Below are 115343 nucleotides of genomic sequence, written 5' to 3'. Positions count from 1 at the left end.
AAGTTTGAACAGTTCTATATACGGTTCTTGGAATAGCGTATGTTCGTTTGGTTTTTTCATATACAAACTCATACGTGCAATAAGAGAACCACCGTAATAAATACCATAGAATGGAGACTCGCTATCGTTTTCGATAATGTTTGCCTCTAAGTCCTCTAGCATAGAAAGTTCCTGGTCACCATATCTGGTGAACTTTTTGAATTCTTCTAATGTTTTATAGTTGATGAGCAAACGCTCAACTTTTGGAGAATGCATATCATTCACATCCTTTATTTAAGATGAAATACAGAAAAATGTAAAAATTCTCACTACTATTATAACGCATTTTGTTATCTTTATGAATAAAAGAAAGCATTCTTTCGGTATTTTTTTATTATTTTTGTTACACTATTCGATATATAGTATCGTGACAGGGGGATTTTATGAAAGTAGGAGTAGTTGGCCCGGGAGCAATTGGTCTTCTTTTTTCGTTTTATTTAAAGCGGTGTGGGATAGAGGTTACTTTGTATACAAAAGATGAAAACCAGGCAACCGTTCTTAGAAAATCAGGTGTGACATGTGTTTGTAACGGAAAAAGAGAGACGGTATTTTTGAATGTTCTCCCTATTGAGTCTATAGTAGACAGAGATGAGCGGTATATATTTATTGCGGTAAAACAATATCATTTGCAATCTGTTTTGCCGTGGATAGGAAAAGAAAAGCATCTCATTTTTCTGCAAAATGGAATGGGGCATCTTCAATATTTAAAAAGTATGAAGATGGAGAGTGTTGCAGTTGGTATAGTAGAACACGGTGCGAAAAAAGAGTGTGATGGTGTTGTAGAGCACACGGGGAGTGGTGTGACAAAATTTGGTGTTGTTACAGGTGATACATCCACGTTTGAGTCAATATTGTATAGTTTCGATGCAAAGGAATTTCCGGTTATATTGGAACAGGATTGGCACGGAACGATGATAAAAAAGCTTGTTGTAAATACTTGTATTAACCCATTAACGGCTTTGTTGAAAGTTTCAAATGGTGAATTAATAACAAATTCATCTTATAATGTCATGATGAAACAGATCTTTGATGAGGTGACCTATGTTTTAGGAGAGACACATAAAGATGAACTGTGGAAGTTTGTTTGTGCTGTATGTGAACGGACAGCGCGCAACACATCTTCTATGCTAGCGGATGTGCAGCATAATCGCAAAACAGAAATAGATGCAATTGTTGGATATATTATAGAGCAAGCAGAAGAGCAGCGAAAAGAAGTGCCGACGCTTATGATGTTATATCATTTTATAAAAGCTTTAGAAATGTAAGTGATATGTTTTGCTTTTATGATAAACATTGACTACAATTTTGTTGGTGAGAGGTCAAGAGAAGAAAGGAAGAATATGATGGAGATAAAGGCAATCTCTGTTCCTTTGCAAGGGATTGTGGGGGACTATGTAAAAGGAGAAGTACAGGAGTACTTTGATTATCCACTTACAGAAGAAGGATTTACAGAGCGTTTGCATGATTTGCGTAATAGACACTATGCAAGAGAAGAATTGGTGTCGCATTTACTAAAATACAATGAAAAGCTCAATGTTGGAGAAGCGACGATAAACAACATTCAAGCGCTATTAGAAAATGATACATATGTTGTCGTAGGGGGACAGCAAGCGGGCATATTGACAGGACCGCTGTATACGATCCATAAAATGGTATCGATTATACAGCTTGCTAAGGAAAAAGAAAAGTCATTGGGTGTTCGCATTGTTCCTGTTTTTTGGATTGCGGGAGAAGATCATGACCTCGATGAAATTAATCATGTGTTCGTTTCAAAAAATAATAAAATCAAGAAAACAATTTTATATAATGCAGAGAAAAAGAAAATGAGCGCGTCAGAAATGAAGTTATCTAAAGAAGAGTGTAAGAGGTGGATAGAGGAGATTTTTAAAACATATCCGGAAACGAACTATACAAACGAAGTGTTACAGTTTGTAGAAGAGAGTTTACTTCGCTCGCGCACATACGTGGACTTTTTTGCGAACCTAGTTGCCAAATTATTTAAAGATACGGGTTTGATTTTTGTTGACGCACATCACCCGGAGCTTCGTAAACTGGAGATTTCTTATTTTGAGCAAATGTTAACATGTTATAAAGAAGTACAACAAGGGCTTGAAAATCAACAGCGTATTGTAAAAGGGAGAGGTTATAAACCGCTGATTGAGACGAAGGAAAGTGCAATTCATTTATTTATGCAACTAGAGGATGAGCGCGTTTTATTAGAAGAAAGTAATGGCCGCTTTATTGGAAAAAATGGGTTGTACTCTTTTTCATTTGAAGAATTGATGGAACAAGTTCGCCAATATCCAGAACGCTTTAGTAATAATGTTGTGACAAGGCCGCTTATGCAAGAAAGTGTTTTCCCGACATTAGCATTTGTTGGTGGACCAGGTGAAATTGCGTATTGGAGTGAGTTACAACAGGTGTTTCACGTGCTAAGTATGAAAATGCCGCCGGTTGTTCCGCGTACTACGATTAGTTACATGGAGAGGCATATTGAAGCTGATATGCGCGAATTAGGCATTGATGAAAGTGAATTATTTATACAGAAGGTAGATGCAATACGTGAGAAATGGATAGCCGAAAATGTTAAAGAATCGATTGAACAACCTTTCGCAGAAGCTACGGAACGTATAAAAGATATTCATGATGAGTTGCAAGAGCTTGTTAATAAAATAAATCCAAGTTTGCAGCAGTTTGCAAAGAAAAATGAGCAAAAAGTTTTAGGGCAGCTCCAGTTATTAGAGCGCACATTACAGGTTGATATTGAGAAAAAATATGAAGTGCAATTAGAAAAGTTCCGCCGAATTGAGTACGCACTTCAACCACAAGGAGCCCCGCAAGAACGTGTATGGAATATTTTTTATTATTTAAATCGTTACGGATTGGATTTTGTATCTGAATTATTACAACATACGTTTTCTTCAGATGGCCAGCATTATATTGTAAAACTTTAAAATCCTGCTCTTGAGAGCAGGATTTTATTTTTATAATGTGGAATTACCTGTAAAATACTTATGTTTCCTCAATTAGGTAAGTGTATAGGAAGATTTTTTGGAAAAACAGAACAAATTGTTATATTTTTCGACATGTTTTTGCCTAAATTACTGCAAATGATGATAAAATGTAGTATATAATAAAGAGATAAGTCAAGGGATTTATAATTGCAAAAAAGTAGGTGCAGCAATGTTTAAACACGTAACAGTTCTTTTGAAAGAAACAGTAGATGGTTTAGCGATAAAACCAAATGGTACATATGTAGATTGTACGCTAGGAGGTGGCGGACATAGTGCCTATTTATTATCGCAGCTTTCAGAGGAAGGCAGGTTGATTGCATTTGATCAAGATGATATCGCGATTGCAAATGCAAAAGAAAAATTTGCTTCTTATGGTGAGCGATTTACAGTGATAAAAAGTAACTTCCGTTATTTGAAAGAAAAATTAAACGAAATAGGGATTTACGAAGTGGACGGTATTTTATTTGATTTAGGAGTATCTTCTCCGCAATTAGATACAGCAGAACGAGGATTTAGCTATCATCAAGACGCGCCACTAGACATGAGAATGGATCAAAGTGCACCGTTGACAGCTTATGATGTTGTTAACGATTGGCCATATGAGAAATTGGTGAGAATTTTCTTCCAATATGGTGAGGAGAAGTTTTCGAAGCAAATTGCTAGAAAAATTGAAGCGTATCGTGAAACAAAAGCGATTGAAACGACAGGAGAACTAGTCGAATTGATTAAAGAAGGGATTCCAGCTCCAGCACGTAGAACAGGTGGACATCCAGCAAAGCGAGTATTCCAAGCAATTCGAATTGCGGTAAATGATGAACTGAGAGTATTTGAAGACGCGTTAGAGTCGGCAATTGAAATAACAAAGCCAGGTGGCAGAATTAGTGTTATAACATTCCACTCTTTAGAAGATCGCATCTGTAAAACGATATTTAAACAACATAGTACAACACCAGATCTTCCGCCAGGATTACCAATTATCCCGGATGAATATAAACCAAAGTTAAAGCTAATTACAAGAAAGCCGATACTTCCATCTGATGTGGAAGTAGAAGAGAACAAACGAGCGCGTTCTTCTAAGTTACGAATTGCTGAAAAATTATAGAAGGGGAGAGATGTATGACGAATTTAGCTGTGAAGTATAAAAAGCAGCAAGGTCAAGAACATGTGCAGTCTCAAACTTCGCAACAAGCAGTTCAGGTAAATACAAAAACAAAAATTACAAGGTTTGAAAAAACATTGTATATTGCTTTTATTGCTTTTTTACTATATGCATGTGTTGCTTTTATAGGGAATAAAGCAGCATTATATGAGTTTGATGCGAAAAAAGCTGAGCTTGAAAGTGAAGTTGTAAAGCAGCAAAAAGCAAATCAAGAATTGCAAGCGGAGGTTGAAAGTTTAAGCCGCTATGAACGTATTGCAGAGATTGCTAAAAAACACGGACTAGAAATTAATGCAAACAACGTGAAAGGTTTACAGTAATTATAGTGGGTGTGAAAAAAGATATGAATATGAGTAAATTTCATACGAACAAAGGAGCAGGCATCTTTATGATATTCGTCCTCCTGCTCTTTTTTTTATTGTTTGCCCGTTTCTTTTATATTCAAGTAACTGGAACGGTACATGGTGAGGATTTAAAAGAGCTTGCAAGTGAAAAACATAATAAAAATGGTGTGCTAGAGGCAAACCGCGGTACAATTTATGATCAAAATGGTCATGTGTTAGCACAAGATACAAATTCATATCGACTCACTGCTGCTTTAACAGGTGATAAGCCAGTTAAGGATAAAGAAGAGACTGCTAAAAAGTTAGCAGAACATATCGATATGTCAGAAGAAGATATTTTAAAGCAATTAAACCGAAAAGATAAAACGCAAGTTGAGTTTGGTACGGCAGGAAAGGATTTAACAAAAGAGCAAAAGAAGGAAATTGATGATCTAGAGTTGCAAGGGATTTCTTTCTTAACTGAAAAAGCAAGGGTATATCCAAACGGAGACTTTGCTTCGTATGTGATTGGTCATGCAAAACCAAAGGATGATGGAATTGCAGAAGGGATGTTTGGACTTGAAAAGAGTCTAGATAAATATTTACGAGCTTCAAATGGTAGCACCTCTTACGTAGGTTCAAGAGGAGGTATTGCGCTTGAAGGCGGAGAAGGGAAAGTTGTTCCTCCTAAAAATGGAGATAACGTATATTTAACGCTAGACCAGCGAATTCAAGGTTTTTTAGAAGATGCAATGAAAGAAGCGGAAGAACGTTATAAGCCTGAGATGTTAATTGGCATTGTTGCTGATCCGAAAACGGGAAAAATTTTAGCAATGTCAAGTACGCCAAGTTATGATCCAAATAAAAGGAATCTTGAACACCATTTTAATGATCCAATTGCTAATGCGTTTGAACCTGGATCAACGATGAAGATCTTCACATTAGCAGCAGCAATTAATGAGGGTGTTTACGATGGACAAGCATATTTCCAGTCTGGTACATATCCTGTAGGAGATCGTGTAATTCGAGATCATAACTCTGGAAATGGCTGGGGATCGATTACGTTTGATGAAGGAGTACTACGTTCATCAAACGTAGCATTTGCTTATTTAGGAGAAAAATTAGGTGAGGATCGTTTCCGACAATATATTCATAACTTTGGTCTTGATGAAAAAACCGGAATTGACCTACCAGGTGAACAGAAAAACAAAATATTATTTGATAAAAAAATTGAACAAGTGACAACAGCTTTTGGGCAAGGTTCTACCGTTACGCCAATTCAGCTTGTACAGGCGACAACTGCAATTGCAAATGACGGAAAAATGATGAAGCCATATGTTGTCGACCAAATTGTCGATCCAATGAATAATAAAGTAAAAATGGACCGAACGCCGGAAGAGGTAGGGCAACCTATTACGAAAGAAACAGCAGATCATGTAAGAGAATTGCTAGAACAAGTTGTTACATCACCAAAGGGAACAGGTGGCCAGTATCAAATAGATGACTATGCTGTCGGTGGAAAAACAGGAACAGCTCAAATACCTGATGGAAAAGGTGGTTATATGACAGGAAAAGAAAATTACATCTTTTCTTTCCTTGGTATGGCCCCAATTGACGATCCGCAACTCGTTGTATATGTAGCGGCAAAACAACCGAAGTTAAAAGGTAATGAATACGGTTCACAGCCAGTAGCCGAAATTTTTAAATCCGTTACAAAAAATAGTTTAGAATATTTAAAGATAAAGCCAACTGAAGTGAAAGATCCTAAGAAATATGTGAAAGAACAGCAAGCGGATGTTCCAGATGTGACAGGGATGACAATGGAAGAGGCGAAAGTAACGCTTGAAAAAGAGAAATTCCGTCCTGTTATATTAGGTGAAGGCCAAGTGAAAGTACAGTCGCCAAAAGCAGGGGAGAAAACATTAAAGGGTGACCGTATATTCCTAGTAGGAGAAAACCCAACGATGCCAAATATTGTAGGCTGGGCATTACGTGATGTTATGAACTTAGCAAAGACGTTACATCTTGAATTAGAGTCCTCTGGAACGGGATATGTAACAGAACAAAGTATCGCAGAAGGTACGGCGTTAAAAGAAGGTGATGTATTACGAGTGAATCTCATACCACCACTTCAACCGCAACAAGAAGCTGAAGCTGAGGCTGAAAAACCTTCTGAATAAGAAATGCCTTGACGTAACAAAAGTAGTCGTGTTCTAATCAAACAGGTACAAGCATATATTGGAACAAGCTAGGTTTAAAGGGGGCTTGTTTCAATATGCGTGTATCAAGTATGACGATTAGGAAACGGCTTATTTTTGTGTTTATATGCGGCATACTTATTTTTGCTGTGATTGATATCCGTCTTGGATATGTACAGTTTTTTCTTGGGAATATGTTAACGGATCGGGCAAAAGATTCATGGAGTCGTAATATTACATTTGAACCGGAACGAGGAAAGATTTTGGATCGAAATGGTGTAGAGGTCGCGACAAATAAAAGTGCTCCGACTGTCTTTGCTGTGCCGAGACAAATTAAGGAACCAGCAGAGACTGCAGAGAAGTTAGCTGCAGTTTTAGGTGTTTCGAAAGAGGATATATATAAGCGTATTACAAAAAGTGCATCCATTGTAAGATTGGATAAAGGTGGAAGGAAAATTTCACATGAAAAGGCGAAAGAAGTAAGAGCTCTCAGCTTAAAGGGAGTGTATATCGCAGAAGATTCTATTAGACATTATCCGTTCGGAAAATATTTATCACATGTCCTTGGATTTGCAGGTATTGATAATCAAGGATTAATGGGGCTTGAGAAATACTATGATAAAGAGCTAAATGGAGAAGATGGGCATGTTCGTTTTTTTGCAGATGCAAAAGGGCAGCGTATGCCAAATGTCGGTGACGATTATAAAGAACCTGAGGATGGCTTAGATTTAAAGTTAACAATCGATACGCGTATACAGACGATTATGGAGAGAGAGTTGAATGTTGCTGAGTCAACGTATAACCCTGATGGAATTGTTGCAATTGCAATGAATCCGAATAATGGGGAGATTTTAGGGATGTCTAGTAGGCCAAGTTTTGACCCTGGTGATTATCAAAGTGTTTCCCCAGAAATATTTAATCGTAACCTACCTGTATGGAGTACATATGAGCCAGGATCAACCTTTAAAATTATTACATTAGCAGCTGCTTTAAATGAAAATTTAGTAGACTTACAAAAAGATACGTTTTATGATGATGGAGCAGCAGAAGTAGGTGGAGCAAGGTTGCGTTGCTGGAAAGCTGGTGGGCATGGCAGTCAAACGTTTTTAGAAGTTGTACAAAACTCTTGTAACCCTGGTTTTATTGAACTTGGTGACAGGTTAGGGAAGGAAAAATTATTCCAATACATTCATGACTTCGGATTTGGACAAAAGACGGGAATTGATTTGCAAGGAGAAGGTAGAGGGATTTTGTTCAATTTAGATAAGGTAGGGCCTGTCGAACAAGCAACAACAGCTTTTGGTCAAGGTGTTTCGGTTACACCTATTCAGCAAGTTGCAGCAGTTGCAGCTGCAATTAACGGTGGAACTTTATATCAACCGTATATCGCAAAAGAGTTCATCGATCCAAAGACAGGAAAAGTAGTAAACCGAAAAGCTCCAGTTGCGAAAAGGAATGTTATTTCCAAGGAAACATCTGAACAAGTTCGATATGCTTTAGAGCATGTTGTAGCAAAAGGATCAGGGAATAAAGCGTTTATTGATGGATATCGAGTTGGTGGGAAAACAGGAACCGCTCAAAAAGTAAAAGATGGAAATTACTTAGATAATAACTATATTGTTTCATTTATCGGTTTTGCACCGGCGGATGATCCACAAGTTGTTGTGTATGTAGCGGTAGACAATCCAAAAGGAAGCTTGCAATTTGGAGGTCTTGTTGCAGCTCCTATTGTTGGAAATATACTTCGTGATGCGTTGCCGGTTATGGGGGTAGAGCCAAGAAAAGAACAGGTTGAGAAAAAAGTAACATGGCCTGATACACCTGCAATTGAAGTGCCGAATTTAATCGGTATGAAGAAAAAGGATTTGCAGACACAACTTCTCGATTTGCAAATTGATGTGAGTGGAGAAGGGGATGAAGTGGTGAAACAATCGCCAGAACCAGGAACGAAAGTAAAAGAAGGCTCGAAAATTCGGATTTACTTTGGGAAGTAAAGTCAAATGAAACTTTTTATGATACAATTGGTAAGGTCGTATCGATGAGAAAAATAAATAGCTGAACAAGAATGAAGAGATTGAACTATCGTTCAGTCATTCAAGAGTCAAACGAACTGCTATTTATAGATGTGGAAGCTACACTGTATAAATAGTGGCATAAATAAAAGATAGAGAGGATTTAGTGAAAATGAAGTTGCACACACTGGTATCATGTTTGCATGATTTTCCGATGATTCCAAAAGAAAACCCAGAAATTATAGCAATTGAAGCGGACTCGCGTAAAGTAACAAATGGAAGTTTATTCGTATGTATAAAAGGATTTACGGTAGATAGTCATAACTTTGCTAAACAAGCAGCCGCGCAAGGTGCGGCTGCTATTATTGCGGAAAGGCCTGTTGATGTTGACGTTCCAGTTGTACTTGTAAAAGATACAGTGCGTTCTTTAGCTGTGCTTGCTGATTACTTTTACGGGCAACCAACGCAAAAGTTACATTTGATTGGGATTACAGGTACAAATGGAAAGACAACAACATCGCACATTATTGATGAAATTCTGCGTGCGCATGGGCATAAAACTGGATTAATTGGAACTATTAATATGAAGATTGGTGATGAAGTATTTGAAGTTAAAAATACAACACCAGATGCGCTAACGCTTCAAATGTCATTTAAAAAAATGATTGATGAAGGTGTAAAGAGTACCGTGATGGAAGTATCGTCACACGCATTACATCTAGGTCGTGCTCATGGTTGCGATTATGATGTTGCTGTATTTACAAACTTAACGCAAGATCATTTAGATTATCATAACACAATGGAAGAATATAAGTATGCAAAAGGTTTGTTATTTGCTCAGCTTGGTAATAGTTATTACCACGAGCGTCCAAAGTATGCGGTATTAAACCGTGATGATGCAGCTACGGAAGATTATATGAAAAGTACTGCAGCTACGGTAATTACGTATGGTATTGATACGGAAAGTGACATTATGGCAAAGGATATTAAAATGTCGAGTGGAGGAACAACATTTACACTCGTTACTCCTTATGAGAGCGCCGACGTTACGATGAAATTAATTGGTAAATTTAATGTCTATAATGTATTGGCTGCGGTAGCCGCAACACTTGTTTCAGGCGTTGCGTTGCAAACGATTCTTCATGTTCTAAAAGAAATGAAAGGTGTATCTGGCCGCTTTGAAGTAGTAGAAGGTGGGCAACAATTTACAGTTATCGTAGATTATGCACATACACCAGATAGTTTAGAAAATGTTCTTGTAACAACAAAGCAGTTTGCAAAAGGTGATGTGTATTGTATCGTTGGTTGCGGTGGTGATCGTGATAAAACGAAGAGACCGCTTATGGCAAATGTAGCGGCGCGGTATGCAACGCATGCTATTTATACATCTGATAATCCGCGTAGTGAAGATCCAAAAGCGATTTTAGATGATATGGTAGCTGAAGCGCAATATGATAATTATGAAGTAATTGTTGACCGAAAAGAAGCGATTTTTGCTGCGGTGTCGAAAGCGAAAGAGGATGATATTATTGTCATCGCTGGAAAAGGTCATGAAACATACCAAATTATTGGAACTGAAGTTTACGACTTTGACGATCGTGAAGTTGCAAAAGAAGCAATTAAAAAACGTTTAAGCATGAAGCAATAACAGCAGGAGAGGGGGACTATATATGCTTGAACAAGGATTATTAATTACAGTTGGTGTCGCATTTTTAATTGCGGTGGCGTTATCACCAATTTTCATTCCATTTTTACGCCGTTTAAAATTCGGACAGAGCATTCGTGATGAAGGTCCGAAATCACATCAAAAGAAATCAGGAACGCCAACGATGGGCGGAATTGTCATTTATGTATCAATGATGGTAACGACGCTTATTATGGCAATTAAATTTGACTATTTAAATGCGGAAGTTTCATTATTGCTATTCGTTACGTTTGGATATGGATTAATTGGATTTTTAGATGACTACATTAAAGTTGTTATGAAGCGTAATTTAGGGCTTACATCTAAGCAAAAGTTACTTGGGCAACTTGTTATCGCTTTTGTATTTTGTTTCTTTTATGATCGATATGGTGGGGAAGCATATTTAAACATTCCTGGTTTAGGAATTGATTCATTAGGAACATTTGGATATTGGGTTTATTTTATATTTGTTATCTTCTTATTAGTTGGTACATCAAATGCAGTAAACTTAACAGATGGATTAGACGGATTATTATCAGGAACAGCAGCAATTGCGTTTGGTGCGTTCAGTATTATTGCAGTTCATCAAGAACAGTATTCGATTGCGATTTTCTGTATGGCAGTGGTTGGTGCAACACTTGGATTTTTAGTATTTAACGCAAACCCTGCAAAAGTGTTTATGGGTGATACCGGCTCCCTTGCTTTAGGAGGGGCGCTTGCAACAGTTGCAATTTTATTAAAGCAAGAGTTGTTACTAGCTGTTATTGGCGGTGTATTTGTAATGGAAACATTGTCAGTTATCATTCAGGTTATCTCCTTTAAAACAACTGGAAAGCGCGTGTTCAAAATGAGTCCGCTTCATCATCATTACGAATTATGTGGTTGGTCAGAATGGCGCGTTGTTGTTACATTTTGGTCAGTAGGATTTTTACTTGCAGTTCTAGGAATTTATATCGGGGTGTGGATGTAATTGAAAACGATAGCTCATTATGAAAATAAAAACATTCTTGTATTAGGGATAGCAAAGAGCGGTTACGCTGCAGCGACCTTATTAAATAAATTAGGTGCAAATGTTATCGTGAATGATGGTAAGCCATTACAAGAAAGTCCATTAGCAGCAGAGTTGCAAAGTTTAGGAATGGATGTTGTATGTGGTGGTCATCCGTTAGAACTGTTAGAAAGAAATATTTCGCTTGTTGTAAAAAACCCAGGGATTCCGTATTCTAATCCGCTTCTTGTGGCGGCGAAAGAAAAAGGAATTCCAGTTATAACAGAAGTAGAACTTGCGTATCAAATTTCAGAAGCTCCATTGGTTGGAATTACAGGATCTAATGGGAAAACAACGACAACAATGTTAACATTTGAAATGTTGCAAGAAGGAAAGAAACACCCAGTTATTGCAGGGAATATTGGGACAGTGGCTTGTGAAGTGGCAGAGCATGTGAAAGAACATGAGGTAGTAGTGACAGAACTTTCTTCATTCCAACTTATGGGGATTGATACGTTCCAGCCAAAGATTGCAGCACTTTTAAATTTATTTGAGGCACACTTAGATTATCATGGCACGGCAAAAGAATATGGCTTAGCGAAAGCCAATATCTTTAAAAATCAAACAGAAGCGGATTATAGCGTTGTAAATGCTGATGATGAAAAAGTTATGGCGTTAGCTGAATATAGTAAAGGACAAAAAATTCGTTTTTCAACAACAAAGATAATTGAAGATGGCGCGTATGTAAAAGACGGAAGCCTATACTTTAAAGGTGAAGAAGTTGTGAAAGTGGAAGACATCGTACTGCCTGGGAAACATAATCTGGAAAATATATTAGTAGCAATGAGCATTGCAAAACTAATGGGTGTTGCAAATGAGGCGATTGTTGCTGTACTAAAACGATTTTCAGGTGTGAAACATCGCCTCGAGTATGTAACTACGATTGAAAATCGTAAGTTTTATAATGATTCAAAAGCTACGAATATGTTAGCAACAGAAAAGGCGCTATCAGCATTTGAACAGCCTGTTATTTTATTAGCGGGTGGCTTAGATCGTGGAAATGAGTTCGATGAATTAATTCCTTATTTACATTATGTCAAAGCATTGCTAACGTTTGGACAAACTGCACCAAAGTTAGTACGAGCTGCTGAAAAAGCAGGCATAAAGGTAATTAAAAGTGTCGATAATTTAGAAACAGCTGTTCAAGAAGCATACGCTATTTCTGAAGAAGGTGATGTTATTCTTCTTTCTCCTGCATGTGCAAGCTGGGATCAGTTTAAAACATTTGAAGAAAGAGGAGACATGTTTATACAAGCTGTGCATAAACTAATATAAAGTGAAAAGAAACCATCAGTGGAAAGTTCTACTGGTGGTTTGTTGAATCTAAAAGCTTGTTTCAAAGAGGTGGAGTACATTGCCAACGAAAAAAATGCCGGATTTTATTCTCATCATTGTAACACTTTTACTGTTAACAATCGGAATGATTATGGTATATAGTGCAAGTGCTGTATGGGCTTCTTACAAAATTGGTGATTCTTTCTTTTTTGCAAAACGACAACTTTTATTTGCTGGTGTTGGTGTTATCGCAATGTTTTTTATTATGAAAATTGATTATTGGACATGGCGTACATATTCGAAAGTTATTTTACTCGTTTGTTTCCTTCTTTTAATTCTTGTTTTAATTCCAGGTATTGGTATGGTAAGGGGAGGCGCGAGAAGTTGGATTGGAGTTGGTGCATTTTCGATTCAACCTTCTGAGTTTATGAAATTTGCGATGATTATCTTCTTAGCGAAATTTTTATCAGAAAAGCAGAAAGTCATTACGAAGTTTAAGGAAGGTTTATTACCAGCGCTTAGCTTTGTCTTTTTAGCTTTTGGAATGATTATGCTTCAGCCGGACTTAGGAACGGGAACCGTGATGGTTGGAACTTGTATTGTTATGATTTTTGTAGCAGGGGCGCGAATTTTTCACTTTGCAATGTTAGGATTAATCGGAGTCGCAGGATTTGTTGGGTTAATTGCTTCGGCCCCATACCGAATGAAACGAATTACTTCTTATTTAGATCCATGGTCAGATCCACTTGGTAGTGGATTTCAAATTATTCAATCGTTACTTGCTATTGGACCAGGTGGATTATTTGGTCTTGGTCTTGGACAAAGTAGGCAAAAGTTTTTATATTTACCAGAGCCGCAAACGGACTTTATTTTTGCTATTTTAGCTGAAGAATTAGGTTTTATTGGTGGTTCGTTTGTGTTATTATTGTTTAGTCTATTATTATGGCGCGGTATTCGTATAGCACTAGGAGCGCCAGATTCATATGGTACGTTTTTAGCAGTTGGTATTGTGGCGATGATTGCAATTCAAGTGATGATTAATGTTGGTGTTGTGACCGGTCTTATGCCTGTTACAGGTATTACACTGCCGTTTTTAAGTTATGGCGGTTCAAGTTTAACTTTAATGTTAATGGCAGTCGGAGTACTGTTGAATATAAGTCGTCATTCTCGCTATTAAACCCTGTTTCTATGACAGGGTTTTTCGCATGTATAATTCCTCGTATAAATTAAGAGGAACAAATAGTATGCTACCGTGTGTATAGCTATTTGAAGCTTATAAAATAGGTTTTTATTGTGTGAGAGCATAGAGGACGAGAAAGAGAAGTGGAGGAATCGAGAGTGAGAGTGTTAGTTAGCGGTGGCGGAACAGGTGGACATATTTATCCAGCCCTTGCGTTAATTCGAGAAATAAAAAAGTTACACCCTGAGGCGAGATTTTTATACATTGGTACAGAAAATGGTCTAGAGAGTACCATTGTTCCGAAGGCAGGAATTCCATTTCAATCTATTGTAATTAGTGGGTTTAAACGAAAAATATCAGTAGAGAACGTTAAGACAGTTATGCGCTTTTTTAAAGGTGTGCAAGATAGTAAACGTTACATTCGCCGCTTCAATCCGGATGTTGTAATTGGAACAGGTGGATATGTTTGTGGACCAGTTGTATATGCAGCTGCAAAATTAAAAATCCCAACAATTGTACATGAACAAAATAGTGTACCGGGTGTAACAAATAAGTTTTTGAGCCGTTATGTGGATAAGGTAGCTGTTTGTTTTGATGCGGCAACCGAACATTTCCCTCAAAATAAAGTTGTCATGACAGGAAATCCACGTGCATCAGAAGTAATGAATCAAAATGGGATGAAAGGGAAGCGTTCAGTAGGACTATCTCTTTCTAAGAAATCTGTGTTGATTTTTGGTGGAAGCCGTGGAGCTAGACCGATTAATGATGCGTTTGTAGAAGCAATTGAACAATTCAGTAATAAAAATTATGAAGTACTATATGTTACAGGTGATGTCCACTATGAAAAGGTAATGGCAGCTGTAAAGGAAAAAGGAAACCCATCAAATGTAATTATAAAACCATTTATTCATAATATGCCAGAAGTGTTGACGGGAGTAGACCTTGTCGTATCCCGTGCCGGTGCTACTACACTAGCAGAGCTTACGGCGTTAGGAAAGCCAAGTATTTTAATTCCGAGCCCATATGTAACAAATAACCATCAAGAAAAAAATGCCCTTTCTGTTGTTGAGAAAGGTGCCGCAAAAATGTTACTTGAGAAAGATTTAACAGGAGAGTCGCTTCTTTCTCATATTGATGATATTTTACTACATGGAGAGCAATTGCAAGCGATGAGGAAATCAGCTAAGCAATTAGGTATGCCAGATGCCGCGAATCGTTTATTTGAAGTGATGAAAAGCCTTGTAGAAAATAACAAGAGGTAAATGCCCTGCATATTACTGTAATAAGGAGATTTCATATGGGGGCGATCATCATGAAACGGTTAGTAAAAGAGCTTAAAGAAGCTAAGGTGGGAAAAGTGTTAGAAAACGAGCCGTTAGCTCGCTATACAACAATGAAAATTGGTGGAGTGGCTGATGTTTTAGTTATTCCAACTAGTATAGAAGCTTTAGAACGAGTGTTTATGCTTGTGAAGGCATATGGAGCGAAATGGACAGCGATAGGCAGAGGATCAAACTTGCTTGTTGCGGATGAAGGAATTGAAGGTGTTGTCATCCGTATAGGAGAAGGAATTGATCATTTATATATTACTGGTGAACAGGTTCGAGTTGGTAGTGGATATTCTCTTGTTAAATTATCTACTTTACTAAGTAGAAAAGGTCTGGCGGGACTAGAATTTGCTAGTGGAATTCCTGGAAGTGTCGGCGGAGCTGTATATATGAACGCTGGTGCACATCAATCTGATATGTCTAAAGTTGTGAAGAGAGCTCGTATACTGTTTGAAGATGGACAGTTAGAATGGATTACGAGAGAGGAGTTGCAATTCTCTTATCGGACATCTGTTTTACAAAAAAATCGCCCTGGTATCGTTATTGAAGTTGAATTGCAGTTAAGGAAAGGGAACCGCGATGAAATTGTTACGATTATGCAAAGAAATAAAGATTATCGCCGAGATACCCAGCCTTGGAATTACCCATGCGCTGGTAGTATCTTCCGAAATCCCTTACCTGAATATGCCGGTAATTTAGTCGAGAGAGCTGGATTACGTGGTTATCAAATTGGTGGAGCAAAAATATCAGAAATGCATGGGAATTTCATTGTGAATACAGGAACAGCATCAGCTAGAGATGTACTAGATTTAATAGCTGTTGTTAAACAGGCTGTGAAAGAGCAATTTCATGTTGAGATGGAAACAGAGGTAGAAATACTTGGAAGATAGCAGTTGTCTGCCACGTATACTATCATTTATGATATAATAAAGAAAGGAAGAACGGCATGCGTTTCATGCCGTTCTTTCCGTTACATAGGGGGAGCGTACATGAAAGATAGTAAAGTGATTAAATTACAAGATCGTGTACCGAAGTTAAGAGAACAACAACTGAAGAAGAAAGCAAATAGACGACTTATGTTGTATATATCGGTTTTATTTTTATTAGTGCTTTTTTTAATTTACTTCCGTTCTCCACTTAGTAATATAAAAAAGATTACAGTATATGGTAATCATTATATGACAGATGAACAAGTGATGAAGCAATCAGGAATTACATATGAAACTGGTTATTTTCGTGTAATGACGAATAAGGCAGAAAAAAATTTAACGAAGCGAAAAGAAATTAAAAACGTAAATGTAAAAAAACAGTTTCCTAATCGAGTGTCTATTCATATCGAAGAGTATGTAACAATTGGTTACATAAATAAAGATGGGAAACTACGTCCGCTATTAGAGAATGGGAAATCACTTGATGTGCTGCCAAATGGAAAATTACCAGTAGCTGCACCGATTTTTGCTCCTTTTGAAGAAAAGAAGATGAAAAAGTTAATAGCTGAACTAGAAATATTAACACCAACCATCCTTCGCTCCATTTCAGAAATTCATTATACGCCAACAGATTCAAATCCAGAGCATTTGACGTTATATATGAATGAGGGGTATGAGGTAAGTACGACTATTGAGGATTTTGCAAAGCGTATGGAGCCCTATCCTCTTATGATTAAAAATATAGATCCCAATCGAAAAGCGATGATTGACTTGGAAGTTGGAGCCTATATTAAGTACTTAGATGTACAATAAAGATATTTATAAAAATATTATTTTCGTAATATCTGGATTATTAGAATTAATGGATAGAAAATGAAATGTACTAGGACAGTAGTGGTTGTAAGGAATTTTAGTATTTATTTCTTCATAATTTTGATATAAAAAAATTTGCTATTGTTTTTTCTTGGCATAATAGCTATAAGTTTCACTTTTCTAGGAGTAAATCTTGGTGTAGACTTATACGTGGCGGTAATTTTTGTATTTGTCATAGAATAATATCAGAGTACCGAATTCGCATAAAAGCGTGAAATTCATCAAATGAGAAAATGTCAAACAAAAATAAGAAAAATAGATTGTTAAAAAAGGGAAATACATAAATGTGTTGAATATTTTTCTTATAAATAATAAAACCGCAATTGTTGTTCCATATATTGAATTTTATGGTATAAATAAAGAAGGAGGTGCCAAAGAATGAACAGCAATGAAATATATGTTAGTCTTGACATCGGTACATCCAATGTTAAAGTCATCATTGGCGAAATGGTCAATGACTCTTTAAACATTATTGGTGTTGGAAATGTAAAGTCAAATGGTTTAAAGAAAGGCTCCATTGTTGACATAGATGAAACTGTACAATCGATAAAAAAAGCGATTGAACAAGCTGAACGTATGGTAGGCATTCACATTGAACGTGTTGTTGTAGGTGTTAATGCAAACCAAGTACAGCTTCTTCCGTGTCATGGAGTAGTCGCTGTTTCAAATGAAGATCGTGAAATTGGAAACGAAGATGTACTGCGTGTGCTTGATGCAGCACAAGTCGTATCAATCGCACCAGAACGTGAATTTATTGATGTGGTACCTCGACAATTCATTGTAGATGGTCTTGATGAAATAAACGACCCGCGTGGTATGATTGGTGTACGATTAGAAATGGAAGGTACACTTATCACAGGTTCTAGAACATTGTTACATAATTTACTTCGCTGTGTAGAAAAAGCGGGTCTAGAAATTGTGGATATTTGCCTGCAGCCATTAGCCGCTGCAACCGTTGCTTTATCTCGTGACGAGAAAAATCGAGGAGTTGCACTTGTTGATATTGGAGGCGGTTCTACGACATTATCAATCTTCCAAGATGGAGAACTGCAAGCGACAAGTGTGTTACCAATTGGTGGAGAGCATATTACAAAGGATATAGCAATTGGTCTTAAAACATCAACAGATAGCGCTGAACAAATAAAAGTAAAATATGGACATGCTTTCTATGATACAGCATCTGAAGAAGAGTTGTTCACAGTTCCAATTATGGGTAGTGATCAAACAGAGCAATACTCTCAGTTGGAATTAGCTGATATTATTGAAGCGCGTGTAGAAGAAATTCTTATGTTTGTAGAAAGCGAAGTAAGAAGATTAGGTGTAAAACAATTATCAGCTGGCTATGTCCTTACTGGTGGAGTTGCTTCTATGCCGGGTGTTTTAGATCTTGCATATGATATTCTGCATCAAAATGTGCGAATTGCGACGCCAGATTATATCGGTGTACGTGAACCGCAATATACAATGGGTGTTGGACTCATTAAAAATGCAAATCAAAAAGCAAAGTTACGAGGCAAAGGTGTACAAGAAGTACAAGAGCAATATGAAGAATTACAAGCGCCAGCTCCTGTAGAGCGGCCAGTAAAACAAAAGCCTCGTACTACAAATAATAACGATAATGATAATAATGAACGTATGATGTCAAAAGTAAAGCGTGTATTCCGATATTTATGGGATTGATTTTCGCGCGAAAAATGAGGTTCTAGGGGGATTTCGACATGTTAGAGTTTGATACTACTCAAGATCAATTAGCGAATATAAAAGTTATTGGTGTTGGCGGCGGTGGAAATAATGCTGTAAATCGTATGATTGAACATGGTGTTCAAGGTGTAGATTTTATTGCTGTTAATACGGATGCGCAAGCATTAAATTTATCAAAAGCCGAAACGAAAATGCAAATCGGTGGAAAGTTAACACGTGGACTTGGCGCTGGAGCAAACCCTGAAGTAGGGAAAAAAGCTGCTGAAGAGAGCAAAGAACAAATTCAAGAAGCACTGCGCGGTGCTGATATGGTATTTGTTACAGCTGGTATGGGCGGTGGCACTGGTACAGGTGCAGCACCAGTTATTGCACAAGTTGCAAAAGAGTTAGGAGCATTAACGGTAGGTGTAGTAACGCGTCCGTTCACATTTGAGGGACGTAAGCGTGCAACACAAGCAGCAGCTGGTATTGCAGCATTTAAAGAAAATGTAGATACATTAATTGTAATCCCAAATGATCGCTTATTAGAGATTGTTGATAAGAACACACCAATGCTAGAAGCATTCCGTGAAGCAGATAATGTATTACGTCAAGGTGTACAAGGTATTTCAGACTTAATTGCGACGCCTGGTCTTATTAACTTAGACTTTGCAGATGTAAAAACAATTATGTCAAATAAAGGATCTGCATTAATGGGTATTGGTGTTGGAAGTGGTGAAAACCGTGCGGCAGAAGCTGCGAAGCGCGCAATTTCTAGTCCGTTACTAGAGACTTCAATTGACGGTGCACAAGGCGTAATTATGAACATTACAGGTGGCACAAACTTAAGTTTATATGAAGTACAAGAAGCTGCAGATATTGTAGCGTCTGCTTCAGATCAAGAAGTGAATATGATTTTCGGTTCTGTTATTAATGAAAACTTAAAAGACGAGATTGTTGTTACTGTAATTGCAACAGGTTTTGATGATAGCATTTCAACACAACCACCAAAACCGTTAGTACGCCCTTCAGCTACGACAAATCAAGCACAGTCACAACCGGCGCAACCACAAAAACAACGCGAAGTAAAACGTGAAGTAAAGCGTGAAGAAGTTGTATACGAGCGTAATACAGATGCTGATGATATTGATATTCCGGCATTCCTACGTAATCGCCGCAGAAGATAAGTGATTTCATGTATGTAATAAAAAGAGGTTGTCTAAAAGTTATGCTTTTAGACAACCTCTTTTTTTATCCCGCTATTTGAGGGTGACACAATACGAGATAAACTCCTAAAATAACAAAAAATCCCCATCATAAATTGACACACTTTTTTAGTGGATATGCATTATACTAGTCTCAACTTTATAAAAAGAGGTGAACTGTTTGGTTGTTTATGCCGATATTGTTTGGTTATTAAATGTATGCATAGACTTTCTTTTGCTTTTGCTAACAGCCATTGTATTAAAGCGTAAAGTGAAAAGATGGAGATTAATTCTTGGTGCATTTATCGGTTCAACAATTGTAATTTTTGCATTCACACCTTTTGCATACGTGATGACACATCCACTTACAAAGCTCTTATACTCTCTTCTCATCGTATATGCTGCATTTGGTTTTTTTCGTTTTAGAACGTATATACAAGCAGTTTTAACTTTTTATTTCGTAACGTTTATGGTGGGAGGAGGGCTAGTTGGGACACATTTCTTTTTACAAACAAACAATATAATGAATGAATTTGTTTCTACGAAATCAGTTTCATATGGTGATCCAATTAGTTGGTTATTTGTTGTAATAGGCTGTCCGTTAGTGTATTACTTTTCTAAAAAACGAATTGAAGATGTAGAAGTAACAAAAATTCATTATGAACAGATTGTAAAAGTACGCGTGCGAGTGAATGAGTTAGATATGTATGTTGATGGCTTAATAGATAGTGGAAATCAGTTATATGACCCATTAACAAAAACGCCTGTTATGATTATGAATCTTTCTTCTTTTGAAGATACGTTGCCGAAATGGCTTATAGAACAAATTCAATCTAAAAATGGGATTCCATATATTCCAGAGGCAGAGTCGGAATGGGCGACTCGTTTACGATTAATCCCTTACCGAGCTGTTGGTGTTACTCATCAATTTCTCTGGGCTATTAAACCTGATGAGATTCATATTTATCACGAAGGAAAGACGGTCATTCCTAGTAAAGTTTTCGTTGGTCTAAATACAGAACCACTATCTGCAAGTGGTGAGTATCAATGCATTTTACATTCAAAATTGCTCTTGTCACAAAAAGTGACGAGTGCCTAATAAGAGAGGCGGGAATATATGTTTAAATTAAAATTTCGTTTAACCTACCTTTGGTATAAATTATTATTGAAATTAGGAATTAAGACCGATGAAATTTATTATATTGGTGGAAGTGAAGCGCTACCTCCGCCATTAACGAAAGAGGAAGAAGAAGTATTGCTTCATAAATTACCAAAGGGAGATCCAGCGGCTCGCTCATTACTTATTGAACGGAACTTACGTCTTGTTGTATATATTGCCCGGAAATTTGAGAATACGGGGATTAATATAGAAGATTTAATTAGTATTGGAACAATCGGCTTGATCAAAGCGGTGAATACGTTTAATCCAGAAAAGAAAATTAAACTTGCAACATATGCGTCTCGTTGCATTGAAAATGAGATTTTAATGCATTTAAGAAGAAATAATAAAAATCGTTCGGAAGTCTCATTTGATGAACCTTTAAATATAGATTGGGATGGAAATGAGTTATTGTTGTCAGATGTTTTAGGAACAGATGAAGATATTATTACGAAAGATTTAGAAGCAACGGTTGATCGCCATCTTCTTCTGAAAGCACTTTATCAGTTAAACGATAGGGAAAAGCAAATTATGGAGCTTCGCTTCGGATTAGATGGTAGTGAAGAAAAGACACAGAAAGATGTAGCAGATATGCTTGGTATTTCACAGTCTTATATTTCGCGATTAGAGAAAAGAATTATTAAAAGGCTTAGAAAAGAGTTTAATAAAATGGTTTAAAAATATAAGGGGAAAGATTGAAACCTGTCTTTTTTAGGTTAGAGAGAGCAATTGGCCGTGTGAAATAACGGTCAGTTACTATGACTGCCACATGCTATGTTAAAACAAAAGGAGAAAGTGAGTACGGTTTTATTATATATAAATACAAGTTGAAAAACTAACACACCCCCTTCCTTTTCGGTAGAAGAGTGGGTTCCCCCATGTGCAGTAGCGGTCAGTGCCTTTTCCTACCGCGCGCCGGGTTACAACAAATGGATGAAGTAAGTACATTTTCCATTCTTATATACGTGGCATCTACTTTGGTGTTAAACGGTCAAGTTGGATATATATTTATCCCACATTAACGGGCTGTAAGACTCCCACCTCAAAACTTGAGAGAAGCGAAGAAGTTTAGGTGGGAGATAAACAGCCCGTAAAAGTCCGATTGGTCGGGCTGACAATCAGTGGGGATGGAGAAAACCCCCACTGATTGAAGTTTCACTTTATACGAGGCAAGCATTTTGCTGTTTGATAAACCATCAGAATTTCTGATGGTTTTATTATTTTGGAAGAATAAATGAGGAAAGCTATATGCATAAAATTCCCTCTTAAGGAGATACTTTACACTGTACAGCAACTCCCGTTAGGAGGGAACACTTTGACGAGAAACAAAGTAGAAATTTGTGGTGTAGATACATCTAAACTTCCAGTACTGAAAAACGAAGAGATGCGTAAACTATTTCGAGAAATGCAAAGTGGCGAGATTAGCGCCAGAGAGAAATTAGTAAACGGAAATTTACGTCTTGTACTAAGCGTCATTCAAAGATTTAACAACAGAGGGGAGTTTGTTGATGATTTATTTCAGGTTGGCTGCATTGGACTTATGAAATCGATTGATAATTTTGATTTAAGCCAAAATGTTAAATTTTCAACGTATGCTGTACCGATGATTATCGGGGAAATTCGTAGATATTTACGCGATAACAATCCAATTCGTGTTTCTCGTTCTTTACGAGATATTGCGTATAAAGCATTACAAGTAAGGGAGAAATTGATTGCTGAAAATTCAAAAGAACCAACAGCAATGGAGATTGCTGAAGTACTTGAAGTGACGCATGAAGAAATCGTTTTTGCTCTTGACGCCATTCAAGATCCTGTTTCTCTCTTTGAACCGATTTATAATGATGGAGGGGATCCGATTTTTGTTATGGATCAGCTCAGTGATGACAAACAAAAGGACGAGCAGTGGGTAGAAGAGTTAGCGCTGAAAGAAGGAATGAAGCGACTAAATGAGAGAGAGAAAATGATTATTCGAAAACGTTTCTTCCAAGGAAAAACACAGATGGAAGTTGCAGAAGAAATTGGGATTTCGCAGGCACAAGTTTCCAGGCTTGAGAAGTCGGCTATTAAACAAATGAATAAAACGATTCAAGGATAAGGATTCATCATGATGATGAATCCTTTTTTTGTCCCGTAAGAGCCCAATTGGTTGGGCTGATTGAAACTTCCTTTTTATAGCCGTCAAAATATGTTCATAGGGGATGGAGCGTATTCATATAATGATGGTAAAGGAGAGGATGAAAATGATAAGAGTGTCAGAGCTTCAAATAAAGGATGTAGTGAATGTATCGGATGGGAAAAAACTTGGAAATGTTGGTGATATTGAGATTGATTTGAATACAGGAAGAATTAATGCAATCATTATTTTTCGGCAAAGTCGCATGCTTGGGTTGTTTGGAAAAGGAGAAGAGTTTGTTATTCCATGGCAGCAAATTGTGAAAATTGGAGAAGATGTTATTTTAGTAAAAGCGGATTATATTGACTCTGTTACAGAAGTGATACAAACAACGACAATTTCTTAAAGAATATTACAAATTCCTCTTTTTTTTATGTTGTCATTATGAAAAAATAGAAGTATGGTAAAATAGACAGGAAGTACCATAGTGTTTTCTGTTATTTCATGATAAGGAGCCGTTTTATGAGAGAACCATTTAGATATAAGAACGGTATATTACATTTGCAAGCATGGGAAGAACTCGGGGCAATTATTGCAGGTTTTACGACAAAAAAAGGTGGAGTGAGTAGAGATTCATTCCAAGGAATGAATCTCGGATTACATGTAAATGATGATGTGCAACATGTTCATGAAAATCGTCGTATTCTATCTCAAACTTTACAAATCCCGCTTGAGAATTGGATTTGTTCTGAGCAAGTTCATGACAAATATGTTGCAAAAGTGAGTAAACAAGAAAAGGGAAAAGGTGTTTTCTCGTATAAGGACGGAATTCCAAATACGGATGGCATTTATACTGGCGAACAAGACGTTCTCTTAACATCTTGTTATGCTGATTGTGTACCTTTATACTTTTATGCTCCATCTTATGGAATGGTTGGGCTCGCACATGCTGGATGGAAGGGAACAGTACTTGGCATTGCAAATGAAATGATTGAAAAATGGAACCATGAGGGCATACCAATTGAAGATATTCGCGTAGCGATAGGACCATCTATTGGATCATGTTGTTACGTTGTTGATGATCGGGTGCTTGAAGCAGCAAAGAAAGTCATTACAGAATCTGTTCCATATGAAACAATTTCTGATGGACAATATGCAATTGATTTAAAAGAAATCAATCGTTTATTATGTAGACAAACTGGTATAAAAGAAGAGAATCTCATTGTTTCGTCTCTTTGTACAAGCTGTGAGGAACAATTATTTTTCTCGCATAGGCGTGATCGTGGAACAACGGGAAGAATGTTGAGTTTCATAGGCTTTAAGGAGGAAGAAAAGAAATGACAGTGCAAGAGAATTTAGCACATGTAGAGAGAGAAATTGCAGCAGCTTGTAAACGAGCAAGTCGCTCGCGAGAAGAAATTAAGCTTGTTGCTGTAACAAAAACAGTTGGAATTGAAAAGACTGGTGAAGTAATGGAAGCGGGAATTCATCATCTTGGTGAAAACCGAAATGAAGGATTTTTACAAAAATATGATTATTTTACTTCAGGTGCAGCGTGGCATTTTATCGGTTCGTTGCAATCACGGAAGGTGAAAGAGATTATTAATAAAATTGATTACTTACACTCTCTTGATCGCCTTTCTCTTGCAAAAGAAATTCAAAAGAGAGCTGAAAAAACAATTTATTGTTTTGTGCAAGTTAAGACTTCTTTAGAAGAATCAAAACAAGGATTAGCAATTGAAGAAGTAATCGAGTTCATTCATCAGTTGGAGAAATTTGATAACATTAAAGTTGTTGGTCTTATGACGATGGCACCGTTTACTGGGGAGGAAGTAGAAATTCGCCGTTGTTTCCAAACATTAAAAAAACTGCAACAGCAAGTAGAGCAGTTACAGTTACCGCACGCACCGTGCACGGAATTATCAATGGGGATGTCAAATGATTATACGATTGCAATTGAAGAAGGGGCTACATGTATTCGTTTGGGGACGATTTTAGTAGGAAAAGCATAGAAGGAAGGAGAATATCATTATGAGTTGGTCAAAAGTAAAATACTTCTTTTTTGATACTCCAGAAGAGCGAGAAGCTTACGAAAAGGAGCAAGAAGAAATGAAAAAGCAGTATGACCCAGAGCAGGATATTCAGCTTGCGAAAACACAACCAAAACAAAATATTGTGAGCATTGAAACAGCAAAGCAAGCTTCAAAAGTTGTTTTGCTAGAGCCGCGTACATATTCAGAAGCACAAGGGATTGCAGATCATTTAAAAGGTCGCCGTGCTGTTGTGATTAACTTGCAGCGCATGTCTTCTGATCAAGCACTTCGTATTGTTGACTTTTTAAGCGGCACTGTATACGCTATAGGCGGAGATATCCAAAAGTTAGGTCCAAAAACATTCATATGTACGCCAGACAATGTAGATATTGTTGGCGCGATTTCTGAATTGTTTGGTGAAGATGAAGAAACAAACGTAAAGAGGTGGTAATACCTTATGGGAATATTATTAGCAGCAATTCTTTTGTTATTTAGGTTTTATTCTTACGCATTAATTATTTATATTCTTATGAGCTGGTTCCCAGGAGCGAGAGAGTCAGCGATTGGAGAATTTTTAGGGCGTATTTGTGAACCGTATTTAGAGCAATTTCGTAGATTTATTCCGCCGCTTGGAATGATTGACCTGTCACCAATTGTAGGGATCCTAACACTACAATTAGCTGGTATGGGTCTCTCGACTCTATTTGGGTTCTTTATGAACATGTAAGGAGCCATATTGTGAGCATCTATGAGCATTTTAGACAAGAAGAAGCGGTCTTTGTTGATAAAGTATTAGAGTGGAAAACCGCCGCTGAAGAATATCATCAGGTGAAACGAACTGAATTCTTAGACCCGAGGCAGCAGCACATTTTAGCTACTGTTATCGGTCAACATGGAGATGCTGCATTTCAGTTATATGGTGCAGCAGAGCATGCAGAACGAAAACGAGCACTGATACACCCAAACTATCTCGTGCTAGATGAAGAAGAGTTTCAAGTAGAAGTACTAGAAATCAACTATCCTTCTAAATTTCATACTTTAGACCATAGGCAAATATTAGGTGCATTTATGTCCATTGGATTACAAAGAGAAAAATGCGGTGATATTTGGCTTGGTGAAAATCGTGCCCAAATTGTAGTTGCGAAAGAAGTTGCTTCGTATATTGAAATGAATTTACAGTCGATTGGAAAAATGAAAGTGTCTCTTAGTGCAGTGCAAGGAGACAAGGCGCTTTCTGTGCAAGAGCAGTGGGATGAAAAGACAGGAACGGTCTCATCGCTGCGATTAGATGTATTAGTATCGGAAATCTTTCATATATCTCGTCAAAAAGCACAGCCTCTTATTAAAAATGGTCTTGTGAAAGTGAATTGGAAAATGACAGAGCAAGTTGCTTACGAATGTTTTCCAGGAGATGTATTTTCGATTAGAGGATATGGACGAGCTAAATTATTTGATGTTCAAGATAAAACAAAGCGCGATAAATGGAGAATTGTGTATGGACTTCTAAAATGATTTGTTTTTTAGAAGGAAATCCTTCCATTTTGTCGAAGAAAAGATATAATAAATTAAGGAAATTTCAGATTACTACTTGGAGGTGGCGTCGTGCCTTTAACACCATTGGATATTCATAACAAAGAGTTTGGTCGCGGTTTTCGTGGCTATGATGAGGATCAAGTAAACGAGTTTCTTGATCAAGTAATTAAAGACTACGAGCTTGTCATTCGTGAAAAGAAAGCATTAGAAGAACAAGTTGCACAGTTGGAAGGGAAATTAGATCATTTCTCGAACATTGAAGACACATTAAATAAATCAATTGTAGTTGCACAAGAAGCGGCAGAGGAAGTAAAACGTAACGCACAAAAGGAAGCGAAATTAATCGTTCGTGAGGCAGAGAAAAATGCAGATCGTATTATTAATGAAGCACTTGTAAAGTCAAGAAAAGTTGCGTTTGACATTGAAGAGTTGAAAAAGCAGGCGAAAGTATTCCGCACACGCTTCCGTATGTTACTGGAAGCACAGCTTGAAATGTTAAACAATGATGATTGGGACAAGCTAATTGAACTGGAAGAAGAAGTGGACGAGCTGTTAAAGAAAGAAGAAACAGTGTAAGCTTGACGTTTTTCTCATAATTACATATAATTTTAAACAACATATTTTTTAGAAAAACGAAGATAGGGAGCAGTACTTTTTTCGGCCCTTATATAGCGAACTGAGGATGGTGGAAGCTCAGGATAAGGAGAAGAAAGGAATATCACCCTTGAGTTCCACGCTGAACGATTGAAGTAAGCGCTGGCGTGTATTCGCGTTAAGAATGTAAAGAGGATTATATATACATATAGTCTACAAGGGTGGTACCGCGGGAAACCTTCTCGTCCCTTTTTCGGGATGAGAAGGTTTCTTTTTTTCGTTCATTTTAGAAAGAGTTTTTATATATTTAAGGAGGAATTAAGCATGGAATATAAAGATACATTACTAATGCCAAAGACAGAATTTCCGATGCGTGGAAATTTACCGAAACGTGAGCCTGCAATGCAAGAGAAATGGGCAGAAATGAATATTTATGAAAAAGTACAAGAGCATACGAAAGGTCGTCCGCTATTTGTGCTACATGATGGCCCTCCATATGCAAATGGAGATATTCATATGGGGCACGCGTTAAACAAAGTGTTAAAAGACTTTATCGTTCGTTACAAATCAATGAACGGTTTTTGTGCACCGTATGTACCAGGCTGGGATACACATGGTTTACCAATTGAGCAAGCTTTAACGAACAAAGGTGTAAAGCGTAAAGAAATGACCGTTGCTGAGTTCCGTAAACTTTGTGCAGAATACGCATATGAGCAAGTAGACCGTCAACGTGAACAATTTAAACGTTTAGGCGTACGTGCTGATTGGGATAATCCTTATATTACATTAGAGCCAAATTATGAAGCGCAGCAAATTAAAGTATTTGGTGATATGGCGAAAAAAGGTTACATTTATAAAGGGCTAAAACCAGTATACTGGTCTCCAACAAGTGAATCTGCGTTAGCAGAAGCAGAAATTGAATATAAAGATAAAAAATCAGCATCGATTTACGTAGCATTCCCTGTAAAAGACGGAAAAGATGTATTAGAAGGCGATGAGAAGTTCATTATTTGGACAACAACTCCTTGGACATTACCAGCAAACTTAGGTATTTCTGTTCATCCAGAACTTCAATATAGCGTTGTAAATGTAAATGGTGAAAAGTATATTATCGCTTCTGAACTGTTTGAAACAGTTGCTAAGACGTTAGAATGGGAAAATGCTGAAGTTGCTAAAACAATTAAAGGTAGTGAGTTAGAGTACGTAACAGCAAGCCATCCGTTCTATGAGCGTGATTCTTTAGTTATGTTAGGGGAGCATGTTACAACAGATGCAGGTACTGGTTGTGTACATACAGCGCCTGGTCATGGTGAAGATGACTTCATCGTTGGAAAGAACTATGGTTTAGATGTTCTTTGCCCAGTTGATGATAAAGGTGTATTAACAAGTGAAGCACCTGGATTTGAAGGTTTATTCTATGATAAAGCAAACAAGCCAATCACAGAAAAGTTAGAAGAAGTGGGAGCTTTATTGAAGTTAACATTTATTACTCACTCTTATCCACATGACTGGAGAACGAAGCAACCAATTATTTTCCGTGCAACAGCGCAATGGTTTGCATCAATTGAAGCATTCCGTCCAGAACTGTTAAAAGCAGTTGAAGAAACAAAATGGGTACCAGCATGGGGTGAAACACGTCTTCATAATATGGTTCGCGACCGCGGTGATTGGTGTATTTCTCGTCAACGTGCATGGGGTGTACCAATTCCTGTATTCTATGCAGAAAATGGCGATGCAATCATTACAGATGAAACAATTGACCATGTAGCAAACTTATTCCGTGAGCACGGTTCTAACATTTGGTTTGAGCGTGAAGCGAAAGACTTATTACCAGAAGGCTTTACACATCCAGGTAGTCCAAACGGTGAGTTCCGTAGAGAAATGGATATTATGGACGTATGGTTTGATTCTGGTTCTTCTCACCAAGCTGTATTAGAAGAACGTGAAGACTTACAACGCCCTGCTGATTTATACTTAGAAGGTTCTGACCAATATCGTGGTTGGTTTAACTCTTCTTTATCAACAGCTGTTGCTGTTACTGGAAAAGCGCCATATAAAGGTGTGTTAAGCCACGGCTTCGTACTTGATGGCGAAGGTCGTAAAATGAGTAAGTCTATCGGAAATATCGTTGTTCCGAAGAAAATCATGGATCAATTAGGCGCAGATATTTTACGTTTATGGGTTGCTTCTGTAGATTATCAATCAGATGTACGTATTTCTGATGATATTTTAAAACAAGTAGCAGAAGTATACCGTAAAATTCGTAACACATTCCGTTTCTTACTTGGAAACTTAGCTGATTTTGATCCAAGTAAAGATGCGGTAGCAATTGAAAACCTTCGTGAAGTAGATCGTTACATGCTAGTAAAACTGAACGATTTAATTACGAAAGTAAAAGAAGCATATGATACGTATGAATTTGCAGCTGTATATCATGCAATTCATAACTTCTGTACAATTGATTTAAGTGCGTTCTACTTAGACTTTGCAAAAGATGTATTATACATCGAAGGAGCAAACAATGCTGATCGCCGCGCAATTCAAACAGTACTATACGATGTTCTTGTTTCGTTAACAAAGCTTGTTGCACCAATTTTATCTCATACAGCCGATGAAGTATGGCCATACGTTCCAGGTGTAACAGGAGAGAGCGCACAGTTAACGGATATGCCGGAAGCTGTAACACTTGAAGGTGCAGATGAACTGAAAGTAAAATGGGATGCATTTATGACGCTTCGTGATGATGTGTTAAAAGCATTAGAAGAAGCGCGTAATGCAAAAGTGATTGGTAAGTCATTAAATGCAAGCATCACACTTTATCCAACAGTAGAAATGAAAGAGTTGTTACAATCTATTACAGAAGATGTGAAACAACTATTTATCGTTTCTGAATATCAGCTTGGTGGCACGATTGAAGAAGCGCCAGCAGATGCACCAAAATATGAGCATACAGCTGTTGTAGTAGCACAAGCAACTGGTGAAACATGTGAACGTTGCTGGGTTGTTACAGAAACAGTAGGCAGCGATGATGAGCATAAAACATTATGCGAACGTTGTGCAACAGTAGTAAAAGAAAATTATGTAAAATAATGAATAAAAAACCGGTTGCTTATAAAAGCAACCGGTTTTTTTCTTCCTTCGTAGGAAAAATGTGTGAGCTGTAATCACATGTTTTTCGGATAAACTAACGGTACACTTCAGCCAGGAGGAATGCATTCGTGAGCGATACGTATATGGAAATCAAACAAGAATTACAGTTAATGCGAGTGGAATTGCAAGAACGATTAGCAAAAGAAACCATATATGGACATGATGTGGAGTTTGGAGAAGAGCTGTTTAGTATGAAGAAGGAAGATGTTAGAAAAAAAATACTACTTCACGATATGAAGGAAGATTTGAAGGATGTGGAGCGCGCGCTTTTCAAAATGGAAGTAGGTATGTATGGTGTTTGTGAAGAAACAGGTACACTTCTTTCATTAAAACAATTAAAAATGATGCCAACTGCACGCACAGTTCACGAATTTTTATATAAAAAAACAAAAACATTTTAAACTACAACAACTTTATATTACCTTATTCCTATTTATTTTATTCTCTCAGCAATGCTTCATTGTGAAAAACTATGAGCTATGCTAAAATTTTGAGGTACACTGTCATTGCGGGGGAAATGAGAAATGAAAATGATATATTATTTAATAGCTTTATTTGTAATCGCAATTGATCAACTGTCAAAGTGGATTATTGTGAAAAATATGGAAATCGGTGAAAGTATTCCGATTATTGATCATGTACTTTACATAACATCTCACCGTAACCGAGGAGCGGCATGGGGGATTTTAGAAGGTAAAATGTGGTTCTTCTATATTATTACAGTGATTTTTGTTATTTTTATCATAGCTTATATGGAAAAGTATGCAAAGACAGATAAGCTTCTTGGTATTGCTCTTGGGCTTGTTTTAGGAGGAGCAATTGGTAACTTTATCGACCGCGTATTCCGACAAGAAGTGGTTGATTTTATCCACACCTATATTTTTTCGTACAATTTCCCGGTATTTAATATTGCGGATACGGCATTATGTGTAGGTGTCGGATTAATGATTATTCAAACGATATTAGAAGGTAAGAAAGTGAAGGAGTAAGTGAATGAGTGAAGTGGTACAAGTAACAGTTACAGAAGAACAAAAAGGTGAACGAATTGACAAGTTCGTATCGAATATAAACGATGAATGGTCTCGTTCACAAGTACAACAATGGATTAAAGATGGTGTTGTAACCGTAAATGGTAAAGACATTAAAGGGAATTATAAAGTAAGAGTGAATGATGAAATCACAGTAACAATTCCAGATCCAGAAGAACTTGATATTTTGCCAGAAGATATGAATTTAGAAGTGTATTATGAAGATGCGGATGTTCTTGTTGTTAATAAGCCGCGTGGTATGGTTGTTCATCCGGCACCAGGTCATACGACAGGAACGTTAGTGAACGGCCTTATGCATCATTGTACAGATTTATCAGGTATTAATGGCGTAATGCGTCCTGGTATTGTTCACCGTATTGATAAAGATACATCTGGTTTATTAATGGTTGCTAAAAATGATATGGCACATGAATCACTTGTAAATCAACTCGTAGAAAAAACAGTAACAAGACGTTATAAAGCGATTGTACATGGTGTAATTCCACACGATAAAGGGACGATTGAAGCGCCAATTGGACGCGATAAAAAAGATCGTCAAAGTATGACGATTGATGAGTTTGGGAAACACGCGGTAACACATTTCCAAGTGTTAGAACGTTTTAACAACTTTACTCTTGTAGAATGTCGTCTTGAAACGGGACGTACACATCAAATTCGTGTTCATATGAAATATATTGGTTATCCACTTGCTGGTGATCCAAAATATGGTCCAAAGAAAACGTTAGATATTGGTGGTCAAGCGTTACATGCAGGAATTTTAGGCTTTAACCACCCGCGTACAGGCGAGTATGTGGAATTTGAAGCTCCTATTCCGGCAATTTTTGAAGAAGTTTTACAAGATTTGAGAAAATAATATTGACAAAGCAATTAGAAGATGAGATACTAGCATCAGTTAAATAATGGTCCTTTAACACAGCCCCGTGAGGTTGAGAAGGTGACGGTTAGAAGTATATTAGGGTACGCGTATACCCTTTTGTCTAAGTCCTCTCGCACACATGGCGAGAGGATTTTTTTATGCCATCCTCTCACGAATAATATCGCCTGGAGGTGAAGAAAGTGAAAGAAAAAGCAGTTGTACTAGATGATCAAATGATTCGCCGTGCGCTAACACGCATTAGCCATGAAATTGTAGAGCGTAATAAAGGTGTTGAAAATTGTGTTTTAGTAGGAATTAAAACACGTGGAATCTTTATCGCACAGCGATTGGCAGAACGAATTAGTCAAATCGAAGGAAAAGAAATTGCAGTAGGAGAGTTAGACATTACATTATATCGTGATGATTTAACACTGCAATCGAAAAATAAAGAACCACTTGTAAAAGGTTCAGATATTCCGGTTGATATTACAAATAAGAAAGTGATCCTTGTGGATGACGTATTATATACAGGAAGGACAGTGCGAGCTGCAATGGATGCGGTCATGGATATTGGCAGACCATCACAAATTCAGCTAGCGGTTCTTGTAGATAGAGGTCACCGTGAACTACCAGTACGTGCGGATTATGTTGGGAAAAATATTCCGACATCAAGTGAAGAACGTATTGAAGTGACACTAACTGAAACGGATAAAAAAGATCGAGTAAGTATATACGAAAAGTAACGCCCTTTTAAATGTAGCCCCGTGAGGCTGCCAAAGGGTCTTGACTTCCGTATGTCAAATTTGGCGTACGAAAGTATAGGACTCTTTGTGCATAGGGCGCAAAGAGTTTTTTTTATTGCTAAATTTGAACGGTATAGGAGGATGACCATGGAACAAAAACCGGTACTAGACATTCATGAAATACCAAAGCCAGGGAAATGGTTGTTTTTAAGCATACAACATCTGTTCGCGATGTTTGGAGCAACAGTGCTTGTTCCGTTTTTAACAGGGCTAAGCCCAGCGGTTGCATTAATATCAAGTGGACTTGGAACGTTAGCGTTTCTACTTGTAACGAAAGGGCAAGTGCCAGCCTACTTAGGATCATCGTTCGCTTTTATCGCACCAATTATTACAGCAAAAACAGTTGGTGGACCAGGAGCAGCGATGATTGGTGGAATATTAGCAGGTCTTGTGTACTTATTAGTCGCATTTGGAATCAAAAAGTCAGGATCGAACTGGATTATGAAATTACTACCACCTATTGTAGTTGGTCCAGTTGTCATGGTTATCGGATTAGCACTTGCTCATACAGCGGTAGGAATGGCAATGAACGATGCGAAGGGAGAATATAGTTTAACTCATTTTTCAGTCGCACTTGTAACGCTCTTTATAACAATCTTATGCTCAATCTTTGGTAGAGGATTTTTCAGTATCATTCCAGTGTTGGTTGGAATTATCGGAGGTTATATATTCGCCTGCTTCCAAGGGTTAGTAGATTTTAAGCCAGTAATGGAAGCGAAATGGTTTGAAGTACCGGAGTTTGTTATACCGTTCGTGTCCTACACGCCAGAAATTTCATGGGAAATTGTGCTCTTAATGGTTCCGGTTGCATTAGTAACAATCTCAGAACATATCGGGCATCAAATCGTACTTGGCAATGTAATCGAGAAAGATTTAATTCAAAAACCAGGTTTACATCGCTCCATTATGGGTGACGGAATTGCAACGCTGATTGCCTCAATGCTTGGTGGGCCACCGAATACAACGTACGGTGAGAATATAGGTGTTCTAGCAATTACAAGAGCATATAGCATTTACCTATTTATCGGTTCAGCACTTCTTGCAATTATGTTTGGCTTCGTTGGAAAAATAGGAGCACTCATTCACTCCATTCCAACGCCAGTAATGGGTGGTGTATCTATCTTACTATTCGGTGTAATCGCATCAAGCGGACTTCGCATGATGGTTGATGATAAAACAGATTTAGGGGATAAACGAAATTTGATCATCGCTTCAGTAATTCTTGTTATCGGAATCGGTGGTGCAGTTCTACATGTTGGTGAATTGTTCAAAGTAGAGGGAATGGCACTAGCAGCAATTGTTGGTGTACTGCTAAACTTAGTTTTACCTGAAATGAAAGAAACGCAATCAAAGAAAATGGCTTCATAAAACAGCTTTTAATTCAGTCCTGTGAGACAGAAAAGGGTGTGTGCTTTGTCGTACCCTAGTCTCACATGGCTAGGGTATTTTTATAAAATATTGCGTATAAAAATGCATAAGTGATATGATAAAACGAGAAAGGTGATGGATGACGATGAATCATTTGTTAACGATGAGTGAATTATCAGAACTAGAAATTTCAGAAATCCTGAAAGATGCAGAAGACTTTGCAAATGGGAAAGGAAGCGAGTTGACAGAACAAACTTTTGTGGCGAACTTGTTTTTTGAAAATAGTACGAGAACAAGGTTTAGTTTTGAAGTAGCTGAAAAAAAGCTTGGATTAGAAGTTCTTAACTTTTCTGCAGAGTCATCTAGCGTACAAAAAGGAGAAACATTATACGATACGATAAGAACTCTGGAATCAATTGGAACGAAAGCGGTTGTCATCCGCCACGAGCAAGATCGCTACTTTGATGAATTAAAAGAAAAAGTAAATATCCCAATTTTAAATGCGGGAGATGGATGTGGAAATCACCCAACGCAATGCTTACTAGATTTATTAACAATTAAGCAAGAGTTTGGTGGATTTGAAGGATTAAAGGTTGCGATAGTTGGAGATATCAGACATAGCCGCGTAGCAAGATCAAATGCAGAAGCATTAACGAAGTTAGGCGCTACAGTGTACTTTTCAAGTCCAGAAGAATGGAAAGATGAAGCGAATACATTTGGCATCTATAAAGAGCTAGATGAACTCGTTACAGAAGTAGATGTACTTATGTTACTTCGTGTACAGCATGAACGTCATCAACAGTACGAAACAACCATTATGAAGGCGTACCATGAAAAGCATGGATTAACGGTACAGCGTGAGGCACGGATGAAGCAAGGAAGTATTATTATGCATCCAGCTCCATTTAACCGTGATGTAGAAATTGCAAGTGAACTTGTTGAATGCGAACGCTCCCGTATCTTTAAACAGATGGAAAATGGGGTTTATATAAGAATGGCGGTATTAAAACGCGCATTACCAAATGTATTAGGAGGAATGAAACATGAATTATTTGTTTAAAAATGGTCGTTATATGAATGAAGAAGGAAATATTGTTACAACAGATCTTCTTATACAAGATGGTAAAATCGCTAAAATCGCAGAAAACATTACTGCTGAACATATTGAAATAATTGATGTTCAAGGAAAACTTATTACACCAGGGTTAATCGATGTTCACGTACATCTTCGCGAGCCCGGTGGTGAGCATAAAGAAACAATTGAAACAGGAACACTTGCAGCAGCAAAAGGCGGATTTACAACAATTTGTGCAATGCCAAATACACGCCCTGTTCCAGATAGTAAAGAACATATGGAAGATTTACAGAAGCGCATTCAAGAAAAAGCGCATGTCAATGTACTGCCGTATGGCGCGATTACAGTGCGTCAAGCAGGTGCGGAAATGACAGAATTTGAAGTATTGAAAGAACTAGGAGCATTTGCATTCACAGATGATGGAGTAGGCGTACAAGATGCAAGTATGATGCTTGCATCAATGAAGCGCGCTGCACAATTAAATATGCCAATCGTTGCCCACTGTGAAGAAAATACATTAATTAATAAAGGATGCGTGCACGAAGGGAAATTCTCGGGTAAACATGGTTTAAATGGAATTCCTTCTGTATGTGAATCTGTACATATAGCGCGTGATATTTTATTAGCTGAAGCAGCTGGTTGCCATTATCACGTTTGCCACGTAAGTACGAAAGAATCTGTTCGTGTCATTCGCGATGCAAAACGAGCAGGTATTCATGTAACAGCGGAAGTAACACCTCATCATCTTGTACTTTGTGAAGATGATATTCCGTCAGTGGATCCGAACTTCAAAATGAATCCTCCACTTCGCGGAAAGGAAGATCAGGAAGCATTAATTGTAGGGCTTTTAGATGGCACAATTGACATGATTGCAACAGATCATGCACCACATACTGCTGAAGAAAAAGCGCAAGGAATTGAAAGAGCACCATTTGGAATTACTGGTTTTGAAACAGCATTTCCGCTTCTTTACACAAACCTTGTGAAAAAAGAAATCATTACATTAGAGCAGCTTATTGGATGGTTAACTGAAAAACCTGCAAATACATTTGGTTTAGAAGCTGGCCGCTTAGAAGAAGGAAGAGTAGCAGATATTACAATCATTGATTTAGAGCAAGAGGAAACAATTGATCCAGAAACATTCTTATCAAAAGGGAAAAATACGCCGTTTACTGGCTGGAAGTGTCAAGGCTGGCCGGTTATGACATTAGTTAGCGGTAAGATCGCATGGCAAAAGGAGAGTGCATTAGTATGAAAAGACAACTTATCTTAGAAGATGGAACAGTATTAATTGGAAAAGGCTTCGGCGGTGAAATTGAAAGATCTGGTGAAGTCGTATTTACAACAGGGATGACAGGATATCAAGAAACATTATCTGATCCATCATATTGCGGTCAAATCGTAACATTCACATACCCGTTAATTGGTAACTACGGCATTAACCGTGATGATTTTGAATCGATTCAGCCTTCTGTACATGGCTTAATTGTAAATGAAATTTGTGATCATCCATCTAACTTCCGTAATGAAATTACGTTAGATGAGTACTTAAAAGAAAAAAACATTCCAGGCCTTGCAGGTATTGATACAAGAAAGTTAACCCGTAAAATTCGTCAATACGGAACATTACGCGGGCGTCTTTGTAACATGGATGCAGATGTTGATTACGTAGTAAGTCAATTAAAAGCGACTGTATTTACAGATCATGTGAAACGTGTATCAACAAAAGACCCATATCCAAGCCCAGGCCGTGGCTACCGCGTTGTGCTTGTTGACTTCGGTATGAAACATGGTATTTTACGCGAACTAAATAAGCGTGACTGTGATGTAATTGTTGTACCGTACAATACAAGTGCAAAAGAAATTTTACGCTTAAATCCAGATGGAATTATGCTAAGTAACGGACCTGGAGATCCAAAAGATGTACCAGAAGCAATTGAAATGATTAAAGATATTTTAGGGAAAGTCCCAGTGTTTGGAATTTGCCTTGGGCATCAATTATTTGCCTTAGCATCTGGTGCTAATACAGAGAGATTGAAATTTGGTCACCGCGGTTTAAATCATCCTGTAAAACATCTTGAATCAGGAAAAGTTGCGATTACTTCGCAAAACCATGGGTATGCAGTAGAAGGAGCATCTATTGCAAATACAGATCTTGAAATTACACATGTTGCATTAAACGACGGAACAGTAGAAGGTCTTCGCCACACGAAGTTCCCAGCATTTACAGTACAGTACCATCCAGAAGCATCAGCAGGACCAGAAGATGCAAATGAATTATTTGAAGACTTTTTAACAATGATTGAAAACTTTAAGAAAGAAGGGGAAGAGTTATGCCAAAACGCCTAGACATTAACACAATTTTAGTAATCGGATCAGGACCTATTGTAATCGGGCAAGCAGCGGAGTTTGACTACTCTGGAACGCAAGCTTGTCAATCTTTAAAAGAGGAAGGTTACAAAGTAATCCTTGTAAACTCAAACCCAGCAACAATTATGACAGATACTGCAACAGCAGATAAAGTATATATTGAACCGTTAACATTAGAGTTTGTAAGTCGCATCATTCGTAAAGAACGTCCAGATGCAATTTTACCAACACTTGGAGGACAAACGGGCTTAAACATGGCTGTTGAGCTTGCGAAGTCTGGCATTTTAGAAGAGTGTGGAGTCGAAATTTTAGGAACGAAATTATCGGCAATTGAACAAGCGGAAGATCGTGATTTATTCCGTACGTTAATGCGAGATTTAAATGAGCCAGTTCCATCAAGTGAGATTATTCATACGTTAGAAGAAGCATATGCATTTGTAAACGAAATTGGTTATCCAGTAATCGTTCGCCCAGCATTCACACTGGGTGGAACAGGCGGCGGCATTTGCCATGATGAAAAAGAATTAATTGAAATTGTAACAAGTGGATTAAAACATAGCCCTGTAACACAGTGTTTATTAGAAAAAAGTATCGCTGGATGTAAAGAAATTGAATATGAAGTAATGCGTGATGCAAATGACAACGCAATCGTTGTATGTAACATGGAAAATATCGATCCTGTTGGCGTGCATACAGGAGACTCTATCGTTGTTGCACCGAGCCAAACATTAAGTGATCGTGAATATCAAATGCTTCGTAATACATCATTAAAAATTATTCGCGCCCTAGGAATTGAAGGTGGATGTAACGTTCAGCTTGCACTAGATCCGCATAGCTTCCAGTACTATGTAATCGAAGTAAACCCACGTGTAAGTCGTTCATCTGCGTTAGCATCAAAAGCAACGGGTTACCCAATTGCAAAATTAGCAGCGAAAATTGCGGTTGGTTTAACACTTGATGAAATTGTAAACCCAGTTACACAAAAAACATACGCATGTTTTGAGCCAGCGTTAGACTATGTTGTTTCAAAAATTCCACGTTGGCCATTTGATAAGTTTGAATCAGCGAACCGTACGCTTGGCACACAGATGAAGGCGACTGGAGAAGTTATGTCAATCGGTCGTAATTTGGAAGAATCTTTATTAAAAGCTGTTCGCTCTTTAGAGCTTGGCATTTATCACTTAGAGATTGAAGAATTAAAAGAACTTGATAAAGAAACGATGAAAAAACGTATTATGAAGCCAGATGATGAGCGTTTATTCATTGTAGCAGAAGCGATTCGCCAAGGTGTAACGAAAGAAGAAATTAATGAATGGTGTGAAATGGACTTCTTCTTCTTACACAAGATTGAAAACATCGTGAACATGGAACGTAAAGTGAAAGAACATGTAAGTAACATGGAAGTATTACAAGAGGCGAAAGAAATGGGCTTTAGTGATCATTATATCGCAGCTGCTTGGAATAAAACAGAGCGTGAAGTATACGAGATGCGTAAAGAACAAGGTATGACACCAGTATTCAAAATGGTAGATACGTGTGCAGCAGAATTTGAATCAGCGACGCCATATTACTACAGCACATATGGTGACGAAAATGAATCGATTGTAACAGAGCGAAAGAGTGTTGTTGTTCTTGGCTCAGGTCCAATCCGAATCGGTCAGGGTGTAGAGTTTGACTACGCAACAGTTCACTCTGTATGGGCGATTAAAGAAGCAGGCTATGAAGCGATTATCATTAATAACAACCCGGAAACAGTATCAACAGACTTCAGTATTTCTGATAAGTTATACTTTGAACCGTTAACAATTGAAGATGTTATGCATATCATCGATTTAGAAAAGCCAGAAGGTGTAATTGTACAGTTTGGTGGTCAAACAGCAATTAACTTAGCTAGTAAATTAGAAGAGCACGGTGTGAAAATTCTAGGTACATCACTTGAAGACTTAGACCGTGCGGAAGATCGTGATAAGTTCGAAGCAGCATTAACAGCGCTAGAAATTCCACAACCAGTTGGAAAAACAGCAACGACAGTAGAAGAAGCAGTTGCGATTGCTGAAGAAATTGGATACCCGGTACTTGTAAGACCTTCTTACGTACTTGGTGGACGTGCGATGGAAATTGTCTATCGTCAAGAGGAGCTATTACACTATATGAAAAATGCGGTGAAAGTTCATGCGGATCACCCTGTATTAATCGACCGTTACATGGTAGGTAAAGAAATTGAAGTAGATGCGATTTCTGATGGAAAAGATGTGTATATTCCAGGTATTATGGAACACATTGAGCGTGCAGGTGTTCACTCCGGTGATTCAATTGGTGTATATCCACCGCAAAGTTTATCACAAAAAATTAAAGGTCAAATTATTGAAAACACAATTAAACTAGCAAAAGGTTTAAATATTATCGGTTTACTAAACATCCAGTTCGTTGTGTTCAAAGACGAAGTGTATGTATTGGAAGTAAATCCACGTGCAAGCCGTACAGTACCATTCTTAAGTAAAATTACGGGTGTACCAATGGCAAACATTGCAACGAAAGTAATTTTAGGTACATCTCTACAAGAGCAAGGATATGAAACTGGTTACCACCGAGAGAATAAAGAAGTGTACGTGAAAGCACCGGTATTCTCCTTTGCAAAATTACGCTCTGTTGATACGACACTTGGACCTGAAATGAAATCAACAGGAGAGGTAATGGGGAAAGACTTAACGCTTGAAAAAGCACTATATAAAGGGCTTGTTGCAGCGGGAATTAATATTCCAACGCACGGATCTGTCATCATTACTGTTGCAGATAAAGATAAAGAAGAAGTGCTTCATATCGCGAAGAGATTCCACGAAATTGGTTATAACTTATTAGCAACGGCAGGAACAGCACAAGCGTTAACAGATGAAGGTGTTCCGGTTCAAGTTGTAAACAAAATTGGTTCTGAAGATTACAATTTACTTGATATTATTCGTCAAGGAAAAGCACAGTTTGTTATCAATACGTTAACAAAAGGAAAACAACCAGCACGTGATGGATTCCGCATTCGCCGTGAGTCTGTTGAAAATGGTGTCGCGTGCCTAACATCACTTGATACAACAAGAGCAATTTTAAGAGTGTTAGAGTCTATGACATTCTCAGCTCATCAAATGAGAGAAATCGCGCCAGCAAAACGTCACGAGGTGGTACATGCATGATAAAAAAGCAAAATATGATCGTCGTTAACCAAAAAGAAATTGCGAAAAACATTTATGAATTAGTACTTCAAGGTGATCTTGTTACAGAAATGAACGAACCTGGGCAATTTGTACACATTAAAGTAGGAGAAGGCAATGTGCCTCTCCTACGCCGCCCAATTAGTATTTGCAACGTTGATCAAGAGAAGCAGCAGTTCACAATGTTATATCGCGCAGAAGGACAGGGAACGAAAGCTCTTTCGAAAAAGAAGCAAGGAGAACTTGCTGATGTGTTAGGGCCACTTGGGAATGGATTCCCAGTAGAAGCGTCAAAGCCTGGTGAAACAGTACTTTTAGTAGGGGGCGGTATTGGTGTACCTCCGCTTTATGAACTGTCGCAGCGTCTTGTTGCGAAAGGAGTTCGTGTCATTCACATTTTAGGATTCCAATCAAAAGACTTTGTATTTTATGAAGAGAAATTCGCAGAGCTTGGCGATACGTATGTAGCGACAGTAGATGGTACGCATGGCACAAAAGGATTTGTTACAGATGTAATTGATGCATATGGAATTCAGTTTGATGTGCTGTATTCATGTGGACCAATCCCGATGTTACGAGCTTTAGAGAGTCGTTACAAAGAGAGAAAAGCATACATTTCGTTAGAAGAACGTATGGGATGCGGCATTGGAGCATGCTTTGCATGTGTGTGTCACCTTGCAGCAGATCCAGATGGACATTCTTATAAAAAGGTGTGTAGTGACGGTCCAGTATTTCCAATTGGGGAGGTTGTGTTATGAGCAGATTGCAAGTTGAATTACCAGGATTAAAGCTGAAAAACCCAATCATCCCGGCGTCTGGTTGTTTCGGATTTGGACGTGAGTTTGCAAATCTATACGATTTAAGTGTACTTGGATCCATTATGATCAAAGCAACGACAGAGCAGCCACGCTTTGGAAATCCAACGCCGCGCGTTGCAGAAACACCAGCAGGAATGTTAAATGCAATTGGCTTACAAAATCCAGGCCTTCAAAAAGTGGTGAACGAAGAGTTACCATGGCTTGAACAGTTTGACTTGCCAATCATTGCAAACGTTGCTGGTTCACAAGCTGAAGATTATGTAGCAGTTGCAAAGGAAATTTCAAAAGCTCCAAATGTTCATGCACTAGAGCTTAATATCTCATGTCCGAATGTAAAAACAGGCGGTATCGCTTTTGGTACAGTACCAGAAATTGCAGCAGATTTAACAAAACGTGTAAAAGAAGTATCTGAAGTTCCGGTATACGTAAAGTTATCACCAAATGTTGCAAACATTGTTGAAATTGCAAAAGCAATTGAAAACGCTGGTGCAGATGGATTAACGATGATCAATACATTGCTTGGCATGCGTTTAGATTTAAAAACAGGAAAACCGATTTTAGCGAACCGTACAGGTGGACTGTCAGGACCTGCTATTAAGCCAGTTGCAATTCGTATGGTACACGAAGTGAGTCAAGCTGTTAACATTCCAATTATCGGTATGGGCGGCGTTGAAACAGCAGAAGATGTCATTGAATTTTTCTACGCTGGTGCAAGTGCAGTTGCGGTTGGAACAGCCAACTTTGTAGACCCATTTGTATGTCCGACAATTATTGAAGAGTTACCAAGATTGCTAGATGAACTAGGAATCGATCATATTTCGGAATGTCAAGGAAGGAGCTGGAAAGAGTTATGTCACAATCGCTAATCGTTGCATTAGATTTTCCAAGTAAAGCAGAGGTAGAACAGTTTTTATGTCACTTTGAAGGAGAAAAGTTGTTTGTCAAAGTAGGTATGGAACTGTTTTATAAAGAGGGACCTGCAATCATTACGTATTTGAAGGAAAATGGACATGAAATCTTTCTAGATTTAAAGCTTCATGATATTCCAAACACGGTAAAAAGCGCGATGCGTAGCTTAGCAAGTTTAGATGTTGATATGATTAACGTTCATGCTGCAGGGGGAAGTAGCATGATGAAAGCTGCGCTTGAGGGATTAGAGGAAGGTAAGAAAGAAGGAAAAAAGAGACCAATTTGTATTGCAGTAACGCAGTTAACGAGTACATCGGAAGAAATGATGAGAGAAGAGATTGCAATTGAGAAGACGTTAGAGGAAACGGTTGCTCATTATGCGAAGTTGGCACAAGAGAGCGGTTTAGATGGTGTCGTATGTTCAACACTTGAAGTACCAAACTTACGTGAAGTATGTGGAGCGAATTTCGTAACAGTAACACCGGGGATTCGTCTTGCAAGCGATGATGTGAATGACCAAGTGCGAGTAGCAACGCCAGAGCGTGCGCGTAAACTTGGTTCTAGTTACATCGTAGTTGGGCGTAGTATTACGAAAGCGAAAAATCCGCTTGAAGCATACAAAATGGTAAAAGAACAATGGGAGGGTGTAACAATATGAAAAAAGAAATCGCATCACATTTATTAGACATCGGAGCAGTATTTTTACAACCAAACGATCCATTTACATGGTCTTCTGGCATCAAATCACCAATCTATTGCGATAACCGTTTAACGTTATCGTACCCAGAAGTACGTCAAGCGATTGCAGCAGGACTAGAACAATTAATTAAAGAAAATTTCTCAGATGTAGACGTAATTGCAGGGACAGCAACAGCAGGTATTGCTCATGCTGCTTGGGTAAGCGATCGAATGAATTTACCAATGTGTTATGTACGCAGTAAAGCGAAAGGACACGGTAAAGGGAATCAAATTGAAGGTAAGGCAGAAAAAGGACAAAAAGTTGTAGTTGTAGAAGACTTAATTTCTACAGGTGGAAGTGCAATTACATGTGTAGAAGCACTGCGCGAAGCTGGTTGTGAAGTGTTAGGTATTGTATCAATCTTTACATACGAGCTAGAGGCAGGAAAAGAAAAATTAGCAGCAGCAAACATTGCATCATATTCTTTAAGCGACTATAGCTCACTAACTGGAGTTGCAGCAGAAAAAGGTATGATCGGACAAGCTGAAACGAAGAAATTACAAGAATGGCGTAAAAACCCAGCTGATGAGGCTTGGATCACAGCGTAATATATGTAAAAACGACCACGGGGGGAAACGTGGTCGTTTTTTATGTGAGAAACAAATGTAAGAGTGTTTTGTATTTACTGTACAAGAATGGAAATAGCGCTGAATACTAATAAAACAGCCATGGCGACATTAAATTGCTTCCTATATTGTAATAAAAACTTTTGAAACATCGCTCCAAAGAGGCTCCAACTAAATGTACTCATTAAACCAACTATTCCTAAAAATAAAGAGAAAAGAAGATAACTAGAATATGAATTGTAATAGGGGATAATAAAAGTTGCTACGACGGTAAGTCCAAAAAGAATTCCTTTTGGATTTATAAATTGTAATAAGATACCGATGAAGAAAAGGTTTTGATTTCTATCCGCACTTTCTTTCGTACTTCCATAGCTAGTGAGGATTTTAAAAGCTAAATATAACATATAACCTACACCTAAAAGCGTTAAAGGAGTTTCAATGAGTGGCAACGCGCTAGTGAGAATAATATTAAAAATACTACATAATAACGTAATGACAAAAAATCCAAAACTAACTCCTAAACAAAATTTAAATGTTGCTTTTAAACCGTGTTTATTCGCAAATGTCATTGCCATAATATTATTGGGACCTGGCGTAAAACTACTAATAACAACAAACAACAAAAAAGAAAATAAAGGCATTGTTCGTCCTCCCTTTTACGAATGTATGTTATAATATCCGATACGGACATTATAACGTTGTTTGTTTTATTATACATAACGGTCGTTATAGTGTAAATAGTATAGGAGTGATTTTTTATGGAAGAAATTCATCTTATTCTTGCCAGAAATTTAAAAGCAATTAGGGAGAAAGAAAAATTAAGTTTAGAAAAGGTCTCTCAATTAAGCGGGGTCAGTAAAGCGATGATTGGCCAAATTGAAAGAGGAGAGTCAAGCCCAACATTGACAACGATTTGGAAAATAGCTAATGGATTAAAGGTTTCCTTCACTTCTTTAATAAATCATCCAGAGCCTGATACTACAGTTGTTTTAAAAAATGAAATTCAAGTATTGTCTGAGGACAGTGGGAGATATAGAGTATATCCTTATTTTCCATTCCAAGAGGATAGACGATTCGAAGTATACGCTGTTGAAATTGAAAAAGAAGGAATATTAAATTCTGACTCTCATAAAGAAGGAACAGAGGAATTTATCACTGTTTTTGATGGAGAAGTAACGATTCGTGTAAGTGAGGTTGAGTACCAATTAAAAAGTGGAGATTCTATTAGGTTTAAGGCAGATCGACCACATACATATTATAATTCAGGAGAAACATTGGCTAGAATGAGTATGACGATATATTATCCAAATGAATAGAAAAGTAAAAAAGTTGACTTCTTTGACGAGTAAAGGAAGTCAACTTTTTGCTTGTTTAAGTGTATAGAAAAGATATTAGTGTTTCTCCTCTACAATCTCATATCCTTTTACAAATAATAAAGTTATATAAGAAACGATAAATGAAAAAATACTGTACATGCCGACCCAAAAGAAAAAGGATGGTGGGAATGATATAACTCCTAATATAAGAAAAATAGCAAACGTTACAATTGGCATCACATAATACGTTCTTGTTTTGCGTGTTCCAATTATTGAAACAATAAAAATGAGTAATGGACAAATAAATAAGAGGAAAATCAATTCACTCATGGCTATGCCCCTTTTCTTAAGAAGTATATAAATCCAAATTAAAAAACTAACATCAAACCATTTTTTTATGTGGGTGAGAGCATCCGGCTATTCACAGAAGAGGTCAGTGCTTTTTTAGCCCCATGCCATGTGAAAACAGAAGGGAAAAATGAGTGAAAGTCTCTTTCTGTTCTTCGTATCCACAATTTATATGTTAGAAAATCCAATTGGAATTATATAATGTGTTTCTCATAAACGTTTTGAAAATATTATTCTTCAAATATAATTTCGACAGATAGTTGGAAACCCCTTTGGAAACGCGGTATATTTTAACAATTGAAAAGAGGAGAAACTGCAAGTGGATAAAATCTTGTTAACGGTTATAAAAGGAACATCGCTACAACTGTCGTGATGATTAACCCGATTACGACAGGTAAAAAATTTCGGCGTGCAAGTTCAAAGGGGTCCACCTTACAAATCGCTGCTGCAGGAATAAGGGCCCAAGGGATTAACGTTCCGCCTCCAGTCCATATTGCAGCAATTTGCCCGAGTGCTGTTAATGTAGCGGTTCCGTGTCCGAGCGCTGTTCCGAAAAGATTTGCGATAGAACCAGCAAGGGGAATACCAGAGAAGCCGGAACCATCTAAACCCGTAATGATGCCAACCCCAGTTAATGTAATAGCAGAGACATATTGATTAAGAGGGACTGTTTGGGATAGAGCGATACCTAAATCGTTAATGATTCCATGTGATCCTTTTGGTAAGTAATCCCCGATGATTTTGACAAAACCGCTATCTCCTAAGTAGAAAAGTGCCGCAATGGGAATGACTGGACCGAAAATTTTAAAACCGAATTGGAGGCCTTCTATAAAATAATTCGTTGTTTTTTCGAGTCCATTTCCTTTATATGCAATAAGGGAAATAATAATAATCATGATAACTGTAGTACCGCCGATCAATGCAGTTGCATCGCTGCCTTGTAATTGAAACTGAATCATACAAAGGATATCAATGGCATATACGATAGGGATACAAATTGCGAGCCATTTTTTGAACTGAGGAGTAAGAGAAGTGAGGGAGTTAGGTGATGTAGCTGACTCTACATGACTTGTAGGCAATGAACCTGTTCGAAATTCTTTTCGTAATAAGAAAAAGGCGACAGTAGTTGTAACAATCCCCATGACGATAACGAGAGGAATGCTAGCAGAAACAACGCTGGAAACAGGGAGCCCAGCAGCATCAGCTGTTAATTTGGGAGCGCCTTGAATAACGAAGTCCCCTGATAATGAAATTCCGTGTCCAAATAAATTCATAGCGATCGCCACGCCGATTGGCGGAAGGCCGACGCGAACGGCAACTGGTAATAAAATGGCTCCCATTAATGCCACAGCGGGAGAGGGCCAAAAAAAGAAGGAAATGGTCATCATTAAAAGACCAATAATCCAGTAAGCAAGAGTCGGCGTACGAATCATTTTTGTAAATGGTGAAATCATTGTATCGTTTATCCCAGTGTGTACGAGTAAATTACTCATTGAAACAATAATAGAGATGATTAAAATCGTTGGTAGTAGTTCAGTAATGGCGTAGATAAAACTTTGGAAAATCCCGCTAACAGCAAGAGGAACAGATTGTGTAGCTGTAAAACCTAATAAAAAGATAAACACAATACAAATGATTGTTGTATCTTTACGCATAATGAAAAAAGTGATAATCGTTAGCAAACAAATAATATAAAGTGCGTGTAACAATGTTAATTCAACACCCATCAATCTCACATCCTTTTAGGCATTTGTGTAGTATAGCATATGAATTGCAGAGAAGAGTGTGATGAATAGCGAAAGGAAATTCATATAATTTCATATACTGTATTGGAAGATTTTGTTACGATATAAAGGTTGTTAAATATAAAGTAGGGAGAGTATATGAAAGAGAAAATTGGCTTTTATGGTTTTATGATTTGTTGTCTTCTTAGTATTTTTTTCAATGATTATATTCCTGATGTTTGGAATATGTTTATTCTTACAGCTGCTCTTGTTTTTGGAATTTTGTTTCGGTGGAAATCATTGCGTGAACTTAGCTTGAAACGGAAGGTTATTTATAGTATAGAGTTTGTTGTTTGTGTACCTATTCTTGCTCTTATTATTGTTCAAGGTGGGGAAGGAATTAGCAAGTTAGGAATCTCTCATGGATGGGTTTCTTTTCTTTATATTGTGTATATGATTGTTGTTTTTTGTATTGCTAGTGTCTTTATTACAAAATTGAATGAGAAGTTGTTTATGGATGCTAAATAAAGTGTATTACCTCTTAATAGGGAAATGTGTTTTTATCACCATAGATTATATAGACGAAAAATTATTTTATTATTATAATACAATGTCGTTATGTTTATTGTAAAAGCGTGATAAAAGAATTAAATAAGAAAATGAGGAATATTAGCAGATGAAGAAAACGTTAAAAATGTTATTGTGTGTAGCTGTATGTATGCTAGTTATGGTAGGGTGCGATAAGAGTAGTGATGGCGCGCAGGAAAAAGAAAATGTAGTAAAAACGGATGTGAAACAAGAAGTTCCTAAGGTGACAAAAGAAGAAGGTAAAGAGATTTTACAGGAAACGATTGAAGAACTTGCACAGTCGTTTGACCATATGGAAAAAGAACATGAATGGGGACATGATAAACCAGCTGATATTGGCATTGTAAAAAAAGAATTACGAAATACTATTTCTGAAGAGTTTGCCCAAAATCATTTAAGTGATTTGGTGGAAGTCTTTAATGCTTCGAGGGAAACGGATATACGTGTTTTTCCAGTTGATATTGAGCCTGACGTAAGATTTATTTTTGAACAAGAAAAAGAAAAATTAAAGATGATTACATTAATTCCTGCAAATGATATAGGGAATACAGCAGAAACATGGAAATTTCATTTTGTTTATGAAAATAATACATGGCTGCTGGATAAGTGGGAGTATGATCTGGAAGAAGATGTGAAGCTTACTAGAAAAGAAGCAGAGAGATTGCTACACACTTTTGAGATTACAGATGTAAAGTTTATTAGAAAAGATAACGGCAATTATATATTTAAAGGAAATGATCAATTTTTAGCAGTTAACAGTGCAACATCAGAAGTGAAATATGACTATGAAGAAATGTCAACCGATGAAGACGAAAAAATAGTGAGACAAGAAGGAACAAGTCAAACGAAAGAGAGTAACAACAACTCTACTCCAGTTGGAAAAGAGGAGAATCAAATAAATTTAGAGTCTTCATCTTCTAATGGGTTAAGTAAAACAAAGTATTTGGATGAATTAGCGGTTTTAGAAACACAAGAAAAAAATTTAGAAAACCTTACTGTTACAACAGATATAGTAGATGGAATTAATGAAAATTATCAACTATGGGATGATAGATTGAATGAGATTTATGGTGTGTTAAAAAATAATATGCCAGCTGTAGAATTTGAAGCGATGAAAGCAAAACAAATTGAATGGATTAAGTTAAAAGAAAGTAGAGTTTCTGCGATTTATAATGACCCGAATAATGGGACGATGAAATTGATAGAAAGTGCTGATGAAGCATATAGGATGACAAAAGAAAGGTGTTATGAGTTAGTTAACACATATATGAAATGATGAAAAAAATATTTCTGTAATACACACTAAAAAATGCATTGCCAAAGGAGACAAATTACTATAATTGTCACATTACCTTTGAACATGGAAGTCATCTTTGTTTAGAAGTATGCTTTGCTCATGTAAAGGCGGAAATTTTATCCCGCATTAACGGGCTGTAAGACCCCCACCTCAAAACTTGAGAAAAAACGAAGAAGTTTAGGTGGGAGATTAGCAGCCCGTAAAAGCCCGTAAAAGCCCGATTGGTTTAACTAACACTCAGTGGGGAATGAAGATCCCCCACTGAGTGAAGTTTTACTTTATTTTCCATAACGTTAAACCATACGTCAAACATTTAAATAAAAAGTGAACGAGAAAAAATAAAACGGCGGGGGAATTATTTAATGCATTCTTGGAAGGAATTATTATTGTTTTTCTAGAATGAATAAATTGAGACACGCATATATGTTTGGTTTCCTTCATACAGTATATATGTGTCATTATAAATGAAAGGGTGAAGACATCCCAATGATCAACTAATTCTATTTATTAAGAAATCTTCGTTATAACACGAAATATTCTTCTGAATAGGATTAGTATGTGCATTTTTATATGTAAAAGGGATGTATTTTCGCGCTGCGGATAAACGGTCTTTTATAATATGATTGTGCCTTCTCCTGTTCAGAATGTAGAATAGGAGGTTTTTTATGTCAATGAATGTAGAAACGAAACAAAAGAGTAGCATGTTTATAGTATTACAGAACCGATTTGTGCAAGCAATTATTGCTTCGGCATTATTTCTTCAGATAGGAATTTGGATTCGGAACTTTGCGATATTGCTTTATGTAATGGAAATGACAGGTGGGGATGCTTTCGCTATTTCGATGATTTCAGTTGCAGAATTTGCTCCGATTTTTATTTTTTCATTTATAGGAGGTACGTTCGCTGATAGGTGGAAGCCAAAAAGAACGATGATTTGGTGTGAAGCTTTAAGTTCATTGTCTGTATTTGTTGTACTTTTTACACTTATGTTTGGTTCGTGGAAAGTTGTATTTTTTGTTACGCTTATTTCTGCAATTCTTTCACAATTTTCTCAGCCTTCAGGTATGAAATTATTTAAACAGCATCTTTCCACAGAAGAAGTACAATTGGCCATGTCTTTATATCAAACAATTTTTGCTGTTTTTATGGTATTAGGACCTATAATAGGTACATTTGTATTTCAAGCCTATGGGATTTACACTTCAATTATTGTGACTGGTCTTTCATTTTTATTTGCGGCCCTCGTCTTGTTCTTTTTACCAAAAGATATTGAAGAAAAGAGAGAAACAAAAAAAGTGAGTTTGTTCCAAGAAATGGCGGGTGGGATTAAATATGTGAAGGGAAAGAAGTCATTAACATTACTTGGAGTTTGTTTTATGGCAGCAGGATTAGGTATTGGCTTAATTCAGCCATTAGGTATTTTTATTGTGACAGAGCAATTAAATTTACCAAAAGAAAGTTTGCAATGGTTGTTAACTGTAAATGGAGCTGGAATGATTATTGGCGGGGCTTTAGCAATGGCTTTTGCTAAAAATATGGCTCCTCAAAAAATGTTGATTTTAGGCATGTTTGCACAGGCTATTGGTATTGGGATAATTGGATTTTCTACAAATTTATGGGTTACACTCATTGCCCAATTTTTTAGTGGATTAGCTCTTCCTTGTATCCAAATTGGGATAAATACACTTATTATTCAAAACTCGGATACAGATTTTATCGGAAGGGTAAATGGAATTTTGAGTCCTTTATTTACAGGCTCAATGGTAGTCACTATGAGTGTGTCAGGTGCATTAAAGGAAATGTTTTCACTTAGTACGATGTATGAAGGAACAGCATTACTATTTATTATTGGAGCATTATTTATTTTACCAATATATAAGCAAACGTCGAGTAATACCAAAATGTATAAGGAAAGCTGACTTTAGAATTGTTGCCTGTTTCGTCCGTAAAGTCCATAAAAAGGTAAAAGGCATTGCGAAAAAGCAATGCCTTTTTATGGTGATATATGAAACTAACCTTTTAGTTTCATAACAGTATCTGCATCAGGTGTTACATATACCGTTTGTTGATTGTCATATGTAACGAAACCAAGTTTTGAACCGCTTGGTTTTTTTACGTGACGAATTTTTGTGTAATCCACCGGAACAGAGCCGGAATCTTTCGCTTTACTAAAGTAGGCTGCCAGTTTTGCTGCTTCAAGTAATGCTTCTTCACTTGGCTCGATGGAACGAATGACAACATGTGACCCTGGGATGTCTTTTGTATGAAGCCAAATTTCGTCTCTTCGTGCAAATTTATTAGTTAAATAGTCATTTTGTTTATTATTCTTTCCAACAAAAATTTCTGTACCGTCACTTGCGATATATTTGTCTAAGACTGGTTTTGTCGGTTTTTTCTTCATATTTTTTGCTTTACGCTGGCGCATGTATCCTTCTTCAGCTAATTCTTCTCGAATTTCTTCGATATCTTTTGATGAAGCAGCTTCCATTTGCTGTAGTAAGCTATCGAAATATACGATTTCCTCTTTCGTTTTCTCAATTTGTTCATTGACAATGGTGACAGAGTTTTTTGCTTTTTGATACTTCTGGAAATAACGTTGTGCATTATCTGACGGCGATTTTAATGGGTCTAAAGAAATTGTTACGGTAGCGCCATTTTCGTCATAATAATCAATAACCTCAACTTCAGTTTGTCCTCTTTGCACCGCATACATATTTGCTGTTAGCAATTCGCCAAGTCGCTGATACTTGTCTGCTTTTGCTGCATCTTGCAACGTTTTGTTTAATTTAATTAATTTCTTCTCGTTTTTGATTTTTTCATTTTGCATAAAACGTTCTAAATCATGCGCTTGCTGCTTTACACGATCACGTTCTGCTTTTCCGAAGAAAAATCGGTCAAGAAGTTCACTGACAGTAGTGAATGTTTTTTGTTCTCCTTTTATATGAGAGAGAGGGAACAAGTAAAAGTATTCTTTTCCGCTTTCTCTCATCATTGTTGGTGTATATGCATGTTCTTTTAACGGCACTTGTAGTGTGAAAAATGCTTCTGATAACGCTGATTCATTCACCATTCCTGCTTTCGTTATAACTTCTTTTGCGAATAGCGGGGATATTCCTGTAAATGCTCCAACAAGTTGCTTATCCATTTTCCCTGCTAAAAAGTCAAGTGGTTGTAAAAACTCTTCCTTCGTCTCAATTTGTAACGGGTTTCGTTTATGCTGCGCTGGTGGCGCAACATATTCGGTGCCAGGAAAGACAGAACGATGACGGTTCACAGATAATGATACATGTTTTAAACTATCTAAAATTGTATTTGCAGCTGCATCCACTAAAATAATGTTACTATGCCGACCCATAATTTCGATGATTAATGTTTTTAAAGATTCATCACCAATTTCATTTCGGCTACGCACTGTAATTTGAATGATACGTTCTAAGTCAATTTGTTCAATCTTCTCAATAAATCCGCCTTCTAAGTGTTTGCGAAGTAGCATGCAAAACATTGGTGGTAGTGCCGGGGAATCATAAGTTTGTGTTGTTGTATGTACACGCGCATAAGTAGAGTGTGCGGAAAGAAGTAACTTTTGATTTTTTCCGTTTGCACGAATATGTAACAAAATTTCATATTTTGAAGGTTGATATATTTTTGAAATTCTTCCTGTTTGAAGAGAGTTTGAAATTTCATGTGTAATTGCTCTCGTAAATAGTCCATCGAATGCCATAATAAACACTCCTTTCTTACTAAGTTTTAATTATAGCATTTTTTCGGACGAGGCTGAATAAGCTTTCATTAGAGCATGTCTGCAATCAGGAGGTTGATAGCGAAATGAATTGGTATGAAATGCGTGCAAATGAAGTAGAAGAGCGAACAAATACAAATGTAAGAACTGGTTTAACAGAAGAGGAAGTGCAAAATCGGTTAAGAAAAATGGGGCCGAATGAATTACAAGAAGCGAAGCGTCCTTCTGCACTAGCTGTGTTCTTAGCACAGTTCAAAGATTTTATGGTACTTGTTTTGCTCGGGGCCACTATCATTTCTGCCTTTTTAGGAGAATACGTTGATGCAATTGCAATTGTTGCAATTGTGATTATTAATGGTATTCTTGGCTTCTTTCAAGAAAGAAAAGCGGAGAAATCACTAGAAGCATTAAAAGAATTAGCTGCACCACAAGTAACGGTCCTTCGAAATGGAAATTGGGCAAAGATTCCCTCAAAAGGTCTTGTACTTGGTGATGTTATTAAGTTTTCAAGTGGTGATCGTATTGGTGCAGATGTTCGTTTAATTGAAGCTGCTAGTTTGTATGTTGAAGAGTCCGCGTTAACTGGGGAATCTGTCCCTGTGCAAAAAAAGTTAGAGGCATTACATGGTGCTGATATTTCCATTGGTGACCAAATGAATATGGCATTTATGGGAACGATGGTTACACGTGGATCAGGAGTTGGATTAGTTGTTGGAACTGGTATGAATACAGCGATGGGACAAATTGCAAATATGCTTCAACATGCTGAGCAAAACGAAACACCACTTCAGCGTAAGTTAGAGCAGTTAGGGAAAATTTTAATTGTATTAGCGCTTATTTTAACAGCGCTTGTTGTATTAGTGGGTGTATATCAAGGGAACGAAGTGTATCACATGTTTTTAGCTGGTGTTTCTCTTGCTGTTGCAGCGATCCCGGAAGGCTTACCGGCGATTGTTACAGTTGCATTATCGTTAGGTGTACAACGAATGATTAGAAAAAAAGCGATTGTAAGAAAGTTACCAGCAGTAGAAACGCTTGGCTGTGCGTCTGTCATTTGCTCCGATAAGACAGGGACAATGACGCAAAATAAAATGATGGTGACACATGCTTGGGCGGGTGGAGAAACATGGGATGTAACAGGTCAAGGGTATGAGCCAGTTGGTGAATTTTTGAGAAATGAAAGGAAAGTCAATCCTGGAGAAAATCGTTCTCTTTATCAGCTATTGACCTTTGGTCTTTTATGTAACAATGCTCAAATTTTAAAAAAGAAGAAAAAATATGTATTAGATGGGGATCCAACAGAGGGGGCCCTTGTTACAGCAGCTATGAAGGCAGGACTTTCTAGAGAATCATTAAAAGGAAAATTTGAAGTGATTCGTGAATTTCCATTTGACTCGACAAGAAAAATGATGAGTGTTGTTGTACGTGATCAAGAAGGAAAAAGGTTTGTTGTAACAAAAGGTGCTCCAGATGTGTTATTAAAAATGAGCGAAACAATTTTGTGGGGAAACAAACAACAGCCGTTGACAGAAATTTATAAAAATGAAGTGCAAAATGCAATTCATGAATTAGGGAGCTTGGCGCTTCGGACGATTGCAATAGCTTTTAAGCCTTTAAAGGTTACAGATCGTATAGAGAGTGAACGTGATGTAGAAAACGACTTTATGTTAATTGGGATACAAGGGATGATTGATCCACCACGTCCAGAAGTGAAACAAGCGGTACAAGAATGTAGGGATGCAGGAATTAAAACAATTATGATAACAGGTGATCATAAAGTAACAGCGATGGCAATTGCAACACAACTTGATATTTTACCGGTAAATGGACGTGTCGTTGAAGGAGCAGAGCTCGCGAAAATGTCTGTCGAAGAATTAGAAGATATTGTAGATGAAACGTATGTATTTGCTAGGGTGTCTCCAGAACATAAGCTGAAGATAGTAAAAGCACTTCAAAATAAAGATCACATCGTAGCGATGACAGGTGACGGTGTAAATGATGCTCCGGCAATAAAAAGTGCAGATATTGGTGTTGCGATGGGGATTACAGGTACGGATGTTGCAAAAGAAGCATCGTCTCTTGTGTTATTGGATGATAACTTTGCAACGATTAAAGCGGCAATTAAAGAAGGAAGAAATATATATGAAAATATTCGGAAGTTTATTCGTTATTTGCTAGCATCTAACGTCGGAGAGATTCTTGTTATGTTATTTGCAATGATTTTAGCATTGCCGTTACCGCTCGTACCGATTCAAATACTGTGGGTAAATTTAGTAACAGATGGTTTGCCGGCGATGGCGCTAGGGCTTGATAAACCAGAGGGAGATGTAATGAGGCGTAAGCCACGTCATCCGAAAGAAGGTGTATTTGCAAGGGGGCTTGCTTGGAAAATTGTGAGTCGTGGTTTTTTAATTGGTGTTGTAACGCTTTTAGCCTTCATTATTGCATATAATCAACATCCGAATGAATTAAAATATGCACAAACTGTTGCGTTTGCAACACTTGTGTTAGCCCAGCTCATTCATGTTTTTGATTGTCGTAGTGAACATTCAGTTTTCCATAGGAATCCGTTTGGGAATATATATTTAGTAGGGGCGGTCGTTGTATCTATTTTACTTATGCTTGTTGTGATTTATTATCCACCATTACAACCGATTTTTAGTACAATGCCAATTCAAATGAGAGATTGGTTGTTGATTGTTGGATTATCGTCAGTGCCAACTTTCTTGCTAGTCGGTTCTTTATTAACGATAAAAGATAAAAAACAAAAAAGTAATGTATATAAGAAGGGGATAAACTTGAAATAGTCAACAAGGTGAAAGTATGATATACTTGATAAAAGGTAGTAGAGGATTGTCTCTATTACCTTTTTCATTGAGTTATTTCATGGCTTGGATGTGATAAAATGGTTTCGAGTATGACAGGATTTGGACGAGCGAAGATGGAAAGTGATGGGTTCCAAATTACAGTAGAAATGAAATCTGTGAACCATCGCTTTTTAGAGATGAATGTTCGTTTGCCAAAGCAAATGATGATGTTTGAGGATAAGATTCGTAAAGTGATTTCAAAACAAGTGCGTAGAGGGCGTATAGAGGTATCTATCGTTGTTGAAGGTGAAGGACTTGTAGAGCGGAAATTACGTGTGGATTGGACGCTTCTTAACCAATATAAATCTATTATGGAAGAAGCGAAGGATAAATTTCAATTACAGGATTCTATTACATTACAGCAGCTGATGACGATGCCAGAAGTAACGGCGATTGAAGAAGTTGAGAATGTAAAGGAACAGTTTGAACATAGTTTGTATGAGGTGATTCATAAGGCAGCTTGCATGCTCAAGAGTATGCGAGATGGCGAAGGAGAACACCTTCATAAAGACGTTTCTCATCGTTTGGATGAGATTAGACAGAGCGTAAATGCAATTATTCCACATGCGCCAAATGTTGTGCAAAAGTATCGTGAACGTTTAGAGAATCGTATGAAAGAATTACATAATCAAGAGTTGGATGAACAAAGGCTATTAACAGAAGTAGCAGTGTTTGCTGATCGCGCCGACATTCATGAAGAGTTAGTCAGATTGCAAAGTCATCTAGAACAGTTTCAGGAAGCATTAGAAAGTGTAGAACCGGTAGGAAGAAAGATGGAATTCATTGTTCAAGAAATGCATCGTGAAATTAATACGATTGGTTCGAAGGCAAATGACTTGACTATTTCAAAATATGTGGTAGAAATGAAAAATAATCTTGAAAAAATTCGCGAACAAGTACAAAATATTGAGTAGCCGTCACATTATATAAAGTTATATGGGATGGAGAAATCGGATAGACTTACTAGGAGGGGCACACTATGGCTATGCGGTTTGTAAACATTGGATACGGTAATATTGTATCTGCACATCGAATTATTGCTATTGTAAGTCCGGAATCAGCTCCGATTAAACGTACAGTACAAGAATCGAGAGAACATAATGTATTACTTGATGCAACGTATGGTCGAAAGACGCGAGCAGTTATTGTGATGGATGATGGGCATATTGTTTTAAGTCCAATCCAACCAGAGACGATTGCGCATCGACTCAATAATAAAGAAGATTTAAGCGACGAAGGGTAGGTTGTACATATATATGAGAAGTAAAAGAGGACTACTCATTGTTCTTTCAGGACCTTCTGGTGTTGGAAAAGGAACAGTTCGAAAAGAATTGTTTAGCCAAGAAAATACAAATTTACAGTACTCTATTTCTATGACAACGCGTAAACCGCGTGAAGGTGAAGTTGATGGTGTTGATTATTTCTTTAGAACAAAAGAAGAGTTTGAAGAGATGATTCGTAATGATCAACTTCTTGAATGGGCAGAATTCGTTGGGAACTATTATGGAACACCAATTGAATATGTAGAGCAAACATTAGAGCGAGGAAAAGACGTATTCTTAGAGATTGAAGTGCAAGGTGCACTTCAAGTAAAGAAAGCTTTCCCGGAAGGTGTATTTATCTTTTTAGCTCCTCCAAGCTTATCGGAACTGAAAAACCGAATCGTTGGCCGTGGTACAGAGACAGAAGAGGTTATTCAAAATCGTTTAACGGTGGCAAAAGAGGAAATTGAAATGATGGATGCTTACGATTATGTAGTTGAAAATGATGAAGTTGAACTTGCTTGTGAGCGTATTAATGCAATTGTGAAAGGTGAACATTGTCGCCGTGAGCGAGTAGCACAATATTACAAGGAAATGACGGAGGGAATTTAATATGTTAAACCCATCTATTGATGCATTATTAGGAAAGATTGACTCTAAATATACGTTAGTAACAGTAGCGGCGAAGCGTGCCCGTGAATTACAAGAACATGATAATTGTGGTGTGCAACAACCTGTATCGCATAAGTTTGTAGGAAAAGCATTAGAAGAAATTAATGCAGAAATTTTAAACTATGAGCCATCTGAAGGGAATCCTATGAAATAAGGCATTCTTTTCGACAAATGAAGGCATAGACTTTATACTTTTCTATGTAACAATGACAACCTATTTACAAGTAGGTTGTTATTTTTTTACGATGGCGAGTAGAGGAGAATGGTAAATAGCTGTTACGGCTTTAAATAATAAGTTTGAAAAAGAAAGAGGACGAGTCATATGTTAAAAGGGAAAAAAGTACTTCTATGTGTGACAGGGGGAATAGCAGTTTTTAAAGCAGCTGCATTAACAAGCAAGTTAACACAAGCTGGCGCTTTTGTAAAAGTGATGATGAGCGACTCAGCGATGAAATTTGTGACACCACTTACATTTCAAGCGCTTTCTAGACACGATGTATATACAGATACATTTGATGAAAAAGATTCAGCTGTTATTGCACACATTGATTTAGCAGATTGGGCCGATGTTGTTCTAGTTGCACCAGCGACAGCAAATTGTATTGGGAAAGTAGCAAACGGTATTGCAGATGATATGATTTCCACAACGTTGCTTGCAACTACAGCTCCAGTTTGGATTGCACCAGCGATGAATGTTCATATGTATGAAAATAAAATTGTACAAAAAAATATGCAGGCGTTAAAGAACTTTGGATATCGCTTTATTGAACCAGGAGAAGGTTTTTTAGCTTGTGGCTACGAAGCAAAAGGTCGCTTGGCAGAACCGGAAAGTATTGTTTCTCTGTTACATGAATATTTTTATGAAGATCAGCCGTTAAAAGGGAAGAAAATATTAATAACGGCAGGGCCGACACGTGAGAAGATAGATCCTGTGCGTTTTATGACGAATTTTTCTTCAGGGAAAATGGGATATGCGTTAGCTGAAGTTGCTGAACAGCTTGGGGCGAACGTTACGCTTGTTTCAGGACCGACATCGTTAACACCACCTGCACGTGTTAAAGTTGTACAAGTACAGTCTGCGCAGGATATGTTTGAAGCAGTTATGAATGATTACGCTCAAATGGATGCTGTGATTAAAACAGCTGCAGTTGCTGATTATCGTCCGAAGATGGTTTATACAGAAAAGATGAAGAAACAAAATAGCGATATGGTAATTGAGCTTGAAAGAACAATGGATATTTTAAAAACATTAGGTGAAAAGAAAGAACATCAATTGCTTATCGGGTTTGCTGCGGAAACGACAAATGTAGAGCAATATGCAACGAAAAAATTACGAGAAAAAAATGCGGATATGATTGTAGCAAATGATGTAAAGGCAGAAGGTGCAGGATTTAATGCGGATACAAACATTGTTACGATGTATAAGAAAAATGGGGAATCAATTGAGCTTCCGATTTTAACAAAAAAAGAAGTAGCTCGTGAAATTTTTGTCCAAATTGAAAAAATGATGGAAGATGATCGCGCATGAAATTTGCTAGTGTAATCGTTGATGTACCAACACGTCAGACGGATAGACCATTTGACTATATCATCCCGAAACGATGGGAAGATATCATTCAAACAGGAATGCGTGTTGTTGTTCCGTTTGGTCCACGGAAGTTACAAGGATTTATTGTTGGAATAAAAGATACGATTGAAGTAGACAGCAAAAAGTTAAAAGAATTACATGAATTGTTAGATGTGACACCTGTTTTAAATGAAGAATTGTTACAGCTTGGGGCTTGGCTTAGAGATGAGACGCTTTGCTTTACAATTTCTGCTTTTCAAGTGATGTTACCAGCTGCAATTAAAGCGACGTATCAAAAACAATTAAGGCTTCTAAAAGAAGATGAAACAACAGAAGACGTAAAAGCTATATTCCAAGGAAAAGAAATGATTGATTGGAAAGAATTGGAGAATCATCCGTACCTGTATCGCAGCGTGCAAAAGGACATTGCAAGTGGCAAAATAGAGGTCATTTATAAAGTAAAAGATAAAGCACAAAAGAAAAAACAAAAAATAATTGAGCCCAATTTGCCGCAGGAGTTGTTAGAGGAAGAGGCTTATCAATTAAAAAGTAAAAAACAACAAGATGTTTTATATTACTTTGTAGAAAACTATCATGCCATACCATTAAAAACGATTGTACAAGAGTTACAAATAACGGATGCACCAATAAAAGCACTTGTAAAAAAAGGGTTGTTAACAGAAAAGTATGTAGAAGTATATCGCAATCCGTATGATGATGATACGTTTCAGCGTACGAAACCATTTCCGCTTACTGAGGAACAAACAGACGTAATTACTCCAGTGTTATCATCGATTGCTGAGAAGGAGCATAAAACATTTTTACTGTATGGTGTAACGGGAAGTGGAAAAACAGAAGTATATTTACAATCTATTGAAGAAGTGTTACGGGCAGGGAAAGAAGCAATTGTGCTCGTTCCAGAAATATCATTAACGCCGCAAATGGTTGATCGTTTTAAAGGAAGGTTTGGTTCACAAGTTGCTGTTCTTCATAGCGCGCTGTCTGTTGGTGAAAAATACGATGAATGGCGTAAGATTTTACGAAAAGAAGTAAAGGTCGTTGTAGGAGCACGTTCTGCAATTTATGCACCATTTGAAAATTTAGGAATTATTATCATTGATGAAGAGCATGAATCGAGTTATAAACAAGAAGATAATCCACGCTACCATGCGCGTGATGTAGCCATTTGGCGTGGGAAATATCATTCTTGTCCGATTGTATTAGGAAGCGCGACTCCAACACTAGAATCATTTGCACGAGCGAAAAAAGGCGTATATGAACTGTTAACGATGAAAAAAAGAATGAATCAGAGGGCATTGCCGACAGTCGATATAATCGATATGCGAGAAGAACTACGTGATGGCAATCGCTCGATGTTCTCGCAGCTTTTGCATGAAAAAATTGCTGATCGATTAGAAAAGAAACAACAAATGGTTCTCTTTCTAAATAGGCGTGGTCATTCTACATTTGTTATGTGTCGTGACTGTGGTTATGTTATGCAATGTCCGCATTGTGATATTTCACTTACGTACCATCGTACAAATCATCAGATGAAATGTCATTACTGTAGTTATGAAGAAATTTTACCAAAGGCTTGCCCGGCTTGTGAAAGTTCTTATATTCGTTTTTTCGGAACGGGAACACAAAAAGTAGAAGAGGAAATTGTGAAGTTATTTCCAGAAGCGCGTGTCATTCGGATGGATGTTGATACAACTAGCCGAAAAGGTATGCATGAAAAGTTGCTGAAAGCGTTTGGCGAAGGACAGGCAGATATTTTACTTGGTACACAGATGATCGCGAAAGGATTAGATTTTCCAAATGTTACCCTTGTAGGAGTATTAACTGCAGATACAATGCTACACTTACCTGATTTTCGAGCAAGTGAAAAGACATATCAACTTTTGACGCAAGTAAGTGGTCGTGCTGGGAGACATGAACTTCCTGGTGAGGTTGTGATTCAAACATATACACCAGAGCATTATAGTGTGGAACTATCGAAAGAACAAAATTATGATGTGTTTTTTGAACGCGAAATGTATATGAGGAAGATGAGACAATACCCACCGTATTATTATGTTGCTCTCGTTACTGTATCACATCCGGAATTATTGAAAGCTGTACAAGTAACAGAGCGTATCGTTTCATTTTTAAAACAACACTGTTCTCAGCAAGCAATGGTACTTGGCCCAGTTGCATCAGCTATTCCACGGATAAAAGATAGATATCGCTATCAATGCATGATAAAATACAAACGGGAACCAAACTTAAAGTACGTGTTAAAGATGGTAAATGAACATTATCAAGCGGAAATGCAGAAAGATTTGCAGATCTCAATTGATTTTAACCCGACGATGCTTATGTAAGGGGATGTTTCATTTATTTTGTATTGTAAGAAGGAGAGAATTATGGCAACTTTAGAAATTGTAAAACATCCAAATGAAGTGTTAGAAACACCATGCCAACGTGTGATGAACTTCGATAAAAAGTTAGTGAAACTTTTAAAAGATATGTATGAAACAATGTTACTTGCAGATGGTGTTGGATTAGCAGCACCACAAGTTGGTGTTAGTTTACAAGTAGCAATTGTTGATATTGGCGATGATACAGGGAAAATTGAACTAATTAACCCGGTTATTTTAGAGCGACGCGGTAAACAAGTAGGTCCCGAAGGCTGCTTAAGTTTTCCAGGGCTTTATGGTGATGTGGAGCGTGCTGAGTATGTAAAGGTACGAGCTCAAAACCGTCGTGGGAAAGTGTTTTTAATAGAAGCAGAAGGGTTTTTTGCGCGAGCAATTCAACATGAAATCGATCACTTGGAAGGTGTATTATTTACATCAAAAGTGACGAGATACTATGAGGAAAATGAATTAGAGGAAATGTAAAAGGAGTTTTTATAATGGTGAAAGTTGTATTTATGGGAACACCGGGCTTTTCTGTACCGGTGCTTCGTCGTCTTATTGAAGATGGGTATGATGTAATTGGCGTAGTAACGCAGCCAGATCGCCCAGTAGGTAGAAAGAAAGTGTTAACGCCACCACCTGTAAAGGTAGAGGCTGAAAAACATGGAATTCCGGTATTACAACCGCTGAAAATTCGTGAGCAAGATGAGTATGAAAAAGTATTGGCGCTAAATCCAGATTTGATTGTAACAGCAGCGTTTGGACAAATTTTACCGAAAGAAATTTTAGAAGCGCCAAAGTATGGATGTATTAACGTCCACGCTTCATTACTTCCAGAACTTCGCGGTGGTGCGCCAATTCACTACTCGATTATTCAAGGAAAAGAAAAAACGGGCATTACAATTATGTATATGGTTGAAAAGTTAGATGCGGGAGATATTTTAACACAAGTAGAGGTAGCGATTGAGGAGCGTGAAACAGTTGGTACGCTGCACGATAAATTAAGTGTGGCTGGAGCTGAATTACTATCAAAAACTGTACCTCTACTATTAGAAGGAAAGCTAGAGCCAATTAAACAAAATGATGAAGAGGCAACATTTGCGTACAATATTAAACGTGAGCAAGAAAAAATTGATTGGACGCGTAGTGGAGAAGAAATTTATAACCATATCCGTGGGTTAAATCCATTTCCTGTTGCTTACACAACATTAAACGGACAAGTTGTAAAAGTATGGTGGGGTGAGAAAGTTGCTGTACAAGAGCAAAAAGAACCTAGCACAATCATTGCGATAGAAGAAGATGGTTTTGTTGTGGCGACAGCGAATATGACAGCAATTAAAATCATAGAACTACAACCATCAGGGAAGAAACGCATGAGTGGAGTCGACTTCTTACGTGGTGCGAAACTTGAAATTGGTATGCAGTTAGGAGCAGATGCATGAAACAAAATGTTCGTGAATTAGCACTTGACGGTTTAATGCAAGTCGAAAAAAGCGGTGCATATAGTAACTTGCTTCTTAATAATTTAATCGAGAAAAATAATATTGATAAAAAAGATGTGGGCTTGTTAACGGAAATTGTATACGGAACAATCCAGCGTCGTGATACACTCGATTACTATTTACAGCCATTTTTGCGTAAAAAAGTCGAACCGTGGGTGAAAGTATTGCTTCGATTTTCTTTATACCAAATGCTGTATTTAGATCGTGTTCCAGAGCGGGCAGCAATTCATGAAGCTGTAGAGATTGCAAAGAAGCGTGGTCATAAAGGAATTTCTGGAATGGTGAATGGTGTCCTTCGTTCTATTCAGCGTGAAGGAGTGCCGTCTCTTGATGAGATTAAAAATGAAGAGCAGCGTCTTGCAATTGCAACAAGTCATCCAGAGTGGCTTGTTAAAGAGTGGATTAATGAATACGGAATAGATACGGCACAGAAAATGTGTGAAGTAAATCTACTTCCGCCAGTTCCTACTGCAAGAGTGAATGTTTCAAAAACATCTGTGGAAGAAATGTTACAAACATTAGAAGCAGAAGGGATTGAAGCGAAACGTGGTGATTTAGCAGAAGACGCGATTCAAATCGAAAAAGGAAATGTCGCGCATACAGAAGCATTTAAAAATGGTTTGTTATCAATTCAAGATGAAAGTTCAATGCTTGTTGCACGCGCGCTTTCTCCTGAAATTGGCGACACTATCCTTGATAGCTGTGCTGCTCCTGGCGGGAAAACAGCACATATAGCAGAGCGTTTACAAGGGACTGGTAAAGTCGTTTCATTGGACTTACACCCTCATAAAGTGCGCTTAATTGAGCAACAAGCGAAGCGACTTCAGCTTGAAAATGTTGAAGCGAAAGCACTCGATGCAAGGAAAGTACAGGAGCAATTTGAAGCTGAGAGTTTTGATAAAATATTAGTTGATGCTCCTTGTTCGGGATTTGGTGTCATTCGCCGTAAGCCAGATATTAAATTAGGAAAGAACAAAGAAGATAGCGAGCGTCTAGCAACAATTCAGCTATCTATTTTAGAGAAGGTAGCTCCTTTATTGAAAAAAGGAGGACGCCTTGTTTATAGTACGTGTACAATTGAAAAAGTGGAAAATGAACAAGTGTTAGAGCAGTTCTTACAATCGCACCCTGAATTCGAGAGGGATATGTCGATGACAGAAAGATTGCCAAATAAAGTAGCGCCGTATGTACAAAATGGAGAAGTGCAGATTTTACCGCACTATTTTGCAACGGATGGATTTTATATTGCTTGTTTAAGAAAGAAGGTGTAGCATCATGGAAACAACTGTGAAAAAACAAAAGAAAAATCTTGAAACGAAAAAACCTTCAATCTATTCTTTGCAGATTCATGAAATGCAAGAGTGGTTAAAGGAACAGAAGGAGCCAACGTTCCGTGCAGGACAAATTTTTGATTGGCTATATAAAAAGCGTGTAAAAAGTTTTGAAGATATGTCAAACCTTTCAAAAGGATTGCGCGAAAAATTGTCGAATTCCTTTGAGATTACAACTTTAACGACATTGGTAAAGCAAACATCTTCCGATGGTACGATTAAGTTTTTATTCCAATTATATGATGGATATTCAATTGAAACAGTGTTAATGCGACATGAGTACGGAAATTCGATTTGTGTAACAACGCAAGTTGGTTGTCGCATTGGTTGTACGTTCTGTGCTTCGACGCTTGGTGGATTAAAGCGTAACTTGGAAGCTGGTGAAATTGTAGCGCAAGTTGTTGAAGTGCAACGTGAGTTAGATGCAACGGAAGAGCGCGTTAGCTCTCTTGTTGTAATGGGTATTGGAGAGCCTTTTGATAACTATGATCAGTTAATGGCATTTTTACGTATCGTAAACAATGAGAAAGGTCTTCATATCGGAGCGCGTCATATGACAGTTTCTACAAGTGGTATTATCCCGAAAATTTACAAATTTGCTGAAGAAGATATGCAAATTAATTTTGCGATTTCGTTGCACGCTCCAAACTCAGAGTTGCGCTCAAAATTAATGCCAATTAACCGTGCGTATAAGTTACCTGACTTAATGGAGGCTATTAAATATTATATTGAGAAAACGGGTCGCCGTGTTACCTTCGAATATGGACTATTTGGCGGAGAAAATGATCAGGTTGAACATGCAGTGGAATTGGCGCAGCTGTTAAAAGGTGTGAAGTGTCATGTTAACTTAATTCCAGTTAACTACGTACCAGAGCGAGATTATGTAAGAACGCCGCGCGAGCAAATCTTCTTGTTTGAAAAAACATTAAAAGAGCGTGGTGTGAATGTGACAATTCGCCGTGAACAAGGTCATGACATTGATGCAGCCTGCGGTCAGTTGCGTGCAAAGGAGCGCAAAGAAGAGACGAGGTGAAGTGATGAAAGCCGTGTTTCTATCAGATAAAGGGAAAGTGCGTCAGCATAATGAAGATTGTGCAGGAGTGTTTCAGAATTTAGATGGAGATATATTAGCGGTTGTAGCAGATGGAATGGGAGGTCATCGAGCGGGCGATGTTGCCAGCTCGATGGCAATCCAGTTATTTTATGATTATTGGAAACAAACATATAACATGGATACGCCAAAGAAAGCGGAAGAATGGTTACATAACCATATAGAAATTATTAATGAGCGCCTTTATAATTACTCGGTTCAGCATCCAGAATGTAGTGGAATGGGAACAACAGTTGTTGCAGCTATTTGTACAAAGCATTTTGTTACGCTTGGGCATATTGGAGATAGTCGCTGTTATACACTGTCTGAAGAGCATATGTCGCTTATTACAGAAGATCATTCACTTGTTAATGAACTTGTCAAACATGGAGAGATTTCAAAAGAAGATGCCGAATCTCATCCGAGAAAGCACGTGTTACTTAGAGCGCTTGGAACGGAATCAGCAGTGACCCTAGATGTGAAAACATTAATATTAGAAGAAGGTGACCAATTGTTACTCTGCTCAGATGGGTTATCAAATAAAGTGACGATGCAAGAGATGCAGAGGGTTTTGCAATCTAATGAGTCGTTAGAAGAAAAGGTAGAACATCTTATAGGGCAGGCAAATGCGCTTGGTGGAGAGGATAACATTACTCTTGTAATTGTTGATTATACGGATTTGGCGAATGAAAGTAGGTGAATGACAACGTGATGATTGGAAGACACCTAAATGATCGATATAAGTTGCTTGAAATGATTGGCGGCGGCGGTATGGCCAATGTATATTTAGCACATGATGATATACTAGATCGTGATGTTGCAGTGAAAGTATTACGGTTTGATTATGCAAATAACGAAGAGTTTATTAAGCGTTTTCATAGAGAGGCACAATCGGTTACGACACTATCACATCCTAATATCGTAAATATATATGATGTTGGTGAAGAAGATGGAATTTACTATCTTGTGATGGAATATGTACCTGGCCAAACATTAAAACAATATATACAGCAGTGCGGTATGCTTCCTGGGAAAGAAGCGCTTGATATAATGGAGCAGTTGACGGCGGCGATGGCACATGCTCATCACTTTGAGATTGTTCACCGTGATATTAAGCCGCACAACATTTTAGTAAGAGATGACGGGGTTGTAAAAGTTACAGACTTTGGAATTGCAACGGCAACGAGTGCAACTACAATTACACAAACGAATTCGGTTCTTGGATCAGTACATTATTTATCTCCTGAACAAGCGCGTGGTGGCATTGCAACTAAGAAATCTGATATTTATTCATTAGGTATTGTTATGTTTGAATTGTTGACGGGTAGGCCACCGTTTTCAGGGGAGTCTGCGGTTTCGATTGCGCTTAAGCATTTGCAAAACGAAACACCTTCTCCAAAACGATGGAACCCTGATATACCACAAAGTGTAGAGAATGTTGTTTTAAAGGCAACTGCAAAAGATCCGTTTCACCGTTATCAATCTGTGACTGCTATGAAACGTGAAATTGAAACAGCGCTATATCCAGAGCGGATGAATGAAGAAGCATTTCGTATACCAGAAGATATGGAAGCGACGAGAGCAATTCCAGTCATTCAAGAAGAACAATTAATTGAAGCCGCAAATGATGAAACAATTATTATAACGACAAAACAACCGGAGGATAAAAAGGGGAAGCTAGAACATAAAAAACAAAAAAGTAAAAGTAGTAAATGGTTAAGAGGGTTATTTATTACTTTTGTATTGTTATCCTTATGTATCGTATTAGCTTTGACTGTTATTCCTAAATTTTTTATTCCAAAAGAAGTAGAAATTCCAGATGTATCTGGAATGAAGTATGAAAAGGCTGTGAACGTCCTCGTTGATAAAGGCTTTGAGATAGGAGACCCACACGTTGTACATACAGATGATGTAGAAGAGGGGAAAGTTATTAAAACAAGTCCTGCAGCTGGAAGAGTTGTGAAAGAAGATACGAAGATTACAATTTTTCAATCTGGCGGAAAAAAGAAAAAGAAGATGCAAAATGTGGTTGGAAAAGAGTTTGAGGTTATAAAACAAGAGCTAGAAGATCGGTTTAAAGCTGTCATTCCATATTATGTGGAAAGTGATGAACCAGCTGGGAAAATCATTGAACAAATTCCAGAGGCTGCTCAACCTATCGTGGAGGAAGAAGAAGATGTAAAAGTTTGGGTGAGTAAAGGCCCTCAACAAATTCGCCTCGGTGATTTTTCAGGTTGGACAGAAAATAGTGTAACAAATTACTTAAATGATAAAAAGCTTACAGTAAACATTAAGAAAGAGCATTCAGAAACGGCAGAGAAAGGCCTTGTAATTTCGCAATCTCCAAAAGCAGGAACGTTGTTAAAAGAAGGTTCTAAAGTAACAGTAGTTGTTTCTGAAGGAAAAAAAGAAAAGCTAACGAAAACGGTTACTGTCAATAACATTTCAATTCCATACGAAAATGAAAATGAAGAAGAGAATAAAGAGCAAAAGGTTGAAATTTATAAACAAGATATGAATCACACGATGGATCAGCCGTTTGATACGAAGATGATTACAGAGTCTATCACGCTTTCTCTTGATTTCATCTTGCAAGAGGGAGAGAAGGGACATTACAAAATTGTTCGAGATGGTGTGACGATTGTTGATCAAGAAGTGCCGTATCCGACTGATCAATAGTAGTATGAGAGTTGAAAGTGTAAAGTGCGGTTTAGTGGTGGGAAACAAAGGAGGATTTTATGCCAGAAGGAAAAATTGTGAAAGCTTTAAGCGGATTTTATTACGTACAGCATGAAGAAGGAGTTACACAATGCCGAGGGCGTGGTGTGTTTCGAAAAAATAAGGTGACACCCCTTGTTGGTGATCATGTTGTATTTCAAGCTGATAACCCAAGTGAGGGGTATGTATTAGAAGTACTTGATAGAAAAAACGAACTTGTTCGTCCGCCAATCGCGAATATAGATCAAGCAATTCTTGTGTTTTCAGCTGTTGAGCCTAATTTTAATCCGGGCTTATTAGATCGCTTTTTAGTATTGATTGAGTTCCATGATATTAAGCCGATTATTTGTATTAGTAAAATGGACCTAGTTAGTGAATCAGAACGAGAACTCGTAGAGAAGTATGCAAATGACTACCGAGCAACTGGTTATGATGTGATATTCACTTCAACAAGTGCCTCCGAAAGTATTGATGTATTAAAGCCATTTTTAGAGGGGCGAGTTTCTGTTGTTGCAGGACAGTCTGGTGTTGGGAAATCATCGTTACTTAATGTTTTACGTCCGGATTTAGCATTAAAAACAAGTGGTATTTCATCGCATCTAGGGCGTGGTAAGCATACGACAAGACATGTAGAACTCATTGAAGTAGGAAGTGGACTTGTTGCAGATACACCTGGATTTAGTTCTCTTGATTTTATTGATATAGAAGTAGAAGATTTAACATATTGTTTTCCAGAGTTGAAAGAAGCGAGCCAATATTGTAAATTTAGAGGGTGTACACATCTTGCAGAACCAAAATGTGCAGTGAAAGATGCTGTAGAAGAAGGGGAAATTACTTCTTACCGCTATGAACATTATGTTCAATTTATAGAAGAAATTAGAGAGAGAAAGCCGAGGTATTAGTTATGATTAAAATTGCACCATCGATTTTATCAGCAGATTTTTCAAAGCTAGGAGAAGAAATTAAGGATGTAGAAAAAGGTGGAGCGGATTACATACATGTTGATGTCATGGATGGACATTTTGTTCCGAACATTACGATTGGTCCATTAATTGTAGAAGCGATTCGTCCAATTACATCATTGCCACTTGATGTACACCTTATGATTGAAAATCCTGATATGTATATTCCCGCTTTTGCAAAAGCGGGAGCAGATATTATTACAGTTCATGTAGAAGCATGTCCTCATTTGCATCGTTCAATTCAATTAATTAAGTCTCAAGGAATTAAGGCTGGAGTGGTACTAAACCCACATACACCTGTTTCAGCTATTGAACATGTACTAGAGGATATTGATATGGTACTACTTATGACAGTAAACCCTGGCTTTGGAGGACAGAAATTTATTCATTCTGTACTACCAAAAATTAAACAAGTTGCTCATATGATTCAAGAGCGCAACTTAAACGTAGAGATCGAAGTAGACGGCGGTGTGAATACTGAAACAGCAAAATTATGTGTAGAAGCAGGAGCGAATGTTCTTGTGGCTGGATCTGCTGTATATAACGAAAAAGATCGTGGTGCGGCAATCGCAGCTATTCGTGGCTAAGTAAGGATAAATAAAGTGACTCCTTCAATCAGTAGGGGGATTCTTCGTTCTCGCAGGAAGAATTGGGCTTTTACTCTCTCATCTAATACATTCCGTTAATGAGGGATAAAGCTATAAACTGTATGAGAATCGAATCAATAGGACTTTTACGTCCTATTTTTACAGTTCGCAATTAGCGAGATAGACTGTTTGTTGGAAAAGGTAATCTGTCCATTGACAGATTACCTTTTTGTTTTGTTGTTTGTAAGTGACACTATTTTTATTTTAAAATTCGATGCAAGTGAAAGAGTAATAATTGGTTGAACAAATTGCGTTTTTACGGTAAGTTTCTTTGCTTCTCTCAAGTTTTGAGGTGGGAGTCTTACAACTCATTCGTGCGGGATAAATATTGATTAGGAGGAGAGAGGATATGATTATACACATTTTGGCAGGTGGTCCAACAGAAAACTGTGCAGATTTTTCGTTGTATGAAAGTGATGGTGTAATATGGGCGGCGGTTGATAGGGGCGTATACCGCTTGTTAAAGCTTGGAATAAAACCTGTAGCTGCTTTTGGGGATTATGACTCTGTTACGAAAGAAGAGTTGGCTTGGATGCAAGAGCAAAAGCATGATTTACATATTGTAGCGAAGGAAAAGGATGAAACGGATTTAGAAATTGCAATTCGCTGGGCAATCGCACAAAAACCAATGGAAATTCGTATTTTTGGTGCAACTGGGGGAAGATTAGATCATAGTTTAGCGAATATTCAAATGTTATTAAAAGGATTACATGCAAATATAAAAATGAGTGTTGTAGATAATAAAAATGAAATTTCAGTTCAGAAACCTGGTACATATTATGTTGCAAAGAGTACACAGTTTCCTTATGTATCTTTTGTACCAATGAGTGAACAAGTAGATGGTATAACTTTACGAGGTTTTAAATATCCTTTAACAAATCAAACAATTCAGTGGGGCTCTACTCTTTGTATTAGTAATGAACTCATTGTGGAAAAAGGTACTTTTTCATTTACTACCGGCATATTAATGATGGTAAGAAGCACTGATTGAAGAAACAAATTTTATGAGAGCGCATATATTGAACAAGTGAAGTAATGGGGATTAGGAGGGAAACCATGAGATTTTATACAATAAAATTACCGAAATTTCTTGGTGGAATTGTCCGCGCGGTGTTAAATACCTTAAAAAAGGGATAAAAAAAGCACCTGTTATTGGTGCTTTTTTCATGTGGATAATAAAAAAAGAGCCTAAAGGCTCTCTTTTTTATTATTAAACACGTTCGATTTTGCCAGATTTTAATGCTCTAGCAGAAACGTAAACACGTTGAACTTTACCGTCGATGCGTACGCGAACTTTTTGAAGGTTAGCGCCCCATTTACGTTTTGTTGCGTTCATTGCGTGAGAACGTGAGTTACCAGAACGAGCTTTTCTTCCAGTAATAGCACAAACACGAGCCATCTATATTTCCCTCCTTAACTACCTTAACCTACGTAATTTTTTCAATGTTAGCCTTTTTATGCGATGCTAAAAACACTATTACAATTTAACATAACTAATGAGAGAATGCAACACAATACCGAAAAGAAATCAAGAAAATTTCCTTGACAGTCTTTAGTATCGAATAGTATTGAGTTAAAAATTAATTTTTCTACTAAAAATGAAAGAAGAATTTTTTACTTTTAGTAGAACTGCAGAGAAGAAAAAGATAAATCAAGAAAATTCCCTTGACATACTATAGTACTCTATGTTGTATAATAACAATGGACTATTTTGCTCATCCTAAAAAAAGTGCTGCTTTATTTCATATATAACAGGGCAAGAGAGTAAAGAACGATGGAATTTTTTTAAAAAAGATTATATGATAGTAACTAAAGTAGTTTAGCTCACTTTCACCATTTCATAAGGGGGAAAAGAGATGTCAATTGAAATTAAAACGAAGTACGGTCAAATTGATATTAGTACAGATGTAATTGCAACAATTGCTGGAGGCGCTGCAGTAGATTGCTACGGGATTGTTGGTATGGCGTCAAAGAATCAATTAAAAGATGGATTAACAGACATTCTACGAAAAGAAAACTTTACACGAGGTGTAATCGTTCGTAAAGAGAATGATGAAGTACATATTGATATGTATATTATTGTGAGCTATGGTACAAAGATTTCAGAAGTAGCACACAACGTTCAAACGAAAGTAAAATATACATTAGATCAAACAGTAGGACTAGCAGTGGACTCTGTGAACATCTATGTACAAGGAGTTAAAGTAACAAACTTGTAATGTGCATTAAGGAGGAAGATCTGTGTCAATTCAAAAAATTGATGGGAAGCGTTTAGCCCAAATGATTATCCAAGGGGCAAATAACTTAACAAATAACGTCAAGCTAGTTGATGCTTTAAACGTTTTTCCTGTTCCAGACGGTGATACTGGTACAAACATGAATTTATCCATGACTTCAGGTGCGCGAGAAGTGAAAACAAACCCTTCTTCGCATGCCGGAAAAGTTGGAATGAGCTTGGCGAAGGGATTGTTAATGGGTGCTCGAGGTAATTCAGGAGTAATTTTATCTCAATTATTCCGCGGGTTCTCGAAGTCTATTGAGCAAAAAGAAACAGTAACGACAGTCGACTTTGCGAATGCTTTAGATGCAGGTGTAGAGACTGCATATAAAGCTGTTATGAAGCCGATTGAAGGGACAATTTTAACAGTAGCAAGAGAAACTGGAAAGCATGCAGTTGCTCTTGCGAAAAAACAAAGTGACTTTGTTTTATTTATGGAAGAAGTAGTGAAAGAAGCAAATGCATCTTTAAATCGTACGCCAGATTTACTGCCGGTACTAAAACAAGTAGGTGTTGTTGATAGTGGTGGTAAAGGGCTTGTTGTTGTGTATGAAGGATTTTTAGCTGAATTAAAAGGTGAGACGATCTCTCCTGAAGAGGCGACGCAAACGTCTATGGATGAGATGGTACGTGCAGAGCATCACCGTAGTGTACAAAGTCAATTGAGTACAGAAGATATTACATACGGTTACTGTACAGAATTTATGGTTAAGCTAGATCCAGAGAAAGTGAAAGAACATAATTTCTCTGAGCAAAAATTCCGTGAAGATGTAAGTGTTCATGGCGACTCTTTACTTGTTGTATCTGATGATGAAATCGTGAAAATTCACATTCATGCAGAGCATCCTGGTGAAGTAATGAACTACGGTCAACGTTACGGTAGCTTAATCAATATTAAAGTTGAAAACATGCGTGAACAGCATACGGCGCTATTAGATGAGCCTACTGTGCGCGTGGAGCCTCAGAAACCTGTTGAAAAGCAGTCGTACGGTATTGTAACTGTAGCGATGGGATCTGGCATTAAAGAGTTGTTTGAAAGCATCGGCGCGACAAAAGTAATTGAAGGTGGCCAAACGATGAATCCAAGTACGGAAGATATCGTAAAGGCAATCGAAGAAGCAAATGCTGAAAAAGTGATTATTTTACCGAATAACGGAAATATCGTAATGGCAGCTGAGCAAGCGGCATCTGTTGTAGAGCAAGAAGTAGTTGTTGTTCGTTCGAAAACAGTTCCACAAGGCATGGCGGCAATGTTAGCTTTCAATCCGGCCGCAGCAATGGATGAAAATGAAGTAAGTATGAATGAAGCACTTTCTCATGTGAAAACAGGTCAAATTACGTATGCAGTACGTGATACGGAAATTGACGGTGTGGAAATTAATAAAGATGATTTCATGTGTATTGCTGAAGGGAAAATTGTATCGACGGACACAGAAAAATTAGGGGCTGCGAAACAATTATTAGAAGCTATGCTAGATGAAGATTCCGAAATTTTAACGATTTTACAAGGTGAAGATGCATCTGATGAAGAAGCAAATGCGTTAGTTGCATTCGTAGAAGAGAAGTTTGAAGATGTGGAAGTTGAAGTTCACAACGGAAATCAACCTCTCTACTCTTTCATTTTCTCTATTGAATAGACAAGGATAGAAAAAGAGTCTTGCTGTTACAGTGAGGCTCTTTGTTATTTCTTTGTATGTATAAAGCTTTGCTAATGAAAGTTTTATCTTATTATTATAAAATAAGGGTGGAACTTTATCCCGCATTAACAGGCTGTAAGACTCCCGCCTCAAAACTTGAGAAGAAGCGAAGAAGTTTAGGTTGAGATAAACAGCCCGAATCTAACTACGATTCCTAAGCACTTGAGCCACAAGTTAATCCTTTCTGTGGCAAACCTCGCCACGCCAAGGCGTAGCTTGTGCTTGTCGTGCTTGAACAGTCGTCTTCGTTTTTGAATGTAAAAGCCCGATTGGTCGGGCTGACACTCAGTGGAGGATGAAGACCCCCCACTGAGTGAAGTTTCACTTTATGTTGAGGGACATAAGGATACAGTGTGTTTCGGAGTGAAAGTATGGAAAAAAGATTTAACGGAGTGTGAAAATCTTGAGTGAAGTTATACAAGTTTCCATTACAGATGTGAAAGGTGTTGGTGAAGAGACAGCTACCCTATTAAATGAAATGGGGATTTTTACTGTTTCTCATTTATTGGAGCATTTTCCATATCGTTATGAAGATTATGCGATGAAAGATTTAGCCGAAGTGAAGCATGAGGAGCGAGTGACGGTTGAAGGGAAAGTGCATAGTGCGCCATTGCTTCAGTATTATGGGAAGAAAAAATCTCGCCTTACTGTACGTGTTCTTGTTGGGCGTTATTTAATTACAGCTGTTTGTTTTAATAGGCCATACTATAAGCAAAAGTTAACGATAGATAGCTTAGTAACGATTACGGGAAAGTGGGATCAACATCGCCAAACAATTTCTGTTTCTGAATTGCACTTTGGTCCAGTTGTTCGGAAGCAAGAGGTAGAACCGGTATATTCAGTAAAAGGCAAATTAACAGTCAAGCAAATGCGTCGTTTTATCGAGCAAGCTTTGAAAGAATACCGTTCGATTGTAACAGAAGTATTACCTGATGGATTACTGAATCGGTATAAATTATTACCACGTTATGAGGCTCTCTATGCGCTTCATTTTCCGAGCGGTAAAGAAGATATGAAACAGGCGCGTCGCCGTTTTGTATATGAGGAGTTCTTTTTATTCCAACTGAAAATGCAAGCACTTCGTAAAATGGAGCGCGAAAGCTCAAAAGGGATACAAAAAGAATTTTCTCAAGATGCTCTAGAGGAGTTTATTGATGCGTTGCCATTTCCATTAACGAATGCACAGCGCCGCGTTGTATTTGAAATTATGGAGGACGTAAAATCGCCGTATCGTATGAATCGGTTGTTACAAGGTGATGTAGGATCTGGTAAAACAGTTGTTGCGGCAATTGCGCTGTATGCAATGAAGTTATCCGGCTATCAAGGGGCGTTAATGGTTCCGACGGAAATTTTAGCAGAACAACATTATCAATCGCTTCAAGAAACGTTTTCTTGTTGTGATATGAAAGTGGAGTTATTAACGAGTTCTGTAAAGGGTGTACGCCGGCGTGAAATTTTGTCGAAATTAGAACAAGGTGAAATTGATGTGTTAGTTGGTACACATGCGTTAATTCAAGATGAAGTGATTTTTCATCGCCTAGGTCTTGTTATTACAGATGAACAGCATCGTTTTGGTGTTTCACAGCGTCGTATGCTTCGAGAAAAAGGTGAGAGTCCGGATGTTTTGTTTATGACTGCAACGCCAATTCCTCGTACGCTTGCAATTACTGCATTTGGAGAAATGGATGTTTCGATTATCGATGAGATGCCAGCTGGACGCAAAGTGATTGAAACGTACTGGGCGAAGCATGACATGTTAGAGAGAGTTCTCGGTTTTGTAGAGAAAGAAGTGAAGAAAGGCAGACAAGCATATGTCATTTGTCCGTTAATAGAAGAATCTGAAAAGCTTGACTTACAAAATGCACTCGATTTACATAGTATGTTAACCCATCATTTTCATAGAAAGTGCAAAGTAGGGCTTATGCATGGGCGACTTTCTGCACAAGAGAAAGAAGAAGTGATGGAGCAGTTTAGTAAAAATGATGTACAAATTCTCGTGTCGACAACAGTAGTTGAAGTTGGAGTGAACGTACCGAATGCGACACTTATGGTTATATACGATGCAGAGCGCTTTGGGTTATCGCAGCTTCATCAGCTTCGAGGCCGTGTAGGGCGTGGTAGTGAGCAGTCGTACTGTATTTTGATTGCCGATCCAAAATCAGAAACGGGAAAAGAAAGAATGCGTATTATGACAGAAACGAACGATGGGTTTGTTTTGTCAGAAAAAGATTTAGAATTACGTGGACCTGGGGATTTCTTTGGGAATAAGCAAAGTGGTCTTCCGGAATTTAAAGTGGCTGATATGGTACATGATTACAGAGCGTTAGAAACAGCAAGGCAAGATGCAGCGTTACTTGTGAATTCAGATGCTTTTTGGCATCAAGAACAATATAATGGGTTGCGTTCGTATTTGGAAAGTGCAGGAGTTTTCCAGGGAGAAAAGCTGGATTAAAAAATGTGCAAATTTTTTGTTGCATTCTAATACAAGTGATTATATACTACTGTTAGTACCTAGTCATAAAAATGGATGGTGCGGTATGAAAAAGAGAAGAAGTAAAAAAGAAAGACAAACATTATTGCAACAAACGATAGAATTAAATCCGTTTGTGACAGATGAAGAGTTGTCAGAACAATTTCAAGTGAGTATACAAACAATTCGCCTCGACCGTATGGAATTATCGATTCCAGAATTACGTGAACGTATTAAGCATGTGGCGGCGAAGCAATATGAAGAAGATGTGAAATCCCTACCGCTAGAAGAGGTAGTAGGAGAAATTATTGATATAGAACTAGATCGTCATGCGATCTCTATGTTTGAAGTAAAAGTAGAGCACGTATTTAAACGAAATAATATAGCTCGTGGGCATCATGTGTTTGCACAAGCCAATTCATTAGCTGTTGCTGTTATTGATGAAGAGTTAGCATTGACAGCAAAATCTACGATTCAATATATTAGACCTGTAAAGTTACATGAACGCGTTGTAGCAAAAGCGCGTGTTGAAGATATTGAAAACGACAAAGGAAGAACAGTTGTAACAGTACAAAGTTTCGTTGGAAGTGAACTTGTTTTTACAGGCACTTTCGAAATGTATCGTTCTAGTAATTATAGTGAGGAAGGTAACAGCTTATGAGAATCGCAATAGATGCAATGGGTGGCGATCATGCTCCAAAGTCAGTAGTTCTTGGAGCAATGAAAGCAATTCAACAATTTTCGGACTTACATATTACACTGGTAGGTAAAGAAGAGGGAATTCGCCAGTATTTAACGAATGAAGAGCGTATTACAGTTATGCATACTGATGAGGTAATTGAAGGTACGGACGAGCCAGTGCGAGCAGTTCGTCGTAAAAAGCAAGCTTCAATGGTACTCGCTGCGCAGCAAGTAAAAGAAGGAACGGCGGATGCTTGTATTTCAGCTGGAAATACAGGAGCACTTATGGCAGCAGGCTTATTTGTGGTAGGACGTATGGAGGGGATTGAAAGACCTGCTCTATCACCTACAATGCCAACGGTAGATGGTCAAGGGTTTGTCATGCTGGATGTCGGGGCGAATGTTGACGCGAAAGCAGTTCATTTATATCAATATGCAGTGATGGGTTCTGTATACGCAGAAAAGGTAAGAGGTATCAATAATCCGCGCGTTGGTCTTTTAAATATTGGAACAGAAGATGGAAAAGGGAATGAGCTTTCAAAACAAGTGTTTACAATGTTGAAAGATGCACCAATTAACTTTGTTGGGAATGTTGAATCTCGTGATTTATTACAAGGGGTAGCAGACGTTGTCGTTTGTGATGGATTTACAGGAAACATTGCATTGAAATCACTAGAAGGAACGGCACTTGCACTGTTTTCTATGTTGAAAGAACAGCTAACAAGTTCTTTCACAAGCAAATTAGCAGCAGCAGTGCTTAAACCGAAATTAAAAGGATTAAAAGAAAAAATGGATTATTCGGAGTACGGCGGAGCGGCTTTATTTGGATTAAAAGCTCCTGTTATTAAAGCTCACGGTTCATCGAATGATCAATCAATTTTCAGTGCGATTCGTCAAACACGTGAAATGGTGGCGAAGGAAGTAATTCCTACAATTACAAATGTAATGGAGGATGAGTCGCTTAAGTAATGAGGAGGGTTTGAAATGGGAAAACTAGCATTTATTTTTCCGGGCCAAGGTTCACAAGCAGTTGGAATGGGAATGCAGCTAGCAGGCGAATATAAAGAGGTAGCAGAAGTGTTCAAAAAGGCGGATCACATTTTACAAGATTCACTTTCAACGGTAATTTTTGAAGGGCCTGCGGAAACTCTTACGTTAACAACAAATGCACAGCCTGCATTACTCACAACGAGTGTTGCAATTTTAACTGCATTAAAACAATATGATATTACGCCGGATTACGTAGCAGGGCATAGTCTTGGTGAATATAGTGCGCTTGTAGCGGCTGGGGCACTTTCATTCGAAGACGGTGTGTATGCGGTAAGAAAACGTGGTGAGTATATGGAGGAAGCTGTCCCAAATGGCGAAGGAGCAATGGCTGCAATTATGGGAGCTAACCCTGATATGCTAAAGCGTGTAACAGAAGAAGTGACCAGTGAAGGATACGCCGTGCAAATCGCTAATATGAACAGTACGAAGCAAATTGTTATTTCTGGCACGAAACAGGGAGTTGCACTTGCATCAGAAAGAGCAAAGGAAAATGGTGCAAAACGTGCGATTCCACTTCGTGTAAGTGGTCCGTTCCATTCGTCTTTGATGAAACCGGCAGCTGAAAAATTTCGTGATGTATTAAATAAAATTGCCATCCAAGATGCGAGCACTCCAGTTATAGCGAACGTAACAGCAGAATGTATTACGCGTAAAGAAGAGATTGGAGAAAAGTTAATAGAACAGCTCTACTCTCCTGTTTTATGGTATCCATCTATTGAACGTATGGTAGAGCTTGGTGTTGATACATTTGTTGAAATTGGTCCTGGAAAAGTACTTGCTGGTCTAATGAAATCTATTGCTCCTTCAGTGAAAGTATACGCAGTATATGATGAGGAGACAATGAAAGAAACCATTTCAAAGCTGAGAGGAGAAACAGAATGTTAAATGGGAAAATTGCATTAGTTACAGGTGCATCTCGTGGAATTGGTCGTGCTATCGCTTTAGACTTAGCGAAGCAAGGAGCAAAAGTTGTTGTTAACTATGCGGGAAATGAAGCGAAAGCAAACGAAGTTGTAGATGAGATTAAAAACTTAGGATCTGAAGCGATTGCAGTACGTGCGAACGTTGCAAATGCAGATGAAGTTGCGGCGATGGTAAAGCAAACTGTCGATACGTTTGGTCAGGTTGATATTCTCGTGAACAATGCAGGGGTTACAAGAGATAATTTATTGATGCGTATGAAAGAAGATGAGTGGGATGCTGTTATCGATACGAATTTAAAAGGTGTATTTTTATGTACGAAAGCAGTTTCTCGCTATATGATGCGTCAACGCTTCGGCCGGATTATTAATATCGCATCTGTTGTTGGAGTAGTTGGTAATCCTGGACAAGCGAACTATGTGGCAGCAAAAGCAGGTGTGATTGGTTTAACAAAAACATCAGCGAAAGAGCTTGCAAGCCGTAACATTACAGTTAATGCTATTGCTCCAGGTTTTATTGTAACAGATATGACGGATGTATTAGCTGAGGGTGTAAAAGAAGAGATGTTAAAAGTAATTCCGGCTGCTAAGTTCGGTGAAGCTGCGGATATTGCGAATGCGGTAACATTTTTTGCCGCTGATCAAAGTCAATATATTACAGGACAAACTCTTCATGTTGACGGCGGAATGGTAATGTAACAAAAGAAACTATGGAAAGAATAGATTTTACCTAGTTTTTTTGTATAATATTTAATATAATGACTTGAGGGGAGGTGAACGTAATATGGCAGACGTTTTAGAGCGTGTAACGAAAATCATCGTAGACCGTCTTGGAGTAGACGAAACAGAAGTAACACCAGCTGCTAGCTTTAAAGAGGATTTAGGTGCTGACTCCCTAGACGTAGTAGAATTAGTAATGCAGTTAGAAGATGAGTTTGAAATGGAAATTTCCGATGAGGAAGCTGAAAAAATTTCAACTGTTGGCGATGCTGTGACATACATAGAAAGCCATCTATAATGCTGAGTGAAGTCCCGTTCTATAGGCGGGGCTTTCTCGGTTTATATCTGGAGGGACTTATGCCGTACCGAAAATATAAGGAAAAAAAATATGAAGCAAGGTATCGTGAAGCTTTTAAAGAATTTCAACAAAAAATAGATATTACATTTACGAATGAAAAATTGTTGATTCAAGCGTTTACACATTCATCGTATGTGAATGAGCATCGAAAAAAGCCACATGAAGATAATGAACGGCTTGAATTTCTTGGTGATGCTGTGTTAGAGCTTACTGTTTCACAATATTTGTTTCAAAAATATCCGACAATGAGTGAGGGAGAGTTAACAAAATTACGTGCAGCTATTGTGTGTGAACCGTCTCTCGTACGATTTGCGAATGAGTTGTCATTTGGTAGTCTCGTTTTATTAGGAAAAGGAGAGGAAATGACAGGAGGTCGTGAACGTCCAGCGTTATTAGCGGATGTGTTTGAAGCATTTATTGGAGCGCTTTATTTAGATCAAGGATTAGACACAGTTTGGGAGTTTTTAAAAACGATTGTTTATCCGAAAATTAATGAAGGTGCTTTTTCTCATGTGATGGATTTCAAGAGTCAACTGCAAGAGTTAATTCAACGTGATGGTAGCGGTAATATTGAATATCAAATTTTACAAGAAAAAGGACCAGCGCATAACCGAGAATTTGTGTCACGTGTAACACTAAATGGTGAAGCGTTAGGGCTTGGTACTGGGAAGTCTAAAAAAGAGGCGGAGCAGCATGCAGCCGAAGAAGCATTAAAAAAATTAAAAGAGCATTCATAAGGAATCCCCCTTAAACATAGGGGGATTCCTTGTGCATAAAGCGAAATAAAAGGGGGAAGGCCTCTCGTGTTTCTTAAGCGATTAGAAATAGTAGGATTTAAATCTTTTGCAGATCGTATATCTGTCGATTTTGTGCCGGGTGTTACATCTGTAGTTGGACCAAATGGAAGCGGGAAAAGTAACATTACAGATGCAATTCGTTGGGTACTTGGTGAACAATCTGTGAAATCACTTCGTGGTGCAAAAATGGAAGATGTGATTTTTGCGGGAAGTGATACGCGAAAAGCATTAAATGTAGCTGAAGTAACATTAACATTAAATAACGAGGAACAGCGCTTACCTATTGAATACAATGAAGTGAGTGTTACAAGGCGTGTATATCGCTCTGGAGATAGTGAGTTTCTTATTAATAAACAGGCATGTCGTTTGAAAGATATTGTTGATTTATTTATGGACTCTGGTATGGGGCGTGAAGCGTTTTCGATTATTAGTCAAGGAAAAGTTGAAGAGATTTTAAGTAGTAAATCTGAAGAGCGCCGCGGTGTATTTGAAGAAGCAGCTGGTGTTTTGAAATATAAGATTCGTAAAAAGAAAGCCGAAAGTAAACTTGCTGATGCACAAGAGAATTTAAATCGTGTAGAAGATATTATTCATGAATTGAGTAGTCAAGTTGAGCCGTTAGAAAGGCAAGCTTCTGTTGCGAAAGACTACCTTGAGAAAAAAGAAGAACTAGAGCAAGTAGAAGCCGCTTTAATCGTATATGAGATTGAAGAATTACACGAAAAGTGGGAAGCGCTTCGAGGGCAGTTTGAACAACATACAAATGAAGAGGGGACGCTTTCAACGCATCTTCAAAAAAATGAAGCTGATTTAGAAGAATTTAGAGGAAACTTACAAGCGATTGATGAGTCGATTGAAGCGCTACAAGAAGTTCTTCTTTTATCAAGTAAAGAACTTGAAAAACTAGAGGGACAAAGAGAGTTATTAAAAGAACGTAAAAAAAATGCAGCAGCGCATTGTGTACAATTAGAGAAAACCATACATGAATTAATAGAGAAAATCGCAAAGTATGATAAAGATATTGAGCAAGGTACAAAAGAGTTACATGAGCTTGTTCAGCATGTGACAACAATAGAGGGTAAGTTGTATGCAAATGAGAAGCTTCTCGCTACTTATGCAGAGAACTTAGACGAGAAGATTGAGCATTTAAAAGGAGATTATATTGAACTTTTAAATGAGCAAGCAAGTTCTCGAAATGAGTTAGCTTTATTAGAGGAACAGCTGAAACAACAAAGCTCTAAAACGGAGCGCATTGACGAAGAGAATGAAAAGTACGTTCAAATGCGTATAAATATTGCTGAGAAAAAAGAAGTTCTTGTTGAGCAGCATGAGGTGATGCAAGAAACCATTAAACAGCAAGTGGAACAGCTGAAACAGGTGGAAACTACTCTTGCGAACTATCAAGAAAAATATAGTGATAATGAAAAGAAATTGTACCAAGCATATCAATTCGTAGAGCAAGCACGTTCGCGTAAAGAAATGTTAGAAGGAATGCAAGAAGATTATAGCGGGTTCTATCAAGGTGTTCGTGAAGTCTTGAAAGCTCGTGAAGATGCATTGCAAGGTATAGAGGGGGCAGTCGCAGAATTATTGACTGTGCCAAAAGAATATGAAGTTGCGATGGAAATTGCTTTAGGTGCAGCGATGCAACACGTTGTTGTGCAAACGGAAGAACATGCGCGCCGTGCAATTACCTTTTTAAAACAAAATCGTTATGGACGTGCTACATTCTTACCGCAAACAGTTATTAAAGGGCGATCACTTGGAATGGATCAATTGCGTATTGCAAATCAACATCCATCATTTATTGGTGTTGCATCGGAGCTTGTTCACTACAATCATAAATATGAAAATGTTATTTCGAATTTGCTCGGTGCTGTACTGGTTGCAAAAGATTTAAAAGGAGCAAATGAACTAGCGAAGCAGCTGCAATATCGATGTCGTATTGTTACGTTAGAAGGTGACCTTGTAAATCCGGGTGGATCTATGACTGGTGGAGCTGTAAAACAAACAAACTCTTCTCTTTTAGGACGTCAGCGCGAATTAGAAGAGTGGAGTAATAAGTTGACAGACATGCAAGAAAAGACCGTGAAGTTAGAAAACTATGTGAAAGCATTAAAACAAGAAATTCACGAAAAAAATACAGAATTACAAAAAGTACGAGAGCAGATTGAAGAAAAGCGTATAGATGAGCAAAAGTTAAAAGCAGAAATTACACAGCTAGAGTTAGAGGAGCACCGTGTCAATGATCGTTTATCGATTTATGATTTAGAGATTGAAGGGTTTTTACAAGATCGCTTAAAGACACAAAATCGTAAAAAAGAGCTGAAAGATGCACTTCAAAAATTATCGCAGCAAATAACGGTATTGGATGAAGAAATTGCTAGTTTAACGAAACAAAAGACTGAACAGCACTCTTCAAAAGAAAAAGTACAAGCCGAGATGACAGAGCTGAAAGTGCAAGCAGCTCAGCAACATCAACGTTTAGCGAATGAGAAAGAAAAAGTGAACCGCTTAACGAAAGAGCAAGAAGATATGAAGAAATTGCTTTCGCAAACGAAGGAAGATTTAGCATTCTTAAAGCAAGAAATGACCTCTAATTCAAGTGGCGAAGAGCAAATTGTAAATATGATTCAAAAGAAAGCGCATGATCGCAATCAGACAGTTGAACTTATTAATTCACGTCGTGAACAGCGCCTTGGTTTGCAGCAGCGATTGGAGACTCTAGATCGTGATGTGAAAGAGTTGAAACGAAAGCATAAATATTTACTAGACGTGCTAAAAGATGAGGAAGTAACGATTAATCGCTTAGATGTAGAACTTGATAATCGGTTAAACCAATTAAGGCAAACGTATGCGATATCATTTGAAGCGGCAAAAGAAAAATACACAATGACAATGCCTGTAGAAGATGCGCGTAAAAAAGTGAAGCTGATTAAATTGTCAATTGAGGAACTTGGTACGGTAAACTTAGGGGCGATTGATGAGTATGAGCGAGTAGCAGAACGCCATTCTTTCTTACTAGAACAGCGAGAAGATTTACAAGAAGCGAAATCGACGCTGCATCAAGTGATTACAGAAATGGACGAAGAAATGAAAAAACGATTTTCTTATACATTTGAAGCGATTCGTGCGGAGTTCCGTCAAGTCTTTAGTGAATTGTTTGGCGGAGGAAGAGCGGATTTAATTATGACAAATCCACAAGATTTACTTCATACGGGAATCGATATTATGGCGCAACCTCCTGGGAAGAAGTTGCAAAACTTAGGTTTACTATCTGGGGGAGAGAGAGCGTTAACTGCAATTGCGCTTTTATTTGCTATTTTAAAAGTAAGACCAGTACCATTTTGTGTATTAGATGAGGTTGAGGCAGCATTAGATGAAGCGAATGTCGCACGTTTTGCTCAATATTTAAAACAATTCAGCGATGAAACACAATTTATTGTAATTACGCACCGAAAAGGTACAATGGAAGAGTCGGATGTATTATATGGTGTAACAATGCAGGAATCGGGTGTTTCGAAGCTTGTATCTGTTCGTCTAGATGACGGTGCAGAAGTTGTTACAAATTAGTAGAGAGGATGGAAAAGATGAGTTTTTTTAAGAAGTTAAAAGAGAAAATCTCGCAACAAACAGAAACAGTAACAGAGAAGTTTAAAAATGGACTTGAGAAAACGAGAAATTCATTTGCTGATAAAGTAAATGATTTAGTATACCGTTATCGTAAGGTAGATGAAGACTTTTTTGAAGAATTAGAAGAGATTTTAATTGGTGCTGATGTTGGTGTGACGACGGTAATGGAGCTTATTGATCAGCTTCGTGATGAAGTGAAACGTCGTAATATTCAAGATCCAAAAGAAGTGCAGGCTGTTATCTCTGAAAAATTAGTTGAAATTTACAAAGGTGACGGTAACTTTAATAACGAGCTTAATATACAAACAGAAGGACTAACGGTTATTCTATTCGTTGGTGTAAATGGTGTTGGGAAGACAACAACGATTGGAAAGATGGCTCACAAATTTAATTCAGAAGGAAAGTCTGTACTGTTAGCAGCTGGTGATACGTTCCGTGCAGGTGCGATTGACCAGTTAGAAGTATGGGGTGAGCGTGTTGGTGTGGATGTTATTAAGCAAGGAGAAGGATCGGATCCAGCAGCTGTTATGTATGATGCGATTCAAGCAGCAAAAGCGCGTAACGTAAATGTATTGCTTTGTGATACTGCAGGACGTTTGCAAAATAAAGTAAACTTAATGAAAGAGCTTGAAAAGGTAAAGCGTGTGATTGAGCGTGAAGTGCCAGGAGCTCCGCATGAAGTATTATTAGTTATGGATGCAACGACAGGACAAAATGGATTGAGTCAAGCGAAAACATTCCGTGAGGCGACAAATGTAACTGGTATTGTATTAACAAAACTAGATGGTACTGCTAAAGGTGGTATCGTTTTAGCCATTCGTAATGAAATGGATGTACCGGTGAAATATGTTGGTCTTGGTGAACAAATGGATGATTTACAGGCTTTTGATCCAGAGCATTATGTATATGGATTATTTGCCAATCTTGTAGAAGTAGAAGAAGAATAAGAAAAGCAGGTGGTATACCACCTGACTTGCATCAAAGTTTTTTGATGTTAAGAAAAAAACTTGACACCCTTTCTTTGGCGAGGTAAACTAATTCATGTAAAGGGAATTCACTTAACAAAGGATGATTCAACATGCTCGAAAAAACAACGAGAATGAATTATTTATATGATTTTTATCAATCGTTGTTAACGCCAAAACAAAGAAGTTACATGTCGCTTTACTATTTAGATGACTTATCTCTTGGTGAAATTGCAGAAGAATTTGATGTAAGTCGCCAAGCTGTGTATGATAACATTAAACGGACAGAAGCGATGCTTGAAGAATATGAAGAAAAGCTAATGCTGTTTCAAAAATTTCAAGCAAGACAGCAACTTGTTGCAAAGCTAAAGCAGCTAATCAGCGAAGAAGAGCATGTGAATGATGAAGTGAAACAAGTTGTTGAAGCTATCGAAAATTTAGATTAGGAGGACGGCAATATGGCATTTGAAGGATTAGCCGACCGACTTCAACAGACGATGCAAAAAATTCGTGGCAAAGGGAAAGTAACCGAAGCCGACGTAAAAGAAATGATGCGAGAAGTTCGTCTTGCTCTATTAGAAGCAGACGTTAACTTTAAAGTAGTGAAAGATTTTGTTAAGCGTGTATCTGAACGTGCTGTCGGACAAGATGTAATGACAAGTTTGACACCTGGTCAACAAGTAATTAAAGTTGTACAGGAAGAACTAACAGAATTAATGGGCGGAGAACAAAGTAAAATTGCAGTTTCTAATCGTCCCCCAACCGTTATTATGATGGTTGGTCTGCAAGGTGCAGGTAAAACGACAACGACAGGAAAACTTGCGAATTTACTTCGAAAAAAGTATAATCGTAAGCCGATGCTTGTTGCAGCTGATATTTACCGCCCGGCAGCTATTAAACAACTTGAAACGCTTGGCAAGCAGTTGGACATGCCTGTTTTCTCTTTAGGAGATAAAGTAAGTCCAGTTGAAATTGCAAAACAAGCGATTGCTAAAGCGAAAGAAGATCATCATGATTATGTTTTAATCGATACGGCAGGACGTCTGCATATAGATGAAGAGCTAATGGATGAATTAGATCAAGTAAAAGAAGTTGCGAAACCAGATGAAATTTTCCTTGTTGTTGATGCAATGACAGGACAAGATGCGGTAAATGTTGCACAAAGTTTTCACGATCAGCTTGGTTTAACTGGTGTTGTATTAACGAAATTAGATGGTGATACGCGCGGTGGTGCGGCATTATCTATTAAAGCTGTTACAAACACGCCAATTAAATTTGCTGGTATGGGTGAAAAGTTAGATGCATTAGAGCCGTTTCATCCGGAGCGTATGGCATCCCGTATTTTAGGAATGGGTGATGTTTTAACGCTAATCGAAAAAGCACAAGCGACAGTTGATGCAGAAAAAGCAAAAGAGCTTGAGCAAAAAATGCGCACACTTTCATTTACTCTTGATGATTTTTTAGAGCAACTTGGACAAGTGCGTCAACTTGGACCACTTGATGAATTGCTTGGTATGCTCCCTGGTGCAAATAAAATTAAAGGGCTAAAAGATGTTCAAGTGGATGAAAAGCAAATTGGACATATTGAAGCTATCATTCGTTCTATGACAAAAGCAGAACGAGAACAACCGGAAATTATTAATGCTAGTCGTAAGAAGCGTATCGCGAAAGGTAGCGGTAGAACAGTTCAAGAAATCAATCGTCTTTTAAAGCAATTTGAAGATATGAAAAAGATGATGAAAACGATGACTGGTATGCAAAAAGGTAAGAAAAAAGGACTAGCAGGACTTAAGTTTCCATTTATGTAAGGAAAAAAAGATGACTCTGTTAAGAAATTATACTTTACAAAGGGTTACTCTTTTTGCTAATATTAATATCTGTGTGAAATAAATTCGGAGGTGCTTTATAAATGGCAGTTAAAATTCGTTTAAAACGTATGGGAGCTAAAAAATCTCCTTTCTATCGTGTAGTTGTTGCAGATTCTCGTTCTCCTCGTGACGGACGTTTCATTGAGGAAATCGGAACTTACAATCCAGTTGCAGAGCCAGCTGAGGTTAAAATCAACGAAGAAGCAGCATTAAAATGGTTAGGAAACGGTGCGAAACCATCTGATACAGTTCGTAACCTATTCTCTAAACAAGGTATCATGGAGAAATTCCACGTATCTAAACAAGGTAAGTAATTGATACAATGACTATGACAGGGTTAATCGAAACAATTGTCAAACCCCTTGTAGATCATCCTGAAGATGTAAAGGTTACACAGGAATTGTACAACGGAGAGATGAAGTATCGGTTGACCGTACATCCTGAGGATGTGGGTAAAGTTATTGGAAAGCAAGGCCGAGTAGCGAAAGCAATTCGAACAGTCTTGTATGCAGTGGGACATCATCATAATGAGAAAGTCACACTGGAAATTCAATAAAGATAAAAAAGGGCGAGGATTGATTCCTCTCCCTTTTTTAACATTTTAAGAAAAATCGCATCTTCTATACATCGACTGGAGATGCTAACGACATATAACAAACAGGGGTGACGTGCTGTTTATGACAAAATGGTTTAACGTAGGGAAAATTGTAAATACACATGGTGTAAAAGGTGAAATACGTGTTGTTTCGCGTACTGATTTTCCGGAAGAGCGCTATAAAGTAGGGAATACATTATACATATGGAAAGAGAAAGAACAAGCTCCTTTAGAGGTAAAGGTGACGTCGCATCGTCAGCATAAAACGTTCGACTTATTAATGTTCGAAGGGTATCACAGTGTCAATGAAGTAGAGCAATTTAAAGGGTCGTTGTTAAAAGTGCCGGAAGAGCAGTTAGGTGAACTAGCTGAAGGAGAGTACTATTACCATGAGATTATCGGTTGTACTGTTGTGACAGAAGAGGGAGAAACGTTAGGGAAGATTAAAGAGATTCTTTCTCCTGGTGCAAACGATGTTTGGGTCATTAAAAGGCCGAAGGGGCAAGATCTTTTAATTCCTTATATTGATGAAGTTGTTTTGCAAGTGAATAGAGAAGAAAAACTAGTAACCATTCATGTGATGGAAGGATTGCTATAATGAAAATTGATATTTTAACATTGTTTCCAGAAATGTTTACAGGTGTATTTGGATCTTCGATTTTAAAGAAAGCTCAAGAAAAAGAAGCTGTGCAGCTTCGTGTTGTCAATTTCCGTGACTATTCTACAAATAAGCATAATAGTGTAGATGATTATCCATATGGGGGCGGTGCTGGGATGGTATTAACGCCGCAGCCAATCTTTGATGCGGTAGAAGAGTTGACGAAGGAAACAGAAAAGAAACCGCGCGTTGTGTTGATGTGTCCACAAGGAGAACGTTTCACGCAAAAAAAAGCGGAAGAACTTGCAGCAGAAGAGCACCTTATCTTTGTTTGTGGTCATTATGAAGGGTACGATGAACGAATTCGTGAACACCTTGTAACAGATGAAATTTCAATTGGAGATTATGTATTAACAGGCGGTGAGTTAGCGTCTATGGTGATTACAGATAGCGTAGTACGTTTGCTCCCTGATGTGCTTGGTAATCAACAATCGCAGATAGAGGATTCTTTTAGTACAGGATTATTAGAACATCCGCATTATACTCGTCCTGCTGATTTTCGTGGCATGATTGTGCCTTCTGTTTTGACGTCAGGTAATCATAAGTATATTGAAGAGTGGCGTCATAAAGAATCGTTGCGTCGTACGTATATGCGTCGCCCAGATTTGTTAGAAGGAAGAAGTTTATCGAAACAAGAAGAACAATGGATAAAAGAAATAAAAGAAGAGAAATAAAATCGTATATTACTATTGCAACAAAATTAGCAGTATGTTATCATAACACTTGTGCTACTTATATGGAGTAGCCTTATTAACGATGTTCCGCTGCAATGGACTGAATAGCTTTGTAAGAGCATCTGTTTAAAGGAGAGAATTGAATATGCAACAATTAATCGCAGATATTACAAAAGGTCAATTGAAAACTGATTTACCTTCATTCCGTCCTGGTGACACTTTACGTGTACACGTAAAAGTAGTTGAGGGTACTCGTGAGAGAATTCAGCTTTTCGAAGGTGTTGTAATTAAACGTCGTGGTGGCGGAATTAGCGAAACATTTACAGTTCGTAAAATTTCTTACGGTGTAGGTGTTGAACGTACATTCCCAGTTCACACGCCAAGAATCGCGAAAATCGAAGTACTTCGCCGTGGTAAAGTACGTCGTGCTAAGTTATACTACTTACGCAACCTTCGCGGTAAAAAAGCGCGTATTAAAGAAATTCGATAAGACATGTATGGGAGCTTGTATTTGCAAGCTCCCTTTTTCAAATCTTACTATAATTTTTTACAGAGAGTAAGAAGGACCGTATAACATAGAGGTTTTACTTTATAGAACTGCGGAGGGTATTATATGGAGAAGAAGAAGAGCGCAACTTGGGAATGGATAAAGGCAATTGCAGTTGCAGTTGTATTAGCTGTAGTAATTAGACAATTTGTTTTTGCACCAATTCTTGTAGATGGTGTATCGATGGCGCCGACGTTACACGACCGTGATCGAATGATTGTAAATAAAATCGGTTATCACATTGGTGACCCGAAGAGATTTGATATTATTGTATTTCGTGCAACGGAAGATAAAGATTACATAAAACGTGTCATTGGATTGCCAGGAGATCACGTAGAATACCGCAATGATACGCTTTATATTAATGGAAAAGCATATGAAGAACCTTATTTAGATAAGCAAAAGAAGCAACTTACAGATGGGCCGCTTACATATGATTTTAAACTTGAAGAAATTACAGGAGAAACTACGGTTCCTGAAGGGAAACTATTTGTATTAGGGGATAACCGTCGTTTTAGTAAAGATAGTCGTACAATCGGGACAATCTCTATGGACCAAGTAATTGGGGAAGCAAATATTTTATATTGGCCATTACAAGATGCTCGCATTGTGAAATAATTGTAAGAAGAAGGTGGAATTATGACAATTCAATGGTTTCCAGGGCATATGGCCAAAGCAAGACGTCAAGTTACGGAGAAGTTAAAGTTAATTGACGTTGTAATTGAACTTGTTGATGCAAGATTACCGTTATCATCGCGTAATCCAATGATTGATGAAATTATTACACATAAGCCAAGACTTGTTGTGTTAAATAAAGCGGATATGGCAGATGATCGTATAACAAAGGACTGGATTGCTTATTTTGAAGAAAAAGGGCATAAAGCAATCTCAATTAATGCACAAGCTGGTCAAGGTATGAAAGAGATAACGGCAGCTTGTAAAGTGCTTGTGAAAGAAAAGTTTGATAAGATGGTTGCGAAAGGTATTAAGCCAAGAGCAATTCGTGCATTAATTGTAGGTATTCCGAATGTAGGAAAATCAACGTTAATTAATAAGTTAGCGAAGAAAAATATCGCCAAAACAGGTGATCGCCCAGGAGTAACAACAGCGCAGCAATGGATTAAGGTAGGAAAAGAGATGGAGCTGTTAGATACACCAGGTATTTTATGGCCAAAATTTGAAGATCAGTTAGTTGGTCAACGTCTTGCTACAACAGGTGCAATTAAAGATTCAATTTTGAATTTACAAGATGTAGCTGTATATGCACTTCGTTTTATGGAAAAACATTATCCGGAACGTTTAAAAGAGCGTTACAATTTAGTGGATATTCCAGAAGATATTGTAGAATTATTCGATGCAATTGGAAAATATAGAGGTTGTTTAATGGGCGGCGCAATGATTGATTATGATAAAACAGCTGAACTTGTTCTTCGTGAGCTTCGTGCTGGAAAGCTTGGGAAGATGACCTTTGAAACACCTGAAGAAGTAACAGAAGAAGTATAAAGGCGTGCGTTTGCGCGCCTTTTCTTGTTTATAGGAGGATAAGGTATGCAAAAGAAACAAACGATTCAAGAGATAGAGTGTATGTTACGAGAAATGGTATCAGAAGAAGATGAACGATTTGCTGTCATTTTGCAAGACGAGCGAAAAGGGGTACAAAAACTCGTTACGAGATGGAAAAAAGGAAAAGAGCTTGAAGCGAAAGAACGTAAACAGTTTGCGGAAATGTCAAAGTATGAAAAAGGGTTACGTGAGCAAGGTGTAATGTACATTGCAGGGATTGACGAAGTAGGAAGAGGTCCGTTAGCTGGGCCAGTTGTAGCAGCCGCTGTTGTGCTTCCAGAAGATTTTTGTGTATTAGGGTTAAATGATTCTAAAAAGCTTAGTGAAGCGAAAAGAGAGCTGTTTTATGAAAAAATCCAAGAAGAAGCGCTGGCAATAGGCATTGGTATTATAGATGCACATGAGATTGATGAACTGAATATATATCAAGCGACGAAAAAGGCGATGTTGACAGCTGTAGCTCGTTTAGGGAAGGCGCCAGAACACTTATTGATAGATGCAATGGAGTTGCCGATTGCCATTTCACAAACATCGATTATTAAAGGTGATGCGAAAAGTATTTCTATCTCGGCAGCCTCTATCGTTGCAAAAGTGACGCGGGATCGCATGATGAAAGCGCTTGGAGAGAAATATCCTCAATATGGTTTTGAACAGCACATGGGCTATGGGACAAAGCAACATTTACAAGCGATTGAAGCGTATGGTGTGTTAGGAGAGCATAGAAAAACATTTGCGCCAATTAAAGATATGATTTAAAAAATAAAAAGGATTGATATAGAAGAATGCTATATCAATCCTTTTTATTTTTTAGTGAGCTCTAGCATCTGTTGTGAAAAATAGACAACGTCATATTGGTTAACTCCTTCTATTTTTCATAATATGAGGTAGAAAAACCTTTGGTTGTTATAATGCATGGTTCTATCTGGGAAAAGAAAGGGTTTTAAATCGTTTATTTTTTTATTTTTACATATTAAAATAACTATTTTCAAAAAGAATAAAGCGATTTCAGTTTTCTGAAACTTTAGTCTAGACACGGTGGCAAACATTTTATACAATGTGTTTGTAGTGTTTTTTAGACATTTAAAAACATTTAAAAACTTTTCGAGGAAAATAGGGGAGGATGGGACCATGAATATCCATGAGTACCAAGGTAAAGAAATCCTTAGAAATTATGGGGTAAGCGTTCCGAATGGAAAAGTTGCTTTTACAGTAGAAGAAGCTGTTGAAGCTGCGAAAGAATTAGGAACGAACGTATGTGTAGTGAAAGCACAAATTCACGCTGGTGGACGCGGCAAAGCTGGCGGTGTAAAAGTAGCAAAAGGTTTAGAAGAAGTTCGTACATATGCGGAAAATATTTTAGGTACTACGCTTGTTACACATCAAACGGGTCCTGAAGGAAAAGAAGTAAAGCGCTTACTAATTGAAGAAGGTTGCGATATTCAAAAAGAATATTATATCGGCCTTGTATTAGATCGTGCAACTTCTCAAGTTGTGTTAATGGCTTCTGAAGAAGGCGGAACAGAAATTGAAGAAGTGGCAGAAAAAACACCAGAAAAAATCTTTAAAGAATATATTGATCCAGCGGTAGGTTTACAAGGGTTCCAAGCACGCCGTATTGCCTTCAATATTAATATTCCAGCAGCGCTTGTTGGACAAGCTGTAAAGTTTATGATGGGCTTATACCGTGTGTTTATTGAAAAAGATTGCTCTATCGCAGAAATTAACCCACTTGTTACAACAGGTGATGGTAAAGTTATGGCATTAGATGCAAAGCTAAACTTCGATTCTAATGCATTATATCGTCATAAAGATATTTTAGCACTTCGCGACCTTGACGAAGAAGATGCAAAAGAAATTGAAGCTTCTAAATATGATTTAAACTATATTCCTTTAGATGGAAACATTGGTTGCATGGTAAATGGTGCAGGTCTTGCGATGGCAACAATGGATATTATTAAGCATTACAATGGTGACCCTGCAAACTTCTTAGATGTTGGTGGCGGCGCTACAGCTGAGAAAGTTACAGAAGCTTTCAAAATCATTCTATCTGACAAGAATGTAAAAGGTATTTTCGTTAACATCTTTGGTGGCATTATGAAGTGTGACGTAATTGCAGAAGGTGTTATTGAGGCAACAAAACAAGTAGGGCTTGAATTACCACTTGTTGTACGTCTTGAAGGTACAAACGTTGAGTTAGGTAAGAAGATTTTAAATGAATCTGGTTTAAATATTGTTGCAGCAGAATCTATGGCAGACGGTGCACAAAAGATTGTTGCACTAGTAGGTTAATAGAAAGCGGGGGAGAAAAATGAGCGTATTAGTTAATAAAGATACAAAAGTTATTGTACAAGGTATTACTGGTTCTCAAGGTTTATTCCATACAAAACAAATGCTTGAATATGGTACGAAAATCGTTGCAGGTGTTACGCCTGGTAAAGGTGGTACTGAAATTGAGGGCGTACCAGTATTCAATACAGTTGAAGACGCTGTGAAAGCAACAGGAGCAAATGCTTCAGTTGTATATGTTCCACCTGCTTTTGCTGCTGATGCAATTATGGAAGCTGTTGATGCAGAAATCGATTTAGTTGTATGTATTACAGAAGGCATTCCTGTATTAGATATGGTAAATGTAAAGCGTTATATGGCAGGTAAACATACACGTTTACTTGGACCAAACTGCCCAGGTGTAATTACACCTGAAGAATGTAAAATTGGTATCATGCCAGGATACATTCATAAAAAAGGTCACGTAGGCATTGTATCTCGCTCTGGTACATTAACGTATGAAGCTGTACACCAGTTAACACAAGAGGGAATTGGTCAATCTACAGCTGTAGGTATTGGTGGAGACCCTGTAAATGGTACAGACTTTATTGATGCGTTAAAAGCATTTAATGAAGATGAAGAAACGCACGCTGTAATTATGATTGGTGAAATTGGTGGAACTGCAGAAGAAGAAGCTGCTGAGTGGGTGAAGGCGAATATGACGAAGCCTGTAGTTGGTTTCATCGGTGGTCAAACAGCACCTGAAGGAAAGCGTATGGGTCATGCTGGCGCTATTATTTCTGGTGGTAAAGGTACAGCTGCTGAAAAGATTAAAACAATGGAAGCTTGTGGTATTAAAGTTGCTGAAACACCAGCTGTTATGGGTGAAACTTTAATTTCTGTTTTAAAAGAAAAAGGATTATTTGAAACTTGTAAAAATCACTAATCCTTTTGAAAGACACCTTCTTTAATGGAGGGTGTCTTTTTGTTCATTTTTTGTTAACATAACAAAAATTATGGGTAAGGAGAATGGATATGAAAAAAGAGAGGTTGTTGCATCTTCATTATGTGTTAGCAGATTGCTACGTTGCATTACGTAAGCTGCTTCTTATAGATCCTGAATTGAAATATGTTTATTCTTTTTCTCCCGAGCGCTTAAAAACGCAACTTGGATTATCTTCAAAAAAAGCCTCTGAAGTCTCCTCTTTTCTACAAAAAACAACACCTTCTATTTGTACACATCAATTGAGAAATCAAAACATTTTTTATAAAACAATATGGGACGAAGACTATCCTCAGGCACTTCGTGAAATTTATGATCCACCGTTTGTTTTATATGGTAAGGGAGATAGCACAATATTAATGTTGCCGAACAAACTAGGTGCTGTTGGGACAAGAACGCCTTCTTTATATGGAAAAAGTAACATACAATCTATTTTACAACAGCCTCTTCAAAAAGGATGGATTACTGTAAGTGGTTTCGCGGCTGGAATCGATACGCTTATACATGAAATTACAGTAGAAGCGAGATGTTCGACAGTTGCAGTACTAGGGCATGGTTTGCAATATATGTATCCAACGGGTAATCGTAGTTTTTATGAAAAATGGCAAGAGCAAATCTTACTTATAACAGAATATCCTCCGCATTATGCACCAAGGAAATGGTATTTTCCAAAGCGTAACCGTATTATAAGTGGTTTAAGTAAAGGAGTTCTTGTTATAGAAGCGAACGTACGCAGTGGCTCTCTTATTACGGCAGAGTGCGCTCTAGAGCAAAATAGAGAGGTTTTCGCACTTCCAGGGCCTATTTTTACAGAGGGGGCAACTGGAACAAATCTACTGATTCAACAAGGGGCAAAACTTATAATGAGTGGTGCGGATATACTAGAAGAACTTTTAATTGAGTAGTATATTTTTATGTTTTTATTAAACAATTATTGACAAATGGTAGATTGGCACTGTATGTTATAGTCATTCTTGTTTGACAAAAACAAGAGAAATCAATAATATTAATGAAGACTTGAATCCACCTCTTAAGGAGGCACTAGCATGTCAGATTACCTCGTAATCGTGGAGTCGCCTTCTAAGGCGAAAACCATTGAAAAATATTTAGGAAAAAAATACAAAGTAGTCGCGTCTATGGGACATGTTCGCGATTTACCAAAAAGCCAAATGGGTATTGAAGTGAAAAATAACTTTACCCCCAAATATATTACCATTCGTGGTAAAGGTCCCGTTTTAAAAGATTTAAAGACGGCAGCTAAAAAAGCAAAAAAAGTCTATCTCGCAGCCGATCCGGATCGTGAAGGGGAAGCGATTGCTTGGCATTTAGCAAATGCTTTGCATGTAGATGTTGAATCAGATTGCCGCGTTGTCTTTAACGAAATCACAAAAGATGCGATTAAAGAATCATTTAAGCATCCTCGTGCAATTAATATGGATTTAGTGGATGCACAGCAAGCAAGACGAGTTTTAGATCGTCTCGTTGGTTACAATATTAGTCCTTTATTATGGAAGAAAGTGAAAAAAGGGTTAAGTGCGGGGCGTGTGCAGTCTGTTGCAGTTCGCTTAATCATAGAGCGTGAGAAAGAAATTCAAGAATTTATACCGGAAGAGTTTTGGACAATTAAAACTGAATTTGTAAAAGGAAAAGAAACATTTGAAGCATCTTTTTATGGTATAAATGGCGAAAAGGTTCCTTTAACAAATGAACAGCAAGTAACTGAAATTATTGAAACCATGAAAGAAAATGCATTTTCAGTTGAAAGTGTAACAAAGAAAGAGCGTAAACGTAACCCGGCCTTACCGTTTACAACCTCATCTTTGCAGCAAGAAGCGGCTCGTAAGCTAAATATGAGAGCGAAGAAAACGATGATGCTTGCACAGCAACTATATGAAGGTATTGATCTTGGTAAGCAAGGTACGGTAGGTTTAATTACATATATGAGAACAGACTCTACGCGAATTTCAGAAACAGCACAGGGCGAAGTTCGTTCTTATATTGAAGAAGCATTTGGGTTAGACTACATAGGAACACAAAAGAAAAAAGAAACGAAGAAATCAAATGCGCAAGATGCACATGAAGCAATTAGACCAACTTCAGTTATGAGAAAGCCAGAGGAGTTAAAAAGTTATTTAAGCCGAGATCAATTGCGTTTATACAAACTCATTTGGGAGCGATTTGTTGCAAGTCAAATGGCACCTGCCATAATGGACACAGTAACGGCTACACTTGTCAATAACTCTGTTCAATTTAGAGCGAATGGCTCAGTTGTTAAATTCCCTGGATTTATGAAGGTGTATGTAGAATCAAAAGATGATGGTGCAGAAGAAAAAGATAGAATGCTTCCAGATTTAGAAATTGGAGAAACAGTCTTTTCGAAAGACGTAGAACCAAAGCAGCACTTTACTCAGCCGCCACCACGTTATACAGAGGCGCGTTTAGTAAAAACGCTAGAGGAACTTGGTATAGGTCGACCATCTACGTATGTGCCAACACTTGAAACGATTCAAAAGCGTGGTTATGTAGCTCTTGATAATAAACGATTCGTACCAACAGAACTTGGTGAAATTGTAATTGAACTGATTTTAGAGTTTTTCCCGGAAATTATTAATATCGAGTTTACTGCTAATATGGAGCAAAACCTTGATGAAATAGAGGAAGGGAAAGCAAATTGGGTGAAAATTGTTGATGACTTCTATCAAGGTTTCGAACCTCGTCTTGAGAAAGCTGAGAAAGAAATGCGGGAAGTAGAGATTAAAGATGAACCTGCTGGAGAAGATTGTGAACAGTGTGGTCACCCGATGGTCTTTAAAATGGGGAAATTCGGTAAGTTTATGGCTTGTTCCAACTTCCCGGATTGTCGAAATACAAAAGCGATTGTGAAAGAAATTGGTGTTACTTGTCCGAAATGTGACGAAGGACAAATTATTGAGAGACGAAGCAATCAAAAGAAACGTCTCTTCTATGGCTGTAGCACATACCCAGGTTGTGATTTTGTTTCTTGGGATAAGCCAATCGGACGAAAATGTCCAAAGTGCGAAGGAATGTTGGCTGAGAAGAAATTGAAAAAAGGTGTTCAAGTACAGTGTGTTTCTTGTGATTATGAAGAAGAACAACAAATGTGAGCGTAATCGCTCACATTTTTTTCGGGAATGCGAAAAGAAAGGTGATAGATATGACAACACAAGTAGTAAACGTCATTGGAGCAGGTCTTGCGGGAAGTGAGGCGGCTTACCAAATTGCAAAACGTGGCGTTCAAGTAAAATTATATGAAATGCGACCAGTAAAACAAACTCCAGCTCATCATACAGATAAGTTTGCTGAACTTGTATGTAGTAACTCTTTACGTGCAAACACATTAACAAACGCTGTTGGTGTCATTAAAGAAGAAATGCGTCGTCTTGATTCTGTTATTATACGTGCTGCTGACGAGTGTTCTGTACCAGCTGGTGGGGCGTTAGCTGTAGATCGTCATGAGTTCGCCGCGAAAGTAACAGAATACGTAAAGAACCATCCGAACATTACAGTAATGAATGAAGAAATTACAGAGATACCAGAAGGGCCAACGATTATTGCGACAGGTCCACTTACATCGCCAGCGCTTTCTGGACAATTAAAGGAATTAACTGGCGAAGATTACTTCTACTTCTACGATGCAGCAGCACCGATTGTTGAAAAAGATAGCATCGATATGAATAAAGTGTATTTAAAATCTCGTTATGACAAAGGGGAAGCGGCATACCTGAATTGTCCAATGACAGAAGAAGAATTTAATCGTTTTTATGACGCTTTAGTCGCAGCAGAAACAGTACCATTAAAAGAATTTGAGAAAGAAATTTTCTTTGAAGGATGTATGCCTGTTGAAGTAATGGCAGGACGTGGTAGACAAACGTTATTATTTGGACCAATGAAGCCTGTAGGATTAGAAGATCCGAAAACAGGGAAAACACCACATGCTGTCGTTCAATTACGTCAAGATGATGCAGCAGGCACGCTTTACAATATTGTTGGCTTCCAAACACATTTAAAATGGGGACCTCAAAAAGAAGTGTTACAGTTAATTCCAGGTCTTGAAAATGCAGAGATTGTACGTTATGGTGTGATGCATCGTAACACATTCATTAACTCGCCGAAATTACTTCGTCCGACATACCAATATAAAGAACGTGATGATTTATTCTTCGCTGGTCAAATGACAGGTGTAGAAGGATATGTAGAATCTGCAGCTTCGGGACTTTTAGCAGGTATTAATGCAGCACGTCTCGTTCAAGGGAAGGAATTGGTAGTATTACCAACGGTTACAGCAATGGGAAGTATGGCGAATTATATTACAGCAACAAATTCGAAAAACTTCCAGCCGATGAATGCAAACTTTGGGTTATTTGCGCCGCTGGAGAAGAAAATTAAGAAGAAACAAGAACGCAACGAAGCATATGCTGAGCGTGCTTTAGGAACAATTCAAAATTTTGTAAATATTTAATTAAATTTCTTGCAAAGGCTACTGAGTTGTGATACGATTTAGTAGCCTTTATTGAGGTGAGGACTATGAATGTAAAGAAATTGTTACAATTATTCGTTGAATATTTACAAATTGAAAGAAATTATTCAAAATATACAATTGCAGGCTATCAAAATGATATTGAACATTTTGTGCAATTTATGAAACGAGAAAACATCTCCTCTTTTATGGACGTTACGTACGTGGATGTTCGTTTGTATTTAACAACATTGCATGAAGAAAAGTTAGCCCGAAAATCTGTAGCACGTAAAGTATCAAGTTTACGTAGCTTATACCGCTTCCTTATGCGGGAAGGTTATCGGGAAGATAATCCATTTGCACTTGCGTCACTCCCCAAAAAAGAATGGTCAATCCCAAAATTTTTTTACATGGAAGAACTAGAAAAACTATTTGATGTTCCAGATATATCTAAACCATTAGGGCAACGTGATCAAGCGTTGTTAGAGCTCATGTATGCTACTGGTATTCGCGTGAGTGAATGTGTAAATTTACAACTTGCTGATATTGACTTTTCAGTTGGGACGATTTTAGTGATGGGTAAAGGAAAAAAACAAAGGTATGTTCCCTTTGGTAGTTATGCACAAGATGCTTTGTTAACCTACATAGAAAACGGGAGAAAAGAGCTTGAGAAAAAGGCGAAGGAACACTCCCAAATGGTTTTTTTGAATGCGAAAGGGACGGCTTTAACAGCGAGAGGCGTTCGATACATTTTGAATGAACTAATAAAAAAAGCATCTCTTACAATGCGTATTCATCCGCATATGATTCGGCATACATTTGCTACACATATGCTAAATGAAGGTGCAGATTTAAGAACTGTGCAGGAGTTATTGGGTCATGAGAATTTGTCAACAACTCAAATTTATACGCATGTTTCAAAGGAAAGGTTGCGTTCTGTTTACATGATGCATCACCCTCGAGCATAAATTGTTTTATAAAAGCTATAAAAACAAATAAAGGAGTTTTTTCTATGGGAAATTTCCATGCTACAACAATCTTTGCGATTCACCATAATGGAGAGTGTGCAATGGCTGGAGACGGTCAAGTTACACTTGGGAATGCTGTTGTGATGAAACATAAGGCAAGGAAAGTCCGAAAATTATTTCACGGAAAAGTATTAGCTGGATTTGCTGGGTCTGTAGCGGATGCTTTTACTCTTTTTGAAATGTTCGAAGGTAGACTAGAAGAGTATAATGGAAATTTACAACGTGCAGCAGTAGAAATGGCAAAACAGTGGCGTGGAGATAAGATGCTACGTCAATTAGAAGCGATGCTCATTGTAATGGATAAAAATACAATGTTACTTGTTTCAGGTACTGGTGAGGTAATTGAGCCGGACGATGGTATTTTAGCTATTGGATCTGGGGGGCATTATGCACTTTCTGCTGGTCGTGCTTTAAAACGCCATGCTAGTGAACATTTAACAGCTAAAGAAATCGCGAAAGCAAGCTTAGAAATCGCTAGTGACATTTGTGTATATACGAACGAAAACATTATTGTGGAAGAACTGTAAAACTGTAAGGGAGGCATATTATATGCATTTACATTTCACTCCAAAGCAAATTGTAGAAAAGTTAGATCAGTATATTATCGGTCAAAAAGATGCAAAGAAGGCGGTTGCGGTGGCATTAAGAAATCGTTACCGTCGCAGTAAGTTAGCGGAAGATTTGCGAGATGAAATTGCTCCGAAGAATATTTTAATGATTGGACCTACCGGAGTGGGGAAGACTGAAGTAGCTCGTCGTATGGCAAAGCTTGTTGGTGCACCGTTTATTAAAGTTGAAGCGACAAAATTTACAGAGGTTGGATATGTTGGTCGAGATGTAGAGTCTATGGTGCGTGACCTTGTAGAAACTTCTGTACGAATTGTGAAAGAAGAAAAGATGATTGGTGTGCAGGATAAAGCAAGGGAACAAGCAAACCAACGTCTTGTGGAAATTTTGGTTCCGAGTAAAGAAAAGCAATCTGGATTCAAAAATCCGCTAGAAATGCTTTTTGGTGGTTATCAAAATCAAAATACGAATACAACATCTGGAGAACAAGATGCTGTAGAAATTGAAAGAAAAAGAAAAGAAGTTGAAAAACAACTTGCTGCAGGTGTATTAGAAGATGAAGTGGTTACGATAGAGGTGACTGAGCAACAATCTTCTATGTTTGATATGCTTCAAGGTACAGGGATGGAGCAAATGGGTATGAATTTCCAAGATGCACTAGGAAGTATTATGCCAAAAAAGACGAAGAAAAGAAAACTTTCTGTAAAAGAAGCGAGAAAACTCTTGACAAATGAAGAAGCACAGCGCTTAATTGATATGGATGAAGTTACACAAGAGGCTGTTTATCGTGCTGAACAGCTCGGAATTATTTTTATTGATGAGATTGACAAAATTGCTGGTAAACAATCGAATAGCGTTGATGTGTCAAGAGAAGGTGTGCAACGTGATATTTTACCAATTGTGGAAGGATCAACAATTGTCACAAAATACGGCTCTGTGAAAACGGATTATATATTATTTATGGCCGCTGGAGCTTTTCATATGTCTAAACCATCTGACCTTGTTCCTGAATTACAAGGGAGATTCCCAATTCGTGTTGAATTAACAAAGTTATCAACAGATGATTTTGTGAAGATTTTAGTGGAGCCGGATAATGCATTAGTGAAACAATATAAAGCATTATTAGCAACTGAAGGTATAGAAATTGAATTTTCTGACGATGCTATTCGTAAGATTGCCGAGATTGCTTATCAAGTCAATCAAGATACGGATAATATTGGAGCAAGAAGACTTCATACAATTATGGAAAAACTTCTTGAAGATTTATCGTTTGAAGCATCTGAAGTTACGTTAGAAAAAATAACGATAACACCTCAATATGTTGAGGAAAAGTTAGCAACGATTGCTAAAAATAAAGATGTGAGCCAGTTTATTTTGTAGTTGAATCATCAGGTGACTCGCCCTAGTTTCCAAGTGATGAAAAATATGCGATGATACGTAGGAGGAAATTTTGAAATGGAATTATTAGCAAAAACGAGAAAGTTAAACGCGTTATTACAAAGCGCAGCAGGAAAACCTGTAAACTTCAGAGAAATGGCAGATACAATGTGTGAAGTAATTGAAGCGAACGTGTTTATTGTAAGCCGTCGTGGTAAATTATTAGGATATGCGATTCACCAACAAATTGAGAATGAGCGTATGAAGCAAATGCTTGCAGAGCGTCAATTCCCAGAGCAATATACACAAAGTTTATTTAACGTAACAGAGACTTCTTCTAACTTAGGTGTAGATAGCGATTACACAGCGTTCCCTGTAGAAAACAGAGACCTATTCGGTCAAGGTTTAACAACAATTGTACCAATTGTTGGTGGTGGTGAGCGTCTAGGTACGCTAGTATTAGCGCGTCTAGGTCAAGAATTCTTAGATGATGATTTAATTCTTGCTGAGTATAGCTCTACTGTTGTAGGTATGGAGATTTTACGTGAAAAAGCTGAAGAAATCGAAGAGGAAGCACGTAGCAAAGCTGTTGTTCAAATGGCGATTAGCTCTTTATCTTACAGTGAGCTAGAAGCAATTGAGCATATCTTTGAAGAGTTAAACGGAACAGAAGGTTTACTTGTTGCAAGTAAAATTGCTGACCGTGTAGGAATTACACGTTCTGTGATCGTGAACGCACTTCGTAAATTAGAGAGTGCTGGTGTAATTGAGTCACGTTCTTTAGGTATGAAGGGAACATATATTAAAGTGTTAAATGACAAGTTTTTACACGAACTTGCTAAATTAAAAACAAACTAATGATTGTAAAGAGCCTCTCCCTTATAAGGGAAAGGCTCTTTTTTTTGCTTAAAACCAGCAAGTTACGGACATACTGTGAAAGGATGCTTCTATCGGAACGAGGCGAGCAACATTAGGAATATTGACACTCTATGACCCTAGTCGTCATAACGAAAGAAAAAATTACAATCTATGCAAAAATCGACTTGATTGTGTTATTTCATTATGTTATAGTAACTAATGGTGTCAGTACAAAGTACACACGTTCACTGATTTAAGTGTTGGTGCTACGTTAGTAGTTTCACTTAAAGATGAAGTGAACGGAGGATATCTAAAAAACCATTTAGGAGGACTAAATAATGTCAGTAATTTCTATGAAGCAATTGCTTGAAGCTGGTGTTCATTTCGGACATCAAACTCGTCGTTGGAACCCAAAAATGAAGCGTTACATTTTCACAGAGCGTAACGGTATCTACATCATCGACTTACAAAAAACTGTGAAAAAAGTTGAGGAAGCTTTCAACGTAATGAAAGGTATCGCTGCTGAAGGCGGTAACGTTTTATTCGTTGGTACTAAAAAACAAGCACAAGAAGCTATCAAAGAAGAAGCAACACGTGCTGGTATGTACTTCGTTAACCAACGTTGGTTAGGTGGTACTTTAACAAACTTCCAAACAATTCAAAAGCGTATTAAGCGTCTTAAAGACATCGAAAGAATGCAAGAAGACGGTACTTTTGAAGTGCTTCCTAAAAAAGAAGTAGTTCAACTTAAAAAAGAATTAGAGCGTCTTGAGAAGTTCTTAGGCGGTATTAAAGATATGAAAGGTCTTCCAGATGCATTATTCGTAGTAGACCCTCGTAAAGAGCGTATCGCAGTTGCTGAAGCACGTAAATTAAACATCCCAATCATCGGTATTGTTGATACAAACTGTGATCCAGACGAAATCGATCACGTAATTCCAGCAAACGATGATGCAATTCGTGCTGTAAAACTTCTTACATCTAAAATGGCAGATGCGATCCTTGAAGCAAAACAAGGTGAAGAAACTGTTACTGAGTAACAATTTGGAAAGGTGATAAGGGGTTAGGCCTTTTATCACCTTTTTTTAAGGATATACATACAATTAGGAGGATGAAAACTATGGCAATCACTGCACAAATGGTAAAAGAACTGCGCGAAAAAACTGGCGCAGGTATGATGGACTGCAAAAAAGCATTAACAGAAACAAACGGCGATATGGAAAAAGCTGTTGATTTCTTACGTGAAAAAGGTATTGCGAAAGCTGCTAAAAAATCAGATCGCATCGCTGCTGAAGGTTTAACTTACATTGAAGCACAAGGTAACGAAGCTTTAATCTTAGAGTTAAACTCTGAAACTGACTTCGTTGCGAAAAACGAAGGTTTCCAAGCGTTAACAAAAGAATTAGCTGCACACTTATTCGCTAGCAAGCCTGCATCTGTTGAAGAAGCTATGACTCAAGAAATTACAGAAGGTAAGACAGTAGAGCAACACATCAATGAAGCAATCGCTAAAATTGGTGAGAAATTAACTCTTCGTCGCTTTGAGATCGTAACAAAAACTGACGCTGATGCATTTGGTGCTTACTTACACATGGGTGGCCGCATTGGTGTATTAACAGTTGTTGAAGGTACTACTGAAGAAGCTGCTGCAAAAGACGTTGCTATGCACGTTGCAGCTGTAAACCCTAAATACATCGACCGCGATGCTGTAACAGCTGAAGAAGTTGAGCATGAGCGTCAAGTATTAACGCAACAAGCATTAAACGAAGGTAAACCTGAAAAGATCGTTGCAAAAATGGTTGAAGGTCGTCTAGGCAAGTTCTTCGAAGAAATCTGCTTACTTGACCAAGCTTTCGTTAAAAACCCTGATATGAAAGTTCGTCAATTCGTAGAGTCTAAAGGCGGAAAAGTACGCGAGTTCGTACGTTACGAAGTTGGTGAAGGTATCGAAAAACGCGAAGATAACTTCGCTGAAGAAGTAATGAACCAAGTAAAAGGTAACAACTAATAAAGATTGGGGGACACATTGTGTTCCCTTTTTTAAAATAAAGATGTAAGCAATGGAGGTTCATTATGAGTAAGCCGAAATATAATCGTGTTGTGCTAAAGTTAAGTGGTGAAGCTTTAGCAGGAGAAAAAGGATTTGGAATTAATCCAGCTGTTATCAAATCAGTTGCAGAACAAGTGAAAGAAATTGCAGAACTTGATGTTGAAGTAGCTGTTGTTGTTGGTGGTGGCAACATTTGGCGTGGGAAAATCGGAAGCGAGATGGGCATGGATCGTGCAGGAGCAGATTACATGGGTATGTTAGCAACGGTTATGAACTCTTTAGCACTTCAAGATAGTTTAGAGAATATTGGTATTCAAACGCGTGTTCAAACTTCGATTGAAATGCGTCAAGTTGCAGAGCCATATATTCGTCGTAAAGCAATTCGTCATTTAGAGAAAAAGCGTGTTGTTATTTTTGCAGCAGGTACAGGAAATCCTTACTTCTCTACAGATACAACAGCAGCTTTACGTGCTGCTGAAATTGAAGCAGACGTTATTTTAATGGCAAAAAATAATGTGGATGGCGTATACAACGCAGATCCATCAATTGATGAAACAGCAACAAAATATGAATCACTTACATACTTAGATGTATTAAAAGAAGGTTTAGGTGTAATGGATTCTACAGCTTCATCTTTATGTATGGACAATGACATTCCATTAATTGTATTCTCAGTTGTGGAAGAAGGAAATATTAAACGCGCCGTTATGGGCGAAAATATCGGAACAATTGTAAGGGGGAAATAATAATGGCACAACAAGTATTAAATAGTGCAAAAGATAAAATGGAAAAAGCAATCGCTGCTTATTCTCGTGAACTTTCTACAGTTCGTGCAGGTCGTGCAAGTGCAGCTGCATTAGATAAAGTACAAGTGGATTACTACGGTGCACCAACTCCGGTAGTACAATTAGCAAATATTACAGTACCAGAAGCTCGTCTACTTGTAATTCAACCATATGACAAGTCTTCTATCTCTGATATTGAAAAAGCAATTTTAAAAGCTGATTTAGGTTTAAATCCTTCTAATGATGGATCTGTTATTCGTATTGCATTCCCTGCATTAACAGAAGAGCGTCGTCGTGAGCTTGTGAAACTTGTGAAAAAGTACTCTGAAGATGCAAAAGTTGCAGTTCGTAACGTTCGTCGTGATGCAAATGATGAGCTGAAAAAGCTTGAGAAAAATAGCGAAATTACAGAAGATGATTTAAGAGGATACACTGAAGATATCCAAAAAGAAACAGATAAGTACATCGCAAAAGTTGACGATGTTACGAAAAACAAAGAAAAAGAAATTATGGAAGTGTAATTGCGATTTCTTTGCATATATGACCCTCTTCTTAAGGGGGTCTTTTTACACTTTTAGGCATATGTCTGCTTGTTGGAGGGTTTGAATGATGTTTAGAAAGCTTCCTTTTTTTAAAGGTAATAAGATCACGTCGTTTGATCATCTCGTAGAAGAAGCAAAAAAAGGAGAAGTCCCACAGCACATTGCCATCATTATGGATGGAAATGGTAGATGGGCAAAAAGAAGAGCGATGCCTCGTATTGCTGGGCATCATGAAGGAATGCAAGTCGTAAAGAAAATTACAAAGTTTGCAAGTAAGCTTGGCGTACAAGTGCTTACTCTGTATGCATTTTCTACTGAAAACTGGAAGAGACCCAGAACAGAAGTAGATTATTTAATGAAGCTTCCAGAAGAGTTTTTAAGTACTTTCTTACCAGAATTAATTGAAGAAAATGTACAAGTACGTGTTATGGGACAAAAAGATCGCCTTCCAGATCATACACGCCGTGCGATGGACAGGGCGATTGAAGATACGAAACATAACACCGGTTTAGTTCTAAATTTTGCGTTAAACTATGGAAGTCGTGATGAAATGACGCTTGCTGTACAAAATATAGTTAAAGCTAGTGAAGAAGGGAAACTCCGTTCGGAAGAAGTGACAGAAGATATAATTTCTTCGTACTTAATGACAAACACATTGCCGGATCCTGATTTGTTAATCCGAACAAGCGGAGAGCTTCGCATTAGTAACTTTATGTTATGGCAAATTGCATATTCAGAATTTTGGTTTACAGATGTATTATGGCCAGATTTTACTGAGGAGCATTTGTTAGAAGCGATTACAGACTTTCAGCATAGGGGACGCAGATTTGGAGGCGTTTAGAAAGAGAGGGTTTGGCAGTGAAACAAAGAATAATTACGGGAGTCATCGCTGCTGCACTATTTATCCCAATCGTATTTTATGGTGGGATGCCGTTCACAGTATTAGTGTATGCACTTGCTTCAATCGGATTATATGAGTTAATTCGTATGAAAGGATTACCGATTGTTTCCGTCCCAACAGCTTTGGTTGCAGTATTATTATGGGCTATTTTAGTGCCTAGTAATGTCAAAGGAGTATTTGAAACCATTACATTATCAAAAGTAGAAATTACCTTTGTAATTGTTTTACTACTTTTATCATATACGGTCTTGTCTAAGAATACATTTACTTTTGACGATGCTGCATTTTCGTTTATGGCAACAGCGTATGTTGCAATGGGCTTTTACTATTTAAATGAAACACGTATAGAAGGTGTAGAATACGTATTTTATGCTTTATTTGTTGTATGGGCAACAGATTCAGGTGCATATTTTGTTGGAAAAGCAATTGGAAAACGAAAGCTTTGGCCTGAAATTAGCCCAAATAAAACAATTGAAGGATCTTTAGGTGGGATTGCGTGTGGTATTGTTGTAGCAGTTGTGTACAATATATTTTTCCCACTTGGAACTAGTATGGTGATGCTAATTGCTGTCACAATTGCAATCTCAATTTTTGGACAAATTGGGGATTTAGCACAATCTGCATTTAAGCGCCATTACGGAGTGAAAGATTCTGGTACGATTTTACCTGGGCATGGTGGTATATTAGACCGAACAGATAGTTGGTTATTCGTTTTACCACTTCTGCATTTTTTACATTTTATTTAAAATAAACGAGGGGTTGGAATAATGAAAAACATTAGCTTATTAGGTGCAAGTGGTTCAATTGGAACACAAACGTTAGATGTATTACGCGCGCACCAAGACCAATTCCGTCTCGTTGCTTTTTCTGTCGGGAGAAATATTGATTTTGCAGTAAAAGTAATTCAAGAGTTTTCTCCCGATCTTGTATCTGTACAACAAGAAGCCGATGTTGTAAAGTTACAGGCTGTTTCAGGAAATACGAAAGTAGTTTATGGAAGTGAAGGGCTTCTTGCTGTAGCGCTTCATTCAAAGGCAGAAATTGTTGTGAACGCTGTTGTTGGAAGTGTTGGATTATTACCAACACTAAGAGCAATTGAGGCGAAAAAAACGATTGCAATTGCGAACAAAGAAACATTAGTGACAGCTGGTCATCTTGTAATGGAAGCTGCGAAACAACATGGTGTTCCTTTACTTCCTGTAGATAGTGAACATTCAGCTATTTTTCAATGTTTAAACGGAGAAAAGCAAAGTCAGATTGACCGTCTTATTTTAACTGCGTCAGGCGGAAGCTTTCGAGATAAGACACGAGAAGAATTACATCATGTAACAGTAGAAGATGCGCTTAGGCATCCAAACTGGTCAATGGGTTCGAAAATTACAATTGATTCTGCTACAATGATGAATAAGGGATTAGAGGTGATTGAGGCGCACTGGCTCTTTAATATCCCTTATGAAAAAATTGATGTTGTGTTACATAAAGAAAGTATTATTCACTCTATGGTTGAGTTCCGAGATAGTAGCGTAATGGCGCAACTTGGTTCACCAGATATGCGTGTTCCAATCCAGTATGCACTTACATACCCAGATCGTTTTACGCTTTCAAATTCAAAACCACTAAATTTATGGGAATTCGGGACACTTCATTTTGAAAAAATGGACATGGACCGTTTCCGTTGTTTACGTTTTGCGTATGAAGCTGGAAAGACGGGAGGAAGTATGCCAACAGTGATGAATGCAGCAAATGAAGCGGCTGTGGAAGCCTTCTTACAAAGAAAAATTGGTTTCTTAGCAGTAGAAGACCTCATTGAAAAAGCAATGCACCATCACAATGTCATTTCACGTCCAAGTTTAGAAGACATTCAAGAAATTGATGTTGCTACAAGACGATTTGTGATGGAACAAATTTAGCAAAGGTGGTTATGGGATTGAATACAGCGATTGCCTTTATTTTAATTTTTGGTGCACTCGTATTTTTCCATGAGCTAGGTCATTTATACTTTGCAAAACGTGCGGGGATTTTGTGCCGTGAATTTGCAATTGGCTTTGGACCGAAATTATTTTCATTTGAAAAAAATGAGACCGTTTATACGATTCGTATGTTACCACTTGGTGGTTATGTGCGAATGGCCGGTGAAGATCCTGAAACAGTGGAACTAAAACCAGGTACAAAAATTGGTCTTGTTTTAAATGAAAAAGAAGAGGTCATCAAACTAGTTCTTGATAATCGTGAAAAGTATCCAAATGCTCGTGTAATTGAAGTAGAACAAGCTGATTTAGAACATAAGTTAACGATTTCTGGGTACGAAGAATATGAAGAGGAACTACAAACTTTTCATGTTCATGAGAAAGCGAAGTTTGTTTCCGCTGGTGAAGAGATGCAAATTGCTCCGTATCATAAGCAGTTTGGGTCTAAGACATTGGGACAACGAGCGCTTGCAATCTTTGCAGGTCCTGCAATGAACTTTGTTTTAGCTTTTGTTATTTTTGTTATTATTGGGCTTATACAAGGAATCCCTGTTGATAAGCCAATGATTGGAAAAGTATTACCTGATAGTGTTGCACAGCAAGCAGGCTTACAGGAGAATGATGAGATTCGAACTATTAACAATGAACCAACAAATAGTTGGAAAGATGTAACAAGTATTGTACGTGAAAATCCAGAAAAAGAAATTATGATGGATGTGAAGCGTGGAGATGAGTTATTAAGTCTTCAAGTGACCCCTGCTGCAGCAAAAGAAGGCGATGTAACAGTTGGTAGACTTGGTGTACAAGCGCCAGTAGAGAAGTCGTTCCTTGGTTCTATCCAGTTAGGGTTTGAAGAGACGTATAGATGGACGAAGTTAATTCTCGTTTCATTAGGTCAGCTAATTACAGGTCAGTTTTCAATTGATGATTTATCTGGTCCAGTTGGGATTTATAATTTAACAGGTCAGGTTGCAGAATCTGGTATGATTAGCTTATTAAGCTTAACAGCTGTACTAAGTGTAAACCTTGGTTTATTCAACTTACTGCCATTTCCAGCTCTTGATGGAGGGCGCTTATTATTCTTCTTATTTGAAGCGGTACGAGGAAAGCCAATTGATCGTCAAAAAGAAGGTATGGTGCACTTTATTGGGTTTGCTTTATTAATGTTACTTATGTTAGTTGTAACGTGGAATGATATTCGGAAGTTTTTCTTATAGAAGAGGTGCGATAAAATGAAACAAAGTATGATATTTAGTCCTACATTACGTGAAGTACCAGCTGATGCAGAAATTAAAAGTCATCAGCTATTATTACGCGCAGGGTTTATGCGTCAAAATGCTTCAGGTATTTATAGCTTTTTACCACTAGGCTTAAAAGTTCTGCATAAAGTTGAACGTATTATTCGTGAAGAGATGGAAAAAGCAGGAGCGGTGGAATTATTAATGCCGGCGATGCAACCAGCAGAATTATGGCAAGAATCTGGTCGTTGGTATTCTTATGGTTCCGAATTAATGCGTATGAACGATCGTAATAATCGTGAATTTGCGCTAGGTGCAACACATGAAGAAGTGATTACAGACCTTGTTCGTGATGAAATTAAATCTTACAAAAAATTACCGTTAACGTTATACCAAATTCAAACAAAGTTCCGTGATGAACAACGCCCTCGCTTTGGATTACTACGCGGAAGAGAGTTTTTAATGAAAGATGCATACTCTTTCCATGCATCACAAGAGAGCTTAGACGAAGTGTATGACCGTCTATTTGAAGCATACTCAAATATTTTTGCAAGATGCGGCTTGAATTACCGTGCGGTTATTGCTGATTCTGGAGCAATGGGTGGAAAAGATACCCATGAGTTTATGGTGTTATCTGACGTTGGTGAAGATACAATTGCCTATTCGAATGAATCTGATTATGCAGCAAATATTGAAATGGCACCAGTCTTTACTTCGTATGAAAAGAGTAACGAAGCGGAGCTTTCACTTGAAAAAGTAGAAACGCCAAATCAGAAGTCTATTGAAGAGGTATCAGCGTTCTTAAATATTGAAGCAACAAAGTGCATGAAATCTATGGTATTTAAAGTAGATGAGAAGTTTGTTGTTGTCCTTGTTCGCGGCGATCATGAAGTTAATGACATTAAAGTGAAAAACTTATATGGTGCTTCTGTTGTGGAACTTGCAACGCATGAAGAAGTAAAGGAACTATTAAACTGTGAAGTTGGTTCGTTAGGTCCAATTGGAATTACAGCTGATGTAGAAGTGATTGCTGACCATGCTGTACAAGCGATAGTAAACGGGTGTGCTGGAGCAAATGAAGCAGGATTCCACTATGTGAATGTAAACCCAGAGCGTGACTTTAATGTAAGTCAATATGCAGACTTACGCTTCATTCAAGAGGGTGACGCATCTCCAGATGGAAAAGGAACAATTTGCTTTGCAAAAGGTATTGAAGTTGGTCATGTGTTCAAATTAGGAACTCGTTATAGTGAAGCAATGAATGCAACATTCTTAGATGAAAATGGGAAAACACAACCAGCTATTATGGGTTGCTACGGTATTGGTGTATCTCGTACAGTTGCAGCAATTGCAGAACAATTTAATGATGAAAATGGCTTAACATGGCCGCTAGCTGTTGCTCCGTTCCATGTTCATGTAATTCCGGTTAACATGAAGGCTGATGCACAGCGCGTGGCAGGAGAAAATATTTACCGTACATTACAAGAACAAGGGTTTGAAGTATTACTAGATGACCGTCCAGAACGTGCTGGCGTAAAGTTCGCGGACTCTGACTTGTTTGGTATCCCTGTTCGTGTAACAGTTGGTAAAAAAGTAGATGAAGGTATTGTTGAAGTGAAGGTACGTGCGACAAATGAATCTGCAGAAGTGAAGATTGAAGAACTTCACACATACATTACAAATATTTTAAAATAAGAAGAGGTACCTCATCATGAGGTACCTTCTCTTTCTATGAAAAGAGTATTTGAATTTTTTAAATACGATGAAAGGGGATTGCGCATGCCGTTAACAAATGAACAACAGGAGCGTTTTCGAATTTTGCTTGAGCAATTGCAAATTCCAGAAAACCTTGTCAGTGAATATTTACAAGGCGGCGGTATTCAAAAGTTACTTGTTGATAAAGTGAACAAAAGTTGGTGCTTTCATTTACAAGTTCCACGTATTTTACCGACGCAAGTATATGAGTTACTAGAAGCTAAATTACACCAATCGTTTTCACATATTGCAAAAACCTCTTTTTTATTAGAGGCAGAAAATAATCAATATACAGAAGATGATGTACAAGCATATTGGCCGCTTTGTACAAATAGGGTGAAAATCTCTCCGATGTTTGCCTATTTAAAAGATAGGTCTCCTCATATAAATGGAGTAAAGTTATTGCTAGATGTAAATAACGATTTAGAAGCACAAACGGTAAAGAAAAACCTTGCAAAGCCAATAGGGGATCAGTATGAAGTGTTTGGGTTTCCACGTTTTCAAATTGAAACGAATGTGAAACAAAATGACGAGGAAGTTCAAAAGTTCCGTGAGCAAACAAAGGAAGAAGATCGTCAGCGCGTGATACAAGCGATGGAAGAGATGGCGAAAAAGCAAGCAGAAGAGCGGGATGAGCCAGCTCATGAAGGACCGATTACTCTTGGTTACTTAATTAAGCCAGACGAAGAAGTAACACCTCTTCGTGAAATTCAAGATGAAGAACGTCGCAAAACGGTTCAAGGTTATGTCTTTGATGTAGAAACGAAAGAGTTACGTAGCGGAAGAACGTTGTTAACATTAAAGATTACGGACTATACAGATTCTATTATGATTAAAATGTTCTCCCGTGATAAAGAGGATATTCCGCTTCTTCAAATGTTGAAGAAAGGAATGTGGGTGAAAGCACGTGGTTCGGTACAAAATGATACATTTGTACGTGATTTAGTGATGATCGCAAACGATATTAATGAAATAACGGGCCCATCACGTAAAGATAAAGCACCTGAAGGAGAAAAACGGGTCGAGCTTCATCTTCACACACCGATGAGTCAAATGGATGCTGTTACATCTGTATCTACACTTGTAGGACAAGCTGCAAAGTGGGGACATGAAGCAGTTGCTGTAACTGACCATGCAGTTGCTCAGTCATTCCCAGAGGCATATTCTGCCGGAAAGAAATCAGGTATTAAAGTCCTTTACGGTGTGGAAGCGAATCTTGTTAATGATGGGGTTCCAATTGCTTACAACGAAGAACATAGGTTGCTTGCTGATGAAACATATGTTGTATTCGACGTTGAGACGACAGGGCTATCAGCTGTATACGATACCGTTATTGAACTTGCTGCTGTAAAGATAAAGGGCGGAGAAATTATTGACCGCTTTGAATCTTTTGCAAACCCGCATCAGCCGTTATCAGCAACAATTATTGAGTTAACGGGTATTACAGATGATATGTTAACCGATGCACCAGAAGTGGAAGTTGTGTTTAAAAAGTTCCAAGAGTGGATGGATGACCATACGTTAGTCGCTCATAACGCAAGCTTTGATATGGGCTTTTTGAATGTTGGTTTTAAAAAGAGTGGTCTTGAAAAACCGATAAACCCAGTTATTGACACACTTGAGTTAGCACGTTTCTTATTCCCGGAAATGAAAAACCATCGCTTAAACACACTTTGTAAAAAGATGGATATTGAATTGACGCAGCATCACCGTGCTATCTACGATACAGAGGCAACAGGATATCTACTTGTAAAGATGTTAAAAGATGTGATTGCAAAAGGATTTGAATATCATGATCAGCTAAATGACAGCATGGGACAAGGTGATGCATATAAACGTGGGCGTCCAAATCATGTAACGCTTCTTGCAACATCTGATGAAGGACTAAAAAACTTGTATAAACTCGTGTCGTATTCGCACCTTCAATATTTTTACCGTGTACCACGCATCCCCCGCTCTTTATTAAAAAAGTACCGCGAAGGCATATTGGTTGGTACGGCTTGTGATAAGGGAGAAGTATTTGAGGCAATGATGCAAAAGGCTCCAGAAGAAGTGGAAGAAATCGCTCAGTTTTATGATTATATTGAAGTAATGCCGCCAGTAGTCATTAGGCATTTAGTTGAACTGGAACTTGTGCGTGATGAAGGACAATTAAAAACAATTATTTCGAACTTAGTAAAATTAGGTGAAACGCTAGGTAAGCCGGTTGTTGCAACAGGGAATGTACATTATTTAAATCCGGAAGATGCGATGTACCGTAAAATTTTAGTAAGTTCACAAGGTGGTGCCAATCCGCTAAATCGTCACACATTGCCTCCAGTGTACTTTAGGACAACAGACGAAATGCTGGAATGTTTCTCGTTTTTAGGAGAAGAAAAGGCAAAAGAGATTGTTATAACAAATACACAAAAAGTTGCTTCAATGATTGGGGACGTCAAGCCTGTAAAAGATGACTTATATACGCCGAAAATTGAAGGGGCAGATGAAGAAACACGTGAAATGACGTACAAAATGGCACATAGCATTTACGGTGAAGAACTACCAGAACTAGTAGAAGCTCGTATTGAAAAAGAATTAAAAAGTATTATCGGTCATGGATTCGCAGTTATTTATTTAATTTCACATAAACTCGTGAAAAAATCATTAATTGATGGTTACTTAGTTGGATCACGTGGATCGGTAGGGTCTTCATTTGTTGCAACGATGATGGAGATTACAGAAGTAAACCCATTGCCACCGCATTAC

The 115343-nt window shown here is 37.8% G+C and carries 106 protein-coding genes and 1 other annotated feature (2 of these 107 cut by a window edge); of the genes, 100 read left to right on the top strand and 6 right to left on the bottom strand.

All coding sequences use genetic code 11. The features are described from left to right. A protein-coding gene (locus BAMA_RS02715) for an N-acetyltransferase (RefSeq protein ID WP_034635797.1) crosses the window boundary here: on the bottom strand, positions 1–255 show its 5' portion. The gene continues 216 nt to the left of window position 1, outside the view; 255 of the gene's 471 nt are visible here — the first part of the coding sequence; it begins with the start codon at positions 253–255; the stop codon falls past the left edge of the window. Positions 256–422: 167 nt separating this feature from the next. Between BAMA_RS02715 and BAMA_RS02710 the strand changes: the two genes are divergently transcribed. From BAMA_RS02710 to pyrE, 39 genes are all read left to right on the top strand, one after another. Continuing rightward, the gene (locus BAMA_RS02710) at positions 423–1304 is read left to right on the top strand and encodes a 2-dehydropantoate 2-reductase (RefSeq protein WP_034635796.1); all 882 of its coding nucleotides are present in this window, start codon (positions 423–425) and stop codon (positions 1302–1304) included. 78 nt (positions 1305–1382) lie between these two features. Continuing rightward, a complete protein-coding gene (gene bshC / locus BAMA_RS02705; RefSeq protein WP_034635795.1) occupies positions 1383–2993 on the top strand; it encodes a bacillithiol biosynthesis cysteine-adding enzyme BshC in 1611 nt (536 codons plus the stop codon). A 229-nt stretch (positions 2994–3222) separates the two neighbouring features. Beyond that, entirely contained in the window at positions 3223–4155 is a 933-nt protein-coding gene (gene rsmH, locus BAMA_RS02700) for a 16S rRNA (cytosine(1402)-N(4))-methyltransferase RsmH (protein WP_034635794.1), read from the top strand. A gap of 14 nt (positions 4156–4169) precedes the next feature. Next, the gene (gene ftsL / locus BAMA_RS02695) at positions 4170–4532 is read left to right on the top strand and encodes a cell division protein FtsL (protein ID WP_034635793.1); all 363 of its coding nucleotides are present in this window, start codon (positions 4170–4172) and stop codon (positions 4530–4532) included. Between the two features lie 29 nt (positions 4533–4561). Next, positions 4562–6715, top strand: a complete 2154-nt coding sequence (locus BAMA_RS02690; protein ID WP_084157869.1) for a penicillin-binding transpeptidase domain-containing protein — start codon at positions 4562–4564, stop codon at positions 6713–6715. A 95-nt stretch (positions 6716–6810) separates the two neighbouring features. Beyond that, entirely contained in the window at positions 6811–8727 is a 1917-nt protein-coding gene (locus tag BAMA_RS02685) for a stage V sporulation protein D (protein WP_034635791.1), read from the top strand. Positions 8728–8917: 190 nt separating this feature from the next. Further along, the gene (locus tag BAMA_RS02680; protein ID WP_034635790.1) at positions 8918–10393 is read left to right on the top strand and encodes a UDP-N-acetylmuramoyl-L-alanyl-D-glutamate--2,6-diaminopimelate ligase; all 1476 of its coding nucleotides are present in this window, start codon (positions 8918–8920) and stop codon (positions 10391–10393) included. Positions 10394–10415: 22 nt separating this feature from the next. Continuing rightward, positions 10416–11399: a phospho-N-acetylmuramoyl-pentapeptide-transferase gene (gene mraY / locus BAMA_RS02675; RefSeq protein ID WP_034635789.1), complete on the top strand. Its 984-nt coding sequence runs from the start codon at positions 10416–10418 to the stop codon at positions 11397–11399. Continuing rightward, positions 11400–12752: a UDP-N-acetylmuramoyl-L-alanine--D-glutamate ligase gene (gene murD / locus BAMA_RS02670; RefSeq protein WP_034635788.1), complete on the top strand. Its 1353-nt coding sequence runs from the start codon at positions 11400–11402 to the stop codon at positions 12750–12752. It abuts the gene before it with no gap. Between the two features lie 79 nt (positions 12753–12831). Continuing rightward, the gene (spoVE, locus tag BAMA_RS02665) at positions 12832–13929 is read left to right on the top strand and encodes a stage V sporulation protein E (protein WP_034635787.1); all 1098 of its coding nucleotides are present in this window, start codon (positions 12832–12834) and stop codon (positions 13927–13929) included. A gap of 161 nt (positions 13930–14090) precedes the next feature. After that, on the top strand, positions 14091–15194 hold the full coding sequence (gene murG / locus BAMA_RS02660; RefSeq protein WP_034635786.1) for an undecaprenyldiphospho-muramoylpentapeptide beta-N-acetylglucosaminyltransferase: 1104 nt from the start codon (positions 14091–14093) through the stop codon (positions 15192–15194). Between the two features lie 50 nt (positions 15195–15244). Then, positions 15245–16150 carry a UDP-N-acetylmuramate dehydrogenase gene (gene murB / locus BAMA_RS02655; protein WP_034636227.1) on the top strand — a complete coding sequence of 302 codons (906 nt, stop codon included), beginning with the start codon at positions 15245–15247 and terminating at the stop codon, positions 16148–16150. Between the two features lie 99 nt (positions 16151–16249). Beyond that, positions 16250–17002: a cell division protein FtsQ/DivIB gene (locus BAMA_RS02650; protein WP_034635785.1), complete on the top strand. Its 753-nt coding sequence runs from the start codon at positions 16250–16252 to the stop codon at positions 17000–17002. Positions 17003–17440: 438 nt separating this feature from the next. After that, positions 17441–18742 carry a cell division protein FtsA gene (ftsA, locus tag BAMA_RS02645; RefSeq protein WP_034635784.1) on the top strand — a complete coding sequence of 434 codons (1302 nt, stop codon included), beginning with the start codon at positions 17441–17443 and terminating at the stop codon, positions 18740–18742. Between the two features lie 38 nt (positions 18743–18780). Then, on the top strand, positions 18781–19929 hold the full coding sequence (ftsZ, locus tag BAMA_RS02640) for a cell division protein FtsZ (RefSeq protein ID WP_034635783.1): 1149 nt from the start codon (positions 18781–18783) through the stop codon (positions 19927–19929). 199 nt (positions 19930–20128) lie between these two features. Next, positions 20129–21046: a sigma-E processing peptidase SpoIIGA gene (gene spoIIGA, locus BAMA_RS02635; protein WP_034635782.1), complete on the top strand. Its 918-nt coding sequence runs from the start codon at positions 20129–20131 to the stop codon at positions 21044–21046. Between the two features lie 18 nt (positions 21047–21064). After that, the gene (gene sigE / locus BAMA_RS02630) at positions 21065–21784 is read left to right on the top strand and encodes an RNA polymerase sporulation sigma factor SigE (protein WP_034635781.1); all 720 of its coding nucleotides are present in this window, start codon (positions 21065–21067) and stop codon (positions 21782–21784) included. Positions 21785–22421: 637 nt separating this feature from the next. Continuing rightward, positions 22422–23201: an RNA polymerase sporulation sigma factor SigG gene (gene sigG / locus BAMA_RS02625; RefSeq protein ID WP_034635780.1), complete on the top strand. Its 780-nt coding sequence runs from the start codon at positions 22422–22424 to the stop codon at positions 23199–23201. 145 nt (positions 23202–23346) lie between these two features. After that, the gene (locus BAMA_RS02620) at positions 23347–23625 is read left to right on the top strand and encodes a YlmC/YmxH family sporulation protein (RefSeq protein WP_034635779.1); all 279 of its coding nucleotides are present in this window, start codon (positions 23347–23349) and stop codon (positions 23623–23625) included. 116 nt (positions 23626–23741) lie between these two features. Then, positions 23742–24560 (top strand): peptidoglycan editing factor PgeF, encoded by an 819-nt coding sequence (gene pgeF, locus BAMA_RS02615; protein WP_034635778.1) that lies wholly within the window; start codon positions 23742–23744, stop codon positions 24558–24560. After that, complete coding sequence (locus BAMA_RS02610) at positions 24557–25231, top strand: YggS family pyridoxal phosphate-dependent enzyme (protein ID WP_034635777.1); 675 nt, start codon at positions 24557–24559, stop codon at positions 25229–25231. Before pgeF ends, BAMA_RS02610 begins: the two co-directional genes overlap by 4 nt. Positions 25232–25250: 19 nt before the next feature. Continuing rightward, positions 25251–25703, top strand: coding sequence for a cell division protein SepF (locus BAMA_RS02605; RefSeq protein WP_034635776.1), 453 nt, complete (start codon positions 25251–25253; stop codon positions 25701–25703). Between the two features lie 6 nt (positions 25704–25709). After that, positions 25710–25979, top strand: a complete 270-nt coding sequence (locus BAMA_RS02600; protein WP_034635775.1) for a YggT family protein — start codon at positions 25710–25712, stop codon at positions 25977–25979. Between the two features lie 11 nt (positions 25980–25990). Then, positions 25991–26764 (top strand): YlmH family RNA-binding protein, encoded by a 774-nt coding sequence (locus tag BAMA_RS02595; RefSeq protein ID WP_034635774.1) that lies wholly within the window; start codon positions 25991–25993, stop codon positions 26762–26764. A gap of 90 nt (positions 26765–26854) precedes the next feature. Beyond that, positions 26855–27361 (top strand): septum site-determining protein DivIVA, encoded by a 507-nt coding sequence (gene divIVA / locus BAMA_RS02590; protein WP_034635773.1) that lies wholly within the window; start codon positions 26855–26857, stop codon positions 27359–27361. A 50-nt stretch (positions 27362–27411) separates the two neighbouring features. Beyond that, positions 27412–27632, top strand: a binding site (T-box leader). A 71-nt stretch (positions 27633–27703) separates the two neighbouring features. Continuing rightward, positions 27704–30469 (top strand): isoleucine--tRNA ligase, encoded by a 2766-nt coding sequence (ileS, locus tag BAMA_RS02585; RefSeq protein ID WP_034635772.1) that lies wholly within the window; start codon positions 27704–27706, stop codon positions 30467–30469. A gap of 128 nt (positions 30470–30597) precedes the next feature. Then, positions 30598–30930 (top strand): TraR/DksA C4-type zinc finger protein, encoded by a 333-nt coding sequence (locus BAMA_RS02580; RefSeq protein WP_034635771.1) that lies wholly within the window; start codon positions 30598–30600, stop codon positions 30928–30930. 129 nt (positions 30931–31059) lie between these two features. Further along, a complete protein-coding gene (gene lspA, locus BAMA_RS02575) occupies positions 31060–31518 on the top strand; it encodes a signal peptidase II (RefSeq protein ID WP_034636224.1) in 459 nt (152 codons plus the stop codon). Between the two features lie 4 nt (positions 31519–31522). Further along, positions 31523–32431: an RluA family pseudouridine synthase gene (locus tag BAMA_RS02570; protein WP_034635770.1), complete on the top strand. Its 909-nt coding sequence runs from the start codon at positions 31523–31525 to the stop codon at positions 32429–32431. Positions 32432–32634: 203 nt separating this feature from the next. After that, on the top strand, positions 32635–33177 hold the full coding sequence (gene pyrR, locus BAMA_RS02565) for a bifunctional pyr operon transcriptional regulator/uracil phosphoribosyltransferase PyrR (RefSeq protein WP_034635769.1): 543 nt from the start codon (positions 32635–32637) through the stop codon (positions 33175–33177). Between the two features lie 147 nt (positions 33178–33324). After that, positions 33325–34605 carry a solute carrier family 23 protein gene (locus BAMA_RS02560; RefSeq protein ID WP_034635768.1) on the top strand — a complete coding sequence of 427 codons (1281 nt, stop codon included), beginning with the start codon at positions 33325–33327 and terminating at the stop codon, positions 34603–34605. 145 nt (positions 34606–34750) lie between these two features. Next, entirely contained in the window at positions 34751–35665 is a 915-nt protein-coding gene (locus BAMA_RS02555; RefSeq protein WP_034635767.1) for an aspartate carbamoyltransferase catalytic subunit, read from the top strand. Further along, positions 35649–36935 (top strand): dihydroorotase, encoded by a 1287-nt coding sequence (locus BAMA_RS02550; protein WP_034635766.1) that lies wholly within the window; start codon positions 35649–35651, stop codon positions 36933–36935. Before BAMA_RS02555 ends, BAMA_RS02550 begins: the two co-directional genes overlap by 17 nt. Beyond that, positions 36932–38029 (top strand): carbamoyl phosphate synthase small subunit, encoded by a 1098-nt coding sequence (locus BAMA_RS02545; RefSeq protein WP_034635765.1) that lies wholly within the window; start codon positions 36932–36934, stop codon positions 38027–38029. Before BAMA_RS02550 ends, BAMA_RS02545 begins: the two co-directional genes overlap by 4 nt. Further along, positions 38014–41232, top strand: a complete 3219-nt coding sequence (carB, locus tag BAMA_RS02540; protein WP_034635764.1) for a carbamoyl-phosphate synthase large subunit — start codon at positions 38014–38016, stop codon at positions 41230–41232. The genes BAMA_RS02545 and carB overlap by 16 nt, the downstream gene beginning before the upstream one ends. Beyond that, positions 41229–42008, top strand: a complete 780-nt coding sequence (locus tag BAMA_RS02535) for a dihydroorotate dehydrogenase electron transfer subunit (protein ID WP_034635763.1) — start codon at positions 41229–41231, stop codon at positions 42006–42008. Before carB ends, BAMA_RS02535 begins: the two co-directional genes overlap by 4 nt. Beyond that, positions 42005–42934: a dihydroorotate dehydrogenase gene (locus BAMA_RS02530; RefSeq protein WP_034635762.1), complete on the top strand. Its 930-nt coding sequence runs from the start codon at positions 42005–42007 to the stop codon at positions 42932–42934. The genes BAMA_RS02535 and BAMA_RS02530 overlap by 4 nt, the downstream gene beginning before the upstream one ends. Next, positions 42919–43635: an orotidine-5'-phosphate decarboxylase gene (gene pyrF / locus BAMA_RS02525; protein WP_034635761.1), complete on the top strand. Its 717-nt coding sequence runs from the start codon at positions 42919–42921 to the stop codon at positions 43633–43635. Before BAMA_RS02530 ends, pyrF begins: the two co-directional genes overlap by 16 nt. Continuing rightward, positions 43632–44264 carry an orotate phosphoribosyltransferase gene (gene pyrE, locus BAMA_RS02520; protein WP_034635760.1) on the top strand — a complete coding sequence of 211 codons (633 nt, stop codon included), beginning with the start codon at positions 43632–43634 and terminating at the stop codon, positions 44262–44264. The genes pyrF and pyrE overlap by 4 nt, the downstream gene beginning before the upstream one ends. Positions 44265–44338: 74 nt before the next feature. Here the strand turns inward: pyrE and BAMA_RS02515 are convergent, their stop codons facing one another. After that, positions 44339–44923, bottom strand: a complete 585-nt coding sequence (locus BAMA_RS02515) for a LysE family transporter (RefSeq protein WP_034635759.1) — start codon at positions 44921–44923, stop codon at positions 44339–44341. Positions 44924–45040: 117 nt separating this feature from the next. Between BAMA_RS02515 and BAMA_RS02510 the strand changes: the two genes are divergently transcribed. Beyond that, positions 45041–45598, top strand: a complete 558-nt coding sequence (locus tag BAMA_RS02510) for a helix-turn-helix domain-containing protein (RefSeq protein ID WP_034635758.1) — start codon at positions 45041–45043, stop codon at positions 45596–45598. A gap of 75 nt (positions 45599–45673) precedes the next feature. On the opposite strand, the gene BAMA_RS02505 is transcribed toward BAMA_RS02510, so the two are convergent. Together BAMA_RS02505 and BAMA_RS02500 are read right to left on the bottom strand one after the other, a co-directional pair. Then, positions 45674–45928 (bottom strand): YbeF family protein, encoded by a 255-nt coding sequence (locus BAMA_RS02505; RefSeq protein ID WP_034635757.1) that lies wholly within the window; start codon positions 45926–45928, stop codon positions 45674–45676. 359 nt (positions 45929–46287) lie between these two features. Continuing rightward, entirely contained in the window at positions 46288–47673 is a 1386-nt protein-coding gene (locus tag BAMA_RS02500; RefSeq protein WP_034635756.1) for a membrane protein, read from the bottom strand. A 156-nt stretch (positions 47674–47829) separates the two neighbouring features. Between BAMA_RS02500 and BAMA_RS02495 the strand changes: the two genes are divergently transcribed. The 3 genes from BAMA_RS02495 to BAMA_RS02485 all read left to right on the top strand — a co-directional run bounded on the left by BAMA_RS02495 (position 47830) and on the right by BAMA_RS02485 (position 51474). Then, positions 47830–48198 (top strand): YoqO family protein, encoded by a 369-nt coding sequence (locus BAMA_RS02495; RefSeq protein ID WP_034635755.1) that lies wholly within the window; start codon positions 47830–47832, stop codon positions 48196–48198. 148 nt (positions 48199–48346) lie between these two features. Further along, positions 48347–49534 (top strand): lysozyme inhibitor LprI family protein, encoded by a 1188-nt coding sequence (locus BAMA_RS02490; RefSeq protein WP_034635754.1) that lies wholly within the window; start codon positions 48347–48349, stop codon positions 49532–49534. Between the two features lie 686 nt (positions 49535–50220). Beyond that, positions 50221–51474, top strand: coding sequence for an MFS transporter (locus BAMA_RS02485; protein ID WP_051758857.1), 1254 nt, complete (start codon positions 50221–50223; stop codon positions 51472–51474). Positions 51475–51566: 92 nt separating this feature from the next. Here the strand turns inward: BAMA_RS02485 and BAMA_RS02480 are convergent, their stop codons facing one another. Next, positions 51567–53276 (bottom strand): Rqc2 family fibronectin-binding protein, encoded by a 1710-nt coding sequence (locus BAMA_RS02480; protein ID WP_034635753.1) that lies wholly within the window; start codon positions 53274–53276, stop codon positions 51567–51569. 104 nt (positions 53277–53380) lie between these two features. Between BAMA_RS02480 and BAMA_RS02475 the strand changes: the two genes are divergently transcribed. From BAMA_RS02475 to spoVM, 17 genes are all read left to right on the top strand, one after another. Then, complete coding sequence (locus BAMA_RS02475) at positions 53381–56101, top strand: calcium-translocating P-type ATPase, SERCA-type (RefSeq protein ID WP_034635752.1); 2721 nt, start codon at positions 53381–53383, stop codon at positions 56099–56101. Positions 56102–56199: 98 nt separating this feature from the next. Further along, the gene (locus tag BAMA_RS02470) at positions 56200–57075 is read left to right on the top strand and encodes a YicC/YloC family endoribonuclease (RefSeq protein WP_034635751.1); all 876 of its coding nucleotides are present in this window, start codon (positions 56200–56202) and stop codon (positions 57073–57075) included. 65 nt (positions 57076–57140) lie between these two features. Beyond that, positions 57141–57404, top strand: coding sequence for an extracellular matrix/biofilm regulator RemA (remA, locus tag BAMA_RS02465; RefSeq protein ID WP_034635750.1), 264 nt, complete (start codon positions 57141–57143; stop codon positions 57402–57404). A gap of 13 nt (positions 57405–57417) precedes the next feature. After that, positions 57418–58035 (top strand): guanylate kinase, encoded by a 618-nt coding sequence (gene gmk, locus BAMA_RS02460; protein WP_034635749.1) that lies wholly within the window; start codon positions 57418–57420, stop codon positions 58033–58035. Between the two features lies 1 nt (position 58036). Next, positions 58037–58249 carry a DNA-directed RNA polymerase subunit omega gene (gene rpoZ, locus BAMA_RS02455; protein ID WP_034635748.1) on the top strand — a complete coding sequence of 71 codons (213 nt, stop codon included), beginning with the start codon at positions 58037–58039 and terminating at the stop codon, positions 58247–58249. Positions 58250–58417: 168 nt separating this feature from the next. Beyond that, entirely contained in the window at positions 58418–59623 is a 1206-nt protein-coding gene (gene coaBC / locus BAMA_RS02450; RefSeq protein ID WP_034635747.1) for a bifunctional phosphopantothenoylcysteine decarboxylase/phosphopantothenate--cysteine ligase CoaBC, read from the top strand. Next, a complete protein-coding gene (gene priA / locus BAMA_RS02445; RefSeq protein WP_034635746.1) occupies positions 59620–62025 on the top strand; it encodes a primosomal protein N' in 2406 nt (801 codons plus the stop codon). Before coaBC ends, priA begins: the two co-directional genes overlap by 4 nt. Positions 62026–62067: 42 nt before the next feature. Beyond that, entirely contained in the window at positions 62068–62544 is a 477-nt protein-coding gene (gene def, locus BAMA_RS02440; RefSeq protein ID WP_034635745.1) for a peptide deformylase, read from the top strand. Between the two features lie 14 nt (positions 62545–62558). Beyond that, positions 62559–63503: a methionyl-tRNA formyltransferase gene (fmt, locus tag BAMA_RS02435; RefSeq protein WP_034635744.1), complete on the top strand. Its 945-nt coding sequence runs from the start codon at positions 62559–62561 to the stop codon at positions 63501–63503. Further along, positions 63500–64834: a 16S rRNA (cytosine(967)-C(5))-methyltransferase RsmB gene (rsmB, locus tag BAMA_RS02430; protein ID WP_034635743.1), complete on the top strand. Its 1335-nt coding sequence runs from the start codon at positions 63500–63502 to the stop codon at positions 64832–64834. Before fmt ends, rsmB begins: the two co-directional genes overlap by 4 nt. A 4-nt stretch (positions 64835–64838) precedes the next feature. After that, complete coding sequence (rlmN, locus tag BAMA_RS02425; protein WP_034635742.1) at positions 64839–65927, top strand: dual-specificity RNA methyltransferase RlmN; 1089 nt, start codon at positions 64839–64841, stop codon at positions 65925–65927. Between the two features lie 4 nt (positions 65928–65931). Then, positions 65932–66684, top strand: a complete 753-nt coding sequence (locus tag BAMA_RS02420; RefSeq protein ID WP_034636215.1) for a Stp1/IreP family PP2C-type Ser/Thr phosphatase — start codon at positions 65932–65934, stop codon at positions 66682–66684. An 8-nt stretch (positions 66685–66692) separates the two neighbouring features. Next, on the top strand, positions 66693–68663 hold the full coding sequence (gene pknB, locus BAMA_RS02415) for a Stk1 family PASTA domain-containing Ser/Thr kinase (protein ID WP_034635741.1): 1971 nt from the start codon (positions 66693–66695) through the stop codon (positions 68661–68663). Positions 68664–68722: 59 nt separating this feature from the next. Beyond that, complete coding sequence (rsgA, locus tag BAMA_RS02410) at positions 68723–69604, top strand: ribosome small subunit-dependent GTPase A (RefSeq protein WP_034635740.1); 882 nt, start codon at positions 68723–68725, stop codon at positions 69602–69604. A 2-nt stretch (positions 69605–69606) separates the two neighbouring features. Further along, positions 69607–70251, top strand: coding sequence for a ribulose-phosphate 3-epimerase (gene rpe, locus BAMA_RS02405; protein WP_034635739.1), 645 nt, complete (start codon positions 69607–69609; stop codon positions 70249–70251). A 409-nt stretch (positions 70252–70660) separates the two neighbouring features. Continuing rightward, a complete protein-coding gene (locus BAMA_RS02400; RefSeq protein WP_034635738.1) occupies positions 70661–71302 on the top strand; it encodes a thiamine diphosphokinase in 642 nt (213 codons plus the stop codon). Positions 71303–71367: 65 nt separating this feature from the next. Next, positions 71368–71448, top strand: a complete 81-nt coding sequence (gene spoVM, locus BAMA_RS02395; protein WP_034635737.1) for a stage V sporulation protein SpoVM — start codon at positions 71368–71370, stop codon at positions 71446–71448. 73 nt (positions 71449–71521) lie between these two features. Here the strand turns inward: spoVM and rpmB are convergent, their stop codons facing one another. Beyond that, positions 71522–71710, bottom strand: a complete 189-nt coding sequence (gene rpmB / locus BAMA_RS02390; RefSeq protein WP_000124776.1) for a 50S ribosomal protein L28 — start codon at positions 71708–71710, stop codon at positions 71522–71524. 457 nt (positions 71711–72167) lie between these two features. Here rpmB and BAMA_RS02385 point away from each other — a divergent pair, with 457 nt between their 5' ends. The 40 genes from BAMA_RS02385 to BAMA_RS02190 form a co-directional block, all read left to right on the top strand. Then, a complete protein-coding gene (locus BAMA_RS02385; RefSeq protein WP_034635736.1) occupies positions 72168–72530 on the top strand; it encodes an Asp23/Gls24 family envelope stress response protein in 363 nt (120 codons plus the stop codon). Between the two features lie 22 nt (positions 72531–72552). Continuing rightward, positions 72553–74226: a DAK2 domain-containing protein gene (locus BAMA_RS02380; RefSeq protein WP_034635735.1), complete on the top strand. Its 1674-nt coding sequence runs from the start codon at positions 72553–72555 to the stop codon at positions 74224–74226. A 463-nt stretch (positions 74227–74689) separates the two neighbouring features. Continuing rightward, positions 74690–76738 carry an ATP-dependent DNA helicase RecG gene (gene recG, locus BAMA_RS02375; RefSeq protein ID WP_034635734.1) on the top strand — a complete coding sequence of 683 codons (2049 nt, stop codon included), beginning with the start codon at positions 74690–74692 and terminating at the stop codon, positions 76736–76738. 85 nt (positions 76739–76823) lie between these two features. Then, positions 76824–77417 carry a transcription factor FapR gene (fapR, locus tag BAMA_RS02370; protein WP_034635733.1) on the top strand — a complete coding sequence of 198 codons (594 nt, stop codon included), beginning with the start codon at positions 76824–76826 and terminating at the stop codon, positions 77415–77417. After that, positions 77414–78406 carry a phosphate acyltransferase PlsX gene (gene plsX / locus BAMA_RS02365; protein ID WP_034635732.1) on the top strand — a complete coding sequence of 331 codons (993 nt, stop codon included), beginning with the start codon at positions 77414–77416 and terminating at the stop codon, positions 78404–78406. The genes fapR and plsX overlap by 4 nt, the downstream gene beginning before the upstream one ends. A gap of 15 nt (positions 78407–78421) precedes the next feature. Beyond that, positions 78422–79372 (top strand): ACP S-malonyltransferase, encoded by a 951-nt coding sequence (gene fabD, locus BAMA_RS02360; protein WP_034635731.1) that lies wholly within the window; start codon positions 78422–78424, stop codon positions 79370–79372. After that, positions 79366–80106: a 3-oxoacyl-[acyl-carrier-protein] reductase gene (gene fabG, locus BAMA_RS02355; RefSeq protein ID WP_034635730.1), complete on the top strand. Its 741-nt coding sequence runs from the start codon at positions 79366–79368 to the stop codon at positions 80104–80106. The genes fabD and fabG overlap by 7 nt, the downstream gene beginning before the upstream one ends. Before the next feature lie 85 nt (positions 80107–80191). Beyond that, the gene (gene acpP, locus BAMA_RS02350; protein WP_034635729.1) at positions 80192–80425 is read left to right on the top strand and encodes an acyl carrier protein; all 234 of its coding nucleotides are present in this window, start codon (positions 80192–80194) and stop codon (positions 80423–80425) included. 59 nt (positions 80426–80484) lie between these two features. Beyond that, complete coding sequence (gene rnc / locus BAMA_RS02345; protein WP_034635728.1) at positions 80485–81222, top strand: ribonuclease III; 738 nt, start codon at positions 80485–80487, stop codon at positions 81220–81222. A 66-nt stretch (positions 81223–81288) separates the two neighbouring features. Next, on the top strand, positions 81289–84855 hold the full coding sequence (gene smc / locus BAMA_RS02340; protein ID WP_034635727.1) for a chromosome segregation protein SMC: 3567 nt from the start codon (positions 81289–81291) through the stop codon (positions 84853–84855). A gap of 17 nt (positions 84856–84872) precedes the next feature. Beyond that, positions 84873–85862, top strand: a complete 990-nt coding sequence (ftsY, locus tag BAMA_RS02335; protein WP_034635726.1) for a signal recognition particle-docking protein FtsY — start codon at positions 84873–84875, stop codon at positions 85860–85862. Positions 85863–85993: 131 nt separating this feature from the next. Then, a complete protein-coding gene (locus BAMA_RS02330; RefSeq protein ID WP_034635725.1) occupies positions 85994–86326 on the top strand; it encodes a putative DNA-binding protein in 333 nt (110 codons plus the stop codon). Between the two features lie 12 nt (positions 86327–86338). After that, positions 86339–87688, top strand: coding sequence for a signal recognition particle protein (ffh, locus tag BAMA_RS02325; protein WP_034635724.1), 1350 nt, complete (start codon positions 86339–86341; stop codon positions 87686–87688). A gap of 101 nt (positions 87689–87789) precedes the next feature. Next, positions 87790–88062 (top strand): 30S ribosomal protein S16, encoded by a 273-nt coding sequence (rpsP, locus tag BAMA_RS02320; protein ID WP_034635723.1) that lies wholly within the window; start codon positions 87790–87792, stop codon positions 88060–88062. A 14-nt stretch (positions 88063–88076) separates the two neighbouring features. Beyond that, positions 88077–88304 (top strand): KH domain-containing protein, encoded by a 228-nt coding sequence (locus BAMA_RS02315; RefSeq protein WP_034636213.1) that lies wholly within the window; start codon positions 88077–88079, stop codon positions 88302–88304. 121 nt (positions 88305–88425) lie between these two features. Further along, positions 88426–88941 (top strand): ribosome maturation factor RimM, encoded by a 516-nt coding sequence (gene rimM / locus BAMA_RS02310; RefSeq protein WP_034635722.1) that lies wholly within the window; start codon positions 88426–88428, stop codon positions 88939–88941. Then, positions 88941–89675, top strand: coding sequence for a tRNA (guanosine(37)-N1)-methyltransferase TrmD (gene trmD / locus BAMA_RS02305; RefSeq protein ID WP_034635721.1), 735 nt, complete (start codon positions 88941–88943; stop codon positions 89673–89675). The genes rimM and trmD overlap by 1 nt, the downstream gene beginning before the upstream one ends. Positions 89676–89820: 145 nt before the next feature. Beyond that, the gene (gene rplS / locus BAMA_RS02300) at positions 89821–90165 is read left to right on the top strand and encodes a 50S ribosomal protein L19 (protein ID WP_033672113.1); all 345 of its coding nucleotides are present in this window, start codon (positions 89821–89823) and stop codon (positions 90163–90165) included. A 123-nt stretch (positions 90166–90288) separates the two neighbouring features. Next, the gene (gene lepB / locus BAMA_RS02295) at positions 90289–90840 is read left to right on the top strand and encodes a signal peptidase I (protein ID WP_034635720.1); all 552 of its coding nucleotides are present in this window, start codon (positions 90289–90291) and stop codon (positions 90838–90840) included. A gap of 21 nt (positions 90841–90861) precedes the next feature. Further along, positions 90862–91725: a ribosome biogenesis GTPase YlqF gene (gene ylqF / locus BAMA_RS02290; RefSeq protein WP_034635719.1), complete on the top strand. Its 864-nt coding sequence runs from the start codon at positions 90862–90864 to the stop codon at positions 91723–91725. 45 nt (positions 91726–91770) lie between these two features. After that, complete coding sequence (locus BAMA_RS02285) at positions 91771–92541, top strand: ribonuclease HII (RefSeq protein WP_034635718.1); 771 nt, start codon at positions 91771–91773, stop codon at positions 92539–92541. 372 nt (positions 92542–92913) lie between these two features. Continuing rightward, positions 92914–94074 carry an ADP-forming succinate--CoA ligase subunit beta gene (sucC, locus tag BAMA_RS02280; protein ID WP_034635717.1) on the top strand — a complete coding sequence of 387 codons (1161 nt, stop codon included), beginning with the start codon at positions 92914–92916 and terminating at the stop codon, positions 94072–94074. Positions 94075–94093: 19 nt separating this feature from the next. Continuing rightward, the gene (sucD, locus tag BAMA_RS02275) at positions 94094–94996 is read left to right on the top strand and encodes a succinate--CoA ligase subunit alpha (protein ID WP_034635716.1); all 903 of its coding nucleotides are present in this window, start codon (positions 94094–94096) and stop codon (positions 94994–94996) included. Positions 94997–95085: 89 nt separating this feature from the next. Continuing rightward, positions 95086–95958, top strand: coding sequence for a DNA-processing protein DprA (gene dprA / locus BAMA_RS02270; RefSeq protein WP_034635715.1), 873 nt, complete (start codon positions 95086–95088; stop codon positions 95956–95958). Between the two features lie 141 nt (positions 95959–96099). Further along, positions 96100–98178, top strand: a complete 2079-nt coding sequence (gene topA / locus BAMA_RS02265) for a type I DNA topoisomerase (protein WP_034635714.1) — start codon at positions 96100–96102, stop codon at positions 98176–98178. 50 nt (positions 98179–98228) lie between these two features. Beyond that, complete coding sequence (gene trmFO / locus BAMA_RS02260; protein WP_034636210.1) at positions 98229–99533, top strand: FADH(2)-oxidizing methylenetetrahydrofolate--tRNA-(uracil(54)-C(5))-methyltransferase TrmFO; 1305 nt, start codon at positions 98229–98231, stop codon at positions 99531–99533. Between the two features lie 65 nt (positions 99534–99598). Next, a complete protein-coding gene (gene xerC / locus BAMA_RS02255) occupies positions 99599–100498 on the top strand; it encodes a tyrosine recombinase XerC (RefSeq protein WP_034635713.1) in 900 nt (299 codons plus the stop codon). A gap of 44 nt (positions 100499–100542) precedes the next feature. Then, complete coding sequence (hslV, locus tag BAMA_RS02250) at positions 100543–101085, top strand: ATP-dependent protease subunit HslV (RefSeq protein ID WP_034635712.1); 543 nt, start codon at positions 100543–100545, stop codon at positions 101083–101085. Between the two features lie 22 nt (positions 101086–101107). After that, positions 101108–102505, top strand: coding sequence for an ATP-dependent protease ATPase subunit HslU (gene hslU / locus BAMA_RS02245; RefSeq protein WP_034635711.1), 1398 nt, complete (start codon positions 101108–101110; stop codon positions 102503–102505). A 75-nt stretch (positions 102506–102580) separates the two neighbouring features. Then, on the top strand, positions 102581–103360 hold the full coding sequence (gene codY / locus BAMA_RS02240) for a GTP-sensing pleiotropic transcriptional regulator CodY (protein WP_034635710.1): 780 nt from the start codon (positions 102581–102583) through the stop codon (positions 103358–103360). 338 nt (positions 103361–103698) lie between these two features. Continuing rightward, on the top strand, positions 103699–104400 hold the full coding sequence (gene rpsB, locus BAMA_RS02235; protein ID WP_034635709.1) for a 30S ribosomal protein S2: 702 nt from the start codon (positions 103699–103701) through the stop codon (positions 104398–104400). 80 nt (positions 104401–104480) lie between these two features. Then, positions 104481–105368, top strand: a complete 888-nt coding sequence (tsf, locus tag BAMA_RS02230) for a translation elongation factor Ts (RefSeq protein ID WP_034635708.1) — start codon at positions 104481–104483, stop codon at positions 105366–105368. A gap of 65 nt (positions 105369–105433) precedes the next feature. Further along, positions 105434–106156 carry a UMP kinase gene (pyrH, locus tag BAMA_RS02225; protein WP_034635707.1) on the top strand — a complete coding sequence of 241 codons (723 nt, stop codon included), beginning with the start codon at positions 105434–105436 and terminating at the stop codon, positions 106154–106156. 2 nt (positions 106157–106158) lie between these two features. Next, positions 106159–106716: a ribosome recycling factor gene (frr, locus tag BAMA_RS02220; RefSeq protein ID WP_034635706.1), complete on the top strand. Its 558-nt coding sequence runs from the start codon at positions 106159–106161 to the stop codon at positions 106714–106716. Between the two features lie 85 nt (positions 106717–106801). Next, positions 106802–107578: an isoprenyl transferase gene (locus BAMA_RS02215; protein WP_034635705.1), complete on the top strand. Its 777-nt coding sequence runs from the start codon at positions 106802–106804 to the stop codon at positions 107576–107578. A gap of 17 nt (positions 107579–107595) precedes the next feature. After that, entirely contained in the window at positions 107596–108384 is a 789-nt protein-coding gene (locus BAMA_RS02210; RefSeq protein ID WP_034635704.1) for a phosphatidate cytidylyltransferase, read from the top strand. A 21-nt stretch (positions 108385–108405) separates the two neighbouring features. After that, on the top strand, positions 108406–109548 hold the full coding sequence (dxr, locus tag BAMA_RS02205; RefSeq protein ID WP_034635703.1) for a 1-deoxy-D-xylulose-5-phosphate reductoisomerase: 1143 nt from the start codon (positions 108406–108408) through the stop codon (positions 109546–109548). A gap of 17 nt (positions 109549–109565) precedes the next feature. Next, positions 109566–110822, top strand: coding sequence for an RIP metalloprotease RseP (gene rseP, locus BAMA_RS02200; RefSeq protein WP_034635702.1), 1257 nt, complete (start codon positions 109566–109568; stop codon positions 110820–110822). 15 nt (positions 110823–110837) lie between these two features. Further along, complete coding sequence (locus BAMA_RS02195; RefSeq protein ID WP_034635701.1) at positions 110838–112538, top strand: proline--tRNA ligase; 1701 nt, start codon at positions 110838–110840, stop codon at positions 112536–112538. An 84-nt stretch (positions 112539–112622) separates the two neighbouring features. Further along, positions 112623–115343: the 5' portion of a PolC-type DNA polymerase III gene (locus BAMA_RS02190; RefSeq protein WP_034635700.1), read on the top strand. The gene runs 1584 nt beyond the window's last position; only the first 2721 of its 4305 coding nucleotides appear in the window; the start codon lies at positions 112623–112625; its stop codon lies off the right edge, out of view.

Source organism: Bacillus manliponensis (genome assembly GCF_000712595.1).
In the GTDB taxonomy this organism is placed as follows: Bacteria; Bacillota; Bacilli; order Bacillales; family Bacillaceae_G; genus Bacillus_A; species Bacillus_A manliponensis.
The sequence above is the reverse complement of the archived record's forward strand: the minus strand, read 5'-3'. Positions and strand labels throughout refer to the sequence as shown.

Bases quoted from the DNA above. Each gene is read 5' to 3' on its own strand.
- BAMA_RS02710 (WP_034635796.1), top strand. From the start codon at position 423: ATGAAAGTAGGAGTAGTTGGCCCGGGAGCAATTGGTCTTCTTTTTTCG.
- bshC (WP_034635795.1), top strand. From the start codon at position 1,383: ATGGAGATAAAGGCAATCTCTGTTCCTTTGCAAGGGATTGTGGGGGAC.
- rsmH (WP_034635794.1), top strand. From the start codon at position 3,223: ATGTTTAAACACGTAACAGTTCTTTTGAAAGAAACAGTAGATGGTTTA.
- ftsL (WP_034635793.1), top strand. From the start codon at position 4,170: ATGACGAATTTAGCTGTGAAGTATAAAAAGCAGCAAGGTCAAGAACAT.
- BAMA_RS02690 (WP_084157869.1), top strand. From the start codon at position 4,562: ATGAGTAAATTTCATACGAACAAAGGAGCAGGCATCTTTATGATATTC.
- BAMA_RS02685 (WP_034635791.1), top strand. From the start codon at position 6,811: ATGCGTGTATCAAGTATGACGATTAGGAAACGGCTTATTTTTGTGTTT.
- BAMA_RS02680 (WP_034635790.1), top strand. From the start codon at position 8,918: ATGAAGTTGCACACACTGGTATCATGTTTGCATGATTTTCCGATGATT.
- mraY (WP_034635789.1), top strand. From the start codon at position 10,416: ATGCTTGAACAAGGATTATTAATTACAGTTGGTGTCGCATTTTTAATT.
- murB (WP_034636227.1), top strand. From the start codon at position 15,245: ATGAAACGGTTAGTAAAAGAGCTTAAAGAAGCTAAGGTGGGAAAAGTG.
- BAMA_RS02650 (WP_034635785.1), top strand. From the start codon at position 16,250: ATGAAAGATAGTAAAGTGATTAAATTACAAGATCGTGTACCGAAGTTA.
- ftsA (WP_034635784.1), top strand. From the start codon at position 17,441: ATGAACAGCAATGAAATATATGTTAGTCTTGACATCGGTACATCCAAT.
- ftsZ (WP_034635783.1), top strand. From the start codon at position 18,781: ATGTTAGAGTTTGATACTACTCAAGATCAATTAGCGAATATAAAAGTT.
- sigE (WP_034635781.1), top strand. From the start codon at position 21,065: ATGTTTAAATTAAAATTTCGTTTAACCTACCTTTGGTATAAATTATTA.
- BAMA_RS02620 (WP_034635779.1), top strand. From the start codon at position 23,347: ATGATAAGAGTGTCAGAGCTTCAAATAAAGGATGTAGTGAATGTATCG.
- pgeF (WP_034635778.1), top strand. From the start codon at position 23,742: ATGAGAGAACCATTTAGATATAAGAACGGTATATTACATTTGCAAGCA.
- BAMA_RS02610 (WP_034635777.1), top strand. From the start codon at position 24,557: ATGACAGTGCAAGAGAATTTAGCACATGTAGAGAGAGAAATTGCAGCA.
- BAMA_RS02605 (WP_034635776.1), top strand. From the start codon at position 25,251: ATGAGTTGGTCAAAAGTAAAATACTTCTTTTTTGATACTCCAGAAGAG.
- BAMA_RS02600 (WP_034635775.1), top strand. From the start codon at position 25,710: ATGGGAATATTATTAGCAGCAATTCTTTTGTTATTTAGGTTTTATTCT.
- ileS (WP_034635772.1), top strand. From the start codon at position 27,704: ATGGAATATAAAGATACATTACTAATGCCAAAGACAGAATTTCCGATG.
- lspA (WP_034636224.1), top strand. From the start codon at position 31,060: ATGATATATTATTTAATAGCTTTATTTGTAATCGCAATTGATCAACTG.
- BAMA_RS02570 (WP_034635770.1), top strand. From the start codon at position 31,523: ATGAGTGAAGTGGTACAAGTAACAGTTACAGAAGAACAAAAAGGTGAA.
- BAMA_RS02560 (WP_034635768.1), top strand. From the start codon at position 33,325: ATGGAACAAAAACCGGTACTAGACATTCATGAAATACCAAAGCCAGGG.
- BAMA_RS02555 (WP_034635767.1), top strand. From the start codon at position 34,751: ATGAATCATTTGTTAACGATGAGTGAATTATCAGAACTAGAAATTTCA.
- BAMA_RS02550 (WP_034635766.1), top strand. From the start codon at position 35,649: ATGAATTATTTGTTTAAAAATGGTCGTTATATGAATGAAGAAGGAAAT.
- BAMA_RS02545 (WP_034635765.1), top strand. From the start codon at position 36,932: ATGAAAAGACAACTTATCTTAGAAGATGGAACAGTATTAATTGGAAAA.
- carB (WP_034635764.1), top strand. From the start codon at position 38,014: ATGCCAAAACGCCTAGACATTAACACAATTTTAGTAATCGGATCAGGA.
- BAMA_RS02535 (WP_034635763.1), top strand. From the start codon at position 41,229: ATGATAAAAAAGCAAAATATGATCGTCGTTAACCAAAAAGAAATTGCG.
- BAMA_RS02530 (WP_034635762.1), top strand. From the start codon at position 42,005: ATGAGCAGATTGCAAGTTGAATTACCAGGATTAAAGCTGAAAAACCCA.
- pyrF (WP_034635761.1), top strand. From the start codon at position 42,919: ATGTCACAATCGCTAATCGTTGCATTAGATTTTCCAAGTAAAGCAGAG.
- pyrE (WP_034635760.1), top strand. From the start codon at position 43,632: ATGAAAAAAGAAATCGCATCACATTTATTAGACATCGGAGCAGTATTT.
- BAMA_RS02515 (WP_034635759.1), bottom strand. From the start codon at position 44,923: ATGCCTTTATTTTCTTTTTTGTTGTTTGTTGTTATTAGTAGTTTTACG.
- BAMA_RS02510 (WP_034635758.1), top strand. From the start codon at position 45,041: ATGGAAGAAATTCATCTTATTCTTGCCAGAAATTTAAAAGCAATTAGG.
- BAMA_RS02505 (WP_034635757.1), bottom strand. From the start codon at position 45,928: ATGAGTGAATTGATTTTCCTCTTATTTATTTGTCCATTACTCATTTTT.
- BAMA_RS02500 (WP_034635756.1), bottom strand. From the start codon at position 47,673: ATGGGTGTTGAATTAACATTGTTACACGCACTTTATATTATTTGTTTG.
- BAMA_RS02495 (WP_034635755.1), top strand. From the start codon at position 47,830: ATGAAAGAGAAAATTGGCTTTTATGGTTTTATGATTTGTTGTCTTCTT.
- BAMA_RS02490 (WP_034635754.1), top strand. From the start codon at position 48,347: ATGAAGAAAACGTTAAAAATGTTATTGTGTGTAGCTGTATGTATGCTA.
- BAMA_RS02485 (WP_051758857.1), top strand. From the start codon at position 50,221: ATGTCAATGAATGTAGAAACGAAACAAAAGAGTAGCATGTTTATAGTA.
- BAMA_RS02480 (WP_034635753.1), bottom strand. From the start codon at position 53,276: ATGGCATTCGATGGACTATTTACGAGAGCAATTACACATGAAATTTCA.
- BAMA_RS02475 (WP_034635752.1), top strand. From the start codon at position 53,381: ATGAATTGGTATGAAATGCGTGCAAATGAAGTAGAAGAGCGAACAAAT.
- BAMA_RS02470 (WP_034635751.1), top strand. From the start codon at position 56,200: ATGGTTTCGAGTATGACAGGATTTGGACGAGCGAAGATGGAAAGTGAT.
- remA (WP_034635750.1), top strand. From the start codon at position 57,141: ATGGCTATGCGGTTTGTAAACATTGGATACGGTAATATTGTATCTGCA.
- gmk (WP_034635749.1), top strand. From the start codon at position 57,418: ATGAGAAGTAAAAGAGGACTACTCATTGTTCTTTCAGGACCTTCTGGT.
- rpoZ (WP_034635748.1), top strand. From the start codon at position 58,037: ATGTTAAACCCATCTATTGATGCATTATTAGGAAAGATTGACTCTAAA.
- coaBC (WP_034635747.1), top strand. From the start codon at position 58,418: ATGTTAAAAGGGAAAAAAGTACTTCTATGTGTGACAGGGGGAATAGCA.
- priA (WP_034635746.1), top strand. From the start codon at position 59,620: ATGAAATTTGCTAGTGTAATCGTTGATGTACCAACACGTCAGACGGAT.
- def (WP_034635745.1), top strand. From the start codon at position 62,068: ATGGCAACTTTAGAAATTGTAAAACATCCAAATGAAGTGTTAGAAACA.
- fmt (WP_034635744.1), top strand. From the start codon at position 62,559: ATGGTGAAAGTTGTATTTATGGGAACACCGGGCTTTTCTGTACCGGTG.
- rsmB (WP_034635743.1), top strand. From the start codon at position 63,500: ATGAAACAAAATGTTCGTGAATTAGCACTTGACGGTTTAATGCAAGTC.
- rlmN (WP_034635742.1), top strand. From the start codon at position 64,839: ATGGAAACAACTGTGAAAAAACAAAAGAAAAATCTTGAAACGAAAAAA.
- BAMA_RS02420 (WP_034636215.1), top strand. From the start codon at position 65,932: ATGAAAGCCGTGTTTCTATCAGATAAAGGGAAAGTGCGTCAGCATAAT.
- rsgA (WP_034635740.1), top strand. From the start codon at position 68,723: ATGCCAGAAGGAAAAATTGTGAAAGCTTTAAGCGGATTTTATTACGTA.
- rpe (WP_034635739.1), top strand. From the start codon at position 69,607: ATGATTAAAATTGCACCATCGATTTTATCAGCAGATTTTTCAAAGCTA.
- BAMA_RS02400 (WP_034635738.1), top strand. From the start codon at position 70,661: ATGATTATACACATTTTGGCAGGTGGTCCAACAGAAAACTGTGCAGAT.
- spoVM (WP_034635737.1), top strand. From the start codon at position 71,368: ATGAGATTTTATACAATAAAATTACCGAAATTTCTTGGTGGAATTGTC.
- rpmB (WP_000124776.1), bottom strand. From the start codon at position 71,710: ATGGCTCGTGTTTGTGCTATTACTGGAAGAAAAGCTCGTTCTGGTAAC.
- BAMA_RS02385 (WP_034635736.1), top strand. From the start codon at position 72,168: ATGTCAATTGAAATTAAAACGAAGTACGGTCAAATTGATATTAGTACA.
- fapR (WP_034635733.1), top strand. From the start codon at position 76,824: ATGAAAAAGAGAAGAAGTAAAAAAGAAAGACAAACATTATTGCAACAA.
- plsX (WP_034635732.1), top strand. From the start codon at position 77,414: ATGAGAATCGCAATAGATGCAATGGGTGGCGATCATGCTCCAAAGTCA.
- fabD (WP_034635731.1), top strand. From the start codon at position 78,422: ATGGGAAAACTAGCATTTATTTTTCCGGGCCAAGGTTCACAAGCAGTT.
- fabG (WP_034635730.1), top strand. From the start codon at position 79,366: ATGTTAAATGGGAAAATTGCATTAGTTACAGGTGCATCTCGTGGAATT.
- acpP (WP_034635729.1), top strand. From the start codon at position 80,192: ATGGCAGACGTTTTAGAGCGTGTAACGAAAATCATCGTAGACCGTCTT.
- rnc (WP_034635728.1), top strand. From the start codon at position 80,485: ATGCCGTACCGAAAATATAAGGAAAAAAAATATGAAGCAAGGTATCGT.
- ftsY (WP_034635726.1), top strand. From the start codon at position 84,873: ATGAGTTTTTTTAAGAAGTTAAAAGAGAAAATCTCGCAACAAACAGAA.
- BAMA_RS02330 (WP_034635725.1), top strand. From the start codon at position 85,994: ATGCTCGAAAAAACAACGAGAATGAATTATTTATATGATTTTTATCAA.
- ffh (WP_034635724.1), top strand. From the start codon at position 86,339: ATGGCATTTGAAGGATTAGCCGACCGACTTCAACAGACGATGCAAAAA.
- rpsP (WP_034635723.1), top strand. From the start codon at position 87,790: ATGGCAGTTAAAATTCGTTTAAAACGTATGGGAGCTAAAAAATCTCCT.
- BAMA_RS02315 (WP_034636213.1), top strand. From the start codon at position 88,077: ATGACAGGGTTAATCGAAACAATTGTCAAACCCCTTGTAGATCATCCT.
- rimM (WP_034635722.1), top strand. From the start codon at position 88,426: ATGACAAAATGGTTTAACGTAGGGAAAATTGTAAATACACATGGTGTA.
- trmD (WP_034635721.1), top strand. From the start codon at position 88,941: ATGAAAATTGATATTTTAACATTGTTTCCAGAAATGTTTACAGGTGTA.
- rplS (WP_033672113.1), top strand. From the start codon at position 89,821: ATGCAACAATTAATCGCAGATATTACAAAAGGTCAATTGAAAACTGAT.
- lepB (WP_034635720.1), top strand. From the start codon at position 90,289: ATGGAGAAGAAGAAGAGCGCAACTTGGGAATGGATAAAGGCAATTGCA.
- ylqF (WP_034635719.1), top strand. From the start codon at position 90,862: ATGACAATTCAATGGTTTCCAGGGCATATGGCCAAAGCAAGACGTCAA.
- BAMA_RS02285 (WP_034635718.1), top strand. From the start codon at position 91,771: ATGCAAAAGAAACAAACGATTCAAGAGATAGAGTGTATGTTACGAGAA.
- sucC (WP_034635717.1), top strand. From the start codon at position 92,914: ATGAATATCCATGAGTACCAAGGTAAAGAAATCCTTAGAAATTATGGG.
- sucD (WP_034635716.1), top strand. From the start codon at position 94,094: ATGAGCGTATTAGTTAATAAAGATACAAAAGTTATTGTACAAGGTATT.
- dprA (WP_034635715.1), top strand. From the start codon at position 95,086: ATGAAAAAAGAGAGGTTGTTGCATCTTCATTATGTGTTAGCAGATTGC.
- topA (WP_034635714.1), top strand. From the start codon at position 96,100: ATGTCAGATTACCTCGTAATCGTGGAGTCGCCTTCTAAGGCGAAAACC.
- trmFO (WP_034636210.1), top strand. From the start codon at position 98,229: ATGACAACACAAGTAGTAAACGTCATTGGAGCAGGTCTTGCGGGAAGT.
- xerC (WP_034635713.1), top strand. From the start codon at position 99,599: ATGAATGTAAAGAAATTGTTACAATTATTCGTTGAATATTTACAAATT.
- hslV (WP_034635712.1), top strand. From the start codon at position 100,543: ATGGGAAATTTCCATGCTACAACAATCTTTGCGATTCACCATAATGGA.
- hslU (WP_034635711.1), top strand. From the start codon at position 101,108: ATGCATTTACATTTCACTCCAAAGCAAATTGTAGAAAAGTTAGATCAG.
- codY (WP_034635710.1), top strand. From the start codon at position 102,581: ATGGAATTATTAGCAAAAACGAGAAAGTTAAACGCGTTATTACAAAGC.
- rpsB (WP_034635709.1), top strand. From the start codon at position 103,699: ATGTCAGTAATTTCTATGAAGCAATTGCTTGAAGCTGGTGTTCATTTC.
- tsf (WP_034635708.1), top strand. From the start codon at position 104,481: ATGGCAATCACTGCACAAATGGTAAAAGAACTGCGCGAAAAAACTGGC.
- pyrH (WP_034635707.1), top strand. From the start codon at position 105,434: ATGAGTAAGCCGAAATATAATCGTGTTGTGCTAAAGTTAAGTGGTGAA.
- frr (WP_034635706.1), top strand. From the start codon at position 106,159: ATGGCACAACAAGTATTAAATAGTGCAAAAGATAAAATGGAAAAAGCA.
- BAMA_RS02215 (WP_034635705.1), top strand. From the start codon at position 106,802: ATGATGTTTAGAAAGCTTCCTTTTTTTAAAGGTAATAAGATCACGTCG.
- dxr (WP_034635703.1), top strand. From the start codon at position 108,406: ATGAAAAACATTAGCTTATTAGGTGCAAGTGGTTCAATTGGAACACAA.
- BAMA_RS02195 (WP_034635701.1), top strand. From the start codon at position 110,838: ATGAAACAAAGTATGATATTTAGTCCTACATTACGTGAAGTACCAGCT.